This window comes from Stenotrophomonas lactitubi (assembly GCF_002803515.1).
GTDB lineage: Bacteria > Pseudomonadota > Gammaproteobacteria > Xanthomonadales > Xanthomonadaceae > Stenotrophomonas > Stenotrophomonas lactitubi.
The window spans coordinates 2,495,472-2,609,376 of record NZ_PHQX01000001.1; the positions used below are offsets into that span (position 1 = coordinate 2,495,472).

Below are 113,905 nucleotides of genomic sequence, written 5' to 3' on the forward strand. Positions count from 1 at the left end.
GGGTATCGCGGTGATCAATGCCTGGAACCGGTTGGGCGCCGGGCTGCTGCCGCCGCTGCCGTAAAAGGGGGCCAGCCGGCTGGGTCAGGTTCCTGCAGCTGTTGGTAGGTGTCGACCTTGGTCGACACAGTAGATCCACGCCATGCGTGGATGGAGGTGGGTCGGCCCCCTTCGCACTGCGAAGGGCTCTGACCCGATGTGGGTCGCTGGGGTCAGAGCCCTTTGCCGCGCAAAGGGATCTGACCCCGGTGTCAGCCACACGGCTGCGCTGACCCCACCTGCACGTATCAGGCGCGCACAATAGCGGCATGCCTGCTTCCCCCATTGCCGGCGCTGCCGGCGCCGAGAAACCCAGCCTGCGTCAACGCTTCAAGGCGATGCGCAACCTGCCGCCGTTCCTGCGCCAGGTGTGGCAGACCAGCCGCGCCCTGACCCTGGCCAGCCTTGGCCTGCGCCTGATCCGTGCGCTGTTGCCGGTGGCGATGCTGTACGTCGGCAAGCTGATCATCGATACCGCGCTGCACCTCAGCCAGCACGACGCGGGCTTCCCGCCGCTGGGCGAGGCGCTGTCCAGTGGGCTGCTCAATCCGCTGCTCGGCCTGCTGGCGCTGGAGCTGGGCCTGGCCATCGCCTCGGACCTGCTCGGCCGCCTGGTCAGCTACGCCGATGCCCTGCTGTCGGAACTGTTCGCCAACGTCACCAGCGTGCGCCTGATGGAACACGCGGCCACCCTCGACCTGGAGGACTTCGAGGACCCGGACCTGCAGGACAAGCTGGACCGTGCACGGCGCCAGACCATGGGTCGGATGAACCTGATGAGCCAGCTGTTCGGCCAGGTGCAGGATGCGATCACCGTCGCCAGCCTCGCCGTCGGCCTGCTGGTCTATGCGCCGTGGCTGATCCTGCTGCTGGCGCTGGCACTGGTGCCGGCCTTCATCGGCGAATCGCACTTCAATGCGGCCGGTTACAGCCTCAACTTCCTGTGGACGCCGGAACGCCGCCAGCTGGACTACCTGCGCCAGCTCGGCGCCAGCGTGGAAACGGCCAAGGAAGTAAAGATCTTCAACCTGCACCGGTTCCTGGTCGACCGCTACCGCAGCTTGTCGGCGGCGCTGTTCCTGGCCAACCGCGCGCTCGCCCGGCGGCGTGCGTTCTGGGGCACGCTGCTGGCCGCGCTGGGCACGCTGGGCTACTACACCGCGTATGCCTATATCGCCTGGCGCACGGTGCGCGGCGATTTTTCGATCGGTGATCTGACCTTCCTCGCCGGCAGCTTCCTGCGCCTGCGCCAGTTGCTGGAAGGCCTGCTGATCGGCTTCTCGCAGGTGGCCAGCCAGGCGTTGTATCTCGACGACCTGTATTCGTTCTTCCAGATCGAACCGGAAATCCACTCGCGCAAGGACGCGGTGCGCGTGCCGCAGCCGATCCGCGAAGGCTTCGTGTTCGAGGACGTGGGCTTCCGCTATCCCGATGCCGAGCAATGGGCCGTGCGTCACCTCGATTTCCAGCTGCACGCGGGCGAAGTGCTGGCACTGGTCGGTGAGAACGGCGCGGGCAAGACCACCCTGGTCAAGCTGCTGGCACGCCTGTACGAACCGGACGAAGGCCGCATCCTGCTCGATGGCCGCGACCTGCGCGACTACGACCTGGACGACCTGCGCGCCAATCTCGGCGTGATCTTCCAGGACTTCGTGCGTTACAACCTCAGTGCCGGCGAGAACATCGGTGTCGGCCAGGTGGAAGCGATGGACGACCGTGCGCGGATCACCGATGCCGCCCGCCGCGGAATGGCCGAGGAAGTCATTGCTGCCCTGCCCGGCGGCTACGACCAGCAGATCGGCCGCCGCTTCAAGCAGGGCGTGGACCTGTCCGGTGGCCAGTGGCAGAAGATCGCCATCGCCCGCGCGTGGATGCGCGATGCACAGGTGATGATCCTGGATGAGCCCACCGCGGCGCTGGATGCCCGCGCCGAGTTCGAGGTGTTCCAGCGGTTCAGGGAGTTGGCGGATAATCGCACCGCAGTGCTGATTTCCCACCGTTTCTCCTCCGTGCGCATGGCCGACCGCATCCTGGTACTGGCCGATGGCCGGATCGAGGCCAGCGGCACCCACCAGGAGCTGATGGCACAGGGCGGCCGCTATGCCGAGCTGTTCGAACTGCAGGCGGCAGGTTACCGCTGAGAACGCCTCTCGTTCCGCCTAATGAGAACCTGTCTCATTTGAGATAGAATTGTCCCGACGACTTCCGATAGATACGCCCATGTCCTCCGCTTTCGGCGCCGAAACGGTGCTTGAGGTCCGCCACTGGACCGACGCCTACTTCAGCTTCACCCTCACCCGTGACAGCGGTTTCCGCTTCGAGAACGGCCAGTTCGTGATGATCGGCCTGGAGACCGACGCGCGGCCGCTGCTGCGCGCGTACTCCATCGCCAGCGCCAACTGGGAAGAGCACCTGGAGTTCTTCAGCATCAAGGTGCAGGACGGCCCGCTGACCTCGCGCCTGCAGCACATCAAGCCGGGCGACAAGGTGCTGGTCGGCAAGAAGCCCACCGGCACCCTGCTGATCAGCGACCTGCACCCCGGCAAGAACCTGTACCTGCTGGGTACCGGCACCGGCATGGCGCCGTGGCTGTCGGTCATCAAGGACCCGGAAACCTACGAGCGATTCGACAAGGTGATCCTGTGCCATGGCGTGCGCTACGAAAAGGACCTGGCCTACCGCGACTACTTCGAAAAGGAACTGCGCGAGCATGAGTTCCTAGGCGAAATGGTCGGTGACAAGCTGCTGTACTACCCGGCGGTGACCCGCGAACCGTTCCCGAACCAGGGCCGCCTGACCCAGCTGATGGAAAGCGGCGAGATGCAGCGCACCCTCGGCCTGCCGGAGCTGAGCCCGGAAAACGACCGCGCGATGATCTGCGGCAGCCCGCAGATGCTGGCCGACCTGCGCACCGTGCTGGACAGCCGCGGCTTCCAGACCTCGCCGCGCATCGGTACGCCCGGCCACTACGTGTTCGAGCGCGCGTTCGTCGAGAAATAAGCCGGGCTGTGGTAGAGCCGAGCCCACGCTCGGCTGCTCTGCCGGCCGACCATGGCAGGCACGCACGCTGCGCGCGCAAGCCCAGCGTGGGCTCGGCTCTACAGAGAGCGGCTACAGCAGCGCTTCGATGCCGCCGCGCAGCTGCTCCGGCTTGGTGGTCGGCGCATAGCGATCCACCACCTGCCCCTCGCGATCAACCAGGAACTTGCTGAAGTTCCACTTGATGCGGGCGATGCCCAGCAGCCCGCGCTTCTCGTGCGACAGCCACGCCCACAGCGGGTCGGCCCCCTCGCCGTTGACCTCGATCTTCTGCGACAGCGGGAAGCTGACCGGGTAATCAATCGAACAGAACTGGCGGATCTGCGCGGCATCGCCCGGTTCCTGCGCGCCGAACTGGTTGCAGGGAAAGCCGATCACCACCAGGCCACGATCACGGTAGTCCTGCCACAGCTGCTCAAGCCCGGTGTACTGCGGGGTGAAGCCACAGCGGCTGGCCACGTTGACCAGCAGCAGCGGACGGCCCTGGTACTGCGCCAGCGCGTGCGGCTGGCCGTCGAGGTCGCGGAAGCTGAAATCGTAGGCGGTGGTCATGGCAACGGGCCTGGGAGGCGGTGTTCTCCATGGTACCCGGGCAGCCACCCATGGAGTGGCTCTGCAGCAGGTCTGCGTTGCCAACATGCCTTTTGACACAAGTGCAGGCGCGCCGGGCCGGGTTACCCTCGGGCCCTTGTTTGCCTTACCGGAGTATCGACCTTGACCACCCGCCTTGCCCTTGCCGTGGCCATGACCCTCGGCCTTGCCCTGCCCGCCTATTCGGCCAGCGCCGCCACCCCGGCCGCTGCCAACGCCCAGCAGGCCAATCCGTTCTTCGCCGACAGCCCGCTGCCGCTGCATTTCCCGCAGTTCGACAAGATCAAGGACAGCGACTTCGCCCCGGCCTTCGACGCCGGCATGGCGCAGCAGCTGAAGGAAGTGGAAGCGATCGCCAACACCAAGGCCAAGCCGACCTTCGACAACACCATCATCGCTCTGGAAAAGAGCGGTGACACCCTTGATCGCGCGACCACCGTGTTCTTCAGCCTGGTCGGCGCCGATACCAACGACACCCGCAAGAAGCTGCAGGCCGACTATTCGGCCAAGTTCGCCGCGCACAGCGATGCGATCGCGCTGAACGGCAAGCTGTTCGCGCGCATCCAGGCGCTGTATGACAGCCGCACCACCCTGGGCCTGGACGCTGAAGGCGTGCGCCTGGTCGAGAAGTACTACGACAACTACGTGCGCGCCGGCGCCAAGCTGTCCGAGGCCGACAAGACCAAGCTGAAGGAAATGAACGCCGAGCTGGCCAACCTGGGCACCAAGTTCAGCCAGAACGTGCAGTCGGAAGTGAACGCTTCGGCGATCACCGTCAACGACGTCAAGGAACTGGACGGCCTGTCCAAGGAGCAGATCGCCGCCGCCGCCGAAGCCGCCAAGGCCCGCGGCCTGGACGGCAAGTACGTGATCACCCTGCTCAACACCACCGGCCAGCCGCCGCTGACCAACCTGGCCAACCGCGCCCTGCGCCAGAAGATCTACGAGGCCTCCACCACCCGCGGCAGCCGCGGCGGTGAGTTCGACAACACCGCGCTGGTCGCGCGCATCATGCAGCTGCGCGCCGACAAGGCCAAGCTGATGGGCTTTGCCAACTTCGCCGCCTACAACCTGACCAACCAGACCGCCAAGACCCCCGAAGCGGTCAACGCGATGCTGGGCAAGCTGGCCCCGGCCGCGGTGGCCAATGCCAAGCGCGAAGCCACCGACCTGCAGGCGATGATCGACCAGGAACAGAAGGCCGCCGGCAAGCCGACCTTCAAGCTGGAACCGTGGGACTGGGCGTTCTACAGCGAGAAGGTGCGCCAGGCCAAGTACAACTTCGACGAGTCGCAGCTGAAGCCGTACTTCGAGATGAAGAACGTGCTGGAAAACGGCGTGTTCTACGCCGCCAACCAGGAATTCGGCCTGACCTTCAAGCAGCGCACCGACCTGCCGGTGTACCACGATGACGTCACCGTCTATGACGTGTTCGATGCCGACGGCAGCCAGCTGGCGATCTTCATCTTCGACCCGTACGCACGCGCCTCCAAGCGCGGTGGTGCATGGATGAACTCGTACGTCTCGCAGTCCAAGCTGACCGGCTTCAAGCCGGTGGTGGCCAACCACCTGAACATCCCCAAGCCGCCGGCCGGCCAGCCGACCCTGCTGACCTGGGATGAAGTGAGCACCACCTTCCACGAATTCGGCCACGCCCTGCACGGCATGTTCTCGAACGTGAAGTATCCGTACTTCTCGGGCACCGCGGTGCCGCGCGACTTCGTCGAGTTCCCCTCGCAGGTCAACGAGATGTGGGCCGACAACCCGGCCATCCTGAAGAACTACGCCAAGCACTACCAGAACGGTTCGGCGATGCCGCAGGCGCTGCTGGACAAGGTGCTGGCCGCGGCCAAGTTCAACCAGGGCTTTGCCACCACCGAGTACCTCGGTGCCGCCATGCTCGACCAGCGCTGGCACCAGATCGGCCCGGACCAGGTGCCGGCCGCCAAGGACGTGATGGCCTTCGAGCGCGCCGCGCTGGAGAAGGACGGCATCTACTACGCGCCGGTTCCGCCGCGCTACAAGACCCCGTACTTCAGCCACATCATGGGCGGCTACTCGGCCGGCTACTACGCCTACATCTGGTCGGAAGTGCTGGACGCCAACACCCAGAAGTGGTTCCGCGACAACGGCGGTCTGAGCCGCAAGAACGGCGACCACTTCCGCGCGACCCTGCTGTCCAAGGGTGGCAGCGTGGACGCGATGCAGCTGTTCCGCGATTTCGCCGGCCACGAGCCGCAGATCGAACCGCTGCTGGAAAAGCGTGGCCTGACCGGCACCGGCAACTGATCGCCGGCACCGTAGCGTGAAATGAAAACCGCCCGGGAGACCGGGCGGTTTTTTTTTGCGTCATCCACGCATGGCGTGGATCTACCGCAGGGTTGCGTGATCCCAGTAGATCCACGCCATGCGTGGATGCTCTTCCAGATCACCGCGGCGCCACATATCCCCCGGGTACGCCTTGCGGCGACAGCACCAGCTGCCACAACTGCGCATGCCGGCTGCGGAACGTCGCCATCGATCCGGCCAGGTAGAACCGCCACAGGCGACGGAACCGCTCGTCATAGCGTCGCGCATCCAGTGTCGGCCATGCCGCTTCCACATTGCGTCGCCACGCCTGCAGCGTCAGGTCATAGTCGGTACCGAAGTTGTGCCAGTCCTCCAGCACGAAACGCCCTTCAAACGCGCGGCTGATCTGCGCCGCCGATGGCAGCATCGAGTTGGGGAAGATGTAGCGCGCGATCCATGGATCAGTGCGATGGCGCGAGATGTTGCTGCCAATGGTGTGCAACAGCAGCAGGCCACGCGGCGACAGGCAGCGTCGCGCCACGTCGAAGAAACTGCGGTAGTTCTTGTCGCCGACGTGCTCGAACATGCCGATCGAGAAGATCGCATCGAACGGCTCGTCCAGTTCGCGATAGTCCTGCAGCCGGATCTCGATCGGCAGGCCAGCGCACAGCTCACGCGCGTAGTCGGCCTGCTCCTGCGAAATGGTGATGCCCACGCCACTGACGCCATAGCGCTCGGCCGCGAACTTCAGCGACTCGCCCCAACCGCAGCCGATATCCAGCACGCGTTGCCCGGGGCGCAGCCCGAGCTTGCGGCACACCAGATCGAGCTTGGCTTCCTGCGCCGCATCCAGATCGTTGGCGTTGCGCCAATACCCGCAGCTGTAGACCAGGCGCTGGCCAAGCATCGCCTGGTAAAGATCATTGCCGAGGTCATAGTGGCGACGGCCGACTTCATAGCTGCGTTGCCCGGCCTGCAGGTTGAACAGACGCGCCTTCAAAGCGTCGGCCACTTCGCGCCAGCCGTGCACCCGTTCGTCCAGGTGCGCCTGCATCAGGTGGTACAGAAACTCATCAAGAACGTTGCCATCCCACCAGCCGTCCATGTAGCTCTCGCCCAGGCCGAGTGAGCCGTGCGCCATGACCCGCGCGAAAAAGCGCGGGTCATGCACCTGGATATCCTGCGGCCGGGTTCCATCGATCTGGACCCCGGCCTCGTGGAGCAGGCCGGTGACCCGCTCCTGCAACCCTGTATCCACGACACCTCCTCGTCTGCGGTTACCCGCGCGCGAACAGCTCCACGTAGTCCTTGGCCACGTGCGGCAGCAACACCGAGGCCGGTACATCGGCGGTCTGGGTGCCATCCGAGTATGGACCCACCTGGTAGGGCGGGAACACGAAGCGCAGCGCGGTGATCTGACCCTTGTCGTCGGTCAGCGGCTGGAACTGGCTGAAATTGTCGGCCTGCGGACCGGTGCCGTCAGCGATCATCCGCGAGGCATTGCGCAGCGATTCCTGCAGCTGCGACGGGTCCATGTCCTCACCGCTGAGGCGGGTGGCCACGCGCTCACGCAGCTGGTCGGCGACGAAATCGCTGATCGCTTTCCAACCCTTGGCGTCGGTCACCAGCTTGTCGGCGCTCAGCATCTGCTGCTGCGCCGGCAGCCACACGAAACGTGCCACCAGCGGTTCGCCATGGGCGCCACCGGTGTAGCGGCTGCCGTCGGCACTGACCACCACCAGCTGCGGCGTCTCCAGCAGCTTCTCGAAGCTCAGCGACAGCTCATAGGGCATGGTCGGCTTGTCGTTGCCCAGCCCGTCCAGCGCCTGCTGCAGATCGCTGCGGGCGGAGGTGGCATAGGCCTGCAGCGCGCGCGCCAGGCCCGGATAACGATCGATGCCCGCCGGGTAACTGATGCCGACCACTTCACGTTCGTTGTTCTCGATCACATCGCGCAGATCCAACGGCGCTTCCGCTGCGGGGGCCTCGGCGGTGCCAGTGGCTTCTGCCGCAGGTGCGGCGTCGGTGGCAGGTGCCGCCTCGTTCTCGCGCTGGCAACCGGCCAGCAACAGCACGCCCATAGCGCCGGCCAGCACGCTGGCGTGCAGTGGCCGGTTCTTTCCAATCTTCATCGGGATCCCCTGTTCATGTTCATACATCATCGCCTGCCCTGGCTGAAGCGTGGCCCGCTGGAATCAGCCCACAAGCAGATCGTGATACTCCTCGTGCCGCTGCAGGAAGGCCTCGGCATAGGCACATGCCGGCACCACCTTGTACTTCTGCTCCCGGGCGAAACGCAGTGCGACCCGGGTCAGCTCACCGGCAATGCCACGGCCAGCGATCGGCTCGGGCACTTCGGTATGGGTGATGACCATCCGCCTGCGCTTGATCTGGTAGTCCAACAGTGCCACCTGCCCGCGCACGCGGGCGGTGAACCGGTGGTTGACCTGATCGTGTTCGACCTCGTAAGCCAGACCGGGGGGCGTGACCGAAGCCATGGGACTGTCTCCTGCGGCGACTGCGTGGATGGTGCGCAGCCGGGCGCCATGATCGCGTGAAGCCTGAACAGGGACAAGTCTGTGCCTGCTGCGTCAGTTGTTGCCCTCAAGCTGCGGTCTGGCCGGCCGCTAACCCCTCTGCAGGGGTGCGCCAAGCTGGCATACCCCTTGCGACAGTCGACCAAGCGATCTGCCGTGGAGGCCCGCGATGCACCCCAGCGATTCCCATTCCGATACCGATCACGCCCTGCTGGAGGGCCTGCTGCAACTGGCCGTGGAGGGACAGACCGAAGACCAGGCGTTCCAGAGCATCGGCGAGGAAGTGTTCTCCCGCCTGCTCGATACCTACGGTCAGGAAACCCGGGCCTGACCCGGAGCGGGGCCGCAGCCCCGGGGGTCGGATCCAGCGGATCCGACCCCAACCACCCTCAACCGCCGCCGAGGCGGAAGGTCGGGTTGGACAGCTCGCGCAGGAAGTGACTGAAGATGCTCGGCTGCATGGCCAGCATGAAGATCACGCCGAACGCCGCACCGGCCAGGTGCGCGCTGTGGTTGATGCGATCGCCACCACGCTTGTCCATCCAGATGCTGTAGCCGACGTAGAACGCGGCATAGACGATCGCCGGCGCCGGGATGAAGAACACCAGGATGATCGACCACGGCTTGATCAGGATGAAGGCGAACAGCACCGCCGACACCGCCCCGGACGCACCGAGGCTGAGGTAGTTCGGGTTCTTCTGGTTCTTCAGGTAGCTGGGCAGGATCGAGACCAGCAGCGCACCGACGTAGAACGCCGGATAGACCAGGTAGCTGCCGGTCAGCTGCACCATCACGCTCTCGATGAATCCCCCGAAGAAGAACAGGGTGATCATGTTGAAGATCAGGTGCGACCAGTCGGCGTGGATGAAGCCGTAGGTGATCAGGCGGTCGTACTGGCGGGGCGATCCACCGCCGGCGGCCACAGGATCAGGCGGTCGGCCAGCTTGCGGTTGTTGAACGCCATCCACGACAGGATGGCGGTGATGGCGATCAACAGCAGATTGACGGGGGTCATGTCAGGCTCAGGCGGTGCGGTAGTTGTCGACCATACGATAGCGTTTCGCATACCAACCGAAGGCCAACGCCGCGACGAAAGCAAAACCGGCGAAGAAGAACATCAGGAATGCCGCCTCGCTCAGGCCCGTACTGGCGATCTTGTGGGTGACCGTGTCATTGCGCACGGCGGCATTGGACAGCAGCACCCACAGGTTGCCGATGGTGGTGGTCAGGTTCCAGAAGCTCATCACCACACCCTTCATGGCCTGCGGTGCCTGGCTGTAGGCAAACTCCAGGCCGGTGGCCGAGACCAGCACTTCGCCGAAGGTCAGCAGTGCATACGGCAACATCTGCCAGAAGATCGACATCGCGTTGCCACCATCCATCACCACCTGGATGCCACCGACCACGATCCAGGCCAGGCCGCTGAAGGCGATGCCGGCGGTCATCCGCCGCAGCGCGGTCGGCTCGAAGCCGAAGCGGCGCAGCGCCGGGTACAGCACCAGGTTGTTGAACGGGATGAGGATCATCACCAGCAGCGGATTCAGCGCCTGCATCTGCGAGGCGGTGAACCAGCTCGGCATCTGCATCTGCTGGCCCTGCAGCACCCAGGTCGAGGCCTTCTGGTCGAACAGCGAGAAGAACGGGGTGGTCAGCGCGAAGATCACCAGCACCCGCAGCACCGAGCGCACGCCCTCCACGGCTTCGGCCGGGTGCTGGCCGCGGGCGCGGTCCAGCTGCAGCCAGGTACCACCACCGATGCCTGCCAGGATCGACACCAGCGCCAGGCACAGGCAGATCACGATGCCGAGCGAGCCGACCAGGCCGAACGAGGCCACAGCCAGCACCAGCCCGGCCACGGCCATGACCAGGCCCGGACGGCCCTGGCCGGCGACGCGCGCGGTCAGCGCGGTGCGCACCACGTTGGCGAACGAATGCGGGTCCTTCGGCGGCAGCGGCACCAGCACGTAGCGCTTGCGGCCCAGCCAGAACACGAAGGTGGCGATGAACATCAGGATGCCCGGAATGCCGAAGGCCCACTGCGGGCCCCAGTTCTTCAGCACCAGCGGGATCAGCAGCGAGGCGAACAACGAGCCGAAGTTGATGATCCAGTAGAACGCGTCGAAGACGATCTTGGCCAGGTGCTTGTTGCTCTGGTCGAACTGGTCGCCCATGAACGAGGCCACCAGCGGCTTGATGCCACCGGCACCCAGCGCGATCAGGCCCAGGCCGAGGAAGAAGCCCTCACGGCTGCCCTCGAACAACGCAAGGCACAGGTGGCCCATGCAGTAGACCAGGCTGAACCACAGGATGGTGTGGTACTTGCCGAAGAACTTGTCGGCCAGCCAGCCACCGAGCAGCGGGAAGAAATACACGCCGATCATGAAGCTGTGCATGATGTCCTTGGCTTCACCGGCACGGCCTTCCGCAGTGAGTTCCTGCAGCAGCAGCGAGGTGATCAGGAACTGCACCAGGATGTTGCGCATCCCGTAGAAACTGAACCGCTCGCAGGCCTCATTGCCGATGATGTACGGGATCTGGCGCGGCATCTTTCCCTGGCCGGCGATGGGGGCGACTGCGTCGTGGCTCATCCTGTAAGGCATTCCTGCAAAACGAAAGGCGCAAGAGTACCGGAACCTGTGCGTGCGAAGCACGCTGCAGGGCTGCATGACAGCCGCGCCAAAGCATGGCAGGCACATGCAGCCCTGCCGGAAGTCACGGAACCTGCACGGCAAAAGCGTAAACTTATCGTTATGCGCCCCCTGCCCTTTGCCCGCATCCTGCCCAGCTGCCTTGCCCTCATGCTGGCCGTGCCTGCGCTGGCCCGGCCACAGGCGCCGCCGGCCACAGGCCTTGCCACAGAGGTGCGGCAATTGACTGTCGCCGCGCTGGAACTGCCCAGCCGTGACGAAGGCCAATGGAAGCAGCGCCGCGAACAGGTGCTGCAGCTGCTGACCGATCTGCAGCCGGATGTGATTTCGGTGCAGCAGGTACTGCAGCAGCAGGGGCGCAATCCGGCCTGCTGGTTGGCCAGCCGGTTGCGCTACAGCTGCGATTTCGTCACCGCTGACCCGCCGAGCCAGCCGGTCCGGCACGGCAACGCGATGCTCAGCCGGCTGCCGGTCAGCGAGGACGGGGTCACCCTGCTGCATCCGCCGGGCACCTTCAGCGCCGCCGGCATGATGCGCCTGCGGCTGGGCGACAACGACGTCAACGTCTACATCGCGCGCCTGCGCCCGGATCCCGACGAGGTCAATGCCCGGCAACATCAGACCAGCGACCTGATGACCTGGATCGGCGCCACGGCCGAGGGCATGCCGAGCCTGATCGCCGGAGATTTCTCCGCCAGCACCGTCGAGCTGGTGCGCAGCACGCCCGGCTTCCAGCCGGCTCGGCGCAATCCTGGCGCACCGACGGCCAGCGGCGGTGGTGCCAGTGGCCATGGGCTGGATGTGCTGTTCCAGGTCAAGCACTTCGGCGGCATCCGCCAACAGGCGATCCTGCTGCCCGCCGATGGCGACCTGCCCGGGCTGCGCCTGGGTGTGATGGCGACGCTGCGGCTGCAGGACGTGCCCGCCACCACCGAATGAGCGCGCCGCTGCGCTCGCCGGGCACGGCCCGGCGCTACCCCCGTTTCCGGTAGCGCCGGGCCATGCCCGGCGGGTGCGGTCACAGACAAACAAAAAGGCCGGGGTCTCCCCCGGCCTTTTCGCGTTCACGCAGGCACTGAGATCAGGCGATCGCTTCCTGGTAACGACGCTCGACTTCATTCCAGTCGATGACGTTGAAGAACGCGCCGATGTATTCCGGACGGCGGTTCTGATACTTCAGGTAGTACGCGTGTTCCCACACGTCCAGACCGAGGATCGGGGTGTTGCCTTCCATCAACGGGCTGTCCTGGTTGCCGCTGCTTTCGACCACGACCTTCTTGTCCGGGGTCACGCTCAGCCACGCCCAGCCACTGCCGAAACGGGTCAGCGCGGCCTTGGTGAAGGCATCCTTGAACTTGTCGAAACCGCCCAGGTCCTTGTCGATCGCCTTGGCCACATCACCGACCGGGTTGCCGCCGGCGTTCGGGGCCATCACGGTCCAGAACAGCGAGTGGTTGGCGTGACCGCCACCGTTGTTGCGCACCGGACCCTGCAGGTTCTCCGGCAGCGACTTCAGCTTCTTCACCAGTTCTTCGACCGGCAGGTCGGCGTACTCGGTGCCTTCCAGCGCAGCGTTGACGTTGTTGATGTAGGTCTGGTGATGCTTGGTGTGATGGATTTCCATCGTCGCCGCATCGATATGCGGTTCCAGCGCGTCGTAGGCGTAGGGCAGCTTGGGCAGGGTGTAGGCCATGATGCATCTCCTGATAGCGAGGGCACCCGACGGCATCGTCGGGCGTTGCGCGGTGAATGATGGGGACAGACCGCAAGATTACCAAGGGGGATGTAAAGGAAATTGCGTCCTGCAGGTGAGCATGCCGGCAATTGTTACGCAGCAGTGACGCAGCGCGTGCCCTCATGCAGGGTGCAGCGCGCAGGCGCTACAGTGGGCGCACCACCCTCGCCCGCCACTGCCCATGCGCAACCCCCGGCTGTTGATCACCGCCATCGCCCTGCTGCTGCTCGGCCTGGTCGTCAATCATTTCCTGCAGCGGCCGCCGCCGCCGCAGTTCGCGCCTGACCTGCAGAGCACGCCGGCCGCCAGTGCACCCGCGGTGCGCAGCAACGGCACTGACAGCGGCCTGCCCGCCTTCCTGCCGGCCGAAGCCCGCCAGACCATCGCGCTGATCCAGCGCGGCGGCCCGTTCCCGCATCGCCAGGACGGCAGCACCTTCGGCAACCGCGAACAACAACTGCCACAGCGTCCGCGCGGTTACTACCGCGAGTACACCGTCGACACGCCTGGCGCGGGCAACCGCGGTGCGCGGCGCATCGTCACCGGTGGCAACCCGCCCGATGCCTGGTACTACACCGATGACCACTACGAATCGTTCCGCAGCTTCACCGTACCGGCCTCAGGAGAACGTCCATGAGCCACGATGATTTCGGCCTCGGCCTGCATGACATCAACAATGCCGGCGTCTACGCGATCGACACCTCGGATATCAGCGCGCTGTCGGCAGCGATGCGCGATGCCGACCTGAAGGTGATCCGGATCGACCTGGATGGCGTGAGCGACAAGCGCACCCTGCTGGCACGGCTGGCCGCCCAGCTTGATTTCCCTGCCGGCTTCGGCGGCAACTGGGATGCACTGGCTGACAACCTGCGCGACCTGCAATGGCTACCGGCCAACGGGTACGCGCTGTTCCTGGCCGATGTCGATGCCCTGCGCGCCGGCGCCGGTGCAGGCAAGGAGTTCGACACGCTGCTGGACATCCTTGATGAAGCCAGCCGTGACTGGGTGGGCCGCGACGTCCCGTTCTGGGTATTCCTGTCGCAGAGCGCGTGACCTGGTAGAGGCCGACCTTGGTCGGCATGCACGCGCAAGCGCATGGATCATCCACGCATGGCGTGGATCTACCCGGTGCAGCTGGATGCTCAATAGATCCACGCCATGCGTGGATGCGGCACCCTACCGGCTGCCGTTATCTTCCTGCAGCTCTTTCTTGAACGGGATATCCGGCGGCGGACGCGCCACCGCCGGCTGGTCCTGCATGTTCGGATCGGTGAGGCCGCAGCCGCCACCGGCCTGCAGGATCGAGATCACGCAGGAAATCTTCGTGCTGGTGCCCGGCAACGGAATCTCCATCGCCTTGACGCCCTTGCGCACCCATTCGGCAAGCAGCGATTCCTGCGGCACCCAGTACTTATCGAACGAGGTGGGCGTGTAGTCGTACGGCGGCCGCTTCAACCATTTGCCGGACTCGGCGATGCGTTCCTTGCTCCAGCCGTCGTTGGCTCCACCAGGTGCGCCACGCTCGGCCTTGCCAGCGCCGTCCTGGCCGGCCACGCGCACGCTGCCGTCGGCATTGAACAGACCTTCCCCCTTGCCGGCGCTGGCCTGCGCGGCGCCCTGATTGGCACCATCGCGATTGCGGCTGGAAGCGCCCCAGTCGTCCCCGCGTGCAGGTGTCGCCCAGTTGCCCGGGGTCGGCGCCGGGCGTGCACCCGCCTGCGCGGGGGCAGTACTGGTCGCCGCAGGACGCGCCGCGCTGGCGCTGTTCTGGGCTGCGCTGCCTGCGGGTGCCGGCGTAGGCGTGGTCGCACTGCCGGCCGAGGTCGACGCAGCCGGTAGCGGAGCGGCTGCAACCTCGCGTTCGCGCACCTGCACTTCGCGCCCGGCAGGCGCACGCACGGTGGGCTCGCGCCCTGCGACGGCGGCCATGCGCACCTGCGGATCGGTCATGGCCTGCACTTCGCGTTCGCGCACCTGCACCTCACGCTGCGGCACGCGCACCTGGATGTCGGTGGTGCGCATCGGCTGCGGCGCCACCGGCGCTTCAACCGTGCTGATTTCGCGCTCCTGCACCTGTACATCGCGCACCCGCGGCGCCTGCACTGCCACCTCGGGCGTGCGCACTGGCGTTGGTGTCGGCGCAGCCTGCACCGGCTGCACGCTGCGCTCGCGCACGGTCGGGACGGTGTCTCGCGGAACGATGCTGACTTCGGTTCGCGGCGGCGCCATCGGCGGCACCACGAAATCGCTGGTGGCCTGCGCCACTTCGGTGGCCTGCACCGGTGAGGGCGGTGGTGCGGCCACCGGCGCCGGCTCAACCTCGGGCGGCGGCGGCACGCTGGCAGTCGGTGCCGTGGCAGCGGCAGCGGAAGACGGCGCAGGCGACGCCGGTTGCGGGCGCGGTGCAGTTGCGCCCCCCGCGTCCTGGCCTGCGGCTACGGCACCGGCTGCTGCAGCAGCAGCCGCCTCGGCTCCGGCCTGGTCGCCGCCGCCTTCCTGCGCAGCACGGCCGACGAATTCAATCTGCACGCGCTCACCCTCGCTGCCCTGCTCGTCCGGCGAAGACGTGCGGATCACCGCTACCCACAGCAGCAACAGGAAGAACAACAGATGCAGCAGCGCGCTGAGCAGCGCCGAGGTCCAGCGCAACCAACGCTGGTCGCGAGGCGCCGGATCCCAGTCCTGCCAGAACAGGCGGCGCAGGGACGCCCATGGTCCCAGCGCCGGCAATTGCCCCGGGGGGCCTGGCAGCGGTCGCGGCAGCAGCACCGCGATCACTTCGCGCGCGTGCAACGGACGTGGCAGCGGCGTCAGCGTCCGCAGCCAGATCGCCCAGCCGTACGGCAGGCCGGTGTTCTTCTCGAGGATGGGCGGTCGCTGCTGGCGCGCCAGCAGCAGGTCGATGAGTTGCTCGGCTCTGGGCAGAGGCACGCGTTGGCGATCAGGCGGCGTTGCCGCGCGGAATATACGGGGCGTGGCCGCTGTCGTGATCGGTGGCGTCACGCACGGCGGTCACTCCAGGCACACGGCCCATCAGGGTCTTCTCGATGCCCTGCTTGAGGGTGACGTCGGCCATGCCGCAACCCTGGCAGCCACCGCCGAAGCGCAGCAGCACCACGCCTTCGGCCGAGACTTCCTGCACGGCCACCTTGCCGCCATGCGAGGCGAGCTGCGGATTGACTTCGTTCTCCACCACCCAATGCACACGTTCGACCAGCGAGGCGGCATCGCCGGGCGCTTCGCCCTTGATCCGCGGCGCTTTGATCGTCAGCTGCTGGGTGCCGGCCGTACCGGGCACGATGTCGATCTCCGCGCCGTCGAGCCAGCCAACGCTGGTGGCGTCGACATAGAGCGTGAAGCCATCACAGTCCACCGCCCACTCGTCGCCGAGCAGGTCGGTCGGCTCGGCGAACTCCAGCCGGGCGTCGGCACGCGGGGTTCCGGGTTCGACCGCACTCAAGCGCACGCCCATGCCGGGCACGCCCTCGCGTTCGATCAGCTTGCGGAAATGGGTCTGGGCAGTGTCGGAGATCTGGATCATCAGGCTATTCTAGCCAAGTAAGCGTCAGCCGCTCATTCGTTTTATACACCGGCCGGCGCATTGTTCAGTCAACACGAGGTGGAGGAACCCATGGCCGACCTGATTCCGCTGGCGCAGGCCCATTGCGTGCCGCGCAAAGGCAGCGACCACAAGCTGGGCGAGGCCCGCCTGGCCGAACTGTTGCCGCAGGTTCCCGGCTGGGAGCTGGCCGAGGCCGGCCAGGCGCTGGTGCGCACGTTCCGCTTCAAGGATTACTACGCCACCATGGCCTTCGTGAACGCGCTGGCCTGGATCGCCCACGGCGAGGACCATCACCCGGACCTCGGCGTCCACTACGACCGTGCCGTCGTCCGCTACTCCACCCACGACGTGGGCGGCCTGAGCGAGAACGACTTCATCTGCGCAGCGAAGACTTCGGCCCTGACGGAGCAACTGAAATGAACGTGCGATTGCTGAGCCTGTCCCTGCTTGCCGCGACCAGCCTGGCCGGCTGCGGCACCTCCGAGCCGCCGGCAGCGCCGGCTGCGGCCCCCACCGAAGTGGCTGCGGTGAAGACCCCGCCGCCGCAATACCCGCTTGAACTGGCCTGCACCGGCGTGGGCGGCACCAGCACCTTCAAGGTGGTGATCGGCACCGACGGCAAGCCCAGCGAGGTCACCCTGCTGACCGGCGCGGGCAACCCGCAGCTGGACGATCTGGCCAAGACCGCCGTGCAGGGCTGGCAGTTCAAGGCCGCCACCCGCAATGGCGAGGCCGTGCCGGCCACGATCCAGGTGCCGGTCAGCTTCAACCCGCCGCAGCCGAAGCCGGACCAGTGCTTCGCCATCGAAGAAAGCCTGCGCCGCGGCGGCTGATCGCCTGCCGCTGACGAGGCCAGCCGACGCCCGCCTCGCCTTTGCCGCCCCGGCCCTTGCCGGGGCGATTGCTTGATGACAAGGAACGCGTCGGAACATGCTGCAGATTCCCCCCGAAAACATCTGGATCGCCCTGGCGGTCACCCTCGCTGCGGGCCTTGCCACCGCCATCGGCAGCCTGCTGGTGCTGTTCTCGCGCCGCCCCAACCCGCGCCTGCTGGCCTTCGGCCTGGCCTTTGCCGGCGGCGCGATGGTGTATGTCTCGCTGTCGGAGATCCTCAACAAATCCATCGCCTCGTTCGCGCTGGCCTATGGTGAGCGCACCGGCTTCACCTACGGCACCCTCGCCTTCCTGCTGGGCGTAGTGGTGATCGTGTTGATCGACCACTTCATTCCCAACCCGCATGACAGCCTGGACAAGCAAGACCCGGCGTTCCGCGAGAACAGCCGCGAATACCTGAAGCGGGTCGCCCTGCTGACTTCGGTGGCGATCACCGCGCACAACTTTCCGGAGGGGCTGGCGACGTTCTTCGCGACGCTGGAGAGCCCGTCGGTGGGCATGCCGCTGGCCTTCGCCATTGCCATCCACAACATTCCCGAGGGCATCGCCATTGCGGTGCCGGTGTACTTCGCCACGCAGAACAAGTTCTACGCGTTCGCCGCCAGCCTGTTGTCAGGCCTGGCCGAACCGGTCGGCGCAGCGATCGGCTATGTACTGCTGTCCGGCTCCCTGTCCCACGCCACATTCGGCTGGGTGTTCGGCCTGATCGCGGGGGTGATGGTGTTCCTGGCGCTGGACGAGCTGCTGCCGGCGGCGAAGCGCTACGCCAAAGGGCACGAGACCGTGTACGGGCTGGTGGCGGGCATGGGTACGCTGGCGATCAGCCTGGTGCTGTTCAAGTGGTGAAGGGTGTCCGGCCAACGGGCTGAGCCCCCTCGCGGCTGGCGCATTCCACAGTATCGAGAGGTCACGGGCGGGGTCGATTCGCGGGGGACGCCGTAAACCCTTCCCTGGGGGCTTGGCCGCGGCATCCATGCCGCGGACACCCCCGCGAACCGACCCCGCCCGCGCCCCGTCATTTTTCCGTGCGTGCCAGCCGCGCAATGAAAGAATGAAAAGCGAAGCCCGCGCTGCGCGCGTGAGTCGAGCATGGCTCGACTCTACCCGGGCCGCCGCGCGGACCGGGTCTGCTTTTCTTTTGATGTTCCGTGGCTGGCACGCGCGCGATCTGTCTGGCGCTGGGTGGGGTGGGCTTGCGGGGGTATCCGCGCCATGGATGGCGCGGCTAAGCCTACAGGGACGTACTTGCGGCGTCCCCCGCAGGCCCACCCCGCCCAGAGCTCCCCGGCAATCCGTCACAGTGCCAGCCACGAGGGGGCTGCGCCCGTTGGCCGGTCAGCCCCGCAGGGGCTACTTCAGCCTGTCCAGCGCCTCGACCAGCTCATCCGCCAGCGGCGCACTCAGCACATATGGGCTCTTGCCGTCGTCCAGCGCGAACTCCAGTGACGCAGCATGCAGGAACAGGCGCTTCAGCCCGATCTGCTCACGAAGCCGCTTGTTGACTGCAGGATCGCCGTATTTGTCGTCTCCGGCCACAGGATGTCCCAGATGCTGGGCATGCACACGGATCTGGTGAGTGCGGCCGGTTTCGATGCGTACTTCGCAGTAGGAATGGCCACCCTTGCGCTCCAGCACCCGGAAATGGCTGATGGATTCCTTGCCGATCGCATTGACCTGCACATGGCGCTCGCCGCCCTGGCGCAGGCCTACGTGCAATGGCGCATCGACCGTCATCACACCATCCGGCATGCGCCCGGCAAGCAGGGTCAGGTAGCGCTTGCGGATGCCGGAGCCGTGGTCTTCACGCAGCAGCGCCTGCAGCTCGCTCAGCGCCGAACGCTTCTTGGCCACGATCAACAGGCCCGAGGTGTCACGGTCCAGCCGGTGGACCAGCTCCAGGGTCTGCCCGGGGCGCAGGGCGCGCAGGGTCTCGATGGCGCCGAAGCTGATGCCGCTGCCGCCATGGCTGGCGACGCCGGTCGGCTTGTTCAGCGCCAGCAGGCGGGCGTCTTCGAAAACGATGGCCTGCTCCAGCCGACGCATGAACGCCTCGGGTGGACCCGCCTTGTCTCCCTCTTCAGTGAGACGAACGGGCGGTATCCGCACTTCGTCGCCAGCCTCCAGCTTGCGCTCGGCCTTGGCGCGGCCGCCATTGACGCGCACCTGGCCGCTGCGGACCAGCTTGTAGACAAGGCTGCGCGGGGCACCCTTGAGCTGGCCGAGCAGGAAATTGTCCAGGCGCTGGCCGGCACGGTCGGCCGGAACGGTGATCATGCGCACGGAAGGCTTGTCGCCGGCCGGCTTGGTAGGGTCTTGTGCAGTCATCAGCCTGTTTATTCTGTTACACTCGGGGGGCGAGATAAGGGATTGATTTCGTTGGAAGTTACTTAGGGCCAGAAGCCCCGCTTCCGACGAATCCGGCACAGTGCGCGACCACCGCCCGCGGGGCGGCCATGTTAGCGGCTCACCGGCGTTCCCGGCCATCGCCGATTGCCTGACACGCAGTCGCGCTGAACATGTCCCGTGCGGCGCTCCAGCCTGGCTGACAGCTGCCTCCGGCCCTGCAACACCCAAAACCAGAAAATTGAAGCGCTCCCGCGGCCTGCCGTGGTGTCGTAGCGCTGGAAACCCAAGCCGCCCTCCCCGCGCTTGCGCGAATGGGCGGCGAGCCGTGTCCAGAGGCGAAACTCCATGGCGTTCCGCGCGGTAGCCGCTTGCGAGGAACGCAACAATGAAGCGAATGCTGATCAACGCCACGCAGGCTGAAGAGCTGCGTGTTGCCATCGTGGATGGCCAGTCGTTGTATGACATCGACATCGAGCAGCCGTCCAAGGAACAGAAGAAGTCCAACATCTACAAGGGCCGGATCTTCCGCATCGAGCCCTCGCTGGAAGCGGCCTTCGTTGAATACGGTGGCGGCCGCCACGGCTTCCTGCCGCTGAAGGAAATCTCCCGCGATTACTTCCAGGCCGGTGTCGACCACAACAAGGCCGGCATCCGCGAGCTGCTGAGGGAAGGCCAGGAAATCGTCGTCCAGGTGGACAAGGAAGAACGTGGCAACAAGGGCGCTGCCCTGACCACGTTCATCTCCCTGGCCGGCCGCTACATGGTGCTGATGCCGAATTCGCCCAGCGCCGGCGGTGTCTCCCGTCGCATCGAGGGTGAAGACCGGGCCGCCCTGAAGGACGCCCTGGACAAGCTGAACATCCCCGACGAAATGGGCGTCATCATCCGTACCGCCGGCGTCGGCCGCGATGCGGAAGAGCTGCAGTGGGATCTGGATTACCTGCTGAATGTCTGGCGCGCCATCGCCGAAGCTGCCCTGAGCAAGCCGGCCCCGTTCCTGATCTACCAGGAATCGCGCCTGATCGTGCGCGCCCTGCGTGACTACCTGCGCGCCGACATCGGCGAGATCCTGGTGGACACCGAGGAGATGTACGAGCACGCCAAGGAGTTCATGCAGCAGGTGATGCCGCAGACCCTGCGCAAGCTCAAGCATTACAAGGACGACATCCCGCTGTTCAACCGCTTCCAGATCGAATCGCAGATCGAAGGCGCCTACGAGCGCAACGTGCGCCTGCCGTCGGGCGGCTCGATCGTGGTCGACCAGACCGAAGCGCTGACTGCCGTCGACGTCAACTCCTCGCGCGCCACCAAGGGCAGCGACATCGAGGACACCGCGTTCCAGACCAACCTGGAAGCGGCCGAAGAAGTGGCCCGCCAGCTGCGCCTGCGCGATCTCGGCGGCCTGGTGGTGATCGATTTCATCGACATGGCGTCCAACAAGCACCAGCGCGAAGTCGAGAACCGTCTGGCGAATGCGCTCAAGTACGACCGTGCACGCGTGCAGGTCGGCCGCATCTCGCGCTTCGGCCTGCTGGAAATGAGCCGCCAGCGTCTGCGACCGAGCCTGGGCGAATCCAGTCAGATCGTCTGCCCGCGTTGCGACGGCCATGGCCGCATGCGCAGCGTCGAGTCGCTGTCGCTGTCGATCATCCGCGTCGCTGAGGAGCATGCGATGAAGGAGAACACCGGGCAGGTGCTGGTACAGGCCCCGGTGGAGATCGCCAATTACCTGCTGAACGAAAAGCGCGGCGCGCTGGGCGAAATCGAGAAGCGCCACGAGGCGCCGATCGTGATCGTTGCCGACGAGCAGCTGCACACCCCGCATTACACCGTCACCCGTCTGCGCGACAACGAACTGGGCGAGGAAAGCGGCAAGCCGAGCTACCAGCGCGGTACCCCGCGCAAGCTGCCGGTACACGCGCTGACCAAGGGCCAGCTGAACATCCCGCCGCCGATGGTGACCCAGGTCAAGCACAACTCCCCCGCCCCGGTGCGGGACGAAGTGGAACCGACCGCAGCGCCGGCACCCGCGCCGGTGGCCGCAGTGGCTCCGGCTGCCGCCGCCAGCGGTGGCGTGGTTGGCTGGCTGAAGCGCATCTTTGGCGGCGAGCCCGCTCCCGCTCCTGCACCGGCACCGGCCGCGCGCCAGCAGCAGGATGGCGGCCGCCGTGACCGCAACAAGGATCGCAACAAGGACCGCAAGGACCGTCGCGAGGACAGCCGTGGCAACGGCGGCAATGGCAATGCGCAGCAGCAGAAGGACGGCGGCAACCGCAAGGACCGCGGTGAGCAGCGCAAGGATGGCCGCAACGGCGGCAACCAGGCCAATGGCAATGGCAATGGCCAGCAGCAGCCGCAGCAGCAGGGCAAGCCGAAGGACGCCCAGCAGCAGCCGCAGCAGAACAAGCCGCGTAACGAACAGGGCCAGGGTCAGGGCCAGGGCCAAAGCCAGCAGCAGCCGAAGCTGAAGCAGCCGAAGCAGCCGCGCCCGCAGGACGGTGACAAGCCGGCCGAGAAGCCGCAGCGTGCCGCTGCCGAAGCCCCGGCCGACGTCGTGACCGCAGCAGCTGCCGTGGCCACCACGACCGCGGTTGCGGCCACGGTCGCGGTGCAGGAAGAGAAGGCACTGGCACCGGCCGTTGCTACTGAAAACGTGGTCGACACTGTCGCGGCCGTGGATACCACCGCCGCCGCGACCGACGCCGAGGTCGTGGTTGCGACCGGCGCTACCGAAGAGGCTGCAGCCGATGCCGCAGGCGATCAGACCGGCGAAGGCGCAACGCGCCGCCGCCGTGGTCGTCGCGGTGGTCGCCGTCGTCGTCGTGGTGGTGCCGAGAACGCCGCCGGAGGCGACGTGCTGGGTGATGACCTGGACGACGGTGATGATGCCGAGGGCGATGACAACGACGGCGATTCCGTCGAGCACAGCGCCCAGGCTTCGGTGGACGCCCCGGTTGCCGCCGCGCAGCCGTCGCGTTCGCAGCCGGAATTCGATTTCGATGACGAAGTCGAGCCGGCCGCCGCTGATGCCGGCAAGCCGGCACGTGCACCGGTTGCGGTAGCCGCCGCAGTTGCTCCGGTCGCTGCCGTCAGCAGTGCCGTGGTCGAAGCAGCCGCTCCGGTGGCAGCCACGGTGCAGACCCCGGCTCCGCTGGAAGCCGTCGCCAAGGTCGAACCGACCCCGTCGCCGGTGCAGACCAGCATGCTGGATGCCATCGACGCGGCGACGCCCGTGCAGCCCGCGCCTGAAGCGGCTCCGGTGATCGAGGCGAAGCCGCCGGTGGTCGAGACCGCTGTCGCGATCGAAGCAGCCCCGGTCGCTGAACCGACCGCGGTGGTCGAAGCCGCTCCGGTGGCCGAGCCGAAGCCGGTGGTAGCCGACGTCGCGCCGGTGGTGGAAGCTGCTCCGGCAGTCGAACCGAAGGCCGCGGTTGAAGTCGCCCCGGTCGTCGAGCAGCCGGCAACGCCGGTGGCTGTCGAAGCCGCACCGGTGGAAACCGCTGCACCGGTCGCCGAGCCGGTCGTACCGGCGGCGGTCGACCCGATCGCCGATGGCCACGCCGACGCTGCCGCACAGGCCGCCGACGCGCAGGCTTCGGAAGAAGACGAAGACGCCGGCAAGCGCACGCCGCCTGCCGCCTGATCGATCGTTGATCGGCAACAACGAAACGGCGGGGATCGATGATCCCCGCCGTTTTTTTGTGCGTCTGGCGCCCACCGTCCCCTGCCATCAATAGGGCGCGCTCTGGTAGAGGCCAACCTTGGTTGGCACCGTGGGTTTCATGCACGCGGCAGCGCCTGTGCCAACCAAGGTTGGCATCTACCGAGGCGTGCGTCAGTTTGCCGGCGCGAACTGCAGCCGGGTCCACACCCCGTAGTGATCCGACGCCCAACGGCCGCCGTCATCCGGCTGGTCGAACAGGATCTTCGCTTCGCGCGCGACCATCTCGTCCTGTTGGAAGAAGATGTGGTCAATCCGCGACGGCGCCTGGTAGTAGTGACGGTTGAGCGTACTGACACCGGCCAGGTCGGTGTTGACGTGCACGCTGCCGTAGCTGTCGCCGTAGTGGCTGCGCAGCTCGCTCAGATCGCCGGCATCGACCAGTGCATTGAAGTCGCCGGCAATCACCACCGGCGCACCCGCAGCGCTGCCGGCAATGAAACGCAGCAGGTCCTCGACCTGGCTGCGGCGGATGCGCTGGCCGGCGTCGTCACTGCGCTCGTTGAGATGGGTGGCATAGACATTGACCGGCTTGCCGTCCACGTCGATGCGCAGATGGGCCACGGTGCGGTAGTCATCCAGCGGCAGCAGCAGGTGCTCGCCACGGGCCAGGATCGGGCGCCGGGTCAGCAGCGCATTGCCATACCGCTTGGGCGCTCCCACCGGATCGGTGGACACGAATACGTAGCGGTAACCGAGCTGGCTGGCCAGCCACTGCGCCTGGTTGCGCACGTTGCGCTTCTGGATCACTTCCTGCAGCGCGATGGCATCGGGCTGCAGGCGCTTGAGCTCAGCCACGATCGTGCGACGGCGGCTGGGCCAATCCTCGCGGTCATGGTGCAGGTTGAACGTCACCATGCTCATGCCAGGCTCGCTGACGGCCGCCGCGTTCGCCGCGGCGACCGGCTCAGCGGCTGCGGCCAGCCCCGGCAGGGCCAGCGCGATCGCCAGCCCCAGCACGCGGAGACGGCGGCCGATCCCGATCGGTTGACGCATGGTTACTGCCCTTTGCGTTCGGCGCGGCGCACTGCGCTCGGCACGTCGATCTCGACCCGTGCCGGCAACTGGTGCACATGCAGCTCGTTGTTGATCCATTCCACCGCCTCGCCGTTGACCGTCGCCTGGCCCGGCTCGCCGGCATACGGCCATGGCAGCACCACACCACCGGCCGGCGGTACCAGGCCGGGCTGCACGTCCAGCACCAGCTGCTTGTCGCTGCGCTGCAGGCGATAGTTGAGCTGCCCCTGCGGCGTGCGCAGGCCCTGCACGGCGATGCCCTCGCCCTGCAGCCACGACACCGGGATACCCGCAGCGAGTACCAGTGCCTCATCCGCATCGCGGTTGTAGGCGAACATATCCAGCGCCGAACGGACGAAGTCCGAGGCCACCCATGCATGCGGCAGGTCACCAACAAAGAACGGCTTGCGCGGCGTACGCGAGACCACCTCGGCCCACTGGTTCCAGGCCTGCGGCGCGCGATCCTTGAAGAAGAACTCGGTGGCCTGCCAGGCGCGATCGCGCCAGCCCAGGCGCACGAACGCGGCGACGTTGCGCCATTCGTACGGCGTGTAGTCCTTCCATTCGCGCTTGCCATCGCGGCGCGCGACGAATTCGTTCCAGTAGCGCTGGAAGGTCGCGTCCAGCGCCTCCTGCGGCAACCGCCCCTGCTCGCCGCCCGGCGCCAGCGCGATCGTGGTGGACGTGGCATCGAAATCGCCCAGCTCGGCCGAGCCGGGCAGATAGTCGATGCGATGCTGTTGCATGGCCGCCAGCAGCGAGGCCTGCAGGTCATCACGGAACTGATCGCGCGATTCACTGATCTGCATCGCTTCGACCTTGCCCAGCTGCGCTGCCAGTTGCGCGGCGTCCTTGTAACCACGCAGCGCCCAGAAGTTGTCCCAGTACGAATGCATCGGCTTGGCCGAATAGCCCTCGTGGCTGATCGAGGCCGGCATCATCCCGTAGAAGGCAGGATTGCGCGCACGGTTCTCCTCGGTGCGCTCGCTGCCGCGCAGTTGTTCCATGTAGCTATAGGCGCCCAGCACGTGCGGCCACATCTGCTCGAGGAAGGCAGTGTCGCCGGTGTAACGGCCGTATTCGGCGATGTTGTAGATCAGCTCACCGTGGCTGTCGTTCTCCGGCACCGGATCGCTGCCACGCGCATCGACGCAGCACGGCACCTTGCCGTTCTCAAACTGATAGGGCGCATACCAGGTCACGTAGTCGCGCACGGCATCGCTGCGGCCCATCCGCAGCAGGCCTTCGGAGATCATCGCGCCGTCGCGGATCCAGCTGCGTGCGTACGAGCGCGTACCCGGCTGCAGACGCGGGCCGACCCGTGAGATCAGCATGTGTGCCACCGCCGTGCGCAGGGTTTCCACCAGCGGCTGGCCGGCAGCCGGCACCTGCAGGGTCACAGCACCCAGCTTGTCGCGCCACATTGCCGCGACCTGCTGCTGCGCCTTGGCCACGTCCAGCGCCTGCGGCGCCCAGCTGCCGGTCTGTGGCAGCACGATCGCCACTTCGCGGCTCTGCCCGGGTTCGAGCTTGATCGTGTACAGCAGCGCGCCGGACGCCATGCCGGTCGGATCCTTCACGGCGGTGGTGCCGGGCAGCTTGCCGCTGGCCAGGTGCATCGCATCCAGCTTGCCGTCGAAGCTGCTGGCAAAGCGCGCATCCGGCACCTGCAGGGGATACAGCCGCGGTTCGCCATTGATGCGCACCAGCTGCTCGCCCACGTCCAGGCTGTCGATGCGGCTGAAGCCGCCCACCGTGTTGAGGAACTGGGTGGGCGGATTAACCTGCCACGGACGGATCGCCAGTGCCAGGGTGTATTCGTGCGCGACCTTGTCCGGATTGCTCAACCGGTAGCGCCCGATCAGCTGCGCGCGCTCGGGCGTGCCCTGCACGAAGCTGGTCACCGACAGGCCGGCCTTCTCGTGCACCCAGTCGACCGTGGCGATCGGCAGGTAGCGATCCTGCAGCGACTGGGTGATGGCAACGTCGGCCCATTCCAGCAGCTTGCCGTCGAGGCGGATGAACGGCTCGATGCTGAAGCTGCCCTTGGCCGGCTCCAGTGCGCCGTCCTCACTGATCAACGCCTGTTCCTGGCCACCGTCCAGGCCAAGCAGGGTCCAGTACGGCTGCTCGCCAACGTAGGCACGCGGCAAGCTGCCACGCGGCAGGTCGGCCGCCACCGAGGACAGGAAGGCATTGGGGGTCGCGGCGAACGCGAGCGGCTTCAGGGTGATGTCACGGATGCCGTAGCGCCAGTTCGGCCCGCCCTGCAGGTCGAAACGCACGTAGCGTGCATCGGTGTCGGGCAGTGCCAGCCAGTCGCGGCCTCCGGCACCGGCGGTCACTTCGCGCACGGTACGCCAGTCACGACCGTCCTCGGAGGTGCGCACGGTGTAGCGGTTCGCTTCCAGGCTGGGCAGCCAGTCGATCACCGCACCGCCGATCTCGCGGCTCTTGTGCAGGTCCAGGCTGATGGTCTGCTGCTTGACCCCGCCACTGATCCAGAAGGTATCGGACTTGCCGTCGATCATCCGGTCCTGCAGCGCGGTTGCGGTATCGGCGATCACCGAGGGCCGCAGCGCCGAATCATCCTGCGCGGGCAGGCCCTGCAGGGTCAGCTTGTCGAAGCACACGGTGCCACGACCACCGACCTTGCTGTAGATCGTGAACTCCATCGACGCGCTGCGCGTCATGTCCTTCTCTGGCGATGGCCCCCAGGCCTTGTCGATCTGCCGGCGGCGGTACTCCACCGGCGTCCACGCCTTGGGGAAGGCGTAGCCGGGACGGTTGACCCACCACACGTTGTCGCCGCTGGCGTCGATCAGCTTGAACTGCAGGTCGTTGGCGGGCGAATCACCGCGCAGCTGGAAGCCGAAACGGTAGTTGGCCGGGTACTCGATGTTCAGCGGGCGACGGATGCCGACGTAGCCGGAGACCTCATGGAAGTCGTAATCCAGGCACAGCGCGCGGCCACCGCCGGCACCACTGACCGGCCGCAGCGAGCCGCTGACCTGGTCGGACAGCACCAGCTTCCATGCGCTGATGTCGTCGAAATCATCCAGCACCTTCGGCGCGGGCAGCGCCGGTGGTGCGGCGATCGCCAGGGAAGACCACAACAGGCCCAGTCCAACGGCGATCGCACGCTTCATCCCTTCACGCTCCCCAGCAACAATCCTTGGATGTAGTACCGCTGCAGCACCAGGAACAGCGCCAGCACCGGAACCACGGTGACCACTGCGCCGGCCATCATCATTTCCACGTCCATGATGTGTTCGCGCGAGAGGGTGGCCAGGGCCACGGGCAAAGTGTAGTGCTCCTGGTCGGTCAACACGATCAGGGGCCACATGAAATCGTTCCATGCGCCCATGAAGGTGAAGATCGCCAGCGTCACCAGCACCGGCTTCAGCATCGGCAGCACGATCTGGAAGAAGATCCGCAGCTCCCCTGCCCCGTCGATGCGCGCCGCTTCCAGCAGCTCATCGGGAATCGAGCGGGCGTACTGGCGCACCAGGAAGATGCCGAACACGCTGGCCAGCGCCGGCACGATCACGCCGCCGAAACTGTTGACCAGGCCCAGCTGCTTCATCAGCAGGAACAGCGGCAGCATCGCCACCTGAGCCGGGATCACCAGCGCCGCCATCAGCACCTGGAACAGGCGCTCACGACCGACGAAGTTGAGCTTGGCGAAGGCGTAGCCGGCCATCGTGTTGAGCAGCAGCGAACCGAGGGTGATCGCCAACGATACCAGCAGGCTGTTGGCGAAGTTGCCACCCATGCCGGTGCGCGCGAACAGCTCCGTGTAGTTGTGCGTGGTGATGCTGGACGGCAGCAGCGGCGGCGGGAAATGAGTCGCCTCGCCCTGCGGCATGAACGAGACCGACAGCATCCACAGCAATGGTGCCAGGCTGACCAGGGCCAGCACCAGCAGCGCGCCGTTGATCATCCACGGGTGCCAGCGTGACTGGCCGATTTCACGACTCATACCAACTGCCTCTTGCGGCCAAAGCGCAGCATCACGGTGGTCACCGCCAGGATGATCAGGAACAGCAGGAACGCCACGGCCGAGGCGCGTCCCAGGTTCCACCACTTGAAGCCTTCCTCGAACATGAAATACAGCACGCTGACGGTGCTCTGCAGTGGGTCGCCGCGGGTCATCACATAAGGTTCGGCGAACAGCTGGAAGTAACCGGAAACGGTAATCACCCCGACCACCAGCAGCACCGGGCCGAGCATCGGCAGGGTGATGTGCAGGAACTGCTTCCAGCGCGAAGCGCCGTCGATGCGCGCGGCCTCGTACAGATCATGCGGGATGGCCTGCAGGCCGGCCAGGAAGATCACCATGTTGTAGCCGAAGTTCTTCCACACCGCGAATAACATGATGGTCGGCATGGCCCAGTTGGGATCGCCCAGCCAGTCGATCGGGCTGATGCCCAGGTGGCCCAGGCCGTAGTTCACCAGACCGTAGCTGGTGTGGAACAGGTAGCGCCAGATCACCGCCACCGCCACCAGCGTGGTCACCACCGGGGCGAACAGCGCCGTGCGGAACAGCGCCTTGAAGCGTGCCGCCGGGGCATTGAGCAGCATCGCCGCGCCCAGCGATACGCCGATCGACAACGGCACGCCGATCACCACGAAATACGTGGTGTTCCACAGCGACTTCCAGAACATCGGCGTCTGCAGCAGGTCGATGTAGTTGCCGAGGCCCACGAAGCGCAGGTTGCTGCTGTCGGCCAGCGCGTACAGGTCGAAGTCGGTCACGCTCAGCGCCAGCGCCGAGGCTACCGGCAGGCCGAAGAACACACCGAGCACGATCAGCGAGGGGCCGGCGAAGATCCAGCCGGCAAGGGAAGAACGTTTCATTGCGGGCTCCCGGCCGCGACTGCACTGGTCGAACCCGAGGGGGGTGCGCTGCGCTGCAGGCGTTGTTGTTCATGCATCCAGCGACGCTTGGCCAGCACCTTGTCCACGCGCTGGTCCAGTTCGGCCACGGCCTTGTCCTGCGGCAGGCCGCCACGCACCACCTGTTCGGTGACGATGCGCATTTCCTGCACGATACGCTCCCATTCGAGCACCTTCGGGGTCGGCTTCACACGCTCCAGCTGGTCGCGGAACGCGGCGGCAAGCGGATCGTTGGCCAGCGACGGCGCGTCCCACGTGCTGCGGCGCGGCGGCAGGTCGCCGATGATCGCGTGGAAGCGCGCCTGGATTGCCGGCCGCGACAGGAACTCGATCAGCTTCCAGGACGCTTCCTTCTGCTGCGACTTGCGGAAGATCACCAGGCTGGTGCCGCCGGCGATGCCCGCGCCCGGACCATCCGGACCCGGCAGCGCGGCGGTGCCCCACTGCCCTTCCAGTTCCTTCGGCTGCAGCTTCTTGAACTCGCGGATGTTCCAGGGGCCTGAGATGTAGAACACGTTGAAGCCGCGGAAAAATTCATCCCAGACGTTGGAGATCTGCGTCTCGGACATCTTCGGCGCCCAGCCCTGCTCGAACATGTTGGCGTAGAAACCGAGCGTGCGACGGAAACCGGGGCTGGAGAAATTGCCGCGGGTGTCATCGTCGCGCAGCAGCGGATCGGGCTGCTGCAGCGCCAGCGACAGCTGCTGCTCGAACTCGTTGATCGGCATCAGCACGGCATAACGGTTCGGGCCCTGCATGCGCTTGATCGCGGCCATCTGCTCGTTCCATTCTGCCCAGGTACGCGGCGGGTGGTCGAAGCCGGCCTTGGCCAACAGATCCTTGCGGTAGTAGATCAGGCGGGTATCGACGTACCACGGCACGCCGACCAGCTCGTCGTGGATCACGTTGGTATCCCAGATGCCCTGGAAGTAGTCCTTCGGATCGACCACGGTCGAGCGCTGCACGAACGGCTGCAACGGCGTCAGTGCGTTGAGTTCGGCGAATTCGGGCACCCAGGTGTTGCCGAGCTGGCATACGTCGGGCAGGCCATCGGCGGCGAACGCGGTCAGCAGCTTTTCGTGCGCTGCCGTCCACGGGATGTTCTGCACATCGACCTTGATGCCGGGGTTCTCCGCTTCGAATTCGTGGATCAGCTCGCTGACCACTTCGGCCTCGCGCCCCATCGCCCAGAAGCGCACGGTGGTGGTGCCCTGCTCGGGGCGGGCACAGCCGGCCATGACCAGCGCGGCCAGTGCAGGCAATGCCCAGCGTCGCAGGCGGTGTTTCCAGTCGTGCACCTTGTTACTTCCCCTGGCCGGTGTTGCGGTTGGCATTGTTTTTCTGTTCCTGCGCGGCGGCCGCACGTGATTCAGCGATACCGACCGCACGTGCCGCCGCGGCCTTCTCATCCTTCTGCAGCTCCAGCGGCTGGAAGGAACCTTCCGGCGCCAGCCAGCCACCACTGAAGCCCGCCCGTTCCAGGCCCTTGCGGATGTACGGGTTCTTCTTCATCACATCCCAGACGAAGTCGTTGCGGTAGTTGGCGATCATGGTCAGGATCGGGCCCTGGTCGATGGCGATGTAGTCGCTGGCGACCCAGCCGCGATCAGGCACCACGCGCCCGGTCTTGATCGGGATGTCGTAGTTGAAACTGGGATTGAACGAATCCAGGAAGCCATAGCTGGAGTAGATGTAGTCGCCGTAGCGTTTGTGCATCTCCAGCGTGGCCGGGATCACTTCCTCGGGCGCGAACACGACCGAGGAGATCGCGGCGGTTGGCGCGATCGTGCCGTCATCGAAATTCTCGCGCAGGCCTGCGCCGCGCGAAGAGTAATGGCGGAACTGGCGCTGCTCGCCGCGGTATTCCTGGGTGGTGTTCTGCGGACCATCGCTGGCGGTGAGGCCCCACACGTTCTCGCCGTACTCTTTCCAGTTCATCGGATTGGCGATGGCGTACTCACGCTGGGCCAGCGCGGCCGAACGGCTGTTGAGGAAGTAGGTGCTGCCACGCTCGCGCATGTAGGCATCCTGGATGTCGCGGAAATCAATCCAGACGTGGCTGTACTGGTGGCCGAACAGCGGGCCGAAGGACAGGTATTCCTGGCCCTGGTAGACACCCCAGTCGTTGTCGTAGGTCCGCGTCCACACCGTCCACGCATCCGGACTGACCGGATGGCTGGGCGAACCCAGGGCGAGGATGTAGACCATCATCGCCTCGTTGTAGCCCATCCAGTCATGGTCGATGAAGCCGTTCTCGGGGAACCAGCCCATCGAGATCAGCGGCGCACGCTGCTGCAGCCACGGCCAGTCGACCTGCTTGTACAGGGTGTCGGCGATCTGCCGGATTTCCTTCTCGCGCGGATCGTCGCCGTCGTAGTACGACTGGGCGAACAGCACGCCCATCATCAGCAGCGCGGTGTCCACCGAGGACAGTTCCACCCAGCTGTCGTAGCGGCGCCCTTCCTGCATGTCCAGGAAGTGGTAGTAGAAACCCTTGTAGCCGGCCTTGCCGGTGCGCTGCGGGCCCATCGGCACGTCGCGGAAGAACTTCAGGGTGGTCAGGGTGCGGTCGATCGCCTGGTTGCGGCTGACCCAGCCGTTCTCGATGCCGATCGGATACGCGGTCAGGGCGAAGCCGACCGAGGCGATGCTGGCGAACGGCCGCGACGGATAACGGTCCGGGGTGAGGCCGTTGATCTCGTTGGTGGTATCCCAGAAGAACTGGAAGGTGCGGCGCTCGAGGTCATCGAACAGTGGCGGCAGCTCGGGCTTCATCGGCCGAGGCGGTGCGTCCGCCTCGATCAGGATCACCGGCGGGCGCGGCTTGGCAGGCTCCTGCTGGGCCGGTTTGCAGGCGGCGATGGCCAGGGTCATCGCAGCGGCGGTCATCAGGTGGCGTGCCTGCATGGCGCGGTTCCTCCGGTGGGCTGATCGATGAAAGAGCATAACGTCCAATGACCTGAAATCGTTTACAAAGTGCGGTCTTAAAAAACCACGGAAACGTGGTCGATGACACCGCGGTCATTGTCCACGCCATTGCCCCCTGCCTGGCAATGGCGTGGACAATGGACCAGCCCGGAGGCCGGCCATTGCCGTTGAAGCCGGAGCCATCGGCGAACCGATGGCTCCGTGATGCTGCACCAGGCGTTCCGCTTAGAAGCGGAAGCCCACTTCCGCCTTGACCTGGCGCGGGGTACCGACGATGTCGCCGGTCTCGTTGTAGCTCGCGGTCAACTTGCCGTTCTTGTAGTAGTTGTAGTTCGAGAAGTTGTCGAAGTTGAACACGTTGATGATGTCGATACGCGCATACAGCTCGGTATCGCCCGCCATCTTGAACGTCTTGGTAGCCTGCAGGTCGACCGAACGGTAGCCGAAGATCTTGCCGCCCAGCAGGAACTTGCCATTGCCACCCGGAACCGCCGCCATCGGGGTCGGCAGATCGAAGCCGTTGGCCTGCGGCACACCGTACCAGTCATTGATCGCGGTCGGCGTGGCCAGGGTGATCTTGCCACCGAAGGTAATGCCCCAGAAGCCCGCGTACGAACCGGTCACCACCAGGCGGTGGCGCGGCGCGCCGTTGGAGCGGATGGTCGGGTAGTCACCGATCACGCCGCGGTCGAACGCGTAGTGCTCGTTGATGTCACGGTTGTGGCGGGCAGTGGTCCAGGTATAGGCAATCGAGGTACCCCAGCCACTTTCCTGGGTGAACGGCTTCTGCGCCGACAGCAGGATCTGGGTGGCGCGGGTCTTGATGCCCTGCTGGCCGATGATCAGGCTGCCGAAGCCCGGCACATTGCAGCTCCAGGCCTGGCCCAGACCGGGTTCGGTGCCACCGCACAGGCGCGGGTCATCGAAGAAGTTGCCGGTCGGGTAACGGTTGCCCAGGGTGAAGGCGAAACCATCGTAGGTCAGCGTGCGCGCGATGGTGGCATCGGTCAGCCAGTCGCCGATCTGGTTGCTCATGCCCAGGCTGAACTGGTCAGCGTAAGGCACCTTCAGGTTGTTGTTCAGCAGGTCGACTTCCAGGCCGGCATTGCTGGTCGAACCGACCAGGCTCTGCAGGTTGCCGATGCCGTTGAGCAGGTTCGGGTTCCAGTCATAGCAGGCTGCATTGCCCTGGAAGCACTGGCCGGTGGCCGGGTTGCGGAAGTAGATGGTCGGTTGCGGCAGGGCCAGCTTGGTGGTTTCCAGCTGCAGGTAGTCGAACAGATCGCGGTCGTAGGAACGGCCCGCGCCACCGTGGATCACGTGCTGCTCGTCGGCATTGATGTCATACGAGAAGCCCAGGCGCGGCTGCCAGGCATTCTTGAATGCCTTGCGGTTGTGGCCGTTGCTGATGTAATCGTTGATGTTCAGGCCACTCAGCGCCAGCGTATCGGCGTAGCTCTGGCCGGCCGCGGCACGCGGGTCCTGCGCGAACAGTGCGTTGACCACTTCCGGCGGGGTCACGAAGTCCAGGTAGGACGGGTTCTTTTCGTAGTCCCAGCGCAGGCCGAGGTTCAGCTGCAGGTGGTCGTTGACCTGCCAGTCGTCCTGGATGAACAGGCCGATCTGCTTGACCTTCGAACGCACTTCGCCGGACACGCCGGACACGCCGGTGACCGGCTTCACGAACTGCGCCTTGTACGGGATGCTGTCCGGGAAGGTCGGGTTGTCGATGGTGTAGTAGAACTGCGGATTGATCTGCGCCGCGTCGGAGGCGTACAGGTCGATCTGCTTGTACTTGGCACCCATCTTGATGGTGTGGTCACCGGCCCACTCGATGCCGTCCAGGGTCAGGTTGTCTTCGATCGACCAGCCCTTCTGGCCCTTCACCTGCGACGACATCGCCGAGGAGCCACCGATGGAGACGATCGGGCGCTCTTCGTTGGCGCCGTCCGGAGCGGTGTAATTGAAACCGTTGCCCAGGCTCAGCGGCTTGGGATTGTTGAACGACTCCTCGTGGGTGACCATCAGCTCGTTGTAGTAACGCTCACCGCTGTGGTTCCAGCGCAGCGCGTAACGACGGTCGGTGTTCTTGGTTTCCTTGCCGGCCATCGGCGCGGTCTGGTCCGAGAACTGCTGCTGGGTTTCGTCACGGTCCTGGAAGGTCAACTCCAGGCGGTCGTTGTCGGTCGGCTCGAAGTCGATCTTGGCGAAGATCAGATCCTGCTGGAACGGCTGGCTGGCCGGGCCCAGGCCCGCCTGCGCATCGGCCGGCACACGGTCGGCCTTGTTGGTCACCGAGCCGTGCGGAGCGATGGTCACCGGCAGGTCGAAGCGCTTGGCTTCATAGGTCACGAAGAAGTGGGCCTTGTCCTGGATGATCGGACCGCCCAGGGCGAAGCCGTATTCCTTCTCGGCCGAATCTTCCTTGCCCTTGTTCGGCTGACGCTCGGCCGGGGTCATCGCACGCATGCTGTCGTTGGTGTAACGGTAGAAGGTTTCACCCTTGAACTCGTTGGTACCCGACTTGGTCGCAGCGGTGACGGCAGCGCTGGACACCTGGCCGTACTCGGCCTTGTAGTTGCCGGTGATGACCTTGTATTCACCGATGGCCAACTGCGGGAACGGGTTGCCGGCGCTGCCGGACTGGCCGGCCACGCCGCCACCCTTGACGTAGCTCTTCTGGCCCACGCCGTCGATGTAGACGTTGGTGCCGTCGGAGTTGGTGGCACCGCCGCGCAGCGAGGTGTTGCCCTTGGCATCGCGGGTGAAGATCATGCCCGGCACGGCGTCGGCGAACTCCAGGAAGTTGCGCGACACCTGCGGGGTGGTCTGGATCTGCTGCAGGCTGACGGTCTTGCCGACTTCGGAGGTACGCACTTCCTGCAGCAGGGTCGGCGCGACGACGTTGACGGTGTCCAGATTGGTGGCGGCGGTCGTACCGGTGCCACCGGCGGCGGCGCCAGCAAAGTTGAGCGTCGAGGTCGAGGCGACGGTGACGGTGACCTTCTGCGTCTGGCCGTTCGCCACAACGTCATAGGTGCCCGGGTCCAGGCCCATCAGCGAATAGCTGCCGTCGGCACGCACGGTGCCGCGACGCACGGTACCGGTGGCGACGTTGGTAGCGGTGACTTCGGCACCGGCCTGCGCGCCGGAGACCTGGCCACGCAGGCTGGCGTTGGCCGACTGCGCCATGACGTTCGGGGCGGCGGCCAGCATCAGGCAGCTGACCAGGGCGGTGCTCAGCAGCCGGCGCGCCGGCGTGCGGATCGTGGAATGCATCATCAACTCAATCTCCGGGTGGCGGTGACCGCTTGCGCGGCACCTGCGATCAATCAAAAAAGAAGGAACGCCTCTGGCTTCAATGGCCGGATGGCGGAGTGGTGGAATCGCGAACAATCAGGCGCGGGACCAGGGTCTGCTTGTCCCCTGTCCCATCCGTGGAGGTGCCGTCCATCAACTGCAGCAAGCGCGACATCGCCCGATCGCCCAGTTCGGCGATGCTGACCTGCATGGTGGTCAGCGACGGGTGGACGAAACGCGCAAGCGGAATGTCATCGAAACCGGCCAGGGCGACATCGGACGGCACATGGACACCTGCCTGCGCGAAGGCATACAGGCAACCAAGGGCCATCATGTCGTTGGCGGCGAATACGGCATCGGGCAGCGTGCCGGCTGCCAGCAACTCCTGACCGGCGCGATGGCCGGAAGCTTCGTCGAAATCACCGGGCAACTCGATCCCCTCGGCGCCACCGCCAAAAGCCGCCAGCGCATCACGGAAGCCGCGCAGGCGCTCACGCGCGTCGAAGTTGAGGTCCGGGCCAGAAATGAATGCAATGCGCCGATGGCCGGCGTCGAGCAGGTGGCGGGTCATCGCCATCGCCCCGGCGTGGTCATCAATGCTCAACACCGGATGGTCCTGCCCAGGCAGGTAGGTGTTGATGAGTACCGTCGGCAATGCCTGCGGCAGGTTGTCGGTCAGGAACCCCGGGCTCTCGGCATAGGGTGAGAGCACCAGCAGACCGTCGACCCGGCCGCGCATGGCACGCAGGGCTGCGCCCTGCTGCTCCTGGTCGCCGTGATAGCTCGACACCAGCAGGTGCTGGCGCCGGCTGCGGGCGACGTTGTCGATGCCACGCATCAGCTCGGAGAAGAATTCGCCGTACAGGTCTGGAAGCACTACGCCCACCGTATTGGTGCGGCGGCTGCTCAGGCTGCGGGCGGCGGCGTGCGGGGTGTAACGCAGCCGTGCGGCCACCTCCAGCACAAGCTGGCGGACCGGTTCGGCGACATTTTCATGCCCGTTGAGCGCGCGCGAAACGGTGGCCACAGAGACCTTGGCTTCACGGGCGACGTCTTTGATTGTTATGGCTGCTTTGTTCACGAAGCCGCCCTCCACGGCTTGGATCTACCAGCAATGGCGCGGAATGTAAGCGTTTCCATCTGCGCTTGTAAACAGTCCGTTAGGCGAATGTCCCTAAACGGACACAGAAATCTGTCCTTGGCAGGCCCCTCGACGGACCTGCCAGGACAGCTCGGGACAGGGTTTCAGCCCTGCTCTGACGGGGTGTGTGCGCGGATGGACAACGCGTGGATGTCGGTTTCCATCAGCGTGCCCAGCGCCGCGTAGACCGCGCGATGACGGGCCAGCGGCGCCATTCCCGCGAAGCGCTCGCTGACCACGTGCACGTTGAAATGGCCACGACCATCGCGCGCTCCGGCGTGGCCTGCATGGCGATGGCTGTCGTCTTCGATCTCAAGCACGCTGGGGGCCAGTGCTTGTTGCAGCGCATCACGAATCTGCTCGATCCGTTTCGCGTTCACGGCAGCACCTTGCGGAACGGACGCACCTGTACCCGCACGTAGACGCCTGCGGCGACGTAGGGGTCGGCATCGGCCCAGGCCTGGGCCTGCGGCAGCGAGTCGAAGCTGGCAATCACCACCGAGCCACTGAACCCTGCCGGGCCCGGGTCTTCGCTGTCGATCGCCGGACACGGCCCCGCCAGAAGCAGGCGGCCTTCATCGCGCAGTGCGGTCAACCGCGCCAGGTGCTCGGGCCGCGCCTGCAGCCGCTGGGCCAGTACATCCTGGCCGTCATATCCTTCAATCACATACCACACCGGCATTTCCTCGCTCGCGTTGCTGGTGAAGCGATTCTAGCCAATCCCGCCCCCTGCCCGGCCTCGGCTGGACACTGGCGCGGCAAAGGCTTACCCTAGCAACCATTGCACGTGGCTGGATGCAGCAGCCCGTCGGTTTTTGCGGCCAACGCAGCCCCCGACGACCGACCCGCTGCTTCGAACCGATCCACACGACCGGGCCCCGTAGACGACCTCCCGTAGTCCTGTCGCTGCCGTGTCCTGCGGAGCGTCCTGTTGTTTGATGTGTGGAACCGCGCCGAGACAGGCGTGCCTGGTGTCCTGGCGGTCCGTGGCAGTTGCCCGGTATGCCAGCTGCCGCGACTGGTCCGTTGCAATCCTGATCTCCATTAGATGACTTCCGAACTCGCGCTCGACGCGAACACGCCAACCCGGCCGCCCGCCCCCCAGCAGCAGGAAATGCCGCTGGCCGTGGTGCATGGGCAACCGGTCCTGCAGATTCCGCAGGACCTGTACATCCCGCCGGATGCGCTGGAAGTCATCCTGGACGCCTTTGAAGGACCGCTGGACCTGCTGCTGTACCTGATCCGCCGGCAGAACCTGGACGTGCTGGACATCCCCGTGGCCGAGATCACCCGGCAGTACGTGGAATACATCACCGTGATGCGCGAGCTGCGCTTCGAGCTTGCCGCCGAGTACCTCGTGATGGCGGCGATCCTGGCCGAAGTGAAGTCACGCATGCTGCTGCCCCGCCCCCCCAGCGTGGAGGGCGAGGAAGCCGATCCGCGTGCGGAGCTGGTGCGACGGCTGCAGGAGTACGAACGCTTCAAGCAGGCTGCCGAGGACATCGACGCCCTGCCCCGGCAGGACCGTGACACCAGCGTGGCGCATGCCTTCATGCCCGAGCGCGCCGCAGTGAAGCTGCCGCCGCCGGTGGACCTGAAGGAAATGCTGATGGCGCTGCACGACGTGCTCAAGCGCGCCGAACTGTTCACCGGCCACGCGATCAAGCGCGAGGCACTAAGTGTCCGGCAGCGCATGGGCGAAGTGCTGGGACGGCTTGAAGACGGCAGGTTCTATCGTTTTGAAAACCTGTTCACCGCCGAAGAAGGCAAGCTGGGCGTGCTGGTCACGTTCCTGGCCGTGCTGGAACTGGCCAAGGAGCAGCTGCTGGACCTTGTGCAGGAAGAACCGCTGGCGCCGATCTACGTGAAGTCCCTGGCCGCCGGCAATACCAATGCCCCGCTGCAGTTCAGCAGCGAATTCGACGACAACGACGCCGCCAATGAAAACGAGTGAGCGCTGACTGCCGATGGATCAAACGCTGATCAACCGCATTGTCGAAGGTGCGCTGCTGGCCTCCAGCCAGCCGCTCACCCTGGCCCAGCTGAAGGACCTGTTCCCGGAAGATGAGCCGGCGCCGCCGGGCAGCATCGAACGTGCGCTGGAACGGCTGCGCGAGAGCTGCCAGGACCGTGGCGTGGAACTGGTGGAGGTCGCCTCCGGCTTCCGCTACCAGGTGACTGCCGAAGTACATGGCTGGATCAGCCGGCTGTGGACCGAACGCAAGACCCGCTACACCCGCGCCACCCTGGAAACGCTGGCACTGATCGCCTACCGGCAACCGATCACCCGTGGCGAGATCGAGCAGGTGCGCGGCGTGGCGGTCAGCAGTAACATCATCCAGGCACTGGAAGAGCGCGAGTGGATCCGCGTGGTCGGCCACCGCGACGTACCCGGCAAGCCCGCCCTGTTCGGCACCACCAAGGGCTTCCTGGACTACTTCGGGCTGAAACGCCTGGACGAACTGCCGCCCCTTTCCGAGCTGAAGGACCTGGGCGACCTGGAACCGCAACTGGCGCTGGATCGCGACGCCCCCCTCGCCGCCAGTGCCGACGGCCCGGACGTGAGCGCCGACCCGGATACCGCTGCAAATGACGACGCCGGCATCACCGCTGGCGACACCCCCGATTCTGCCGACGCACTTCCTGCGGCGGCCGACGATGAGCAAGCACCTTCGCCCTCCGATGATGGGCACCCCGATTCCGCGCCGGGCGAGCGCGCGGTGACAGTGAACGAACGCGAAGACAACGCCGTCGCGAAGACGACCGTGGCTGTTGACCAAGCCGATTCCGAACCAGAGGCCGACCTCGAAACCGTCGGCCGGAGCAAAACTGATGAGTGACACCCCCCGCAAGCCCTCGTTGAACAAGCTTTCGCTCAAGCGCGAAGCCACGTCCGAACAGTTCAAGCTGGAAGAACGCCTGCACAAGGTCCTGGCCCAGGCCGGCCTCGGCTCGCGTCGTGCGCTGGAACAGCGCATCGCTGAAGGCCTGGTCAAGGTCAACGGTGAAGTCGCGCAGACCGGCATGTCGGTCAAGAGCGGCGACAAGATCGAGCTCGACGGTCGCGGCTTCGTCGCCACCGCGCTGGCCGAGCCCTCGCGCGTGCTGGTCTACAACAAGCCGGAAGGCGAAGTGACCACCCGCGAAGACCCCGAAGGTCGCCCGACCGTGTTCGAATCCCTGCCGGCGCTGAAGGGTGCCCGCTGGATCGCCGTCGGCCGCCTGGACATCAACACCACCGGCCTGCTGCTGGCGACCACCGACGGTGAGCTGGCCAACGCCATGATGCACCCCTCGTTCGAGGTGGAGCGCGAGTACGTGGTGCGCGTGCGTGCCCCGGAAGGCGAGGACAAGGTGCCTGACGCCGTCGTCGACCGCCTCACCCGTGGTGTCGCGCTGGAAGATGGCCCGGCCAAGTTCGATGAGATCGAACGCATCGGCGGTACCGATTCGCACGACTGGTTCCGCGTCGTGGTGAAGGAAGGCCGCAACCGCGAAGTGCGCCGCCTGTGGGAATCGCAGGGCTGCCAGGTCAGCCGCCTCAAGCGCACCCGCTACGGCAAGGTCAGCCTGCCGCGCGAACTGGCCCGCGGCCAGTCCGTCGAACTGCCGGGCAGCCAGGTCGAAGCGCTGCGCGCCGAACTGAAGCTGGAAGAAGGCGCGCCGTCGGCCCTGACCCTGCAGCCGGTGATCGGCCAGCGTCGTGCCGCCAAGACCACCGTGCGCGTGCGCGAAGGTGGCCGCGGCAACGCCTACGTCAACGGTCACAACACCGCTGATGAAGGTCGCGAACTGCGTCGCTTCGACAACGTCCGCGAAGACCGCGGCCGCGGTCGCGGCGGCAAGGGTGGCGGCGGTTTCAAGGGCGGCCTGACGGTCAGCGGCGAAGCCGCAGCCAAGCAGGCGCAGCGCCCGTTCAAGCAGCGCGCGCCGAAGAACGACCGCTCGCTGCCGGAAGGCAACCCGGCCGCATTCCGTACCTGGTACGTGCCTGATGGCGTCAGCACCGGCCCGAGCGGCCACCGCAATGCCGGTCCGGGCGCACGTGGCCCCGGCGCGCGTGGTCCGGGCGCAGGTGCAGGTGCAGGCGGCCAGGGCCGTCCGTACGGCAAGCCGAAGGGCCCGGGCGCAGGCGCCGGTGGTGGTCAGGGTCGTGGCGGCTACGGCGGTGAAGGTCGCGGTGGCTACGGTGGTGAAGGACGTGGTGGCGCCGGTGGCGCCGGTGGCCAGGGTCGTCCGGCCGGTGCGGGCAACCGCTCGCAGGGCCAGGGCAACAAGCATCCGTACGGCCATCCGGGCAATGCCCCCAGCTTCCCGTCCGACCACGCCAATCCCGGCTTCAGTCCGTACGGCACCTCGCGTCCGGCCGGCAACGGTCGTCCGGGCGGCAATGCGAATGCACGTCCGGGTGGTAACCGTGGTCCGGGTGGTCCGGGCGGCAATCGCGGTCCGGGTGGCCCCGGTGGCAACCGTGGTCCCGGCGGCCCGGGTGGCAACCGCGGCCCGGGTGGCCCCGGCGGCAACCGTGGCCCGGGTGGCCCGCGTCGCAGCGGCCCGCGCGGCGGCTGATCGACCGCACTGCTGACACATGAAAAACCCCGGCTCCGGCCGGGGTTTTTCTTTAAACAGGGGACGGAGGGGATCAAGTCGTTTTTGCCAGACTGTGTGTCGAACGGGCGAAAGCGACTTAATCCCCTCCGTCCCCTTTTGCGTGGCGCTGGAAGGCGGCGGGTGTGGTGCCAGCCATGCTGCGGAAGAAGGCAATGAACGGGCTCTCTGCCGAGAAGCCGGTGTCCTGCGCGACGTGTGCGACGCGATGGCCAAGCAGCAGCAGTTCCATCGCCCGCATCAGGCGCCATTGCTGGCGCCAGGCCTGGTAGCCCATGCCGGTGTCGCGCTGCATCAGCCGGCCCACGGTGCGCACGCTCAAGCCCGTGCGTGCGGCCAGCTCCCCCAGTTCGGGCGGCAGGTGTTCGGCCAGCGGCAGGCAACGTGCGATGCGTGGATCGTGCGGCAATGGCAGGTCCATCGGCGCTACCGGTGCGGCGGCGATCTCCAGCAAGCACAGCGCGAGCTGATGGTGCGCACGTGGCGCCTGCCAGTCGTGATCGAACGGTGCCTGCGCGATCGGCTCCAGCAGCGCCTGCAGCAAGGGCCCCACCCCGATGATTGCCGGCTGCTGCGGCAGCTGTGTCGACAGCGTGGTATCGAAGTACAGCGAGCGGTAGTCCACCGCCTGGCGCATCTGCGCCCGATGGCGCAGGCCGCCAGGGATCCACGCCGCGCGCGACGGCGGCAGCAGACTGATGCGGTCACCAAAAGTCAGCCGCGTGCAGCCCTGTCGCGTGTACAGCAGCTGCGCACGTGCGTGCTGATGCCAGCCCGAATCGTGATCAGCCAGCGACGAGGCAATGCCCAGCACCGGCGCGTCCCAGGCATCGGCATCGAAGTGCGCATCCGGCTGCAGCCAGGCCATGTCCGATTTCCTACACTTTCTGTCAGGACCGACAGATTGCGCCAATGCGCCGGCCACCACAATGCGCGGCCCCGATTCCGGAGCGCCCGCATGTCGCGTCGCCTGTTGCTGCTCACCATCGCGCTGCTGATGTTCCCGCAGCTGGCCCAGACCCTGTACAGCCCCGCCCTGGCCGATCTCGCCGGGCGCTTCGCGCTGCCCCCGGGCGCCGCCAGCCAGGCGATGAGCCTTTACCTGTTCGGTTTCGCCGCCGGTGTCGCGCTGTGGGGATGGCTGGCCGACCGTATCGGCCGCCGCCCAGCCCTGCTCGGCGGCCTGGCCGTGTTCGCACTGGCGGCCTGCGGAGGCCTGCTGGCCAGCACGTTCGGCCAGGTCCTGCTGGCCCAGGCACTGGCCGCGCTGGGCGCGGCGACGGCCTCGGTGGTGACGCAGACAGTACTGCGCGATCACCTGCAGGGGCCGGCCTTGGCGCAGGCGTTCTCGTGGATCGGCATGGCGCTGGCATTGAGCCCGGCGATCGGGCTGGCACTGGGGACGTTGCTGGTTGCCACCCATGGCTATGCCGGCGTGCAGGCAGGCCTGCTGCTGATTGCCCTGCTGCTGATGCTTGGATGCACATCCGGCCTGCACGAGAGCCGCCCTGCCAACGTCGGGCACACCCCTCTGCTGCCACTGCTGCGGCAACTGCTCTGCGACCGCTGGATCTGGTCACAGGCGCTGCTGGTGATGGCATTCAACGTGGCCATGTACAGCTGGTACGCCCTGGGGCCCTTCGTGTTCGAGCGACTGCACTGGCCGCTGGCCTGGTTCGGTGCCAGCGGAGCGCTGCTGGCGCTGGGTTCGGCGCTGGGCGCCTGGGGCAATGGCCGCCTGCTACGCGCAGGCGCGTGCGCCACCACCCGCATCCAACTCGCCGCGGGGCTGGTGCTGGCCGGTGGCCTGTTGGCTGTACTGCTGCATGATCGACCCGCTCTGGTCGTGGCGATGGTGCCGGTGGTGACCGGCTTCGGCCTGGCCATTCCCAATGTGCTCGGCCAGGCCCTGCGCGGCTATCCGCATTGCCTCGGCAGCGCAGGCGCGCTGTTCGGCCTGCTCTATTACCTGTTGATCGGCGTGGCGATGGCCGTGGTCGGTGCACTGCAGCTGCTGGCACCGACGCTCATCGCATGCGGGCTGCTTGCACTTTGGCTGCAGCGGCCGCGCGCCGTTGTGGCCTAGGAATTATTGCAAAGGCCATGCGCTGTGCGCTGCTTCCGGAATCGCCCCCTATGCACTGGCTATCGTGCGCACTCTCCCCAACGAGGCAGATGCCCATGATCACCATCACCGCCGAACAGGCCCGCGCCAACGCAGATGCCGCTACGCGTCCTGTCGACCAGTACTACCGCGATCTCGACACATCGATCCAGGCGGGGTCGGAAAATGGCCGCCGCTACATCGTGTTCGGCTTCAGCCAGGCTTTGGCCAGCGAGCGGCTCGTCGAGGGCGTCGTCGCGCAGTTGCAGAAGAATGGCTTCGAGGTCGAACGACTGCCCAGCGATGCCGAGCAGCATTACATCCGCATCAGCTGGGAAGGAGCCGCGCCGGCCCGGCTCAACGCCGGCTGATGGTGAACGCCGCGCCGTCCACACCCAGGTCCCAGCCCTTGCCGGTGCCGGACAGTGCCAGCGAGATATCGCCCTTGGTCATCACCTGCGCGTTGCTGGACTTCACTGCACCCGCGTGCGCGCCTACCGAGGCGTAGGTGCCCAGCAGCTCGCCGACGCTGCTGGCGCCGGTGAAGCTGCCACGGCCATCGGTGATCTTCGACTTGCCGACAGTCAGGCCGCCGCCCTTCAGCTGGATCCGCACCGGCATGCTGGAACCGTTGGTGCAGTGGATGGTGCCGTTGCCCGAGGCGGTCTTGTAGATCAGCGACCAGCCCGACAGGTTGTAGCGCAGCTGGCAATCGAGGTTGCCACCGGCCTGCGCGGTCGGGGCCAGGGAGGCGGCGGCCAGCGCCAGCAGCAGGGCAAAGGGCTTGGTATTCATCGGCAGAACGTCCACATCGGTCGGAATGTGGGCGAATCTAGCAGCGCACGCGTGCACGTTGGATGCAGGCGCGCGCGGTGAGGCGGCAGGCGTTCAGCCGCCGTATCAGGCCTGCACATCCAGATGGAAGGCATCGGCATCGAGCATCGCCGGGAAGCGTGCACGGTGCGAGGCCAGCGCTTCGGCCGAGATGGTGGTAGTCACCACCTGTTCCCGTTCGCGGATCTCCACCTGCGGCTGGCCGAGGAAGTCGATGACTGCGCTGTCACCTGCGTAGTGCAGCTGGTTGCCGTCCACGCCTACGCGGTTGACCGCAGCGACGAAGCACAGGTTCTCGATCGCCCGCGCGCGCAACAGGGTCTTCCACGCATAGGCGCGCGCCGACGGCCAGTTGGCGACGAAGATCTGCAGATCGAAGTCCAGCTGTTCAACACGCTCGACGTTGTAGCGGTTGCGGCAGAACACCGGGAAACGCAGGTCGTAGCAGACCTGCGGATTGATCCGCCAGCCCTTCCATTCCACGCACAGGCGGTCGCGGCCGGCGGCATAGCGCTCGTGCTCGCCGCCGTAACGGAACAGATGGCGCTTGTCGTAGTACTGCAGGCCACCGTCGGGGGTGGCGAACAGCAGGCGGTTGTAGACACCCTCGCCATCGCGCAGCTGCACGCTGCCGATCACCGCCGCGTTCAAGGCCTTGGCCTGTTCGCGCACCCAGGCCACGGTCGGGCCGTCCATGCCTTCGGCCTGGGCGATGGCTTCGTTGGAAAAGCCACTGGTGAAGGTCTCCGGCAGGATGACCAGATCGGTGGTCCCGGCCAGCGGCGCCAGCAGCGCACCGTAGTAGGCGCGGTTACCGGCCGGGTCGTGCCAGCGGGTGTCGCCTTGCACGAGGGAAATGCGCAGGTCCTGCATGCCGTCTACTCCGCTCACAGCAGGCGCAGGCGTTCGATCGCCGCGTCCAGGGTGGCCTCGTTCTTGGCGAAGCACAGGCGCACCAGGCGCTGGCCGGCCGGCGCGGTTTCGTAGAACGGCGACAGCGGGATGGCGGTGACGCCCTTCTCGATGGTCAGCCACTTCACGAACTCGTGGTCCGGCAGGTCACTGATGGCCGAATAATCGACCAGCTGGAAGTAGCCGCCCGGCACCGGCAGCGCCTTCAGGCGGGTACCGGCCAGCTGCTCGCGGAAGCGGTCGCGCTTGGCTTCATAGAACGCGCCCAGTTCCAGATGGTGCTGCGGTTCGTCGCGGATCATCGCGGCAAAACCGTACTGCGCCGGGCCGAAACTGGTGAAGGTGTTGTACTGGTGCACCTTGCGGAATTCGGCGGTCATCGCCTGCGGCGCCACCGCGTAGCCGATCTTCCAGCCAGTGCAGTGGTAGGTCTTGCCGAAGCTGGAGATGACGAAGGTGCGCTCGCGCAGCTCAGGGTAGCGCAGTGCCGATTCATGACGGCGGCCGTCGTAGATGATGTGCTCGTACACCTCATCGGAAATCAGGTAGATCTGCGTGCCGCGCAGCACGTCGGCCAAGGCCTGCATGTCCGCTTCGTCCAGCATCGCGCCGGACGGGTTGTGCGGGGTGTTGACCATCAGCAGGCGGGTGCGCGGGGTGATCGCCGCACGCACGCGGTCCCAGTCCACCGCGAAGGTCTGCGGGTCCAGCGGCACATGCACCGCCGTAGCACCGGCCAGTTCGATCGCCGGTTCGTAGCAGTCGTAGGCCGGGTCGAGCACGATCACTTCCTCACCGGCACGCACCACGGCGTGGATGGCGTTGAAGATCGCCTCGGTGGCGCCGCTGGTGACGGTGATCTCGGTGTCCGGATCGATCTGCGCGCCGTACAGGTCCAGCGACTTCTGTGCGATGGCCTGGCGCAGCGGCGCCACGCCGGTCATCGGCGGGTACTGGTTCAGGCCGGCGGCCATCGCCTTGCTGGTTTCGTCGATCAGCCGCTGCGGCGCGGAGAAATCCGGGAACCCCTGGCCGAGGTTGACCGCGCCATGTTCGGCGGCGAGCTGGGACATCACGGTGAAGATCGTGGTACCGACCTTGGGCAGCTTGGTGTTCGGTTGCATCGGCCTGGGCTGTGGGGAAACAAGGGCTGGAAGTGTACGAAATCCCGACCCGGCCTGCGGCGCCGACGGTAGCGCCGGGTCATACCCGGCGGCTCTTTGCACATGCCACACCGGCGCCTGGCAGAGCTGCCGGCCAGCGGCCGGCACTACCTGATGCGGTTTCACCGCTACAATTGCCGCCGCACTCCTGCATGAAGACCCCTGCGCCTTGAACACCCCTGCATTGCTGGCTGCCAGCGGCCTGAGCTTCTCCCGCAATGACGAGCCGGTGTTCGGCCCGCTGGACTTCCACGTGGATGCCGGCGAAGCGCTGCTGGTGCAGGGCGGCAACGGTGCCGGCAAGACCACCCTGCTGCGCGTGCTGTCGGGCCTGGCGCGCCCGGGCGCGGGCCAGGTGTTGATCGACGGCAAGCCGGCCAGCAACGCCGAGCGTGCGCGCTATGTCGCCTACCTCAGCCACCTGCCGGCGCTGAAGCCGGACCTGGACACGCTGGAGAACCTGCATTTCCTGTGTGGCCTGCACGGTCGCCGCGCACGGCAGATGCCGGGCAATGCGCTGGCCATCGTCGGCCTGGCCGGCTACGAGGACACCCTGGTGCGGCACCTGTCGGCCGGACAGAAACGGCGCCTGGCACTGGCCCGCATCTGGCTGTCGCCAGCACCGCTGTGGCTGCTCGACGAACCCTATGCCAACCTCGACCTGGAAGGCATCAACCTGGTCAACCGGATGATTTCCGCACACCTGCGCAGCGGCGGCGCCGCCCTGGTCACCACCCATGGCGCCTATGCCGCACCGCCGGTACGCACCCGCCAGCTCGATCTGGGCGGTGAAGCATGATCGCGCCGGGCACTGAACCGGGCCTATGGCAGACCGCCCGCGCCCTGGTGGCGCGCGACCTGCGCCTGCTCTGGCGCCGTCGCGGCGATGCACTGCAGCCGCTGCTGTTCGCCCTGCTGGTGGTGGTGCTGTTCGCCCTCGCCCAGGGCCGGGATCCGCAGCCGCTGGCTGCCACCGCCGGTGCGGTGCTGTGGTTGGCGGTGCTGCTGGCCGGGCAGCTGGCGCTGGATTCGCTGTTCCGCTCCGATGCCGAAGACGGTTCACTCGAACAATGGCTGCTGGCGCCGGTGCCACTGGCGTGGCTGGTGCTGGTGCGCGTGCTGCTGCATTGGGCGACCACCGCCCTGCCGTTGATCCTGCTGAGCCCGCTGCTGGCGGAAATGCTGCATCTGCCGCATGACCAGCTGCCGATGTTGCTGGCATCGTTGCTGTTGGGAACACCGTTGTTGAGCCTGATCGGTGGCGTGGTCGCTGCACTGACCGTGGGCATCCGGCGCTCTGGTATTCTCGTGGCGTTGCTGTCGTTGCCGCTGTACGTACCGGTGCTTGTCTTCGGTGCCGGCAGCCTGGCGGCAGCCAGCCGCGGACAGGATCCGGTCGGTGCGCTGCTGATGCTGGGCGCTGGACTGGTGATCGCCCTGGTGCTGGCACCGCTGGCGACCGCTGCTGCGATTCGTATTTCTCTGAGTTGACCGAGCTGAGAGCCAATCCACCCCTGCTGGATAGCCGCCACGCATGAATCCGATTGTCCGCTGGTTCCATCAACTCGGCTCGCCTCCCACGTTCGATCGTTTCGCTGCCCGCTGGTCGCGACTGTTCTACATCGCCGCGGTACCGGTGCTGCTGGTCGGCATGTGGCAGGCGCTGCTGGTGGTGCCGCCGGAAGCCCGCCAGCTGGACAGCTTCCGCATCCTCTACATCCACGTGCCCAGCGCCTGGATGAGCCTGTTCGTGTTCGCGCTGATGGCGCTGTATGCCGCCATCGCACTGATCTGGCGGATCAAGATCTGCGAGATCCTGGCCATGGCGTGCGCGCCGATGGGCGCCGGTTTCACCCTGATCACCCTGGTGACCGGCAGCATCTGGGGCAAAGGCACCTGGGGCACGTGGTGGGACTGGGACCCGCGCATGACCAGTGAGCTGGTGCTGCTGTTCCTGTATCTGGGCGTGATCGGGCTTTACCACGCCATCGAAGACCGCCGCAGTGCCGCGCGTGCCGCCGGCCTGCTGGCCATCGTCGGCGTCAGCCTGTTGCCGGTGATCCGTTACTCGGTGGACTGGTGGGGTGGCCTGCACCAGCGCCAGTCGATCAGCGTGTTCGGTGAATCGGCCATCCGTACCGAGCTGATTGCTCCGCTGTGGTGGATGGTGATCGCCACCAAACTCTGGTTCTGTGGTTCGCTGCTGGCCAAGGCACGCGCCGACAACCTGTACCGCGAAGCCGGCAAGGCCTGGGTTGGCGACCGCGTCGATGCCCGGGCAACCGAGGTGGAGGAATCGCGGCCATGACTCACCTGCCCTTCGTGATCGGCGCCTACGCCGTGTTCGTGCTGGTGCTCGGCGCCGATGCCCTTGGGTCGTGGCTGCGCCTGCGCGCGGCACGCCGCCAGGCGCAGTCGCGCCAGCAGCGGCAGCAGGCCCGTCAGGCCGCACAGCAGGTCGCCGCGCCTGCGCTGTCGGCGGAGCTGGAGCGATGACGCCGGTCCAACGCCGCCGTCTGGTCTGGGTGCTGCTGGCCCTGCTCGCCTCAGGGCTGGCCACCGCGCTGGTGGCGATGGCGCTGGAACGCAACATCGCCTACCTGTACACACCCTCGGAAGTACTGCGCGGCGATGTCGATGCACAGACCCGGTTCCGCCTCGGCGGCATGGTGGTGAAGGGTTCCTTCAACCGCCCGCTCGGCTCGTTGGAAGCGCACTTCAAGGTCACCGACGGCGATGCGCAGTTGCCGGTATCCACCTCGCGGATCCTGCCGGACATGTTCGCCGAAGGCACTGCCGTGGTCGCAAGTGGTCGCCTGCAGGGCGGTACGTTCGTCGCCGACGAGGTACTGGCCAAGCACGATGAAAAGTACGTGCCCAAGGAAGTGGCCGACAAGATGGGCCAGGCCCATCGCAAGCATGATGTGCCGGTCACGGCGCCCGAGGTGCGCTGAGTGCTTCCCGAATTCGGTCAGATCCTCCTGCTCTGCGCGTTGCTGGCCTCGCTGCTGCAGGCAGTGCTGCCGCTGGTCGGTGCGCAGCGCGGCAACGACGCATGGATGTCCATTGCCCGCCCGGCAGCCTTTGCCCAGCTGGTGCTGCTGGCCGGCGCATTCGCCGTACTGACGGCGGCCTTCGTGCAGCAGGACTTCTCGGTGCGCTACGTCGCCGAAAACTCCAATTCACTGCTGCCGCTGATCTACCGCTATTCGGCGGTGTGGGGGGCGCACGAAGGCTCGCTGCTGATGTGGGCGCTGGTGCTGGCGCTGTGGACCGGCGCGCTGGCGCTGTTCTCGCGGCATCTGCCGGCACCGGTGCAGGCGCGCGTGCTGGCGGTGATGGGCGTGGTCAGTGTCGGCTTCCTCGCCTTCCTGATCTTCACCTCCAATCCATTCCTGCGCTTGAACCCGGTGCCACTGGAAGGCCGTGACCTCAACCCGCTGCTGCAGGACCCGGGGCTGATCATCCATCCGCCGATGCTGTACCTGGGCTACGTCGGCTTTGCGGTGCCCTTCGCCTTCGCCGTGGCGGCGTTGCTGGAAGGCCGCGTCGACGCACGCTGGCAACGCTGGACGCGACCCTGGACCAACGTGGCCTGGGGCTTCCTGACGCTGGGCATCGCACTGGGCAGCTGGTGGGCGTACTACGAGCTGGGCTGGGGCGGCTGGTGGTTCTGGGATCCGGTCGAGAACGCCAGCTTCATGCCATGGCTGGTTGGCGCGGCGCTGATCCATTCGCAGGCGGTGACCGAAAAGCGCGGCACCTTCGGCAGCTGGACGCTGCTGCTGGCCATCGCGGCGTTCGCGCTGTCGCTGCTGGGCACCTTCCTGGTCCGCTCCGGCGTGCTGACCAGCGTGCATTCGTTCGCCGCCGATCCCTCGCGTGGGCTGTTCATCCTGATCTTCCTGTCGGTGCTGGTGGGTGGCAGCCTGCTGCTGTATGCGCTGCGTGCGCCACGGCTGGCCGTGGATGCCGGCGATCCGCGCCGCGGCTTCACCGCGACCTCGCGCGAAACCCTGCTGCTGGCCAACAACCTGCTGCTGGCCAGCGCCTGCGCGATGGTCCTGCTCGGCACGCTCTACCCGCTGCTGGCCGATGCGCTGTCGCTGGGCAAGATTTCGGTGGGTCCACCGTACTTCGGCAGCCTGTTCCTGCTGTTGATGGCACCGATGGTGATGCTGCTGCCGTTCGGTCCGCTGGTGAAGTGGCAGCGCGACCAACCCTCGCGCGCACTGGCATTGCTGCTGCCATGGGCGGGCCTGGCCGTGCTGCTCGGCGCCTGGGCCTGGTGGCAGGCGCCGCAGAATGGCTGGAAAGCCGGCATCGGCGTCGCGGCCGCAGCCTGGGTCGGCCTGGGCACCGCCCGTTTCGTCTGGCAGCGCCTGCGTGGCAATGGCCGCTTCACTGCCGAGATGCTTGGCATGATCGTCGCCCATGCCGGTGTCGCGGTGTTCCTGGCCGGCGCGCTGCTGGTGGAAGCACTGAACGTGCAGCGCGAAGTGGCGCTGTCACCCGGCCAGCAGGTGGTGGTCGCCGGCCACGAGGTGCGCTTCGAGGGCGTGGACCACCGCGAAGGCCCCAATTTCATCGCTGATCGCGGCCATCTGCGGGTGCTGCGCGATGGTCGCGAACTGGCCCTGCTGCATCCGGAGAAGCGCCAGTACGCCAGCGGCGGTCAGGTGATGACCGAAGCCGGCATCGATGCACGCCTCAGCGGTGATGTCTACGTGGCATTGGGCGAGCCGCTGGGCAACAATGCGTGGGCGGTACGGGTGCACATCAAGCCCTTCGTGCGCTGGATCTGGCTGGGCGCGCTGTTGATGGCCCTGGGCGGATTCATCGCCGCCGCCGATCGCCGCTTTCGTCGTCCGTAGGAGTTCCCCATGTCCGAGTCACCCGCCCCACGCCCTTCCCGCCCGCTGCCGCCGGTAGCCATCGTGATTGGCGTCCTGTTCTTCTTCGGCCTGCTTGGCCTGATGATCTACGGGGTGATGAAATCGGGCGATCCGCAGCGCGATGTGCTGCCTTCGGCACTGATCGACAAGCCGGCGCCGGCGTTCGCGCTGCCGGTGCTGCATGACCCGCAGATGATCGTGCGCAGCGAGGAACTGCGTGGCGCGCCCTACCTGCTCAACGTCTGGGGCAGCTGGTGTGCGGCCTGCCGGGAAGAACATCCGGTGCTGACCCGCTTCGCCGAGAGCAAGCGCGTACGCGTGATCGGCTACAACTGGAAGGATGAACCCACCGACGCGCTGCACTGGCTGGAACAGCTGGGCAACCCGTTCATGGTCGTGCTGAGCGACATCGAAGGCCGCACCGCCATCGACTGGGGCGTGACGGCCGCACCCGAAACCTTCCTGGTCGATGGCAGTGGCATCGTGCGCTGGAAGTACAGCGGTGCGATGACCCAGCAGGTAGTCGACGAAAAATTGATTCCGGCGCTGGAGAAGCTTGAAAAGGCCCAAGGCGATGCCGGCAACACCCTGCACGCCTCGCCGTAAGCACATGCGCTGGCTGCTGCCGCTGCTGCTGGCGATGACCCTGGCGCTGCCGAACGCCGGCCTCGCCCAACAACCGGTGCATGATGCGCGGCCGCTGGTGTTCCGCGATGCGGCCGAGGAAGCGCGCTTCCACGACCTGGCCGCGCAGCTGCGCTGCGTGCAGTGCCAGAACCAGTCATTGGCCGATTCCAATGCGCAGATCGCCCAGGACCTGCGCCGTGAAGTGCTGCAGTTGATGCAGCAGGGCCTCGACGATGCGGCCATCAAGCAGTTCCTGGTCGCCCGCTACGGCGAGTTCGTGCTGTATCAACCGCCGCTGCAACCCGGCACCTGGCTGTTGTGGGGCGGTCCGCTGCTGGTACTGGGTGGCGGCGCGCTGGTGGTGATGGGCATCGTCCGTCGTCGCAGCCGGCAGATGGATGCATCCGCTGCGGTGAACCCAACCGAGGGAGAGGACTGGTGACGCACTGGTTGCCGATGGTCGCCGCAGTGGCCGCTGCGCTGTTGGCGGCAGTAGTGCTCTGGCCGCTGCGCCAGCAAGGCCGCCGCAGCTTCGTGCTGGGGGTGGTGGCGCTCGGTGTAGCCGGCGCCTGCCTGTATCTGCTGGTCGGCAATCCACGCGCTGCACAGGTGCAACCCGCGCCTTCGGTGGCCACCCTGCGCGACGGCGTAGAGACACTGCAGCAGGCGTTGCAGCGTGACCCGCAACGCGCCGATGGCTGGGCACTGCTGGGCCGTTCGCAGGCCGAACTCGGCAATGCCGCCGCTGCAGCCGATGCCTTCAACCGCGCCGCAGCACTGGCACCGGACGAACCGGGCGTGCTGGTCGAGGCCGCGCAGGCACGCGCGCAGGCCGATCCGGGCAAGCAGTTCGATGACACCGCGCTGGCATGGCTGCAGCGTGCGCATACCTTGTCGCCCGATGCCGAGCGCGCCAGCTGGTTGCTCGGCATCGCGCTGCGTCAGCGTGGCCGCAACGCCGAGGCTGCCGACCTCTGGAGCACGCTGCTGCCTCGCCTGGAACCGGGCGCGGCGCAGGCGCTGCAGGCGCAGATCGCCATCGCCCGAGAGGCGGCTGGCCAGCCGTCGGACACACCGGCAGCGGCACCGCCGCTGCTGCAGGTGCGGGTGCACCTGCCCGCATCGCTGAAAACGGGTGACTGGCCGGCCAGCACCCAGGTGTTCGTGCTGGCGCGTGCCGTGGGCGGCCCGCCGATGCCGGTGGCTGCACGCAAGCTGCCCCTCGCCGGCTTCCCCGCAACGGTGAGCCTCGGCGACGGCGACAGCCCGATGCCGACCGCACCCTTGTCGGCGCATCGCGAAGTGGAAGTACTGGCGCGCATTTCGCGCAGCGGCAGCGCCAACCGCAGCGAAGACGACCTGCAGACCGCGCCGGTCAAGGTCAGCCTGCCGCATGACGGCATGGTCGAGCTGCGGTTCCCGTAATGTACCCGCGCCGCTGCGCTCGCCGGGCATGGCCCGGCGCTACCGGTGGTGTGCGAGGGTAGCGCCGGGCCATGCCCGGCGGATCCACGCTCAGCCCGCCCATGGAAACCAGCGTGTCGCCAGCTGCACATGCCGCCCCGCTAGAATGCCTACATGACCGAATTCATTCCGCCCGGCACCCGCTTCCATGCCCTGCCCTCGCCCTTTCCGTGCAAACGTGGTGGCGCCCTGCACGGTGCGCGCGTGGCCTACGAGATCTGGGGTGCGCTGGACGCAGACGCCGGCAACGCGATCCTGATCGTCACCGGCCTGTCGCCCGACGCACATGCGGCGGCCAACGAAGCCAATCCTGCGCCAGGCTGGTGGGAAGCCATGATCGGCCCCGGCAAGCCGATCGATACAGACCGCTGGTTCGTGGTCTGCGTGAACTCGCTGGGCAGCTGCAAGGGCTCCACCGGCCCTGCATCGATCAATCCAGCCAGCGGCGAACTGTATCGCCTGGATTTCCCGGAACTGTCGATCGAGGACGGCGCACGCGCGGCGATCGACGTGGTGCGCGCATTGGGCATCGAACAGCTCGCCTGCGTGATCGGCAATTCAATGGGTGGGATGACGGCGCTGGCGGTGTTGCTGCTGCATCCGGGCATCGCCCGCAGCCATATCAACATTTCCGGCAGCGCGCAGGCATTGCCCTTCTCCATCGCGATCCGTTCGCTGCAGCGCGAAGCCATCCGCCTGGATCCGCGCTGGAACGGTGGCCACTACGACAATGAGGCATACCCGGAATCGGGCATGCGCATGGCACGCAAGCTGGGCGTGATCACCTACCGCTCGGCGCTGGAATGGGATGGCCGCTTCGGTCGCGTACGGCTGGATTCAGACCAGGCCGACGACGACCCGTTCGGTCTGGAATTCCAGGTCGAAAGCTATCTGGAAGGACATGCGCGCCGGTTCGTGCGCTTCTTCGATCCGAACTGCTATCTGTACTTGAGCCGCTCGATGGACTGGTTCGACCTGGCCGAATATGGCGATGGCGATGTGCTGGCCGGACTGGCCAGTATCCGCGTCGACAAGGCGCTGGCGATCGGCGCGAACACCGACATCCTGTTCCCGGTACAGCAGCAGCAACAGGTCGCCGATGGCCTGCGCGCTGGCGGCGCGGATGCGCGTTTCATCGGCCTGGAATCACCGCAGGGCCATGACGCGTTCCTGGTCGACTTCGAACGTTTCGGCCCGGCCGTGCGCGGCTTCCTCGACGAACTGTAATGGTGTGGCGGCGCAATCTCGCACTGGCCGCGTGCGGTGCGTTGATCGGCTTGACCGCAACCGACGTGTTTCCACTGTGGCTGGGCGCGTGGTGCGCGCTGACCAGCGCGGTGTCGTTCGGCTTGTATGGACACGACAAGCGGGCAGCGCAGCGAAAACAGCAGCGGACGCCGGAACGCACGCTGCAGCTGCTGGCATTTGCTGGCGGCTGGCCTGGTGCCCTGCTCGGCCAGGCGGTGTTCCGCCACAAACATCGCAAGATGCAGTTCCAGTGGGTGTTCTGGCTGTGCGTGCTGGCCAACGTGGCCTCGATCGCGGTGATGCTGCGCGAATTTTCGCGGTAGCCGCCCTGTAGATCCACGCCACGCGTGGATATGCCGACCAAGGTCGGCATCTACCGAAGCGGTTCGCGAACCAATACCCCATCGCGCAACCGGTACTGCACATCCACCACACCTGCGGGCAGGTCATCGTGGGTGATCATCAACAGGCTGCGTCCTTCCAACAGCGCCGGCAGGTCCTGCAGCAGTGCGCGCGCGGTATCCACGTCCAGGCCTTCGGTGGGCTCATCCACCAGCAGGATCGGCGCATTGCGCAGCAGCGCGCGGGCCAGCGCCAGGCGCCGCGCCTGGCCGGCCGACATCGTTGCGCCGTTCTCGCCCACCCAGGCCTGCAGGCCGCCGTTGCGCTCGGCCCATTCGCCCAGCCGTACCCGTTGCAGCACCGACCACAACGTTTCGTCGCTGGCCTCGGGATCGCCCAGTCGCAGGTTTTCGGCCACGCTGCCGGCAAATACCGGTGCGTTCTGCGGCAGCCATGCCAGATGCCGGTGCCAGTCGGCCTGGGCGACATCGCGCAGGTCCTGGCCGCCGTAGGTCAGCCGTCCGCGCTGCGGATCCCACAGACGCAGCAGCAGGCTGGACAACGTGGTCTTGCCGCTGCCGCTGTCGCCCCGGATGGCGATGCGCTCGCCCGGTGCCAGCGTCAGCTGCAGGCCACACAGGACCGGCCGTGCGGCGCCCGGCCACTGGAAGTGCACGTCGTCCCAATGCACGGTCGCGGCCGGCGCCAGTGGCTGCGGCGATGCAGGCTCTTCCACCGAAGGCGGTTGCTCGACGATGGACTGCAGACGCGCGGCCGCAATGCGGCCCGATTGCAGCGACTGCCAGGCCAGGCCCATGCCCGCCCACAGCTCGATCATCGCCACCGTCAGGAACACCAGGCCGGCGGCCATTTCCGGTGCGATCCGCTGCTGTTCGGCCGCGTGCAGCGCCAGCGCCAGCATCGCCACCAGGCCGAGCCCGGCCAGCACGCCATGCAGCGTTGATGCAGCAATCAGCCGCAGGCGTCGACGACGATCACGCGAGGCCACCTGCTTGGCCGCCACCCGCACCTTCAACTGCCAGGCGTTGCCGGCATGCAGCGCGGCCAGATCGGCCGCCCCTTCCAGCCCTTCGAATGCCGCCGTGCGCAACGCCGCTCGATGTGCAGCGCGGTCGGCCTCTTCGCTGTCATGTCCCCTCACGCCCAGCCACGGCACGCTGACACCGATCAGCAGCCCCAGTACCGCCAGCAGCAGCGCCGCCGATGGCAGGATCAACGCCGCCGAGCCCACGCCCACCAGCGTCAACGCAGCCAGCGCCAGCAACGGGCCGATGGCACGCACCAGCAGGCCGTCGATTTCGCCGATGTCGCCCAGCAACCGCGCCAGCAGATCGCCGGTGCGGGTCGCGCCCAGCCGTGCCGGAGCAAGCGGCAGCGCGCGGCGGAAGAACCACACGCGCAGGTCGCGGGCGATGCGCAGGGTGGCGTCATGCCCCACCAGTTTTTCGAAGTAGCGCGATGCGATGCGCGCCATGGTCAGCCCGCGGATGCCGGCCGATGGAGTGAAGAAATTGAAGCCCTGGCCAAGGCCCGCTGCACCGGCCAGCGCTGCAGCGGTCAGGAAGCCGCCGGACAGGCCCAGCAGCGCGGTGCCGGCCAGCATCGTGGTCCATAGCAGCAGCACCGCCAGCAGCAGGCGCGGGCGATGGCGCAGGAACACCGCGCGCAGTGAATCGGAAGAGCGGCTCATGCGCGCACCGCCTGCGCCGGTTCAACCAGGCGTCCTTCTGGCAGCAGCAGGCAGCGGTCGGCCCAGGCAATCACCGCCGGGCTGTGGGTGGCCACCACCACGCTGCGTCCGCGCGCATACGCAGCCAGGCTGCGCAGCAGCGCCGCTTCGGTTTCGGCGTCGAGAAAAGCAGTCGGCTCATCCAGCAGCAGCACCTGCGGATCGCGCAGCAGCAGGCGCGCCAGGCCGATGCGACGTGCCTCGCCACCGGACAGGCCGAAGCCGCGCTCGCCGATCAGCGTATCCAGCCCCTCTGGCAGGCGCTGCGCGAACTGCAGCACCTGTGCGGCTTCGGCAACGGCGCGCAGGCGCGCGTCACTGGCACCGGGATCGGCCAGGCGCAGGTTCTCGGCAATAGTGCCGTGGAACAGATAGGGACGCTGGCTGGCATAGGCCACCTGCAGTCCCGGCCGCAGCTGCACCCGGCCAGCGCGCGGCGGCAGCCACCCGGCCAGCGCTTCCAGCAACGTGCTCTTGCCGCTGCCACTGGGGCCGACCAGGGCCAGACGCTGGCCCGGTTCCAGCTGCAGGTCGAGGTTCTGCAGCACGTCGTGGGTAGCGCCCAACGGACGCAGTACCAGACCGTGCGCTTGCAGCGGCGGCAAGGCGGCCTCGGCCGGCTCCGGTGCCAGCGGCACGCCATCCTCTGCAATCGTGGCCTCGTCTTCCGGCAGCACCTGCAGCAGGCGCTCCACCTCGGCGGCAGCGGCCAGTGCATTGGCACGGTCGTGATAGTGCGCGGCCAGGCGCCGCAACGGCGCGTAGAACTCCGGTGCCAGCAGCAAGCAGAACAGGCCAGCCCCCAGCGTCGGCACGGTCGCATGCAACGACATCAGGCCCAGATAGCTCAGGCCCAGATACAGCGCGACCATCGCCACACTGACCGACGCAAAGAATTCCAGCACGGTGGACGACAGGAAGGCGATGCGCAGCACCTTCATCGTGCGCACGCGAACGCCCTCGGCCGCAGCCTCGATGCCGGCCAGCTCGGCCTCCCCGCGGCCATACAGGCGCAGCAGGCCCAGGCCCTTGATGCGATCGGCGAAGTGCCCGCTCATCCGCGCCAGTTCCCCCAACTGCGCGCGTCCGGCCGCTTCCGCGCCCCAGCCCACCAGCATCATGAAAAACGGCACCAGCGGTGCGGTGAACAGCAGGATCAGTGCAACCACCCAATCGACCCAGGCCACAGCGGCCAGGATCAACAAGGGCACCACCACCACTTCGGTGCGTACCGGCAGAAAACCACTGTAGTAATTCTCGATGGCATCGCCGTGATGCAGCATCAGCTCACCCAGCTCACCGGTGCGGCGCTGCCGCAGCCACAGCGGGCCATGCCCGAGCAGGCGCGCGAAGACACGCTCGCGCAGGGACAGGCGTGCGGCATCGGCAACGTCACCGGCCGCAGCCTGGGTGACACCGCCCAGCAGGGTGCGCACGACAAGTATCACCGCCAGCGCGGCCAGCACCGGCAGGCCCTGGGCCAACGGCGCGCGCTCGACCAGCACCTGCTGCACCAGCCAGGCGATGGCGGCGGCCTGACCGATCAACAGCGCGCCGGACACGCTGATGCACAGCGACGCCAGCCGCTGCCGTCCCTTCGCGGCGCGGGCCAGATCGGCCAGCCACGCGGTGCGGACACGCCGCAAGCGGGTCGATTCGTCATCCCGATCAGGGGCGTCAGCGGTCGGTTCGGCAGCGCTCAAGGCTCTTCACAGGCAGCAGGGGGATGGACGGCATTGTAGGCGCAGGCAACAGCCTTCCCCTGCGGCCGGCGGTCGCAGTCTTCATCGGGTTGGCATACGATCCTCCTGAATACCTGTTCATACATTGATCTGGATCAAGGCTGTTTGAAGTAGTCGGTCACATCATTCACCCCGTAGACCACCCTTCCCGCCACCTGCAACGGCACTATCCAACGAGGTAGCCAGGCCATGATTGATCAGACAGTCGTAGAACTGTCGCGGCTGCAATTCGCTCTGACCGCGATGTACCACTTCCTATTCGTACCGCTCACGCTTGGCCTGTCCTTCATGGTGGCCATCATGGAAAGCGTGTACGTCATGACCCGCAAGCAGGTCTGGCGGCAGATGACCCTGTTCTGGGGCACCCTGTTCGGCATCAACTTCGCCATCGGCGTGGCCACCGGCCTGGTGATGGAGTTCCAGTTCGGCATGAACTGGTCGTACTACAGCCATTACGTGGGTGACATCTTCGGTGCGCCGCTGGCCATCGAAGGCCTGATGGCGTTCTTCCTGGAAGCCACCTTCATCGGCCTGTTCTTCTTCGGCTGGAAGCGCCTGAGCCCGGTCAAGCACCTCACCGTGACCTGGCTGATGGCGCTGGGCACCAACCTGTCGGCGGTGTGGATCCTGATCGCCAACGGCTGGATGCAGAACCCGACCGGTGCGGTGTTCAACCCCGAAACCATGCGCATGGAAGTGGTCGACTTCGCTGCGGTGCTGCTGAACCCGGTGGCGCAGGCCAAGTTCGTGCACACCGTCAGCGCCGGTTACGTGACCGGTGCGATCTTCGTGATGTCGATCAGCGCCCTGTACCTGCTGCGCAACAAGCACAGGGACATGGCCCGCCGTTCGTTCGCGGTGGCCGCAGCCTTCGGCCTGCTGTCCTCGCTGTCGGTGGTGGTGCTGGGTGACGAGAGTGGTTATGCCGCCAGCGAACACCAGAAGATGAAGCTGGCCGCGATCGAAGCGATGTGGGAGACCGAGCGTGCGCCCGCCGACTTCACCGCCTTCGGCATTCCCAACCAGGACACCCACACCAACGATTACGCGATCAAGATCCCATACCTGATGGGCCTGATCGCCACCCGTTCGCTGGACCAGCCGATTCCGGGCATCCTCGAACTGGTCGACCGTGCAGAGCACCGCATCCGTGGTGGCCAGATCGCCTACGGCGCGCTGGAACGGGTGAAGAAGGACAAGAACGACCTCGAAGCCCGGGAAATGTTCGACCGCCATTGGCAGGATCTCGGCCATGGCCTGCTGCTGAAGCGCTACCGCGAAGACATCCTCAACGCGACGCCGGAGGAAATCTCCAAGGCCGCGATGGATACCGTGCCGCGCGTGGCGCCGCTGTTCTGGACCTTCCGCATCATGGCCGGGCTGGGCTTCTACCTGATCGCCTTCTTCGCGCTGGCCTTCTACTACTCGTGCCGCAACAACTTCCAGGACAAGCGCTGGTTCCTGAAGCTGGCCGTGTGGAGCCTGCCAGCGCCGTGGATCGCGATCGAATGCGGCTGGTTCGTGGCCGAGTACGGTCGCCAGCCGTGGGCGGTGGACGGCGTGCTGCCCACCTTCTATGCGGCATCGGGCCTGGCACTGCATGAAATCCTGACCACGCTGGCGGTGTTCACCAGCCTGTACACGGTGCTGCTGATCATCGAAATCAAGCTGATGCTGAAGGCGGTCCGCAAGGGTCCGGACGACATCCTGCCGACGCTGCAGGCCGACATCCGCCCTGTTTCCCCCAATGCCGTTGCCCCCGGCCAGGCCTGAGGCAGGAGAATCCAGATGGAATTCATTGCACTTGATTACACCACGCTCCGCGTGATCTGGTGGCTGCTGCTCGGCATCCTGCTGGTCGGCTGGGCCGTCATGGATGGTTTCGACCTGGGCGTCGGCACCCTGCTGCCATTCGTGGCAAAGACCGATGAAGAACGCCGGCTGGTGATCAACACCGTCGGCCCGGTGTGGGAAGGCAACCAGGTCTGGTTGGTGCTGGGTGGCGGCGCGATCTTCGCCGCATGGCCGCCGCTGTATGCGGTCAGCTTCTCCGGCTTCTACCTGGCGGTGTTTGCGATGCTGTTCGGGCTGATCCTGCGCCCGGTCGGCTTCAAGTACCGCAGCAAGCTGCCGTCCAAGCGCTGGCGCGACAACTGGGACCGCGTGCTGTTCGTTGGTGGCCTGCTGCCGGGCCTGATTGCCGGCGTCGCGGTGGGCAACGTACTGCTGGGTGTGCCGTTCCACTTCGATGACACGCTGCGCGTGACCTACACCGGTTCGTTCTTCGGCCTGCTTACGCCGTTCGCGCTCATCGCCGGCCTGATCAGCGTGGCCATGCTGGTATCGCACGGTGCGGCCATGCTGGTGCTCAAGACCGACGGCCCGGTGGCCGAACGTGCGGCGCGCTACGGCAGCATCGCCGCCATCATCAGCTTCGTGTTGTTCGCCGCTGCCGGCGCCTGGGTGGCCTTCGGCCTGCCGGGCTACCAGATCACCTCGCAGGTGGTGACCGACGGACCGACCAATCCGCTGTTGAAGACCGCCGAACTGGGCACCGCCGCCGGTGGCTGGCTGCGCAACTACAGCAGCATGCCGGCAACGCTGGTGTTCCCGGTGCTGGGCCTGCTGGGTGCGCTTGCCAGTGCGGTGCTGCTGCGCGCGCGTCGTGGCGGCCTGGCCTTCATCGCCTCGGGCGCGTCCATTGCCGGCATCATCCTCACCGTCGGTTTTGCGATCTTCCCGTTCCTGCTGCCGTCCTCCAGCCAGCCCACCTCCAGCCTGACCGTCTGGGACAGTTCGTCCAGCCACCTCACGCTGTGGGTCATGCTGCTGGCCACGGCCATCTTCCTGCCGATCATCCTCGCCTACACCACCTGGGTGTACCGCGTGCTGAAGGGCAAGACGACGGTCGAGGACATGGACGACAACCCCAACGCGTACTGATTGCCCGTGTGCCGGCCCAGGGTCGGCACACCCCTCGCACACAGGAGATTGACCATGTGGTATTTCGCTTGGATTCTCGGCGCTGGCCTGGCTTCGGTCGTGGCCATCCTCAACGGGATGTGGTTCGAAGCGCGCGAAAGCGCCCGCGCCGACAAGGAAGTGCGTTGAAACTGTAAAAAAGGGTTGCCGATACGGCCTTCACACCGTATTCTTGGCGGCTCCTTCGGGGTGTAGCTCAGTCTGGTAGAGCGCTACGTTCGGGACGTAGAGGTCGCAGGTTCGAATCCTGTCTCCCCGACCACTTCGGTGGTCGCATTGAAGCCTGGTGAAGTCTTCCAGGCTTTTTTGTTCCCGCAGGAGTCGCTGTCACGGCAGCGAAGCAGAACGGTCTTCCCCCTTGCCGCCATCGGGGGAAATGGCTAGAATAGGCGGCTCCCTTCGGGGTGTAGCTCAGTCTGGTAGAGCGCTACGTTCGGGACGTAGAGGTCGCAGGTTCGAATCCTGTCTCCCCGACCACTTCGGTGGTCACCAAGAAGCCTGGAAGACATCCGTGTCCTCCGGGTTTTTTTGTGCCTGCACTCCGGGACACCCGGCTACGCCGTCGTCAGCAACGTGCCGCCCCGCACCGGGGTCGAGGACCTGACGCGGCCGGCCACGTACAATGGCCGCCACTCCCCCACCTGCCACACCGGCTCCGTCCGGTGCGGGCGCTGCACGCCATCTGCGCGGCGTGCGCCACCTGCAAGGAACACCGCATGACGTCCCCCACCTCTCCTTCGCCATCGTTGCTGCACGGTCGCCTGCTGGCGTTCGCCGCGATCCTGCTGGCAGCGGTCAACCTGCGTACCGCGGTCACCTCGATCACTCCGCTGCTGGACGTGCTGGGCCAGCAGTTCGGCTTCGGCACCACCATGACCGGCGTGCTGGGCATGCTGCCGACCGCCTCGTTCGCACTGTTCGGCGTCGCCACCCCTGCACTGGCACGACGCCTGGGCCTTGAGCGCACCACCCTGCTGGCCATGCTGATGGCCGCCACCGGCCTGCTGCTGCGCTCCAGCGCCGGCAATGTCGGCACCCTGCTGCTGGGCTCGGTGATCGCACTGGCCGGCATGGGCATCGGCAACGTGGTGGTGCCGCCGCTGGTGAAGCGCTACTTCGCCAACAAGGTCGGCACCATGAGCACGCTGTACATCAGCGTGCTGCAGCTGGGCACGATGATGCCGGCACTGCTGGCGGTGCCGGTGGCCAACGCCGCAGGCTGGCGGGTGTCGCTGGGCATGTGGGCCCTGCTGGCGCTGGCGGCGACCCTGCCGTGGCTGTTGCTGGCGCGCCGTGCACCGAAACCGGTGCTGGACAGCAACGACCCCACCGTGCAGCCGCACGGCAGGGTCTGGCGCACGTCACTGGGCTGGAGCATGACGCTGATGTTCGGCATGACTTCGCTGATGACCTACTCGATGTTCACCTGGCTGCCGCGCATCGTGGTCGAAGCCGGTGCCACGCCCGCCTTCGGTGGGGTGATGGTGGCGGTGTTTTCGGCATTGGGCCTGCTGCCTTCGCTGGTGATCCCATCGCTGGCGGTCCGCCTGCAGAACCCGTTCCCGCTGGTGCTGATCGGCTTTTCCGCTTTCGTCATCGCCTTCGCTGGCCTGCTGTTCGCGCCGATGAAGGCGCCGTTGCTGTGGGCCTGCCTGCTGGGCGTCGGGCCGTCCACGTTCCCGCTGGCGCTGACCCTGATCAATCTACGTACGCGCACCCCCACCGGCTCGGCCGCCTTGTCCGGCTTCATGCAGGGCGTGGGCTACAGCTTCAGCTGCCTGGGCCCGTTCCTGGTCGGCTGGCTGCATACCGTCAGCGAGGGCTGGACCCTGCCCTTCGCATTCCTGTTCGGCTGCGCGGTGCTGATGCTGTGCGCCTCGTGGGTCGCCTGCAAGCCGCGCAAGCTGGAAGACCTGTGGTGACCGCCCCGGCTGCCTGACGCCCGCCGCCGTGAAGCTGGACCCACACACCCCACTACCGCGACCTACACACCGCCACCGCAGCGGGTGACGTAGCGTGTCCAAAGCTGACCCGGTTCGCGTCCAGAGCCGGGCGCGGCTTGGGGTGCCGGACAGCCCGGGGACGTGCCGTGCTGCCGCCCCCTTGCCGCCGGAGCAATCAAAAAATACCTTTTTCAACAATGCGTTGCAGAAGGGTTGGCCGATCCTTCACGGACTTTCCGTCAATCTGGTAAGGACCGCAACTGCCTGCACCGGCAAAGCGTCAGCTACAGTTGGCATGTGATGTGCGTCACACTTTAAGCACATCGTTCAGGTATGGATGCTTAGGGGGTCTCATGGTTGTCTACCGTCCGCTGGCGTTCTGCGTCGGCCTGGCCTGCGCCACTCTGGCGTCCTGGGCTGATGCAGCGCCGCCGCCCACCGCGACCACGCGCGCCGAACGGCTCGCCGAAATCGGCCACTACCGTGACCAGGCGCGCTGGGTCGATGCCCTGGCGGCAATCGAGCGGGCGCAGCTGCGCGAGCCCAACGACGACCTGCTGTACAAGCTGCAGGTATTGACCCTGGGCGACATCGGCAATGCCCATCGCGCCTGGCGGCTTTACCAGGCCCGGCCCAACCTGTTCGACCAGGACCAGAAGGCGCGGCTGGAAGCCAACTACGTGGCCAAGCTGGTCAACTGGAGCCTGGCCTACGGGGAAACCGAAGACACCCGGCTGGACGAGGCCGAGGCGTCGCTGGCGGAAATGGAGCAGTACGTCGAGCGCGATGGCACCGCGCAGGCGCAGGCGCCGCTGCGGATCCGCATGGACCGGCTGATCCTGCTCAACCGCCTGGCCCGTCACGCGCAGGTGCGCGACGAAGCCCGGGCGCTGCAGCGCGAGGGCCATGCCCTGCCCGACTACGTGCTGCCAGCGGTGGGCGACTCGCTGATGTCCACCCAGAATCCGGAAGAAGCCATCCCGTTGCTGGAGGCCGCCGCGAAGAACGATCCCTCGCGCTTCCAGTCGCGCTCGGAGCTGGCCTATGCCTACCTGGAAACCGAGCAGGCGGAGAAGGCGGTGGGCTACCTTCAGGCGTGGCAGAAGGATGAACCGGCATGGCGCTGGGGCGGTGGCAAGACACCCTTCCAGAACTGGGCACGCTACGAAGCCGACCTGAACCTGGCGATGGTGCGGGCCTACAGCGGCGATCTGCCCACGGCCCAGCGCGAGCTGGAAGCGCTGGTCGACGTCGGCCCGGGCAATGGCAGCCTGCAGACCTCGCTGGGCAGCGTCTACCAGATGCGCGGCTGGCCACGGCGCGCACTGGAACGTCACCAGATGGCCTACACCCTGGACCCGCGTGACATCGCGCCGCGGCTGGGCATGTACGAATCCTACGTGCAGCTGCAACGCGACGACCTGGCGCGACCGCTGCATGACGATCTTCTGGCCCGCTATCCAAGCCAGCCGTCGGTGCAGCGCATGGACCGCGACTGGCGCGCCCATCGCGGCTGGCAGCTGTTGGCCAAGGTCGAGGGCGGCCGCAGTTCCGGCGGTGGCGGCACCTCGCCGCTGGGCAACGACGACCTGCACTACGGCATGGAAGTCGCCTCGCCGGTGCTCAACGACCGCTGGCGCCTGTTCGCCTTCGCCGACCGCCGTTCGGTCACCTTCCAGGATCAGGATATCGATCCGCTGTGGATCGGTGCCGGCGTGCGCTACCGCTTCGACCGCGTCGATGCCGAGGCGGCGGTGCTGCGCCCCAACGACAGCATCGGCGACACCGGTTTGCGGGGCGGCTTCGGCTGGCAGTTCAACGACCGCTGGCACGCTGGCGTAACGGCCGCCCGCAATGACCCGGAAGCCTCGATGCAGGCACGCGTGGCCGGCATCACCGCCGACAGCGTCGCCGTTGCCGTGGATTACACGCGCAACGAACGCACGCACTGGAGCATCGGTGGCAGCCAGTTCCGTTACGACGATGGCAACCGCCGCGACACGCTGAACAGCGCGATCGAACAACGGCTGTTGACCCGCCCCCGCCTGTTGATCGATGGCCTGGGCAGTGTCTACACCAGCCGTGGCAGCCGCGACGATGCGCCCTACTTCAATCCCTCGCGGGACCGCTCGGTGGAAGTGGGCCTGCGCATCGACCAGCAGTTGTGGCGCCATTACGAGCGCCACTTCCGCCATCGCCTGACGGTGTCCGTTGGCAACTACTGGCAGGAAGGATTTGGCAGTTCAATCATTCCGACCGTGGCCTATCGCCACGAATGGCAGTTCGATCAGGGGCGGATCCTCGAGTACGGCGTGAGTTGGTCGCGGCCGGTTTATGACGGCCAACGTGAACGACATATCGGCTTCGATGCCGCGCTGCGCTGGGGAGAATGAGATGGAACGGATGCTTCGCAACCTGACGACCGTACTGCTGCTGGCGCTGCTGTTCCTGGCCCTGCCCGCCGCAGCCCAGCGCGCCCGCTCGGCCGCGGAACTGGACGCGGCCGACAACGGCCTGCTGGTCCTCAGCTATCACGACGTACGCGATGATGTGCTGGAGAAGTCCGATGCCGACGCCTACGCGGTCAGCACGCAGAACTTCGCCGCACACCTGGACTGGCTGTCCGCCCATGGCTATCACCCGGTCTCGCTGTCGCAGCTGATCAAGGCCTCGCGGGGGGAAGCAAAGCTGCCGCCGCGGCCGGTGCTGCTGACCTTCGACGACGGCCTGCGCAGCGTGTACAGCCGTGTCTATCCGCTGCTGCGTGCGTACAACTATCCGGCGCTGGTGGCGGTGATCACCGACTACGTGGACATGGCACCGGGCCGCACCATCGACTACGGCTACCGTCCGTTCGGCCATGACGATTTCCTGACCTGGGACCAGCTGCGCGAGATGCAGGCCAGCGGCCTGATCGAACTGGCCAGCCATACCGACAACCTGCACCACGGCGTGCAGTCCAACCCGCAGGGCAACCAGACCCCGGCGGTGATCACCCGCATCTACGACCCGAAGGCGCAGCGCTATGAAAGCGCGCAGGAGTACGAGAAGCGCCTGCGCGACGATCTCGGCCGCAGCGTGCAGCGCATCGAAAAGGAACTGGGCGTACGCCCGAAAGCGATCGTCTGGCCGTATGCCGCCTACAACCAGTTGAGCAACGACATCGCCGAGCAGCTGGGCATGCCGGTGTCCTTCGACCTGGAAGGACGCAGCACGCCGGTGACCGCCGACCTGCATGGCCTTGCACGCCTGCTGGTGACCAGCAATCCAAACGTCACCTCGCTGGCCTTCGAGCTGCGTCGCAACGTCAACCTGGACGGTACCCGTGCACTGCAGATCGACCTGGATTCGGTCTACGACAGCGACCCTGCCCAGCAGGCGCGCAACCTGGACGCCCTGATCGAGCGCGTGAAGCGGATCGGCCCGACCCATGTCTACCTGCAGGCCTTCGCCGACCCGGACGGCAACAACACCGCCGATGCCCTGTACTTCCCGAACCGGCACCTGCCGATGCGCGCGGACCTGTTCAACCGTGTCGCCTGGCAGCTGAAAACCCGTGCCGGGGTGAAGGTCTACGCGTGGCTGCCGGTGCTGGGCTATGAACTGCCCGATGCCGCGCAGCGTGCGGCGCTGGGCATCCAGAGCCCGGAACGCGATGGCATGTACCGCCTGGATTTCACCGAGCCGCAGGCACGGCAGATCATCAAGGACATCTACGAAGACCTGGCGATCAATTCGTACTTCGAAGGCCTGCTGTTCCATGATGACGGCTACGTACGCGATACCGAGCTGGCGCAGCTGCCACAGGAAGGCAGCGACGGTGGCCGCACCCAGGCGCTGATCGATTTCACCCTGGAACTGCGTGACAGCGCGCAACGCTGGCGCCCCAAGCTGGGCACCGTGCGCAACCTGTACGCGCAGCCGGTGCTGGAACCGCAGAGCGCGGCGTGGTTCGCCCAGCGCCTGGATCTGTTCAACCAGGCCTACGACCGCACCGCGCTGATGGCGATGCCGTGGATGGAAGGCAGCCGCCGTCCCCAGCGCTGGATGGACCGCCTGGTCGTGGCAGTGCGCGAGCACGACCCGGACCTGAAGCACACGATGTTCGAGCTGCAGACCGTGGACTGGCGCACGCAGACGCCGATCAGCGGCGAACAGCTGCGCGCGCAGATCCGCCGCCTGCAGGCGCAGGGCGTGCGTCATTTCGCGTGGTACCCGGACGATTTCATCGCCGACAAGCCGTCGACCCAGGATGCACGCGCGGCGATGTCCGCGCGCAACTTCCCGTATCCGGAGAAGTGACGTGGACATGAACCCGTGGCTCAACGCCATGTTCCAGTTCGCCTTCTTCTACCCCATGGTGATGGCGTTCTTCTGGATGTCCGGTGGCCTGTACTACTTCTTCCGCCGTGAGCGGAAGTCGCGGCCGCGCAACGACCCACCCCCGATGGCGGAGTATCCGTTCGCCAGCCTGTTGATTCCGTGCCACAACGAATCGGCGAACCTGGACGACACCCTCGGTGCGGCATTGGCCCAGCGCTATCCGGACTTCGAAGTGATCGCCATCAACGATGGCAGCAGCGACGACACCGGCGCCCGCCTGGACGCGCTTGCGGCCCTGCACCCACGCCTGCGGGTGGTCCATCTGGACCGCAACCTGGGCAAGGCGAATGCGCTGCGCATGGGTGCCCTGGCTGCGCGTTCGGAGTATCTGGTGTGCATCGATGGCGATGCCATGCTGGAAGAGTTCGCCATGCACTGGATGGTCTGGCACCTGACCAGCGGTCCGCGCGTGGGCGCGGTGACCGGCAACCCGCGCATCCGCAACCGCTCCACCCTGCTCGGCCGCCTGCAGGTGGCGGAGTTCTCCTCGATCATCGGCATGATCAAGCGCGCCCAGCGTGTCTACGGCCGCATCTTCACGGTGTCCGGGGTCATCGCCGCATTCCGTCGCACGGCCCTGCACCGCATCGGCTACTGGGCCGATGACATGGTCACCGAGGACATCGACATCAGCTGGCGGCTGCAGCTGGATCATTGGGACATCCGTTACGAGCCCAACGCGTTGTGCTTCATCCTGATGCCGGAAACACTGAAGGGACTGTGGCGGCAGCGCCTGCGCTGGGCACAGGGTGGCGTGGAAGTGTTGCTGCGCCATGGCTCCTCGTTGTTCAGCTGGCGCAAGCGGCGCATGTGGGGCGTGCTGCTGGAATACATCCTCAGCGTGCTGTGGGCCTACACCATGCTCGCGATCATCCTGCTGTGGGCACTGGGCAAGTTCATCCCGGTGCCGCCGCAGTTGTACATCGACACGTTGCTGCCGCAATGGCATGGCGTGATCCTGGCGCTGGTCTGCCTGCTGCAGTTCGCCAGCAGCCTGATCATCGACAGGCGTTACGAAACGCATATCGGCCGCAACTATTTCTGGGTCATCTGGTACCCGATGGCGTACTGGTTGATCAGCCTGTTCACCACGCTGGTGGCGCTGCCCAAGACCCTGCTCAGGCGGCGTGGCAAGCGTGCAACCTGGGTCAGCCCAGACAGGGGTATCCGATGAACGCACATCGCCAGACCGCCACGAGGAAGCCGTCCAACCGCTTCGACTCGCGCCTGATCCAGAAGCCGCGCCAGCAGCCCCGCCTGCAGCGCACCGCCTGGGGGTTTGTGACCCTGGCGTTCTGGGGGTTCTACTTCTATCTATGGGCGCCGCTGGTCACCCTGGTGTCCTGGTTGCTGGGCGGGCAGCAGGCGTGGCTGCAGCTGTACGAGCGCAAGCAGCACCTGGATCCGTTCGTGATCATCGCCCTGCCGGTGATCCTGGCCGGCTGCGCGCTGCTGCTGATCGCCTGGGCCGAATACAACCGCTACCGTTTCGCCGGCAGGGAACGGCGCAACCCACGCGAGGACGCCAGCCGTTCGGAGATCGCCCGTTCGCTTGGTGCCAGTGATCAGCTCGCCGAACAGATGTTCAATGCGAAGGCCATCACCCTGCACATGGATGAGCATGCGCGGCCGCTGGGCATGACTGCGCAGCTGTTGCGGTAAGGGGGGTTCGGCCGGGCTGCGCCCGGTACCCGCAGAGGCAACAGCAACGGCCGAAGCAACGGCAACAGCTGGGTTCCGTGGGATGGCGGGGCGGTGTCGGATTGCGGGGACGCCGCAAGTACGTCCCTGTAGGCTTGTCAGCCGCATCCATGCGGCTGACACCCCGCAATCCGACACCGCCCCACCTCTGACAGATATCCGCAATCTGGTAGATCCACGCCATGCGTGGATGAATCTCCATCGGAATCGAATATTTCGAATTCGGAATGAAAAACATCCACGCATGGCGTGGATCTACGTGTCGACCAAGGTCGACACCTACCAACAGCAGCACGGTACGTCGTTCCGACAGCTCGCGGAAATCTGTCGAAGGCGGGGTGGGTCCGGTTGCGGGGGTGTAAGCGCCATGGATGGCGCGCCCAAGCCTACAGGGACGTACTTGCGGCGTCCCCCGCAACCGGACCCACCCCGCCATCCCACAGGAACCCAGCTGTTGCCGTTGCTTCGGCCGTTGCTGTTGCCTCTGCGGGTACCGGGCGCAGCCCGGCCGTGAACCTACCTTCTGACCTGGCCTTCGCCGCGCACCACGAAACGTTCGACCGTGAGCGCTTCCAGTCCCATCGGGCCATAGGCATGCAGGCGCGTGGTGGAGATCCCGATCTCGCTGCCGAGGCCGAGCTGGCCGCCATCGGAAAAACGTGAAGACGCGTTGACCATCACCACCGCCGAGCGCAACGCGTTGACGAAACGCTCGGCACTGGCCGCGTCTTCGGTGGCGATCACTTCGGTGTGATCGGAGGTATAGGTGCGGATGTGCGCGATCGCTGCGTCAAGATCGTCGACCACGCAGACCGCCAGTACCAGATCAAGGAACTCGGCGGCATAGTCATCCTCGCTGGCCGCAGTGCTTCCCGGCAGCAACGGCTGCGCGCGCGCGTCGGCACGCAACTGCACACCACGTTCGGCCAGCGCCTGCGCAGCGCGCGGCAGGAAGTCTGCGGCAATGTCCTGGTGCACCAGCAGGGTTTCCAGTGAATTGCACGCGGACGGGCGACTGCACTTGCCATCCACCAGCAGATCGAGCGCTTTTGCAGGGTCGGCACTGGCATCCACGAACAGGTGGCAGACACCCTTGTAGTGCTTGATCACCGGTACCCGTGCGTGTTCTGCAACGAAGCGGATCAGGCCCTCACCACCGCGCGGGATGGCCAGGTCGATCAGTTCATGCAGCTGCAGAAGTTCCAGCATGGCTTCGCGGCGCAGGTCGGTCAGCACCGTCACGGCGGCAGGGGGAACGCCGTTGGCCTTCAATGCCCCGGCCAACGCCTGCGCGATGGCAGTGTTGGAATGGATGGCCTCCGAACCTCCACGCAGAATCACGCCGTTGCCCGCCTTCAGGCACAGCGCGGCGGCTTCGGCGGTTACGTTCGGGCGTGCTTCGTAGATCATCGCGATCACCCCCAGCGGCACGCGCACCTTCTGTACGCGGATGCCGTTCGGACGCACGTCGTCGCGGGTCACCTGCCCGACCGGGTCCGGCAGGCCCGCCACCTCACGCACCGCATCGGCCATTGCCAGCAGGCGTGCCGGGTCCAGCGCCAGGCGGTCGAGCATCGCGCTGCCCACGCCCTTGTCGCGGGCGGCGGCCAGATCGCGCGCATTACCCGCAAGAATCTGCCCGGCATTGACCTCCAGCGCCTGCGCCATCGCCAGCAGCAGCGCCCTGCGGGCATCGCTGTCGAGGCCAGCGACCACCTGGGCTGCGTCACGGCAGGCGCGGGCCTGCGATTCGATCTCACTCATCGGGACATCCTGCAATGGGTTCATGGCAGCACCAGATCGTCGCGATGGACGACGGTTCCGCCGTAGTTGTAGCCGAGCACGGTCTGGATGTCGCGCGTGTGGCGGCCGGCAATGCGGCGCACATCATCGGCGGCGTACTGGCTGACACCACGGGCCACGCAGACCCGGCCAGCTTCGGTGTTCCAGCACACCTGCACCATGTCACCACGGCGGAACGCGCCATCGGCACCGGTGATGCCACCGGGCAGCAGTGAGGCGCCCTTCTCGCGCATCGCCTGCGCTGCACCGGCGTCGATCAGGATCGCGCCTTCGGCCAGCGGCGCGTGCCGCAGCCAGTGCTTGCGGGCGGCCTCGCGGCTGCGCGCCGCGTGGATGCGGGTACCGAACAGGCGATCCTGCGCCAGCGCGCGCACCACCTCGCCGCTGCGACCGTTGAACAGATAGGTTTCGATGCCGACACGGCCGGCCTTGGCCGCGGCCTCCAGCTTGGTGCGCATGCCGCCGGTACCGGCGACTGAACCGGCACCACCGGCCATCGCCAGCACGGCATCATTCAACTCGGGCACGTCGTGCAGCGGCCGTGCATCGGCATGCGTGCGCGGGTCGGCACTGTAGAGGCCATCGATGTCGGTGGCGATGAACAGTGCATCAGCATCGACCAGCGCCGCCACGGTCGCGGCCAGGTTGTCGTTGTCGCCGAGCTTGAGCTCGTCCACCGATACGGTGTCGTTCTCGTTGACCACCGGCAACGCACCCAGCCGCAACAGCTCGTTGAGGGTGGCCCGCGCATTGAGGTAGCGACGGCGGTTGCGCAGATCGTCATGGGTCAGCAGCACCTGCGCCACCGGGCGCTCGAAGAAGCGCTGCCACAGACCGATCAGCTGCGCCTGGCCAAGTGCCGCCAATGCCTGTCGCGCAGCCATCGCCGCACCGGGCTCATCGGCCCTGGGCAGGATCGCGCGGCCGGCAGCCACCGCGCCGGAGGAGACGATGACCACTTCGCGCCCGGCCAGCACATTGGCCGAGACGAACTGGGCCAGGCCCAGCGCGTGACGCGGTGACAGGCCACCGCCATCGGCCGCGAGCAGGCTGCTGCCGACCTTGAGTACAGCACGCCGCCACGACGGCAGCGCTTGTTCGGGGAACGGCGATGCAACGTTGGCGGCGTGGACAGTCATCGGGGGCGCCTCAGCGGGTATTCCATTCATGGACGCTCAGCGCGGATGCCTGCATCGTCACCAGCGGATCGGTGGCGACGATGGCCTGTGCCTGCGCAAGGCTGTCGACGTTGCACAGCACATAGGCGCCGCCACTGCCATCGGCAAAGCCGCCGGTCAGCTGCAGCTTGCCCTCGGCCTGCAACGCATCAAGAAAGTCGCGGTGCGGTTGCACCACAGCGTCGGTGAAGCCGGGCTGGCGCATCGCCAGCACCAGGTAGACGGTGCCGGCCATCAGGACAGCGCCTGCCAGCGCGCGCGCAGTTCATCCAGGCGCAGGTCCGACGCCGAACCCGGCGATACACGCGCCGCCAGGCTGCCTTCCGGCGTACGCCCCTGCCCTGCGCTGTCGGCGCCGGCAGCAGCGGCCTTGTAGGCCTCGCGGAAGGGTACGCCCGCGACCGCAGCTTCCACCGCTACGTCGGTGGCGTACATGCCTGAATCGATCGCCGCACGCAGCTTGTCATCGCGCCATTCCAGGTTGGCCAGCAGCGCCGGCAGCAGCTCCAGCGCGGCCAGGCCACGGCCGAAGCCGTGGAAGATCGCGCCCTTGGACGACTGCAGGTCACGGTGGTAACCCGACGGCAGCGACAGCAACTGCTCGATCTCGGTACGTGCAGCGGCGACGCTGGCATGGGTCGCCCGCATCAGCTCGATCACGTCCGGATTGCGCTTGTTGGGCATGATCGAACTGCCGGTGGTGTACTGCGCCGGCAGCGCCACGAAACCGAATTCGGCGCTGGTGAACAGCGACAGGTCCCAGGCGATGCGGCGCAGGTCCAGGGTCGCGCCACCCAGCGCTTCCAGTGCGGCCAGTTCGAACTTGCCACGCGACAGCTGCGCGTAGATCGGCGAGATCTGCATGCGCGCAAAGCCGAGCGCGCGGGTGGTGTGCTCGCGGTCCAGCGGCAGGTTCACGCCGTAACCGGCGGCGGTGCCGAGCGGATTGGCATCGATCAGCGCATGGGTATCACGCGCACGCACAGCGTTGTCGATGAAGGCTTCGGCCCAACCGGCCCACCACATGCCGGCCGAGGACACCACCGCACGCTGGATGTGGGTGTAACCGGGAATCGGCAGGTGCTGTTCGGCCTGCGCACGGTCAAGGGCGACCTTGGCCACTTCGGCACTGACCTGCGCCACGCGCTGCAACTTCTCCTTCAACCACAACCGGGTGGCGACCAGGATCTGGTCGTTGCGGCTGCGGCCGGTGTGGATCTTGCGGCCGGCATCACCAAGGCGTTCGGTCAACCGTGCCTCGATGGCCGAATGGCCATCTTCATACTGCGTATCCAGCACGAAGCGGCCTTCCCGGAAGTCCTGCGCCAGCACCTCCAGCTCGCGCAACAACCCTGCCAGCTCGTCGGCGCTGAGGATGCCGATGTGCTGCAGGCCCTGCGCGTGCGCGGCGCTGGCGGCGATGTCATGCAGGAAGAATTCGCGATCGAGGATCACGTCGTCGCCGGCGAGGAAGGTCTGGATCTGGGCATCGACAGCGACGCCTGGCTTCTGCCAAAGAAGGTCTGCCATGGGGGGCTCCTGTACGGTTTCAGTGCGGGATCGACGTCAGTTCGTCGATGCCCAGCGCGAGATTGAGGTTCTGCATGGCCTGGGTGGCCGCGCCCTTGAGCAGGTTGTCCAGGGTCGCCACCACCACCACCCGCTTGCCACCCGGCGCCAGCGTGAAGCCGCCGACCTGGGCGCCATGGCGGCCGGCGATGCGGCTCACCCACGGCGCCTCGTCCACGACCTCGATGAGCGCTTCACCGGCATAGGCCTGCTGGAAGCGCTCGACGATCTGCTCGCGGGTCTGCACACGGTTCAACCAGAGGTTGGCGGTGAGGGTGATGCCACGGAAATGCGGCGCGACGTGCGGCATGAATTCGACCGCCACGCCCAGCTGCACGGACACCTCACGCTCGTGCACGTGGTTGGTCAGCGCGTACGGCATCAGGTTGTCGGCCAGCAGCTCGACGTTGTTCTTGTCCGACGGCGAGGTGCCGGCACCGGAGTAGCCGGACACGCCGAAGCACTGCGGCGGGCCAGCCAGCAGCTCCCGCAGCGGATGGATCGCCAGCTGCATCGCAGTGGCATAGCAGCCGGGATTGCTGATGTGCTTCTGCCCGTTGTAACGGTCGCGGGTAAGCTCGGGCAGGCCGTAGTACCAGGCAGTGTCGAAACGGTAGTCGGCCGACAGATCGACGATCACCGTGTCCGGCTTCGCCGTTTCCAGCGCCGCCACGAACGGAGCAGCCAGTCCGTTGGGCAGCGCCAGGATCACCGCATCCACGCCCTTGGCGGCAACGGCATCGGCGTTGAGATTCTCGAACTGCAGTTCACCCTGCCACTGCGGGTAGTGGTCGGACACGCGCTGCCCGGCCAGTTCGCGCGAAGAGACGAAGCCCAGCTGCAGGTTCGGATGCGCGGCCACCAGCCGGATCAGCTCGGCGCCGGTATGGCCGCGGGCGCCGACGATGCCGACGGTGAACGAGGAGGAAGTGCTCATGCGTGCGTGCTCATGCGTGCGAGTCGAGGCGGTGCTGCAGGTGGCGTTTCACGCCCTGCCATTCCGCGTCGATGATGGAGAAGATGACGGTGTCGCGCGGCGTGCCGTCGGGATGGCGACGGTGATTGCGCAGCACGCCATCCTGCTTGGCGCCCAGGCGCGCGATCGCGGTGCGCGAGGTGAAGTTGAACCAGCTGGTTTCAAACACCACGCTCAGGCACTCCAGCCGCTCGAAGGCGTGGCTGAGCAGCATCAGCTTGGTTTCGGAGTTGACCCCGGTGCGCTGCACCGACTCGCCATACCAGGTGTAGCCGATGCTGAGCCGCGGTACGTCAGGCTGCAGATCGTAGTAGCGGGTGGTGCCGACAATCTGGTCGTTGGCATCGAACACCACGAACGGCAGCACCTTGCCCTCGGCCTGCACCTGCAGCGCGGCCTGCACATAGCCGGTCATGGTCTTCGCATCGGGCACCTGCGTGTACCAGAGCTTCGACAACGCACCGTCACCCAACGCACCGCGCAGGCCATCGATATGGCTCATCTGCAGCGGTTCCAGCCGCGCATGCGTGCCGGTCAGCGTGGGTACCTTGGTCCAGTCTGCGTGATTCATCGTGCTCAGCCCTCCAGGCTCGGTGCACGCACGGCGCAATGGTCGACATAGGTCCTGATCCGGTCGATGCCATCGGCACCGTACCAGAACACCTTCCAATTGCCCTGCTTGTAGCAGCCATCGGATTCGGCGTAGTAGAAATGGTTGATCGGGTTGCCGTTGCGTGAGCGCCAGAACAGCTGAGGAGTTTCTTCCAGCATCACGTTCCAGACGGCGCGGCCCAGGCCTTCACCCTGCGCATCGTCGAGCACGGCGAACTTGTCCAGGTACACGCCCTCGGCCTCATCGGTGAGGATCACCGCCGTGCGGTAGTTCTCGCTGACATAGGCGCGCAGCAGCGTGGTCTTCTCGAAATAGTCCGGCACCAGGGTGCGGCCGAAACTGGATTCGATCAGGCCCTTCAGGCGCGGCAGGTCCAGCTCGCTCCAAGCGGTTGCACGCAGCACCTTCTCGCCCTTGCGTACCAGCGTACCCGAGCCCTTGTGGGTAAACAGTTCCTTGGCCAGGTCGGCGGGCCGGGTGATCGACACCGACGATTCCAGCGGCAGCCGGTCCAGCAGCGACTTGATCTGTTCGATCTTCACCTTCATGCCACCGTGGATCCACGGTTGCGCGATCAGGTGGTCGTACTCGGTGGACAGGTTGATCGAATCGATCACGCTGCCCTCTTCGTCCAGCAGGCCGCCGGTACCGGTCAGGAAGATGATCTTGTACGGCTGCAGTTCCTGCACCAGTTCGTTGGCGGCGAAGTCGGCATTGACGTTGAGGATCTGTCCACCGGCGGTCTCACCGAGGCTGGTGATGACCGGGATCGAGCCGGCACGCAGGCTGGCTTCGATCGGTGCCAGGTTGACCTTCTTCACCTCGCCGACCAGACCGTAGGTATCCAGGCCCAGGTACTCCGCCTCGAACACGCCACCCGTGATGGACGTGGCGCGCGCGCCGTTCTGCTGCAGGGCTTCGACCAGGCGCAGGTTGGATTGCTGGAACACCCGGCGCACGATCGCCAGCGCTTCCGGCGAGGTCACCCGCAGGCCGTTGACCGTCTGCTTTTCAATGCCGGCGGCCGCCAGTTCCGCATCCAGCTGCGGGCCGGCGCCATGCAGCACGATCGGGGTCAGGCCGACCTCCTGCAGGAACGACAGCGAGGAGGTCAGCGCGTCGAGATCGTCGCGCAGCACTGCGCCGCCGACCTTGACCACGGCGAAGCGCTTGGCGTCCAGCTGCGAGAAGCGCTTGAGGTACTGGCTGATCTCCTTCGCGCTGGCCATGCTCGAGAGCAGGCGCACGATGGTCTGGCGGGTCTGGCGGTGGGGCTGGAGGGCAGGAGACATTTCGGTTTCGTCACAGGCGGCGGTCGCCGCGTTGCAGTTCCGCCGCGCAGAAGCGCAGCGGCGTTGTAGGTCGATCAGGCGCCGGCGGCGATGATCCGGCATACGGCGTCGGTGTAGCGCTGCAGCTGCTCCAGCGTCACGAACTCGTCGGCGGTGTGGGCCTGGGCGATGTCGCCCGGGCCGAACACCAGCGTGGTATAGCCAGCGGCCGAGAACAGCGACGCCTCGGTCCAGAAGTCCACCGCGTTGCCGATCGGAATATCCAACGCATCGGCCACGTCGCGCGCCAGCAGGCGGCGGTTCTCGGCTTCGGCGATGTCGCCCGCCGGCAGGCTGGGGCCACGGAAGGTTTCGGTGAACACCGCCGCTTCCGGTTCGGCGAAACCGGCAAAGGTCGCCAGCAGCGCATCGATATCCATCGACGGCAGCGGCCGGAAGCCGAAGCGCACTTCCGCCGCCGGCGCGATCATGTTGGCCTTGATGCCACCTTCAACCCGCCCGATGTTGAAGCGCAGGCCGGTCAATCCACCGAAGCGTGCCGAGGCCAGCGATTCGACGTGGTCCAGCGCACGGTTGCCCCAGCGCATCGCCTGGTGCAGCGCACTGGCGGCTGCATCCTGCTTGCCCGACGCGTGGCCGGCACGGCCGGCGAACTGCATCAGCACCGAGCTGATGCCACGATGCGCGAGCACCGCTTCGCTCATGGTCGGTTCGGCCACCAACACCGCTTCGTACTTGATGCCCCGGGCCAGGAACGCGGCAATACAGCGCGGATCGTTGGCTTCTTCATCGCTGGAGAACAGGAACGCCGCGTCGCCATCACTGGCATTGGCTGCAGCCACCAGCGCAGCAGCCGCCCCCTTGATGTCACACACACCGAGGCCGACCACACGGTCGTCCAGGCGGCGCATCACGTGCGGGTCGGCACTCCAGTGCGGCGAGTCCGGCACGGTGTCCAGATGCACGTTGAACAGGTACTTCGGCGTACCGCGCACGGCATACAGGCTGACCGCGCCAGCGCCATGGTCGATCACCTCGACATTGAACCCGGGCAGGTTGTCGCGCAGGTAATCGAAGATGCCGCCGGTGGTGATCGCACGCGGCGGGTTGCGGGTGTCGAAGGACACCAGCGCCTGCAGGTGATCGAGCGTCTGTTCAAGCATGAATCAACAATCCTGTGGATTTCCGCCGGGCATGGCCCGGCGCTACCGGAACGCGTCTGGAGGAGAGCCCCCTTCTTGTTGAAGGGGGCGCGCCAACGGCGCGGGGTTAAGGAGGAATGCGCGGGCAGGTCGATCGCGGCTCAGCCGCGGTTGACCTGCGCATACAACGTCGAGCTCATGCCGAACAGCTTGATGAAGCCTTCGGCTTCTTCCACGCCCCAGTCGGCCGACTGCGCATAGGTGGCGCCCTTGGTGTTGAGCAGGTGCGGCGACTTCACCGCAACGGCGTCGACACGACCACCACGGGTTTCCAGCACCACTTCGCCGTTGACCTTGGCCTGCGAGGACTTCAGGAAGGCTTCGATGTCGGTCTTCAGCGGGTCGTGGTAGAAGCCTTCGTACACCAGCTCCACCCACTTGCGCGCCACGTCCGGCTTGAAGCGGTTCTGCTGCTTGGTCAGCACCGCATCTTCCAGCGCGCGGTGCGCGGCCAGCAGCGAGACCAGGCCCGGTGCCTCGAACACGATGCGGCCCTTCAGGCCGATCACGGTGTCGCCGGTGTACACGCCACGGCCGACGCCGTAGGGGGCAAACAGCTTGTTGAGCTGGGCCAGGATCTGCTCACCCGGCAGGGCCTTGCCGTTGAGCTCCACGGCTTCGCCTTCGACAAACTTCAGGGTGACGGTCAGCGGTGCTTCCGGCCATTCGCTGCGCGGTGCGCACCAGCCACGGGCGCCCTCGCCCGGTGCTTCCCAACGATCGATCTCGCCACCGGACATGGTCAGGCCCAGCAGGTTCTCGTTGATGGTGTAGGCCTGCTGCTTGGCGCGCACGCCGAAGCCACGCTCTTCCAGGTACTTCTGCTCGTAGGCGCGGGTCTGGGTGTGTTCCTTCTGGATCTCGCGGATCGGCGCGATGATCTGGTAGTCACCCAGGGCCTTCACTGCCAGGTCGAAACGCACCTGGTCGTTGCCCATGCCGGTGCAGCCGTGAGCGATGATGTTGGTGCCCAGTTCGGCGGCGCGCTTGAGCGCGGCATCGACGATCAGGTAACGGTCCGACACCAGCAACGGGTACTGGCCCTGGTAGCCCTCACCGGCCCACACGAACGGCTTGACGAAGCCGGACCAGATGGCCGGACCGCCATCGACGGTCTGGTGGCTGGTGACACCCAGTTCGGCGGCACGCTTCTCGATGAAATCGCGCTCTTCGTCATCCACGCCGCCGGTATCGGCGAACACGGTATGCACGTTGTAGCCGCGCTCCTGCAGGTACGGCACGCAGAAGCTGGTATCAAGGCCGCCGGAGAAGGCGAGAACGACGTCTTTGTTGCTCATGGGGGTATGTCCTGGTAGCGCCGGGCCATGCCCGGCGGAAATGTTCGAATGGAGAAATCAGCGCCCGGCAACAGCGGCCATGATCGCCTTCTGCACATGCAGGCGATTCTCGGCCTCGTTGATGGCGATGCACTGCGGCGAATCCATCACGCCGTCAGTCGCCTTCACGTTGCGGCGCAGTGGCAGGCAGTGGCTGAACACGCCGTTGTTGGTCAGCGCCATCTTCCGCTCGTCGACGATGAAGTGCTTGAACTGGTCGCGGATCGGCTTCTCCGGTTCCCAGTTGCCGAAGAACGGCAGTGCGCCCCAGCTCTTGGCATAGACCACGTCGGCACCGGCATAGGCGCTGTCGATGTCATGGCTGATCTTCAGCGAACCGCCGCTCTCGGCCACGTTCTGCTCGGCCCAGCCCATGTAGCGCTCGTCGAGGATGTAGTCGGCGGTCGGGCACAGCAGCGTCACGTCCATGCCCATGCGGGTGGCGATGGTCAGCGCCGAGTTGGCCACGGCGGTGTTCAGCGGCTTGGGGTGGTAGGTCCAGGTCAGCACGTACTTCTTGCCGCGCAGGTCCTGGGTGCCGAAATGCTCCTGCAGGGCCATCACGTGCGCCAGCTCTTGGCACGGGTGGGTGATGGTCTCCATGTTGATCACCGGCACCGGCGAGTACCTGGCGAAACTCTCGAGCACGACGTCCTGGCGGTCGTAGGCCCAGTCGACGAACTTCGGGAACGCGCGCACGGCGATGATGTCGCAGTAACGGCCGAGCACCTTGGCCACTTCAGCGATGTGCTCTTCGGTATCGCCATCCATCACCGTGCCGAGGTTGAACTCGATCGGCCATGCATCCTTGCCCGGCTGCAGCACCACTGCGTGGGCACCGAGCTGGAACGCGCCCAGCTCGAAACTGGTGCGGGTACGCATGGACGGATTGAAGAACACCAGCGCGATCGACTTGCCCTTGAGCTGGTCGCCGAGCTTGTTGCGCTTGAACAGCGCAGCCTGGGTCAGCAGCGCGTCAAGTTCGCTGCGGCTCCAGTCCTGGGTGTTCAGGAAGTGCTTGGGGGACATCATCATTCCTTGCATGAGCGGCGCCGGTGGCCGACGCGGTGGAAGGTGGAAGGGAAAACCGGGAACCAAGGTGATACGAAAAGGTTGCAGATGAAGCTTTCAGAACGCGGAAACGAAAAAACCCAGCCGGCGGGCTGGGTTTTTTTCGGACGAACAGCAGAAAGCTCCGGATTACCCAGCGAGAATGTGGGGTTCCGGTCGACGGGCACGCGACGTCATGCCAGTGGCCTGGCGGGCGGCGCTGCTGTCGTGCTGGAAGTCGGTGAGCTTCATTGGTCGGCAATCTTTACATGCGGCCGGGGCCGGCGCAAGAGGCCGGCGTCGCAGAATCAGGGGGTACCAGCGGCAGCCTGCTCGGGGCCTACCCACGGGGTGATCGAAACCCGGATCTTCAGCCGGTTGCCAGGGTCTTCCGGCAGCCGTGAACGGTACTTGGTGCCCTTGTAGACGTAATCCACGTCGTAGGCGATGGGGCGGCGGAACTCACGCCCGACAGGCACGATGCGACAGTCCCGGGTCAGCATCGGACCGGTATTGGCCGGCGCCGGGGCGGGGGTTTCCGCCGGAAGCTCCTCCAGCGTCTCCTCGTCGCTGCGCTTGAACATCGAGCGCACCGAATCCCACAGGCGGCCGATGCGGCCCTTGTCCTCGACCGGCTCCTCGCCGGTGACATTGACCGGGGCCAGGGTGCGGGTCGAGACCGGCTCGCAGTGCTCCTCGGTACGGGTTGCGCGCAGGGTCTGGAACACCGGCTCCACGTTGAGCACCTGGGCGTAGTCGAACTTCACGTTCTCCACGATCACCACCCGGTTGCGGGGCTCGGCCTCCTGGGCCAGGACCACGGCGGGCAGCGCCGACAGGCAGGCCAGGGTCAGCAACGCGGTGGTTTTCATTGGCGATGGGAGCAGGGACACGGCAATAGTGTAGGCAGTGGTGACCGCAAGGGGCTGAACATTACCCGTCCGCGCCGTTCCTGCCCACCCCACCCCACCCGCCGGTGACGTCCACCGGTGGCAATGGTCCCCCCAAAGGGGCCCGACACGTTCTAAAATCACAGGCTTGTCCCCCAGTCACAGACCCATGACCCTGCGCCTGCACAACAACCTGACTCGCCAGCTCGAACCGTTCACCCCGCTCGACCCGGCCTGTCCGACCCTGTATGTGTGCGGCCCGACGGTCTACAACTACGTGCACATCGGCAACGCCCGTGGGCCGGTGGTGTTCGGGGTGCTGGCCGACCTGCTGCGGCGGCGCTTCGGTGCCCTGCGCTACGCCCGCAACATCACCGACGTGGACGACAAGATCAACACCGCCGCGCGCGAGCAGGGGGTGCCGATCAGCACCATCACCGACCGTTTCGCCGCGGCCTACCGTGAAGACATGGCCGCGCTGGGCGTGGTGCCGCCGGACATCGAGCCGGAAGTGACCGCGCACATGGCGCAGATCATCACCATGATCGAGCAGCTGGTCAGCAGCGGGCATGCCTACGCCGCCGAGGGCCATGTACTGTTCGCCGTCGGCAGTTTCGAGGGCTACGGCAAGCTGTCGCGCCGCGATCCGGACGAAATGCTGGCCGGCGCCCGTGTCGAGGTTGCTCCCTACAAGCGCGCGCCCGGCGACTTCGTACTGTGGAAGCCGTCCGGCGACGACCTGCCCGGCTGGGAATCGCCGTGGGGCCGCGGCCGTCCAGGCTGGCATATCGAATGCTCGGCGATGGCCGCCGCACACCTGGGCGAGACCATCGACATCCATGCCGGTGGCGTCGACCTGCAGTTCCCGCACCACGAAAACGAGATCGCGCAGAGCGAGTGCGCGCACGGCGGCAAGGTGTTCGCACGCTTCTGGCTGCACAACGGCATGCTCAACTTCGGCGGCGCCAAGATGAGCAAGTCGATCGGCAACATCGAGCGCGTCCACGACCTGGTGCGTAAACACGCCCCCGAGGCACTGCGCCTGGCCTTGCTGTCGGCCCACTACCGGCAGCCGCTGGACTGGTCCGACGCGCTGATCGAACAGTCCGGCCGCACCCTCGACCGCCTGTACGGCACCCTGCGCGAGCTGGCCGAGGTGGCCGCCACGGCAGTGATCCCGGCAGACATCGAAGCGGCATTGGATGATGATCTCAATACGCCGCAGGCGCTGGCCGAAGTGGCCCGTATCGCCGGCGAAGCGCGCCGCGCCACCGATCCCAGCGAACGCGCACGCCTGAAGAGCGAACTGCTCGGCGCGGGTCTCGCCCTGGGCCTGCTGCAGGCCGATCCGGCGCAGTGGTTCGGCAACGCCGCTGGCGACAGCGACGACGACGCGCGCATCCAGGGCTTGATCGACGAACGTGCGGCAGCCAAGCAGGCGCGCGACTTCGCCCGTTCCGACGCCATCCGCGACCAGCTGGCCGCCGAAGGCATCGTGCTGGAAGACACCCCGCAGGGCGTGCGCTGGTCGCGCAAGCGCGGCTGACCTGCCCTGCCCCGTGGCCGGCCCCACCGGCCACGCCCCCACTGTAGAGACTGTTGTGATCGACTCCCCGTTCCCGCTTGAATCCACCGCCGCCGAGGCACAGACGGCCATCGCCGAGGAATTCGGTTTCTTCGGCGACTGGTCCGAGCGCTACCAGTACCTGATCGACCTCGGCCGCAAGCTGCCCGCCTTTCCGGAAGAATGGAAGACCGAAGAGCACCGCCTGCTCGGTTGCCAGTCGATGGTCTGGATCGTGCCGGAAGGCAATACGCAGTCGCTGCGCTTCCACGCCATCAGCGATTCGGCCATCGTCTCCGGCCTGATCTTCCTGGCGCTGCGGGTGTACTCCGGGCGCACCGCGCAGGAGATCCTGGCCACCGAACCCAGCTATATCCAGGATATCGGCCTGTCCCGCCACCTGTCGCCGACCCGCAGCAACGGCGTGGCGGCGATGCTGGCCTTCATCCGTGAGACCGCGCAGGCCCAGCTGCAGCGCGATCCGTCGTGAGCGAACCTGCCACAGCCGAAGACACCGCGCTGGGCCTGCTGTCCCGGCCCGGTTTCGCCCGGCTGCTGGCGTACCGCATCTTCGCGATGCTGTCCTACCAGGTGGTCGCGGTCACCGTCGGTTGGCACATCTACGAAGTCACCCGCAATCCGTTCTCGCTGGGCCTGATCGGCCTGGCCGAGGTGCTGCCGTTCTTCTGTGTGGCCCCGTTTGCCGGTTATCTGGTGGATCATCTGCCGCGCCGCAAGCTGGGCATGGTCGCCTGTTCCGGACTGATCGCCACCGCGCTGGTGCTGACCAGCGTAGCCAAGGGCTGGCTGCCGGTTGACGGTGTGTGGCCGATCTATGCAGCCATCGCCCTGACCGGCATGGTCCGCGCCTTCCTGTCGCCGATCTACAACGCGCTGTTCGCCCGCGTGCTGCCACGTGAACATTTCGCCCGTGGCGCCGGCCTCGGCGCCGTGGTGTTCCAGACCGGCATGATCGCCGGCCCGGCACTGGGTGGCGTGCTGGTCGGCTTCGGTGGCAAGGGTCTGTCCTATGCGGTGGCCACGGCCTTCGCGCTGGTGGCGATGGGCTGCCTGGCCACGCTGAAAGTGGAAGAACCGGTGCATGCCGGCCCCGCCGCCCCGATCTTCAAGAGCATCGCCGAAGGCGCGCGCTTCGTGGTTGGCAACCGGATCATGGTCGGCGCCATGGCGCTGGACATGTTCTCGGTGCTGCTGGGCGGCGTGGTGGCGATGCTGCCGGCGTTCCTGCACGAGATCCTGCACCACGGCCCGGAGGGCCTGGGCATCCTGCGCGCAGCCCCGGCGCTGGGTTCGGTGTGCGTCGGCCTGTGGCTGGCGCGCCACCCCCTGCACCGCAACGCCGGTCGCGTGCTGCTGTTCGCCGTGGCCGGCTTCGGCCTGTGCGTGATCGGCTTCGGCCTGTCCCAGCACTTCTGGCTGTCGGCGTTGATCCTGCTGTTCTACGGCGCCTTCGACGGCGTGTCGGTGGTGATCCGCTCCACCATCCTGCAGCTGGCCACGCCGGAAGAGATGCGTGGCCGGGTATCGTCGATCAACGGCATCTTCATCAGCTCGTCCAACGAACTGGGCGCGTTCTATGCCGGCACGATGGCCAAGGTTCTGGGGCTGGTACCGGCGGTGGTGCTGGGCGGGTTCGCGGTGCTCAGCGTGGCCGGGATCACCGCGTGGAAGAACCCGACGCTGCGGAGATTGAATCTGCGCGACCTGCAGTGATCCCGCGGAGAGCGGGTTCGGCGGCGCCGGGCATTTGACTGGGCCCGTCACTCTCCCTCGATGCGGTGCTCGGCTCGCTACAAGGCGGACCCAACAGCCGCGAGCGCACGCATGACCGCTCCTGGTAGAGCCAAGCCATGCTTGGCTGTTTTTGTTTTTGTTTTTGTTTTGCTCTTCCCTGCCCTACGGCTTCGGCCTGAGCCGAGCATGGGCTCGGCTCTACAGCGGCCGCACTCGGGAACCGTCTGGAGCGGGCGGGTCACCCGGGCCAGGACCGTTCGCGCCATGGATGGCGCGACCGAGCCCCCAGGGATGGGTTTACGGCGTGTCCTGGCCCGGGTGACCCGCCCGCTCGCTCGCGGAACAACCAAGGCGCCGCTCTACGCAGTCAACTCGAACCCAACAAAAAACCCGGCCGAAGCCGGGCTTTTCGCATGACATCACAACGAACCGGAATCAGTCGCCCTGCTGCTTCTGCAGGTGCTCCCAACGTTCCTGGGCGTCGATGGTGCGCTCGGCGGTCAGGCGCGCTTCGAGGCGCTCCAGGCCGATTTCTTCACCGGTATCCACGCAGTACCCGTAATCGCCCGCTTCCAGGCGCTTGAGGGTGCTGTCGATCTTGCCGATCAGCTTGCGGTAACGGTCACGGGTGCGCAGTTCCAGCGAGTTCTCGGTCTCGCGGGTCGCGCGCTCGGCTTCATCGCCGATGTCACGCACTTCCTCACGCAGGTTCTCGATGGTCTGCTTGGACTCTTCCACCAGGTCGGCGCGCCAGTTCTGCAGGCGCTGGCGGAAGTACTCCTGCTGCAGCGAGCTCATGTACTCCTCGTCCGAGGCCGGCTTGTAGCCTGCGGGCAGGATCGGGCGGCCAGTGGCCTCATCAGTCTTGTATTCGACGACCTTGTACTTGCTGCGCGGCGCAGGCGCTGCCGAACGGGCAGCGACGGCCACGGCAACCTTGCCCACGGGGCGGGTCACGGTCTTCGGAGCGGAATCGGATTTCACGGCGGTTTTAGCAGGCGATTTCGAAACGGGCACGGGATTCTTGGATTGCGGGGCGGTCGATGCTGCAGAAGCGGCGGCGGTGGCCGGCTTGGGGGCCGGTTTGGCTGCTGCCACTGCCGCGGTCTTGGCCGGGACAGACTTGGCCGGGGCCGGCTTCGCAGCTGGCTTCGGTGCGGACTTCACTACAGGGGCCGGCGTCGGCTTGGCAGCCGGCGGGGCGACATTCTTGGCAGTCTTGGCGGCAGGTGCCGGCTTGGCAGGCGCCACCTTCTTTGCTGCCGGCTTCGCAGCAGGCGCGGCGGCAACCTTCTTCACCACCGCCTTCGGCGCCGGCTTGGCTGCTGCCTTCTTCGGTGCCGGCTTGGCAGCGGCCTTCTTCACCGGTGCAGCCTTGCTGGCAACCTTCTTCACCGCCGGTGCCTTCTTGCTGGCAGCGACAGGTTTGGCCTTGACCGGCGCAGCGGGTTTCTTCGCCACTGCCGGCTTGCCGGACTTGGCCGGCGCTTTCTTTGCGGTGGCCTTCCTGGCCGCCGGTTGTGAGGATGCCGCCTTGGTCACCGGCTTGCTGGCCGGCTTCTTGGCAACGGGCTTGGCCGCCAACTTCTTCACAACAGGCTTGGCGGTTTTCTTGGCGGCCTTGACGGCCTTCTTTGCAGTTTTTTTAGCAGCCACGAAACGCTCTTCCTTGGATTCCCCGGGGCCCGGGAAAGCGGGCCTTTATAGCCTACCCGACCCGCAGCAGCAACCTCGGGGGCCCGCTCCATTCAGTCCAGGAGTCAACGGGTCCAAGGCGCGGTCCGACGAACACGGACCGCCTTGCGCGGTACGGAACCTGTCCGGCACCTGGAGGGGTGCCGATAGCGGTCGCAGGCCATCTACGACATGCGACCAACGGCCCATCCTGCACAAATGCGGCCTTCATGCCAACTGGCTTAAGATGACTGAGTGATCTCGCGCCTGCTCATCGCCCTGCTGCGCTTCTACAAGCGCTTCATCAGCCCGCTGCTGGGGCCTCGCTGCCGTTTCGTGCCGAGCTGCTCTGAATACGCCATGGACGCCATCTCCCGGCACGGCCCGCTGCGCGGCAGCTGGCTGGCCGCGCGACGGCTGGGCCGCTGCCATCCGTTCCATCCCGGCGGCTTCGATCCAGTGCCCGAATCTCCCGACGCCCCTTCTTGCCGTTGCACAGGAAAACACTGACATGTCCTCCACGCTCATCACCAACGCCCGCCTGGTCAACGAAGGCCGCACCTTCAAAGGCGACCTGCGCATCGAGAACGACCGCATCGCGCAGATCGGCAAAGGGTTGACCCCGCGTGATGGCGAACAGGTGGTGGATGCGGCCGGGCGCTGGCTGCTGCCCGGGATGATCGACGACCAGGTGCACTTCCGCGAACCAGGCCTGACCCACAAGGGCGACATCGCCAGTGAGTCGGCTGCGGCCGTGGCCGGTGGCCTGACCAGCTTCATGGACATGCCCAACACCAACCCGCCGACGCTCGACTCGACCATCCTCGAAGCCAAGTACGAGCTGGCACGCGGCCGTGCCTGGGCCAACTACGGCTTCTACCACGGCGCCAGCAACGACAACCTGGACGCCATCCGCGCGCTCGACCCGAAGAAGGCGCCGGGCGTGAAGGTGTTCATGGGGGCGTCCACCGGCAACATGCTGGTCGACAACCCGGAAACCCTGGACGCGATCTTCCGCGAGTGCCCGACCCCGATCATCACGCACTGCGAAGACACGCCGATGATCGATGCCAACCTGAAGGCCTTCCAGGAAAAGTACGGCGACGCGCTGACCCCGGAGATGCACCCGGACATCCGATCGCGCGAAGCCTGCATCAAGTCGACGCGGCTGGCGATGTCGCTGGCGCGCAAGCACGGCACCCGCCTGCATGTGCTGCACATTTCCACCGCCGACGAACTGGCGCTGTTCGAGAAGGGGCCGCTGATCCGCGCCGACGGCAGCCGCAAGCAGATCACCGCCGAGACCTGCGTGCACTTCCTGCACTTCGCCCGCCCGGACTACGCCACCAAGGGCAACCTGATCAAGTGCAATCCGGCGATCAAGGACGTGGCCGATCGCGAGGCGATCACCGCCGCATTGGCTGACGACGTGCTGGATGTCCTGGCCACCGACCACGCCCCGCACACCTGGGAAGAGAAGCAGAAGCCCTATGCGCAGGCGCCGTCCGGCCTGCCGCTGGTGCAGTACGCGCTGGTCGCCGCGCTGGAACGCGTGCACGAAGGCAAGCTGACCCGCGAGCAGGTGGTGCAGAAATTCGCCCACGCTCCCGCCCAGCTGTTCGACGTGGAAGAGCGTGGTTTCCTGCGCGAAGGCTACTTCGCCGACCTGGTGCTGGTCGAAGACGTGCCGTTCACGGTCAAGCGCGAGGACGTGCTGTCCAAGTGCGGCTGGTCGCCGTTCGAGGGCACCACGTTCCAATCGCGCATCGCCTCCACCTGGGTCAACGGCCAGCTGGTGTGGGACGGCAGTTCGCTGGTGGGCGAACCCGCTGGCCAGCGCATGACCTACGACCGCTGATGCGTTCGGCACTCATGTGCGGGGCGCTGCTGCTGGCAGCCCCCCTGTTCTCCGCACCGGCGGCACAGGCGCAGGACGGCATCGGCGACCTGATCGACAGCCGCGTGGTGTTCCCGGCCAGCGCTTCGCAGGGCGCGCTGGTGATCGGCAAGGTTCCCGCCGGCAGCAGCGTGCGCTTTGCAGGCCGCGAGCTGCGCGTGAGCAGCTACGGCAGCGTGGTGTTCGGCATCGGTCGCGATGAGAAGGGACCGCTGCAGGTACAGATCCGCCGACCGGATGGCGGCAGCGAGACAGCCACCGTCACCGTGACGCCGCGCGACTGGCCGACCGAGCGGGTGAACGGCGTGCCGCCGAAGACGGTCAATCCGCCACCGGCCATCGCCGAGCGGATCAAGCGCGAGCAGGCGCAGGTCACCGCGGCGCGCGCACGCGACGACAACCGCACCGATTTCACCCAGACCTTCATCTGGCCGGTGCAGGGTCGCATCAGCGGCCGCTTCGGCAATGCGCGCGTGTACAACGGCCAGCCGGGTGCCGGTCACTCCGGCATGGACATCGCGGTGCCGACCGGCACCCCGGTGAAAGCACCGGCCGCTGGTGTAGTGACGTTCGCAGGCCCGGATCTGTACCTGACCGGCGGCACCTTGCTGCTCGATCACGGCTTCGGGGTCAGTTCGAACTTCCTGCACCTGTCGCGCATCGACGTGAAGGTCGGTGATCGCGTCGAACAGGGCCAGGTGATCGCCGCCGTCGGCGCGACCGGCCGTGCCACCGGCCCGCATCTGCACTGGGGCATGAACTGGTTCGACACCCGCATCGATCCGCTGCTGGTGCTGGAACGCAGATAACGCGCGCAGCTTCCCCGCCGGGCATGGCCCGGCGCTACCGCGGGACGGATCGTTTATCGCACATGGGCCGTGCGCTGAATTGGTAGCGCCGGGCCATGCCCGGCGAGCGCAGCGGCCAATCGTTCAGCCGCGCGCGGCCCACCACACGCGCAGCAACGTGCGCACCGGCGTCGCTTCAATCGGCTTGCCGGCGGCCTGCGCCGCCAGGCGGGCACGCGCCAGGCTCGACCACACGCGGCGCGCGCGCGGACCGGGCACACGGGCGCCCCACCCTTTCAGCAGCTGCTGCGCCCAACGCTGCGCAGCATTGCCGGCATCTTCGTCCAGCAGGCTGCGCGGCACGCCGGCCACGCCAGCGTCTTGCAGGCGCTGGGCCAGTGTCTGCTGCAGCACCGCACGACCCGCGCCCTTGCGCGGCGTGTCGGCAAACACCACCGCCTCGACCGCCGCCACCGCTTCGGCATAGTTGCCCAGCGCGCGCTCGGCACCGGCAGCGTCCAGCGCCACGGTGCGCGCCTCGACCAGATCCGGCAGCGCCTCGGCCAGCTGCGCCCACGGTGCGCGCACCGGCTCCAGCACACGGCCCAGCGGATGCCGCGAACGCTGCGCGGCCCAGCTGCGCAGTTCCTCGCCCCACCAGGCCAGCTTGGCGTCGGCCGGCAGCGGGTCGCCACTGGTGTTGAGCATATCGTCGAATTCCTGCAGCAGCGCGAACCACGCCAGCGCGACAGGGCGCTGTGGTTCGGCCACGAACGGCTCGGCCACCGACCATTCCGGCCAGCGGCTGCGCCACTTGTCGAGGAAACTATCCAGCGCGGTACTGCTCACTACGTTGTTCCTTACGGCTGGGCCGGGGTCGCCGGCCGGGTCGGCCAGAGACTGGCCAGTTGCAGAAGTCCAGCGCGCTCGACCAGCACATCGGCGTGCCAGGCCAACGGGTCATCGCTGTGCAGGCGGTAGCCCCACAGCGCCGCCACCGACGGCATGCCGGCGGCACGCGCGGCGATGATGTCGCGCTCATCGTCGCCGACATACACGCAGTCTTCCGGCGCAATACCGATGGCCTGCGCGGCGTGCAGCAGCGGCAACGGATGCGGCTTGCGCTCGGCCAGGGTGTCACCGCCGACCAGCACGGCGCAGCGTTGCTGCCACTGCTGCTGCGGCACGATCAGCTGTGCCAGGTATTCCGGCTTGTTGGTGACGATGCCCCACACCGTACCGGCCGCGTCCAGCGCATCGAGCATGCCGACAACCCCGTCGAACAACACGGCGTGCTGGCCGATCGAAGCTTCGTAGCGCTGCAGGAACTCGGGAATCAGTGCATCGCGCTCGGCCGCTTCCAGTTCTGGAAACGCGGCCGACACCATCGCCCGCGAGCCCTTGGACACCACCGGCCGCAACTGCGCCGGATCGATCGGTGCGCGACCGCGCTCGGCCAGCATCGCATCGAGGGTGGCGACGAAGTCCGGTGCGCTGTCGAGCAGCGTGCCGTCCAGGTCGAACAGCACTGCACGCGGGAACGCTGCGGCGGTCACGGCGCCTTGACCGCGTGGGCCAGGTAGTTGATGTCGGTGCGGCTGCTCAGGCGGGCGCGGTTGCGCCACGGCTCGTAGGCCATGCCGCTGACATCGGCCAGCTGCAGGTCGGCCTCGCGCAGCCAGCGCGCCAGCTCGGCCGGCTTGATGAATTCCTGGTAGTGGTGGGTGCCCTTGGGCAGCAGCCGCGCCACGTACTCGGCACCGACAATGGCCACTGCAAAGGCTGCAGCCGTGCGGTTGATGGTGGACAGGAACAGATGGCCGCCCGGCTTCAGCAGGCGCTTGCAGGCCTCGATGATCGCGCCCGGATCTGGCACGTGCTCGAGCATTTCCATGCAGGTCACCACGTCGAAGCTGCCCGGCTGTTCGGCGGCCAGGTCCTCGGCGGCCTGTACCCGGTAGTCGACGCTGACACCACTTTCCAGTGCATGCAGGCGCGCGACCTTGACCAGCTCCGGCGCCAGGTCGATGGCGGTCACCTCGGCACCGGCCTGGGCCAGCGCTTCACTCAGCAGGCCGCCACCGCAACCGATGTCGAGCACGCGCGCACCACGCAGCGGCGCGCGGTCGGCAACGTACTGCAGGCGCACCGGATTCAGCGCGTGCAGCGGCTTCTGCGGGCCATCGGCGTCCCACCAGCGGTTGGCCAGCGCAGCGAACTTGTCCAGCTCGGCCTGATCGAAATTGGAAGAAGCGTGGGGGGCAGTCATGACGGTTGTCCTTGCGGCGCCTGTGCTCAGGCGCGGATATGACGGATGCGCTCGCGCCACTGGCGCGCGTTGGCGATGATGCCCGGCAGGTCCATGCCGACCAGCTCACGCTGCACCAGCTTGGGCTTGCCGGCGATCCAGACGTCGCTGACCTGTTGGCGCCCGGTGGCATACACCAGCTGCGACAGCACGTTGTGCAGCGGCTGGGTTTCCAGCGCGGACAGGTCGACGCAGACCAGATCGGCCTGTTTGCCGACCTCGATCGAGCCGATGCGCTCGCCGAAGCCCAGCGCGCGGGCGCCACCCAGCGTGGACGCGCGCAACGTGGTCGCCGCGTCCAGCGCGGTGGCATCGTCGGCCACGGCCTTGGCCAGGATCGCCGCGGTGCGGTTCTCGCTGAACATGTCCAGGTCGTTGTTGCTGGCGCAGCCGTCGGTACCGATGGCCAGGTTCACGCCGGCGCGCTGCAGGGCGCAGGCCGGGCAGAAACCGGAGGCCAGTTTCAGGTTCGATTCCGGGCAATGCACCACGCTGACGCCACGCTCGGCGCACAGGTGGATCTCGGCTTCGGTCAGCTGGGTCATGTGCACCGCGATCAGGCGGTCGTTGACCAGGCCGAGACGATCCAGCCGCGCCAGCGGACGCTGGCCGTGCAGCTTGATCGAATCGGTGATTTCCTGCGCGGTTTCATGGGTATGCAGATGCACCTGCATGTCCAGCTGGTCGGACAGCATCCGCACCCGCTCGAAATTGGCATCGTTCACCGTGTACGGCGCATGCGGCGCGAACGCGGTGCCGATCAGCGGATCGGTGCGCCACTGGTCGTGCAGTTCACCGGCCTTGGCGAAGTACTCGTCGTCGGTCTTGGCCCAGGCGGTAGGGAAATCGATGATCACCGCGCCGACCAGCGCGCGGAAGCCGTGCTTCTTGTAGACAGCGGCCTGCACGTCACCGAAGAAATAGTTTTCGTTGGCGCAGGTGGTGCCGCCACGCAGCATCTCGGCAATGGCAAGGGTGGTGCCGTCGGCCACGAATTCGGGGCCGATCACCGCCGCTTCCACCGGCCAGATGTGCTGCTGCAGCCAAGTCATCAGCGGCAGGTCGTCGGCGACGCCGCGCAGCAGGGTCATCGGGTTGTGCGTATGTGCGTTGACCAGGCCCGGCATCAGCGCGGCCTCGGGGCGGCTGACCACCTGGGTGGCGCGGAAACGCGCACGCGCTTCGGCACGCGGCAGGATGGCCACGATCTCACTGCCACGCACGGCGACGGCATGGTCTTCCAGCACCACCGCATGCGGCTCGATCGGGACCACGTAACCGGCTTCGATCAGCAGATCGCAGGCTTCGGGGAGGTGCGGGCTATCGCTCATGCGGGCTCACTGGCTATGGGGGAAGGACCGTACGTAGCCTTGGCTCCGACCTGGCGACTGATCACCGGTCAAACGGCTACCGCTGAGCTTCTTGAAGGCAAGCCCCTGAGTCAGGGGCGGCCGCGAAGCGGCGGGGTGTGGGTGCTGGTGAGCGGGGGCCCACGATCCGCATGGCGGATCGTGGGAGCGCCAGCGCGAATGCGCCGGCGCGTACCCGGATTACTTTACGCGCGAGGAGTACTCGCCCGAACGGGTGTCGACCTTGATGATTTCATCCTGGTTGACGAACAGCGGCACGCGCACCACGGCACCGGTTTCCAGGGTGGCCGGCTTGCCGCCACCGCCCGAGGTATCGCCACGGACGCCCGGGTCGGTCTCGGTGATCTTCAGTTCGACGAAGTTCGGCGGCTGCACGAAGATCGGCGAACCGTTGAACAGGGTCACGATGCAGGACTCCTCGCCCTTCAGCCACTTCTCGGCGCCGCCCATGCCGGCCTTGTCGGCCTGCACCTGCTCGAAGGTTTCCGGGTCCATGAAGTGCCAGTACTCGCCGTCGCTGTACATGTAGTCCATATTGGTATCGACCACATCGGCCACTTCCACGTCGTCGGTCGCCTTCATGGTCATTTCGACCGTGCGGCCCGACTTGATGAAGCGATAGCGCACGCGGGTGAAGGCCTGGCCCTTGCCCGGCTTGATGAACTCGGTCTCGGAGATGACGGCCGGTTCATTGTTGACCAGGATCTTCATCCCGTTCTTGACATCGTTCATGCCCGCAGTGGCCATGCTCAAGCTCCTCAAATGGCGAAACCGCCGCGCGTGCGGCGAGCCGGATAGAATGGAAAGCCCACCGGAACCCCGGCGGGCAACTGTTTATGTGTCCATGATAACCGCAGGCCCCCTCTCCATGCAGCTTTCCGCCTTCCCCCGGACCCAGTCGCCAGGCGCGCCCGCGCGCTGGCAGCAGCTGTGGCGGCAGGCCCTGCGCGACCCGCAGACGCTGCTGGCCCGGCTGGATCTGGATGCCGCGGCGCTGGGTGTATCAGAGGCCGCCATCGCCCAGTTCGCGCTGCGCGTGCCGGAGGGTTTCGTCGCGCGCATGCGCCGTGGTGATGCCCACGATCCGCTGCTGCGGCAGGTGCTGCCGATCGACGCGGAGATGCGCCCGGCCCCCGGGTTCAGCTTCGACGCGGTGGGCGACGGCGCAGCAAAGAAGGCCACCGGGGTCATCCAGAAGTACCGTGGCCGCGCCCTGCTGGTGGCCACCGGCAGCTGCGCGATCAACTGCCGCTACTGTTTCCGCCGGCATTTCGACTATGGCGCCGAAAACGCCGCCAAGGGGGGATGGCAGGAGGCGGTGGACGCCATCGCCGCAGACCCGGACATCGATGAGGTGATCCTGTCCGGCGGCGACCCGCTGTCGCTGGCCACCCACAAGCTGGCCGAGCTGACCGATGCACTGCGCGGCATCGCGCATATCCGCCGGCTGCGCATCCATACCCGCCTGCCGATCGTGCTGCCCGAGCGGGTGGATGATGAGCTGCTGGCCTGGCTGGGCGACCTGCCATGGCCGCTGGCGATCGTGGTCCACGCCAACCACGCCAATGAATTCGACGCCAGCGTCGATACCGCGATGGCCCGCCTGCGCGGCGTCGGCGCCCAGCTGCTGAACCAGGCGGTGCTGCTGCGTGGGGTCAACGACAGCGTGCAGGCGCTGCAGGACCTGAGCGAGCGCAGCTTCGCCGCCGGCGTGCTGCCCTATTACCTGCACCAGTTGGATCGGGTCGAGGGCGTGGCCCACTTCGAAGTGGACGACGTCCAGGCCAAGGCCCTGATTGCCGGCCTCACTGCCCGGCTGTCCGGCTATCTGGTACCCAAGCTGGTCCGCGAACTGCCCGGCGACCCGAGCAAGCGCCCGGTGTAACAGTAGATCCACGCCATGCGTGGATGGGCTTTTCTGGCAGAAACATCCACGCATGGCGTGGATCTACTGTCACACGCCCGCCTCGATCATCCGCACCACCTCGGTGGCAGTGACCGGGTGGCTCAATCGATAGCCCTGGCCCAGATCGCAGCCACGCTGGGCCAGCAGCTCGAACTGCGCCTCCTGCTCGATACCTTCGGCCACCACCGTGATGCCCAGTGCGTGGGCCATGGCGATGATCGCCGTGGTCAGGGCCAGATCGTCCGGATCGCGCTGCATGTCGGCGACGAAGCTCTTGTCGATCTTGACCCCGTCCACCGGCACCTGCCGCAGGTGGCTGAGACCGGAGAAGCCGGTACCGAAGTCGTCCAGCCACACCTTCACCCCTGCCCGGTGCAGGCGGTCCAGCAGCTGCGCGGCCAGCATCTCATCGCCGATCACCGCCGTCTCGGTCAGCTCCAGGTGCAGGCGCGAGGCCGGCAGGCCCGACTCCTGCAGGCACTGCGCGACCAACGCCGGCAGCTCGCCACCGCGCAACTGCCGTGGCGACACATTGACCGAGATGAACAGCTCGTCGCCGGCCACGCCGCTGGGCCACTGCACGGCTTCCATGCAGGCGGCACGCAGCACCTTCGGGCCGATGATCTCGATCAAGCCGCTCTGCTCGGCCACCTCGATGAACACTGATGGCGGGATCGTGCCCAGCGTCGGGTGCTGCCAGCGCAGCAGCACCTCCACACCGACCATGCGGCGGTCGCGCATGCGGAAGATCGGCTGGTAGGCCAGCCGCAGCTCGCCGCGCTCCCAGGCGCCGCGCAGCTCCTGCTCCATGTGCACGCGGCGTTCGACAGCGTGATCCATGTGCACGCGGCGTTCGACAGCGTGATCCATGGCCCGGCTGTAGTAGCGGTAGCAGTTCTTTCCCGCCATCTTTGCCTGGTACATCGCGATGTCGCCGTTCTTCAGCAGCGTTGTCGCATCCGCAGCGTCGTCGGGGAACAGGGTCACGCCGATCGAGGTGCCCAGGAACAGTTCCCTGCCCTGCACCACCAGCGGCTTGCCCAGCTCGCGTACCAGCACTTCGGCCAGCAACCGCGCATTGGCCGCGACATCGCCATCGCCGACCAGGATCACGAATTCGTCGCCGCCGAACCGCGCCAGCAATGCGTCATCGCCGCCGGCCTCGGTCACTGCACGACCGATGCGCTGGGCGAACTGCAGCAGCGCCTCGTCACCAGCCTCATGGCCCAGCGTGTCGTTGACCCGCTTGAAATCATCGATATCGGCGAACAGCAGGCCCAACCGGTGATTGGATGCACGAGCGGCCATCAACCGGTGGTCCAGCGCCTCGCGGAACGCCAACCGGTTGGTGAGGCCGGTCAACGCGTCGGTGTAGGCCATGCGCCGCACTTCGCGGTCGTGGCGGGCAATCGCATCACGCATGCGGGCAAAGCCGCGCACCAGTTCACCCACCTCGTCATCGCGGGTGTTTTCCCGCAGCGGCGCCTGGTAGTCGCCGGCTTCGATGCGCCGGGCAGCCGCGGCCAGATCGCGGATCGGCGCCACCAGCGTGCGCTGCACGTAAAGGATCACCACCACGCCGATCACCACCAGCAGGCCCAGCATCAGCAGCAGCCAGCCCAGATGCCGGCTTCCCATCTGCTGCAGCCGCTCGCCGAGGGTCGCATTGGCCGCCTGCTCTCGCTGCAGCACTTCATCCAGCGCCATGCCGACGCGGACACCACCGATGCGCTGATTGCCCATCCTGATCGGCATCGCGTTGTCGAGCACCGTGGGCGATTGCTGCACCACCAGCGACTGGGCGGCAACCGCCCCGGCAGCCAGCGGATCGGTCATCGGCTGTCCGGATCCGGGCACCCCGGCCGAGCCGTCGTGGACCAGCCGCCCGCGGTCGTCGAACACCAGTACGTAGCGCACCACCGGCTGCCGCGAAATGCTGCGCACCAGCGCCCCGACCTGGTCCAGGTCGTTGTTGCGGAGCGGACTGGCAAGTGCATCGGACAGCTCGCGCACCATGGCCTCGCCACGGCTGCGCACGCTGCGGTCGAACAGTTCGTGGATGACACCGTTGCTGAGCGACCTCACCTCGCCCTGCATCGCCGCCTGCCGCCCCAGCAGCACGGCCAGGATCGCCACCACCACCAGCATCGCCCCGCCCATCGCAAGCAGGAACCGGGCCTGCATCCCCGAGCCGAGCAACTTCATTCCACTTCCATCCGCACGCGCGTCAACCCTTGTTTCAATCCATCCAGCCACGGCTGCGCATGCGCATCGACGCGGCGGAAACCGGAAGCCCCCAACACCTTCTCAAACGCACTCTGCACCCGCCGATAACAGACGACACGCGGCAGCGCGCCGGACGCGCGGCCGAACGCCGGCGGCGCCGGTCCGGCAACCGCACGGTCCACACTGCCGAGCGCATGATCCTGCGTCATCGCGAGTCGCCCCTCTCCGCTGCCCAACGCCCCCATCGCCGTCCCGGCCAGCAGGGCCAAGGCCAGGCTCAGCAGTTCCCCCTGCATTGCCCTACGCAGACCCGACACAAGCTTCATCCCCCAAGGGTATCCAGACAGACTACCCGAAAAAATGGGGCCGTCGTCAGCTGTCCTTGTCGTTCTTCTGGGCCAGGCGCGCCATGCGCTGGGTATCGGCCAGGATCCCGCGCAGCAGGCGCACTTCCTGCTCGCTTGGCTCGCTGCGCAGGAACAGACGGCGCAGCTTGCGCATCGCCGACTCGGGCGCGCGCCCCTTGTGGAAATCGATCTCGTCCAGCGTCTCGCCGAGCTGGGCGAAGAAGCTCTCCATCTGATCGTGGCTGGCAGCCTGCTCGCGGCTGTCCGGCCCGGTCGCGGCCACGGGCTGTGCGCCCAGCAGCTGCATGCGCACTTCATAGGCCAGCACCTGCACCGCGGCGGCCAGGTTGAGCGAGCTGAACTCAGGGTCGGACGGAATGTGTACTGCTGCATGGCACAGCTGCAGCTCCTCGTTGGTCAGGCCGGTACGCTCACGGCCGAACACCAGCGCCACCTCGGCGCCTTCGCCGGCCTTGGCCACTGCGCGGACGGCGGCATCGGCCGGCAGGAACTCCTCCAGCTGGACCCGGCGCGCACGTGCGGTGCACCCCAGCACGAACCGGCAGTCGGCCACGGCTTCGGCCAGGGTGGCCACCACAGGTGCGTCGCCGAGCACGTCCTCGGCACCGGCCGAGCGCCGGAAGGCCTCTTCATCAAGCGGTTTCTCCGGTGCTACCAGCACCAGGCGGGCCAGGCCCATGGTCTTCAGGGCACGGGCGGCGGCGCCCATGTTGCCGGGGTGTTGGGTCCCGACCAGGACGAATCGGAGGCGGGTAGCGACAGGAAACTGGGACATGAACAGGGAAAATGTCGAGCTGGACGAAGACCAATGGTAAACTGTGCGGCCGGCCACTGCGCCGGACCCGCTCTTTTCCCCCGCCAGCCCTTCTCTTCTGCCCTTCCGGGAGCCCATGCCATGCAGAAACCCGCCGTAACCGTCATGGTCAAGGCCGCCCGCCTCGCCGGCAACGTCCTCTTGCGCAACATCAACAAGCTCGAGGCACTGAATGTAGTCCAGAAGGGCCGCATGGACTACGCCAGCGAAGTCGATGCGGACGCGGAAAAGGTGATCGTCAAGGAACTCAAGCGCGCTTACCCCGAGTACGGCATCTTCGGTGAAGAAGGTGGCGTGCAGAGCGAGCGTCGCCACATGTGGGTCATCGACCCGCTGGACGGCACCAGCAACTACCTGCGCGGCGTACCGCACTACTGCGTGTCGATCGCCCTGGTCGAGAACGGCGAGCCGACCGACGCGGTGATCTTCGACCCGCTGCGCAACGAACTGTTCACTGCCAGCCGCGGCGCCGGCGCCGTGCTCAACGACCGCCGCATCCGCGTGGCCGACCGCAAGGATCTGGAAGGCACCATGATCCACACCGGTTTCGCCCCGCGCGAGCGCGCACGCGCCAGTGCGCAGCTGAAGTCGGTGGACGCCCTGCTGGTGCACGCCGAGGACATCCGCCGCTCGGGTTCGGCCGCGCTGGACCTGGCCTACGTGGCCTGTGGCCGCGCCGATGCCTACTTCGAGGCTGGCGTGAAGGCCTGGGACATCGCCGCCGGCGTGCTGCTGGTGCGCGAAGCCGGTGGGAAGGTCTGCGACTTCAAGGGCGCGACCCCGGCACGCATGGACAACCGCGGCCCGGACACCCAGCAGATCGTGGCCGGCAACCTGAAGGTGGCCGAGTCGCTGCAGAAGGTGCTGGTCAATACCGGCTACGCTGCCGAGTTCGACGCGAAGTTCTGAGTTTCCGCGTAAAGCGGTTCATGGAGACGGCACCTGCGAAGGTGCCGTTTTCGTTTGCGCGGTGATCGTGCTTGTTACTTTCTTTGCTCGTGCAAAGAAAGTAACCAAAGAAACACGCCGCCATCCGCGAGCCGGTGCTTCTCGGGGAATCAGGGGACGGCGCCGAACTCGCTGCGCTCAGACATCGGCGCCTCTGCGCCCCTGATTCCCCTGCGATGCTCGGCTCGCTACAAGGCGGACCCAACGTCAAAGGCTACAGCTGCACCCAGTAGATCCACGCCATGCGTGGATGCTCTTGCCGTTGATCTTGATCTTCCAGTCCGCCTTATAGCGAGCCGAGCACCGCAGGTCCGGCGAGGGCGAAGAGGTGCCGCTGTCCTGTAGAGCCGACTGCTAGTCGGCTGGCTTCCCGCATCGCCCCTCGACGGACCGAGGAGCGCAAGGAACCGACATCCGAAGCACGACGGCTCGCGACTGGCGGCGCGTTTCTTTTGGTTACTTTTCTTTTCGCGCGAAAAGAAAAGTGACGCCCATGAACTTATCGGATCGCAACAACAAAAACGCCCGGCGCGAGGCCAGGCGTTCCTGCATCTCCATCGGGGGCCGAAGCTTACGCCGCAGTCGACGCCCGCAGCGCGGCAATGCGCTCTTCCAGCGGCGGATGGCTCATGAACAGCTTCTTCGCCGTCGAACCGGCAATACCGAACGCGGCGATCTGCGTCGGCAAGGTGCTCTGGCCGTGGTTGAGCTGCAGTCGCTCCAGCGCCGAGATCATCTTCTGACGGCCCGCCAGCGAAGCACCGCCCGCGTCGGCACGGAACTCGCGGTGGCGCGAGAACCACATCGAGATCATCGTGGCGAACAGGCCGAACACCATCTCCAGCACGAATACGATGATGTAGTAGGCAAAGCCACGGCCGCCGCCTTCGCGGTTGCCGGACAACGCGCTGTCGATCACGCCGCCGACCACGCGGGCCAGCACGATCACGAAGGTGTTCAGCACGCCCTGCAGCAGTGCCATGGTGATCATGTCACCGTTGGCGACGTGGGCGATCTCGTGGCCGAGCACGGCTTCGGCTTCGTCCTCGCTCATGTTCTGCAGCAGGCCGGTGGACACCGCCACCAGCGCGTTGTTGCGGTTCGCACCGGTGGCGAACGCGTTGATCTCCGGGCCGTCATACACCGCGACTTCCGGCATGCCGATACCGGCCGCCTTGGCTTGGCGCTCGACGGTGGCCAGCAGCCAGCGCTCGGTCTGGTTGCGCGGTTCGGTGATCACCACCGCGCCGGTGGAGCGCTTGGCCATCCACTTGGACAGCAGCAGCGAGATGAGGGAGCCACCGAAACCGAAGATCGCGGCCATGACCAGCAGGCCGCTCATCTGGTTCGAATTGACCCCCAGCAACGACATCACGATGCTGGCGAGGATCAGGACCGCGAGATTGGTCGCCAGGAACAGGGCAATGCGGGTAAACATGGGAAATTCCGGCTTGGAAGGGGTCGATATCCGTCAATTTGCGGTGCGGTCAGCTTGAATTCAAGCGCCAACCTGACCGACGATTCAGCCTGCATGACTTTCTCCCTTCCCTGCGGCCGTTTCGCGCCCTCGCCCACCGGCCTGCTGCATCCCGGCTCCCTGCTCGCCGCCTTCGGCAGCTGGCTGCTCGCGCGACACCATGGCGGCCTGTGGCGGTTGCGCATCGAGGACGTCGATCCACCCCGCACGGTTGCCGGTGCGGCACAGGCGCAACTGCAGACCCTGGCCGCGTTCGGTCTGGTCCATGACGGGCCGGTGATCTGGCAAAGCGCGCGCGGCGATGCCTATCAGACTGCGCTGGACCGCCTGCTGGCCGATGGCCACGCGTTTGTCTGCCACTGCAGCCGCAGCGATCTGGCCGCCAACGGTGGCCTGCACCACCACTGCGTCGCGCGGCAGACAAGACCGGACCCCGCCGTCCGCTTCCGGGTACCTGCGGGCAGGGTGGTGCATTTCGAGGATGGCCTGCGCGGCCGGCAACACCAGGATGTCCATGCCGAGGTGGGCGACTTCGTACTGCGCCGCGCCGATGGCTGCTGGGCCTACCAGTTGGCGGTGGTCGTCGACGATGCCGCGCAGGGCGTGAACGAGGTCGTGCGCGGCGCCGACCTGCTCGATTCCACCGCCCGGCAGATCCTGCTGCAGCAGGCGCTGGACCTGCCGACGCCGCGCTACTGGCACCTGCCGCTGCTGCTGGATGCACCGGGCCACAAACTGTCCAAGTCACTGGCCGCGCTGCCGGTGGAAGCCCGCGAGCCGGTACCGGTGCTGCGCCGGTTGTGGGAACTGCTGGGCCAGCCGAACACCGCACTGGAAGGCATCGACGACCGCGATGCGCTGTTGGCCGCCGCGCAGCGCAGCTTCGACCCCGACCTGCTGCGGCGCGCGGACATCCTGCTGCCGGCGGGCGCACTTTCCGCGCCGATGTTGCAGAATCCCCCTTCCCCCACCTGATATCCGGACAGCTTTCCATGACATCTCGCGTCGCACTGGTCACCGGCGGAACCGGCGGCATCGGTACCGCCATCTGCCAACGCCTGGCCGACCAGGGCCACCGCGTCGCCACCAACTACCGCGACGAGGCCAAGGCCCGCGCCTGGCAGCAGTCGATGACCGAACGTGGCTACCAGGTGTCGATCTTCCCGGGCGATGTCTCCGACTCGGCCAGCGCCGAAGCCCTGATCCGTGCGGTCGAAGCCGAACTGGGCCCGGTCGAGATCCTGGTCAACAACGCCGGCATCACCCGCGACACCACCTTCCACCGCATGCGCGCGGAGCAGTGGCACGATGTGATCAACACCAACCTCAATTCGGTGTTCAACGTCACCCGCCCGGTCATCGAAGGCATGCGTCGACGCGGCTGGGGCCGGGTCATCCAGATCAGCTCGATCAACGGCCTGAAGGGCCAGTACGGCCAGGCCAACTACGCCGCCGCCAAGGCCGGAATGCACGGCTTCACCATCTCGCTGGCGCGCGAGAATGCAGGCTTCGGCATCACCGTGAACACCATCTCGCCCGGCTATGTGGCCACCGATATGGTGATGGCGGTGCCCGAGGAAGTGCGCGCCAAGATCATCGCCGACATCCCGACGGGGCGCCTGGGCAAACCGGAAGAAATCGCCTATGGCGTGTCCTTCCTGGTAGCCGAAGAGGCCTCGTGGATCACCGGCAGCAACCTGGACATCAACGGCGGCCACCACATGGGCTGGTAAACGGCGCCAAGATCGAAGGATCCTGTGCTGCACCCTGCCGTTGGTCATGCTGCGCAGCACGCAAAGCCTTGTTGCGCAACATTCCGGCGACGGAAAACCAAGCCTGGCGGGGGCTGGGGCGGTTGCAACCGCTGCTGCACTGCGCCATGCTGCGCGTCTACTGTGACGAGTACCGCTTCATGGCTGCGACCCGCATCATCAAGAAGTATCCGAACCGCCGTCTGTACGACACCGAGATCTCCAGCTACATCACCATCGAAGACGTGCGCCAGCTGATCCTCGACGGCGAAGACTTCGAAGTCCGCGACGCCAAGAGCGGCGACGACCTGACCCGCTCGGTCCTGCTGCAGATCATCGCCGACCAGGAGCAGGACGGTGAACCGATGCTCTCCACCCAGCTGCTGAGCCAGCTGATCCGCTTCTACGGCGATTCCCTGCAGGGCTTCATGGGCAACTACCTGGAGCGCAGCATGCAGGTCTTCCTCGACCAGCAGCAGCAGTTCCGCCAGCAGATGGGCAACCTGCTGGGGCAGACGCCGTGGGCGATGATGAACCAGCTGACCGAGCGCAACCTGGAGCTGTGGCAGGAATTCCAGCGCAACATGGGCAGCGGTTTCGGTGGTCCGCGTCCCGGTGGCACGGGAACGGGAACGGGCACCGGCACCGGCACGGCCGGCAAGCCGAGCGAGCCGACCGGCGGCACCGGTACCGGCGGCAAGACCCGCCGCTGAGGCAACCGCCCCGGCTGATACGAAAACGGCGCGCCATGGGCGCGCCGTTCTGTTTTCAACGCCACCACGCGTGGCGTGGATCTACGGACGTTTGGCCTTGCATGCCGAGCACACCCGCTCGACCTTGTAGCCCTTCGCGCGCAGCTTCTCCACCACGCCATCGTTGCCCAGCAGGTGCAGGCCGCCCACCACCACCAGCGTACCGCTCTGCCCGGCCTGCAGGTACGGCAGCAGCTTCGGCACCCATGCATCGTTGCGGTCGGTATTGATGCGCTGATAGAGCTGCGGATACTTCTGGCGCATCTCCACGCCCATCCGGTTCCACAACAGGCGATCATCGCCGCGACGCCAGGCCTCATGCAGCATCTGCGCCTGGGCATCGCCCTTGCCTGCTTCGTCCAGCGCCTCGGACAGCATCTGCCGCTGCTCCTGCACGCTCATGCCATCGAGCAGGTTGATCTGGCTGGACATGTCTTCCAGGCCTGCGGTCTTCTTGCCCGCCTTCTGTGCCCGCTGCATGAAGTGGCGGTCCAGCCCCAGCTCCGGGTCCAGGCCCAGCTTCTGCATCTGCGCCACGGTGATGGTCAGGCCGACGAACCACGCTTTCATGCCCTGCAGCTGCGCCAACGGCAGTTTGTTCTGCGTCGCATAGGCCTGCAGCTTCTGCCAGGTCGGCGCATCCAGGTCGCGCTTGAGCTCGCTGCCATCCTTGCGGGTAGCGACCTGCACCATCTGGCTGGCCATCTGCGGCGACTGCAGTTCCTCTGGCGTCACTTCGAACAGCACGCGCTGCGAGGCTTCAAATGCCTGCTCGACATCGGTCGACAGCGGATAGTCCTGTGGCTTCAACAGATGGAAGGAGCCCAGCAGGTACAGGCGTGCATCTCCCTGCCCGGTGACCTTCCACAGCAGCGGCACCGGCGGCTTGCCAGCCGATGTGTCGGCTGGCGCATCGCGCGCGATGGCCAACGGGCCGGCGGCGCAGGCAACGAGAAAAACGGCACTGCGCAACAACAGTTTCATCAACATGTTCAGCCCTCTCCTTCAGGCAGGTGATACGCCTTCTCACCCGCTTCCACGCGCAGATCCAAGCGGTTTTCCGGCGGCGCCAACGGGCAGGTCGCATAAGCGGTGAACGCGCACGGTGGGTTGTGGGCGTGGTTGAAGTCGATCGTCACGTGACCGTCGGCGGTGGGCGCATCGGTATCCAGATAGCGGCCAGCAGGATAGCTGCCGTGGCCACTGGTACGGTCGGCGAAGATCAGGAACAGCGGCTGCCCCGGCTCGCCGATCGCTTCCAGCCGCCAGCTGCGGCCGTCACGATCGAATTCCACCGCACCGGCGTTGGGCATCTCGGTGGTCAGTCCGGTGATGTCCACGATCGGCAGGGTCTTGCCTGGTGGATGCGCGATGAAACGCGCCTGCACCTGCCATTGCGGTCCACCGGGCCAGTACTGCAGGCCGGCGAAATCGCGGCGCGCGGGTGCATCGGCATGCTTGACCCGCAGCGCATCGCGCGCGCCGCGACGGATCAGGCTGAGCTGGCCCTTGCCACCATCGAAGGCCAGCAGGGTCGGCTGCGGATCCTTGTCGGTATCCATGCGCACACGCCCGCGCACAGGCTGTCCGTCGAGGGTGACATCCGTGCCGGACTCCGGCGTGAACCACCACTGGTCGCCTTCACGGCGCAACAGCCCCAGCTTGGCCGGCCCCACCGCCAGGCGGATGCCGCTGGTGGCACCACTGCCGACGAAGTGCGACCGGTTCTGCAACCAGTGCAGGCCGACCAGCGCGGTCCACCCATCGGGCCGGGTCAGGTCCTGGTAACGCAGCACCCGCCATTGCTGTTGCTGCGCGGCGAATGCCGGATCCTCAACGACGGCTGGCGCCGGCGTCGATGCCGGGCTGCAGGCCGCCAGCAACAGGGCCGCCAGCAGGCCGCCCATTCCCCAAAGTCGCATCGGTGCTCCCCTCAACGTCCGCGCAGGAACCAGCGGTCGATCTCCGCCAGCGAAAAACGGGCCCAGGTCGGCCGGCCGTGGTTGCACTGGCCGGATCGTTCGGTGATTTCCATGTCGCGCAGCAGCGCGTTCATTTCCGGCACGGTCAGGCGCCGGTTGGCACGCACGGCGCCATGGCAGGCCATGGTCGACAGCAGCTCGTCGCGGGCAGTGGCGATGCGACGGCTCTGGCCATGCTCGCGCAGGTCGGTCAGTACATCGCGCAGCAGGCCTTCGGGCTCGGCATGGGCCAGCAGCGCCGGGATGCTGCGCACGTGCAGTGCGCCCGGTCCGGCGCGGGTGATCTCGAACCCGAGGGCGGCCAGCGTATCGGCCTCCGCTTCAGCGGTGTCGGCTTCGCGCTCGCCCACCGCCAGGGTGATCGGCACCAGCAACGGCTGCGACTGCAGGCCGATGCCGTCATGCGCATTCTTCAACCGCTCGTAGCCGATGCGTTCGTGCGCCGCATGCATGTCGACCACGATCAGGCCTTCGGCGTTCTCGGCCAGGATGTAGATGCCATGCAGCTGGGCAACGGCGTAACCCAGCGGCGGCACTCCGGCGTCGGCACTGGTGACCGGCAGTCCGTTCTCCATCGGCATCGGCGGCAGTGCCGCACCGCGCTCGGCACCGGCGGGCGATGCATACAGCGCAGCATAGGCCGCGGGTGCATCGGCAACCTGCAGACCCAGCGGCTGCTGGGGTCGCCATCCGGAAAAGCCACCACTTCCGCCCTGTCCCGCACCGGGTGCCGGACCGCGCACGTAGCCGAAGCTGGAGGCCGTGGCCCCCGGCATCGCAGACGCGCTGCCGCCCTCGACCGGATGCACGGCGCCCGCACCGATCTCCTGCGCGCTCATGCCGGCGCGGGTGTCGGCCAGCGCATCCTTCAAGGTGCGGTAGACGAAGTCATGCACCAGCCGCGAGTCACGGAAGCGCACCTCATGCTTGGCCGGGTGCACGTTCACATCGACGCGCGTCGGGTCCAGTTCCAGGAACAGCACATAGGCTGGCTGCCGACCGTGATACAGCACGTCGCCGTAGGCCATCTTCACCGCGTGGGCAACACTGCGGTCACGTACCGAACGACCGTTGACATACAGGTACTGCTGATCGGTGCTGGCGCGCGAATAATGCGGCTGCGCGATCCAGCCATGCAAGCGCAGGCCGGCACTGCTGTGGTCCACGCGCACGGCCTGGCTGGCGAAGTCTTCGCCCAGGGTCTCGGCCAGGCGCACGTCCGAATACAGGTCGCCCGGCTTGTAGCGACGCGAGGCCTTGCCGTTGTGCGAGACACGCAGCTCGACATCGGGACGGGCCAGCGCCAGCGAGCGCAGCCACTCTTCGATATGCCCAAGTTCGGTACGCTCGGCACGCAGGAACTTGCGCCGCGCCGGCACGTTGTAGAACAACTCGCGCACTTCCACCGTGGTGCCCGGCGCATGCGCGCGCGGGGTCACCTCGCCGATCTTTCCACCTTCGATCTGCAGTGCCGAACCGTGCTCATCATGGGCACGGCGCGAGGACAGGGTGAAACGGCTGACCGAGGCGATCGACGGCAGCGCTTCGCCACGGAAACCCAGTGTGGCCACGGCTTCCAGCTCGTCCAGGTTGGCGATCTTGCTGGTGGCGTGCCGCGAGACCGCCAGCGGCAACTGTTCTGCGGCAATGCCGCTGCCGTTGTCGCGGATGCGGATCAGGCGCACACCGCCTTCTTCCAGTTCGATATCGACGCGGCTGGCGCCGGCATCGATCGCGTTCTCAACCAGTTCCTTGACCACCGATGCGGGCCGTTCGACCACCTCACCGGCGGCAATCTGGTTGATCAGGATTTCCGGCAACGGCCGGATCGGACGCGGATCGGGCGCGTTCATGGGCAGATGGGGCAGGCAGACGTCATGCCACGATGATAGCGGAGCGGCGACAGGTAGAGTCGAGATCCACCGTGTGCAGCGCCAGCCAGGCAGGGCCCGGGTCTAGCAGAAGCGGGCGATCCAGCGGGTTACTTGCTGCCGCCAGCCACGGTGCTTGCGGCGTCGATCTCGGCCTGCGCGCGTGCGGCGTACAAGGTCCCCGGCGGCGGTTGGCGGCTGAAGAACGTGTGCACGCCGTCCAGCACTGCACCGGCGACCTTGCGCTGGTAGGCGGGGTCGATCAGGCGGCGCTCTTCATCCGGGTTGGAGATGAACGCGGTTTCCACCAGCATCGCCGGCATGTCCGAGGTGCGCAGCACGGCGAAGTTGGCGCGCTCGATATTCGGCTTGTGGTTGTTGCCGATCCGCTTCAGCCCGCCCAGCACGTGCCCGGCAGCATCCTCGGAGGATTTCATGTACCCGCTCTGGGCCAGATCCAGCAGGACGTTGGCCAACGTGCCTTCGGTCTGCTGCAGGCGCACGCCACCGACCAGATCGGCCGCGTTTTCCTTGTCCGCCAACCAGCGCGCACGCTGCGAAGAGGCGCCCTTGGTCGACAGCACGTACACCGACGAACCGGTGGCCGAGCGGTTCTCGGCGGCATCGGCGTGGATCGAAATGAAGATGTCGGCCTTGTTCGCGCGTGCCTTCTGCGCACGCATCGGCAGCGGGATGAACACATCGCTGTCACGGGTCAGGAACGCTTTCAGGCCAGGCGTGGCATTGACCTGTCGGGCCAATTCACGCGCCACCGCCAGGGTGACGTCCTTCTCACGCTTGCCGGTCGGGCCGATGGCACCGGGGTCCTGGCCGCCATGGCCGGGGTCGATCGCAACCACCAGATGACGCATGCCCGGCTGCATGCGGATGCGCGAGGCATCGCTGGGCATGGTCGGACGCGGCGACTCGGTCGGCGCAACGGGCGTCGGCACCGGCTTCGGCTGGGTGGCCACCACCGCAGCGGTGGCCTGACCGGCCAGGATCGCGGCCGGCGATGACGTCGGCGTGCTGCTGGCGGTGGTGCCCGCTGCCGCCATCTGCACCGGCGCGGTGCTCGGCGCAGGCGTCGGCGCGGCGGGTGCCGCAGCGCTGGCACTGGCCTGCTGCTGGACCTGCGCGGTCAACAGCGCGGTGGCGCGCGCGGCATCACCACGGGACTGTGCGGTCTGTGCTGGGGTCGGGTTCGGGGTCGAAGCCGTGCTCACCGAAGATGCTGCGGGCGGCTGCGTCGGCACAGGGGTCACCGCGGGTCGGCTGGCGGCCACGGCCGGACCATCGCCCGGCCACTCGATCACCAGCTTGGATTCATTGCCTTCGCGCTGCATCTGCGGGCGGAAGGGCGCGACCGTCTCGGCCAGGTCGAATACGACACGGAAGGTGCCCGGTACCGGCTGCCCGGTGCGCACCGCCGTGACCACGCCCTGCGGCGAAGGCATCTTCAGGTTGCGCACCGCGCTGGAATCGGGGAAATCGACCACCAGCCGGTTCGGACCGGCCAACGACAGGGTCTTGTAGCCGCCACTGCCGACCAGCGCGATTTCCGCACGGGTTCCGGTAGAACCGGTATTCAGCAGGACCTGACGGACCTCACCGGCCCACGCACTGACGCTCGCCAGACCAAGTCCGACGGCGGCACAGATGGCAATGAGTCGATTCCCCGGGCGCATGACTCAGGATTCAATCACCGCACTGAACGGAATGCAACACCTTTTTCCTTAATAATCCGTAACCTGCCGGTGTTTGTTCTCGTCAGCCGACAGAAAGGGCCTGCAAGTCGCCACCTTCGGGAAGCCGCAACAGCCATTCACGTCCCGCGTCGCTGACGCCAGTGAGACGCACGCGACGCCCCTGCCCTTCAATTTCCAGTGCCACGACCAGATCGGTGGGCGGAAGTGCGCCGGCACCGCGCTCGGGCCATTCGACCAGCCACAGCACGGCACTGCCCTCGTCCAGCCCAAGGAAATCCAGCTCGCCGGCCTGGCCGATGCGATACAGGTCCAGGTGCCAGGCTTCGCCGCCGCTGGACAACGGATAGCGCTCGACCAGGGTATAGGTGGGGCTGCGGATCGCACCCTGCACGCCCAGCGCACGCAGCAGCGCGCGCGCCGTGGTCGATTTGCCGGCGCCAAGATCGCCGCGCAGTTCGACCAGCGCCTGTGGCGGACGTGTGGCTGCCAGCCACTGCCCCAGCAATTCGGTGGCATCGCTGTCGGCAAGGAAGAATTCGGTCATCGGGAACATTCCGGGTTGGCCAGCCGCCGCAGGGGCGCCAGCAGATCAGTGGGAAGCAGCCCGCGCGCACCGTCGGCAGCGGCGACGTCACCGGCCAGGGCATGCAGCAGCGCACCGCCTGCCGCCGCATCGAATGCAGACAGGCCCTGCGCGCGCAGGCTGGCGATGATGCCGGTCAACAGGTCACCCATGCCACCTACCGCCATTCCCGGGTTGCCGGCAGCAATCAGTCGAAGTGTGCGGCCGGGCGCGGCGACGATGCTGCCAGCGCCCTTCAGCACCACCACCGCGTGATAGCGCTCGGCCAGCGCCTGCGCGCTGCCGTAGCGATCGGCCTGGATTGCCGCCGTGGTGGTTTCCAGCAAGCGCGCGGCTTCGCCGGGGTGCGGGGTCAGGATCGCATCGGTCATCGCATGCGCGTCCTGCGCCAGCAGGTTCAGCGCATCGGCGTCGATCACCAGCGGCAGGCCCGACTGCAGCACACGCGCATACAGCGCGCGCGCCCATTCGTCCTGGCCCAGACCCGGGCCGATCGCTACGACCTTGGCTTTTGCCAGCAACGCGGGCAGCGCAGCGCCATCTTCCAGCGCATGCGTCATCGCCTCAGGCAACCTCGCCAGCAGCGGGCCGACATGATCCTGACGCGTACCGATGCTCAGCAGACCTGCACCAGCGCGCAGCGCGGCTTCGGCGGCCATCGCGATGGCACCGCCGCTGCCATGGTTGCCGCCCACGCACAGCACATGGCCGGATTCACCCTTGTGGCTGTTGGCGCGGCGCGGCGGCAGCAGATCCGGCAGGCGCGACTGCGTCCAGCACTCTGCAGCGGCAACGACTCCCTGCCAGGCCTCGTCGGCCAGCGTCAGCGCGGCCAGTTGTCTGCGCCCGGTGTATTCCAGCGCGTCGCCGGTGTACAGGCCACGATGGGCGACGATGAACTGCAAGGTCAGGGCTGCGCGCACGGCTACGCCCGGCACGCAGCCACGGTCGGCATCGACGCCGCTGGGCACATCCAGCGCCAACACCGGCGCCGGCTGCGCGTTCAACGCCTCGATCAAGGCCTGTGCTGCACCGCCCGGTGCGCGGGCGAAGCCGAGACCGAACAGGGCATCGACCCATACATCGGCCTGGACCAGTTCGCCGTTGAACTCGGCAACGGCTCCCCCGGCGGACCTGAAATCCGTCGCGGCGCGCTGTGCCAATGGCGTGGAAGACGGCGCGCCCGGCAGCGCGACCACCTGAACCTGCAGCCCCGCCTGCAGCGCATGGCGGGCGAGCACGTAACCATCACCGCCATTGTTGCCGCTGCCAACGACCACGCCGAGCCGGCACGCCTGTGGCCAGTGTTGCAGCAGGCATTGCCAGGCTGCCTGCCCCGCTTGGGCCATCAGGCCCCAGCCACCCTCGCCCGCCAGCGCGGAGGCCTGGGCATCGAGTGTGCGTGCGGCACGGGAATCGAACAGATCGGCGAGGTTGGCCATGCGGGGATTTTATACTGGTGCACATGTCCCCCGTTCCTGCCCCCCTCGATCCGGCCCTGGCCGTACAGCGCATCCGCGACCTCGCGCGTGCGCATGGCTTCCAGCGCTGTGGTATAGCCGGCATCGAACTGGGCGAGGATGAGGCGCACCTGGCCGACTGGCTGGGCCAGGGCCTGTACGGCACGATGGACTGGATGGCCCGCCACGGCACCCTGCGCGCGCGCCCGGCAGAACTGCTGCCCGGCACCGTGCGGGTGATCTCGGTGGGCATGGACTACAGCCACAAGGATGACACCGAGGCCTGGGCCACGCTGGCCGATCCGGGCCGCGCCTATGTGGCGCGCTACGCGCTCGGCCGCGACTATCACAAGCTGATGCGCAACCGCCTGCAGAAGCTGGCCACGCAGATCAACGATGAGGTGGCGCCGCTGGGCTACCGCGTGTTCGTCGACTCTGCGCCGGTGCTGGAGCGCGCACTGGCGCGCAACGCGGGGCTGGGCTGGATCGGCAAGCACACCTGCCTGATTGACCGCCACGGCGGCTCATGGTTTTTCATCGGCGAGATCTACATCGATATCCCGCTGCCGATTGATACGCCGGCCAGCGCCCACTGTGGCACCTGCACCCGCTGCATCGACGTCTGCCCGACCCAGGCCATCACCGGCCCGCAGCGGCTGGATGCACGCCGCTGCATTTCCTACCTGACCATCGAGCATGACGGCGCGATCCCCGTGGAGATGCGACCACTGATCGGCAACCGCATCTATGGCTGCGACGACTGCCAGCTGGTATGCCCCTGGAACAAGTTCGCCAAGCGCACCGACGAGGCCGACTTCCGCGCCCGCAACAACCTGGATACCGCGCGCCTGGACCAGTTGTTCGCGTGGGACGAAGCTGAATTCCTGCGCCGTACCGAAGGCAGCCCGATCCGCCGCAGTGGCCACGAGCGCTGGCTGCGCAACATTGCCGTGGCACTGGGCAATGCGTCGACCACGGCAGAGACGCTGTCGGCACTGCAGACACGCGCCGAAGATGCTTCACCCGTGGTCCGCGAACACGTGCAATGGGCGATGGGCCAGCACGGCCTGCGCTGACGTGCGATCCTGAGGCCCCTGCTCCATCTGCCCCACGCCGTAACCATGCAGCCACGCAACAACGACGTCTTCACCCCCAGCCAGCTCAATACCCTCGCCCGCGACCTGCTGGAAGGCAGCTTTCCTGCGATCTGGGTGGAAGCCGAACTGGGCAGCGTGGCGCGCCCGGCATCCGGCCATCTGTACTTCACCCTGAAGGACGCGCGTGCACAGTTGCGCGCTGCGATGTTCAGGATGAAGGCGCAGTACCTGAAGTTCGTGCCGCGCGAGGGAATGCGCGTGCTGGTGCGCGGCAAGGTGACCCTGTACGACGCCCGTGGCGAGTACCAGATGGTGCTGGACCACATGGAGGAAGCCGGCGAAGGCGCACTGCGTCGCGCGTTCGAGGAACTGAAGGCGCGGCTGGAGGCCGAGGGGCTGTTCGACCCGGCGCGCAAGCGGCCGATGCCGGCCCATGTACAGCGTCTGGCGGTGATCACCTCGCCTACCGGTGCCGCCGTGCGCGATGTGCTGAGCGTGCTCGGCCGCCGCTTCCCGTTGCTGGAATTGGATCTGCTGCCGACCCTTGTGCAGGGCGCGACCGCCGCCGCGCAGATCACCCGCCTGCTGCAGGCCGCCGATGCCAGCGGCCGCTACGACGTGATCCTGCTGACCCGCGGCGGTGGCTCGCTGGAAGACCTGTGGGCGTTCAACGATGAAGCCCTGGCCCGTGCAATCGCCGCCAGCCGCACGCCGGTAGTTTCGGCCGTGGGTCACGAAACCGACTTCAGTCTCAGCGATTTTGCCGCTGACCTGCGCGCGCCGACGCCATCGGTGGCCGCAGAACTACTGGTGCCCGATCAGCGCGACCTGGCCCTGCGCCTGCGCCGCAACGCGGCTCGCATGGTGCAACTGCAACGCCACACCCTGCAGCAGGCCATGCAGCGCGCCGATCGTGCCCTGCTGCGTTTGAATGCACAAAGCCCGCAGGCACGGCTGGATCTGCTGCGCCGACGCCAGCTGGACCTCGGGCGTCGACTGCATGCGGCGCACAACCAGCAGCAGGAGCGTCGCGCGGCCCGCCTGCGCCACGCCGCTGCAGTGTTGCGTGGTCATCATCCGCAACGGCAGATGGAGGCACTGCGACGCCGCCTGGCCGCGCTGGGCGGGCGCCCACAGGCGGCGCTGCAGCGCCTCCTGCAACGTGATGCGCTGCGCCTGCGTGGCCTTGCACGTTCGCTGGAAGCGGTCAGTCCGCTGGCGACCGTCGCGCGTGGCTACAGCATCGTGACCCGTGCAGACGATGGCGCGCTGGTGCGTCGGGTCGAGCAGGTGCAACCGGGTGACGCACTGCAGGCCCGCGTCGGAGACGGCGTGATCGACGTCCAGGTGACGGCGGTCAAATAAGGGGGGTTCGGCAGGGCTGCGCCCTGCACGTGCAGAGGCGGTAGTGCCGGCCGCTGGCCGGCAACCTCAGCAGCAACAGCTGGCATTCCGTGGGATGGCGGGGCGGTGTCGGATTGCGGGGACGCCGTGAACCCATCCATGGGGGCTTGGCAGCCGCATCCATGCGGCTGACACCCCGCAATCCGACACCGCCCCACCTCCGACAGTTTCCCGGTGACGGTTGGCACATCCACGACATGCGTGGATGAATCTCCATCGAGATCGAATATTTCGAATTGAAATCGAAAAGCATCCACGCATGGCGTGGCTCTACGTGTCGACCAAGGTCGACACCTACCAACAGCAGCGGGAAGCTGTCGAAGGCGGGGTGGGTCCGGTTGCGGGAGTGTCCGCGGCATGGATGCCGCGGCCAAGCCCCCATGGATGGGTTTACGGCGTCTCCCGCAATCGGACCCACCCCGCCATCCCACGGATAGCCCGCTGTTGCTGTTGCTTCAGCTGTTGCTCCAGCCTCGGCAGGTGCAGGGCGCAGCCCTGCCGAACCACCCTTTACCTGGCCTGCTCGCAGAACTTCTGCCGGTACTCCAGTGCCTTCGGCATCAACGCCTGCAGGTTCTGGATACGGGTACCCGGATTGGGGTGGGTCGAAGAGAATTCCGGCGGCGACTGGCCGCCACCCGCCTGACCCATGCGCTGCCACAGCGGCACCGCCTCGCGCGGATCGAAACACGCCGCCGCCGCCAGCATCAGGCCTACTTCATCAGCCTGCGTCTCGTGGCTGCGCGCATACGGCAACAGATAGCCGTAGCCCATCGCCGACATCATCATCTGCTGCTGCTGTGCATCCATGCCACTGGCGGCGCCGGCCATCTGGCCGATCTGGGTCAGCTTCTGCTGGGCCATGCGCTGTGCACCGTGGCGCAGCAACGCATGGGCGATTTCATGG

The 113,905-nt window shown here is 66.6% G+C and carries 102 protein-coding genes, 2 tRNA genes and 1 pseudogene (2 of these 105 only partly in view); 51 read left to right on the forward strand and 54 right to left on the reverse strand.

Going from position 1 to position 113,905, the window contains the following annotated elements; translation table 11 throughout:
- From CR156_RS11750 to CR156_RS11760, 3 genes are all read left to right on the forward strand, one after another.
- On the forward strand, positions 1-64 hold the end of the coding sequence (locus CR156_RS11750) for a carboxymuconolactone decarboxylase family protein (RefSeq protein WP_100554153.1). The gene continues 386 nt to the left of window position 1, outside the view; only the last 64 of its 450 coding nucleotides appear in the window; its start codon lies beyond the left edge, outside the window; it ends in the stop codon at positions 62-64.
- A 244-nt stretch (positions 65-308) separates the two neighbouring features.
- A complete protein-coding gene (locus tag CR156_RS11755; RefSeq protein ID WP_100552997.1) occupies positions 309-2,180 on the forward strand; it encodes an ABC transporter ATP-binding protein in 1,872 nt (623 codons plus the stop codon).
- 79 nt (positions 2,181-2,259) lie between these two features.
- The gene (locus CR156_RS11760; protein ID WP_100552998.1) at positions 2,260-3,039 is read left to right on the forward strand and encodes a ferredoxin--NADP reductase; all 780 of its coding nucleotides are present in this window, start codon (positions 2,260-2,262) and stop codon (positions 3,037-3,039) included.
- A gap of 111 nt (positions 3,040-3,150) precedes the next feature.
- On the opposite strand, the gene CR156_RS11765 is transcribed toward CR156_RS11760, so the two are convergent.
- Entirely contained in the window at positions 3,151-3,630 is a 480-nt protein-coding gene (locus tag CR156_RS11765) for a glutathione peroxidase (protein WP_100552999.1), read from the reverse strand.
- Positions 3,631-3,792: 162 nt separating this feature from the next.
- Here CR156_RS11765 and CR156_RS11770 point away from each other — a divergent pair, with 162 nt between their 5' ends.
- A complete protein-coding gene (locus CR156_RS11770) occupies positions 3,793-5,958 on the forward strand; it encodes a M3 family metallopeptidase (RefSeq protein WP_100553000.1) in 2,166 nt (721 codons plus the stop codon).
- A 139-nt stretch (positions 5,959-6,097) separates the two neighbouring features.
- Here CR156_RS11770 and cfa read toward each other — a convergent pair whose 3' ends face one another.
- The 3 genes from cfa to CR156_RS11785 are packed head-to-tail and all read right to left on the reverse strand — an operon-like array spanning position 6,098 to position 8,456.
- The gene (gene cfa / locus CR156_RS11775; protein ID WP_100553001.1) at positions 6,098-7,216 is read right to left on the reverse strand and encodes a cyclopropane fatty acyl phospholipid synthase; all 1,119 of its coding nucleotides are present in this window, start codon (positions 7,214-7,216) and stop codon (positions 6,098-6,100) included.
- 19 nt (positions 7,217-7,235) lie between these two features.
- On the reverse strand, positions 7,236-8,117 hold the full coding sequence (locus tag CR156_RS11780) for a DUF3298 and DUF4163 domain-containing protein (protein ID WP_100553002.1): 882 nt from the start codon (positions 8,115-8,117) through the stop codon (positions 7,236-7,238).
- 36 nt (positions 8,118-8,153) lie between these two features.
- A complete protein-coding gene (locus CR156_RS11785) occupies positions 8,154-8,456 on the reverse strand; it encodes a GNAT family N-acetyltransferase (protein WP_089236171.1) in 303 nt (100 codons plus the stop codon).
- A gap of 208 nt (positions 8,457-8,664) precedes the next feature.
- Here CR156_RS11785 and CR156_RS22960 point away from each other — a divergent pair, with 208 nt between their 5' ends.
- Positions 8,665-8,826 carry a hypothetical protein gene (locus CR156_RS22960; RefSeq protein WP_165780990.1) on the forward strand — a complete coding sequence of 54 codons (162 nt, stop codon included), beginning with the start codon at positions 8,665-8,667 and terminating at the stop codon, positions 8,824-8,826.
- 58 nt (positions 8,827-8,884) lie between these two features.
- On the opposite strand, the pseudogene CR156_RS11790 reads toward CR156_RS22960, so the two are convergent.
- Positions 8,885-9,510: pseudogene (locus CR156_RS11790) on the reverse strand (rhomboid family intramembrane serine protease).
- Positions 9,511-9,517: 7 nt separating this feature from the next.
- Positions 9,518-11,083, reverse strand: coding sequence for a POT-type proton-dependent oligopeptide transporter (locus CR156_RS11795; RefSeq protein WP_100553003.1), 1,566 nt, complete (start codon positions 11,081-11,083; stop codon positions 9,518-9,520).
- Positions 11,084-11,245: 162 nt separating this feature from the next.
- On the opposite strand from CR156_RS11795, the gene CR156_RS11800 reads away from it, so the two are divergent.
- Positions 11,246-12,082, forward strand: coding sequence for an endonuclease/exonuclease/phosphatase family protein (locus CR156_RS11800; protein ID WP_100553004.1), 837 nt, complete (start codon positions 11,246-11,248; stop codon positions 12,080-12,082).
- Between the two features lie 142 nt (positions 12,083-12,224).
- On the opposite strand, the gene CR156_RS11805 is transcribed toward CR156_RS11800, so the two are convergent.
- A complete protein-coding gene (locus tag CR156_RS11805) occupies positions 12,225-12,836 on the reverse strand; it encodes a superoxide dismutase (protein ID WP_089236174.1) in 612 nt (203 codons plus the stop codon).
- 223 nt (positions 12,837-13,059) lie between these two features.
- Between CR156_RS11805 and CR156_RS11810 the strand changes: the two genes are divergently transcribed.
- Together CR156_RS11810 and CR156_RS11815 are read left to right on the forward strand one after the other, a co-directional pair.
- On the forward strand, positions 13,060-13,515 hold the full coding sequence (locus tag CR156_RS11810) for a guanyl-specific ribonuclease (RefSeq protein WP_100553005.1): 456 nt from the start codon (positions 13,060-13,062) through the stop codon (positions 13,513-13,515).
- On the forward strand, positions 13,512-13,931 hold the full coding sequence (locus tag CR156_RS11815; protein ID WP_100553006.1) for a barstar family protein: 420 nt from the start codon (positions 13,512-13,514) through the stop codon (positions 13,929-13,931). Before CR156_RS11810 ends, CR156_RS11815 begins: the two co-directional genes overlap by 4 nt.
- Before the next feature lie 123 nt (positions 13,932-14,054).
- On the opposite strand, the gene CR156_RS11820 is transcribed toward CR156_RS11815, so the two are convergent.
- Positions 14,055-15,809 carry a hypothetical protein gene (locus CR156_RS11820; RefSeq protein WP_100553007.1) on the reverse strand — a complete coding sequence of 585 codons (1,755 nt, stop codon included), beginning with the start codon at positions 15,807-15,809 and terminating at the stop codon, positions 14,055-14,057.
- 10 nt (positions 15,810-15,819) lie between these two features.
- Complete coding sequence (locus tag CR156_RS11825; protein ID WP_089236178.1) at positions 15,820-16,419, reverse strand: NfuA family Fe-S biogenesis protein; 600 nt, start codon at positions 16,417-16,419, stop codon at positions 15,820-15,822.
- Between the two features lie 90 nt (positions 16,420-16,509).
- Here CR156_RS11825 and CR156_RS11830 point away from each other — a divergent pair, with 90 nt between their 5' ends.
- The 3 genes from CR156_RS11830 to zupT all read left to right on the forward strand — a co-directional run bounded on the left by CR156_RS11830 (position 16,510) and on the right by zupT (position 18,180).
- On the forward strand, positions 16,510-16,860 hold the full coding sequence (locus tag CR156_RS11830; RefSeq protein ID WP_089236179.1) for a 4a-hydroxytetrahydrobiopterin dehydratase: 351 nt from the start codon (positions 16,510-16,512) through the stop codon (positions 16,858-16,860).
- A complete protein-coding gene (locus tag CR156_RS11835; RefSeq protein WP_100460537.1) occupies positions 16,857-17,273 on the forward strand; it encodes an energy transducer TonB in 417 nt (138 codons plus the stop codon). Before CR156_RS11830 ends, CR156_RS11835 begins: the two co-directional genes overlap by 4 nt.
- A gap of 97 nt (positions 17,274-17,370) precedes the next feature.
- Positions 17,371-18,180, forward strand: coding sequence for a zinc transporter ZupT (gene zupT, locus CR156_RS11840; protein ID WP_025876721.1), 810 nt, complete (start codon positions 17,371-17,373; stop codon positions 18,178-18,180).
- Between the two features lie 504 nt (positions 18,181-18,684).
- On the opposite strand, the gene CR156_RS11845 is transcribed toward zupT, so the two are convergent.
- Complete coding sequence (locus CR156_RS11845; RefSeq protein WP_100553008.1) at positions 18,685-19,659, reverse strand: RluA family pseudouridine synthase; 975 nt, start codon at positions 19,657-19,659, stop codon at positions 18,685-18,687.
- Positions 19,660-20,065: 406 nt separating this feature from the next.
- On the opposite strand from CR156_RS11845, the gene CR156_RS11850 reads away from it, so the two are divergent.
- Positions 20,066-23,323: an Rne/Rng family ribonuclease gene (locus tag CR156_RS11850; protein WP_100553009.1), complete on the forward strand. Its 3,258-nt coding sequence runs from the start codon at positions 20,066-20,068 to the stop codon at positions 23,321-23,323.
- Positions 23,324-23,515: 192 nt separating this feature from the next.
- Here the strand turns inward: CR156_RS11850 and CR156_RS11855 are convergent, their stop codons facing one another.
- From CR156_RS11855 to CR156_RS11900, 10 genes are all read right to left on the reverse strand, one after another.
- Positions 23,516-24,397, reverse strand: a complete 882-nt coding sequence (locus CR156_RS11855) for an endonuclease/exonuclease/phosphatase family protein (RefSeq protein ID WP_100553010.1) — start codon at positions 24,395-24,397, stop codon at positions 23,516-23,518.
- Positions 24,398-24,399: 2 nt separating this feature from the next.
- Positions 24,400-27,567, reverse strand: a complete 3,168-nt coding sequence (locus CR156_RS11860; RefSeq protein ID WP_100553011.1) for a discoidin domain-containing protein — start codon at positions 27,565-27,567, stop codon at positions 24,400-24,402.
- Entirely contained in the window at positions 27,564-28,400 is an 837-nt protein-coding gene (locus tag CR156_RS11865) for a carbohydrate ABC transporter permease (RefSeq protein WP_089236185.1), read from the reverse strand. Before CR156_RS11865 ends, CR156_RS11860 begins: the two co-directional genes overlap by 4 nt.
- Entirely contained in the window at positions 28,397-29,278 is an 882-nt protein-coding gene (locus tag CR156_RS11870; protein ID WP_089236186.1) for a carbohydrate ABC transporter permease, read from the reverse strand. The genes CR156_RS11865 and CR156_RS11870 overlap by 4 nt, the downstream gene beginning before the upstream one ends.
- On the reverse strand, positions 29,275-30,555 hold the full coding sequence (locus tag CR156_RS11875) for a sugar ABC transporter substrate-binding protein (protein WP_165781021.1): 1,281 nt from the start codon (positions 30,553-30,555) through the stop codon (positions 29,275-29,277). Before CR156_RS11875 ends, CR156_RS11870 begins: the two co-directional genes overlap by 4 nt.
- 64 nt (positions 30,556-30,619) lie before the next feature.
- Positions 30,620-32,224: a glucoamylase family protein gene (locus tag CR156_RS11880; RefSeq protein ID WP_089236188.1), complete on the reverse strand. Its 1,605-nt coding sequence runs from the start codon at positions 32,222-32,224 to the stop codon at positions 30,620-30,622.
- A 246-nt stretch (positions 32,225-32,470) separates the two neighbouring features.
- On the reverse strand, positions 32,471-35,527 hold the full coding sequence (locus CR156_RS11885; protein WP_100553013.1) for a TonB-dependent receptor: 3,057 nt from the start codon (positions 35,525-35,527) through the stop codon (positions 32,471-32,473).
- Positions 35,528-35,603: 76 nt separating this feature from the next.
- Positions 35,604-36,626: a LacI family DNA-binding transcriptional regulator gene (locus tag CR156_RS11890; RefSeq protein ID WP_089238008.1), complete on the reverse strand. Its 1,023-nt coding sequence runs from the start codon at positions 36,624-36,626 to the stop codon at positions 35,604-35,606.
- 164 nt (positions 36,627-36,790) lie between these two features.
- Positions 36,791-37,066 (reverse strand): BolA family protein, encoded by a 276-nt coding sequence (locus CR156_RS11895; protein ID WP_100460571.1) that lies wholly within the window; start codon positions 37,064-37,066, stop codon positions 36,791-36,793.
- A complete protein-coding gene (locus CR156_RS11900) occupies positions 37,063-37,362 on the reverse strand; it encodes a YciI family protein (protein WP_089238010.1) in 300 nt (99 codons plus the stop codon). Before CR156_RS11900 ends, CR156_RS11895 begins: the two co-directional genes overlap by 4 nt.
- 372 nt (positions 37,363-37,734) lie before the next feature.
- Here CR156_RS11900 and CR156_RS11905 point away from each other — a divergent pair, with 372 nt between their 5' ends.
- The 3 genes from CR156_RS11905 to CR156_RS11915 are packed head-to-tail and all read left to right on the forward strand — an operon-like array spanning position 37,735 to position 41,255.
- Entirely contained in the window at positions 37,735-38,640 is a 906-nt protein-coding gene (locus CR156_RS11905; RefSeq protein WP_089236191.1) for a segregation and condensation protein A, read from the forward strand.
- Between the two features lie 13 nt (positions 38,641-38,653).
- Positions 38,654-39,526, forward strand: a complete 873-nt coding sequence (scpB, locus tag CR156_RS11910) for an SMC-Scp complex subunit ScpB (RefSeq protein ID WP_100553014.1) — start codon at positions 38,654-38,656, stop codon at positions 39,524-39,526.
- A complete protein-coding gene (locus tag CR156_RS11915; protein WP_100553015.1) occupies positions 39,519-41,255 on the forward strand; it encodes a pseudouridine synthase in 1,737 nt (578 codons plus the stop codon). The genes scpB and CR156_RS11915 overlap by 8 nt, the downstream gene beginning before the upstream one ends.
- A gap of 118 nt (positions 41,256-41,373) precedes the next feature.
- Here CR156_RS11915 and CR156_RS11920 read toward each other — a convergent pair whose 3' ends face one another.
- Positions 41,374-42,162, reverse strand: coding sequence for an AraC family transcriptional regulator (locus tag CR156_RS11920; RefSeq protein WP_100553016.1), 789 nt, complete (start codon positions 42,160-42,162; stop codon positions 41,374-41,376).
- Positions 42,163-42,252: 90 nt separating this feature from the next.
- On the opposite strand from CR156_RS11920, the gene CR156_RS11925 reads away from it, so the two are divergent.
- Positions 42,253-43,380, forward strand: coding sequence for an MFS transporter (locus CR156_RS11925; protein ID WP_100553017.1), 1,128 nt, complete (start codon positions 42,253-42,255; stop codon positions 43,378-43,380).
- Between the two features lie 95 nt (positions 43,381-43,475).
- The gene (locus CR156_RS11930) at positions 43,476-43,769 is read left to right on the forward strand and encodes a hypothetical protein (protein WP_100460594.1); all 294 of its coding nucleotides are present in this window, start codon (positions 43,476-43,478) and stop codon (positions 43,767-43,769) included.
- On the opposite strand, the gene CR156_RS11935 is transcribed toward CR156_RS11930, so the two are convergent.
- The 3 genes from CR156_RS11935 to CR156_RS11945 form a co-directional block, all read right to left on the reverse strand.
- Entirely contained in the window at positions 43,756-44,193 is a 438-nt protein-coding gene (locus CR156_RS11935; protein WP_025876484.1) for a hypothetical protein, read from the reverse strand. The two genes, CR156_RS11930 and CR156_RS11935, sit on opposite strands and share 14 nt — an antisense overlap.
- 105 nt (positions 44,194-44,298) lie before the next feature.
- Complete coding sequence (locus CR156_RS11940; protein WP_100553018.1) at positions 44,299-45,105, reverse strand: amidohydrolase; 807 nt, start codon at positions 45,103-45,105, stop codon at positions 44,299-44,301.
- 14 nt (positions 45,106-45,119) lie between these two features.
- Positions 45,120-46,268 carry a pyridoxal phosphate-dependent aminotransferase gene (locus CR156_RS11945; protein ID WP_100553019.1) on the reverse strand — a complete coding sequence of 383 codons (1,149 nt, stop codon included), beginning with the start codon at positions 46,266-46,268 and terminating at the stop codon, positions 45,120-45,122.
- A gap of 223 nt (positions 46,269-46,491) precedes the next feature.
- Between CR156_RS11945 and ccmA the strand changes: the two genes are divergently transcribed.
- From ccmA to CR156_RS12000, 11 genes are all read left to right on the forward strand, one after another.
- Positions 46,492-47,106 carry a heme ABC exporter ATP-binding protein CcmA gene (gene ccmA / locus CR156_RS11950; protein ID WP_409349571.1) on the forward strand — a complete coding sequence of 205 codons (615 nt, stop codon included), beginning with the start codon at positions 46,492-46,494 and terminating at the stop codon, positions 47,104-47,106.
- Positions 47,103-47,798 carry a heme exporter protein CcmB gene (ccmB, locus tag CR156_RS11955; RefSeq protein ID WP_100553021.1) on the forward strand — a complete coding sequence of 232 codons (696 nt, stop codon included), beginning with the start codon at positions 47,103-47,105 and terminating at the stop codon, positions 47,796-47,798. The genes ccmA and ccmB overlap by 4 nt, the downstream gene beginning before the upstream one ends.
- Before the next feature lie 43 nt (positions 47,799-47,841).
- The gene (gene ccmC / locus CR156_RS11960; protein ID WP_100460624.1) at positions 47,842-48,615 is read left to right on the forward strand and encodes a heme ABC transporter permease CcmC; all 774 of its coding nucleotides are present in this window, start codon (positions 47,842-47,844) and stop codon (positions 48,613-48,615) included.
- Entirely contained in the window at positions 48,612-48,803 is a 192-nt protein-coding gene (gene ccmD / locus CR156_RS11965) for a heme exporter protein CcmD (RefSeq protein ID WP_100553022.1), read from the forward strand. The genes ccmC and ccmD overlap by 4 nt, the downstream gene beginning before the upstream one ends.
- Positions 48,800-49,261, forward strand: coding sequence for a cytochrome c maturation protein CcmE (ccmE, locus tag CR156_RS11970; RefSeq protein WP_100553023.1), 462 nt, complete (start codon positions 48,800-48,802; stop codon positions 49,259-49,261). Before ccmD ends, ccmE begins: the two co-directional genes overlap by 4 nt.
- Complete coding sequence (locus CR156_RS11975) at positions 49,262-51,181, forward strand: heme lyase CcmF/NrfE family subunit (protein ID WP_100553024.1); 1,920 nt, start codon at positions 49,262-49,264, stop codon at positions 51,179-51,181.
- Between the two features lie 9 nt (positions 51,182-51,190).
- Positions 51,191-51,808, forward strand: a complete 618-nt coding sequence (locus CR156_RS11980) for a DsbE family thiol:disulfide interchange protein (RefSeq protein WP_025876469.1) — start codon at positions 51,191-51,193, stop codon at positions 51,806-51,808.
- Between the two features lie 4 nt (positions 51,809-51,812).
- Entirely contained in the window at positions 51,813-52,271 is a 459-nt protein-coding gene (locus CR156_RS11985) for a cytochrome c-type biogenesis protein (protein ID WP_100554154.1), read from the forward strand.
- On the forward strand, positions 52,265-53,254 hold the full coding sequence (locus tag CR156_RS11990) for a tetratricopeptide repeat protein (RefSeq protein WP_100554155.1): 990 nt from the start codon (positions 52,265-52,267) through the stop codon (positions 53,252-53,254). The genes CR156_RS11985 and CR156_RS11990 overlap by 7 nt, the downstream gene beginning before the upstream one ends.
- A 153-nt stretch (positions 53,255-53,407) precedes the next feature.
- The gene (metX, locus tag CR156_RS11995; protein ID WP_100553025.1) at positions 53,408-54,520 is read left to right on the forward strand and encodes a homoserine O-acetyltransferase MetX; all 1,113 of its coding nucleotides are present in this window, start codon (positions 53,408-53,410) and stop codon (positions 54,518-54,520) included.
- The gene (locus CR156_RS12000; protein ID WP_100553026.1) at positions 54,520-54,864 is read left to right on the forward strand and encodes a DUF1294 domain-containing protein; all 345 of its coding nucleotides are present in this window, start codon (positions 54,520-54,522) and stop codon (positions 54,862-54,864) included. The genes metX and CR156_RS12000 overlap by 1 nt, the downstream gene beginning before the upstream one ends.
- Positions 54,865-54,914: 50 nt before the next feature.
- Here CR156_RS12000 and cydC read toward each other — a convergent pair whose 3' ends face one another.
- Together cydC and cydD are read right to left on the reverse strand one after the other, a co-directional pair.
- The gene (cydC, locus tag CR156_RS12005; RefSeq protein WP_100553027.1) at positions 54,915-56,594 is read right to left on the reverse strand and encodes a thiol reductant ABC exporter subunit CydC; all 1,680 of its coding nucleotides are present in this window, start codon (positions 56,592-56,594) and stop codon (positions 54,915-54,917) included.
- The gene (gene cydD / locus CR156_RS12010; RefSeq protein WP_100553028.1) at positions 56,591-58,336 is read right to left on the reverse strand and encodes a thiol reductant ABC exporter subunit CydD; all 1,746 of its coding nucleotides are present in this window, start codon (positions 58,334-58,336) and stop codon (positions 56,591-56,593) included. Before cydD ends, cydC begins: the two co-directional genes overlap by 4 nt.
- Positions 58,337-58,564: 228 nt before the next feature.
- Between cydD and CR156_RS12015 the strand changes: the two genes are divergently transcribed.
- The 10 genes from CR156_RS12015 to pgaD all read left to right on the forward strand — a co-directional run bounded on the left by CR156_RS12015 (position 58,565) and on the right by pgaD (position 69,345).
- Positions 58,565-60,148: a cytochrome ubiquinol oxidase subunit I gene (locus CR156_RS12015; protein ID WP_099821188.1), complete on the forward strand. Its 1,584-nt coding sequence runs from the start codon at positions 58,565-58,567 to the stop codon at positions 60,146-60,148.
- 15 nt (positions 60,149-60,163) lie between these two features.
- Complete coding sequence (gene cydB, locus CR156_RS12020) at positions 60,164-61,318, forward strand: cytochrome d ubiquinol oxidase subunit II (protein ID WP_088101726.1); 1,155 nt, start codon at positions 60,164-60,166, stop codon at positions 61,316-61,318.
- A gap of 54 nt (positions 61,319-61,372) precedes the next feature.
- Positions 61,373-61,486, forward strand: coding sequence for a cytochrome bd-I oxidase subunit CydX (gene cydX, locus CR156_RS12025; RefSeq protein ID WP_025876452.1), 114 nt, complete (start codon positions 61,373-61,375; stop codon positions 61,484-61,486).
- Positions 61,487-61,542: 56 nt separating this feature from the next.
- A tRNA-Pro gene (locus CR156_RS12030) sits at positions 61,543-61,619 on the forward strand.
- Between the two features lie 138 nt (positions 61,620-61,757).
- Positions 61,758-61,834: transfer RNA gene (locus CR156_RS12035), tRNA-Pro, on the forward strand.
- Between the two features lie 239 nt (positions 61,835-62,073).
- Positions 62,074-63,279: a CynX/NimT family MFS transporter gene (locus CR156_RS12040; RefSeq protein ID WP_100553029.1), complete on the forward strand. Its 1,206-nt coding sequence runs from the start codon at positions 62,074-62,076 to the stop codon at positions 63,277-63,279.
- A 374-nt stretch (positions 63,280-63,653) separates the two neighbouring features.
- Positions 63,654-65,693, forward strand: a complete 2,040-nt coding sequence (gene pgaA, locus CR156_RS12045; RefSeq protein ID WP_100553030.1) for a poly-beta-1,6 N-acetyl-D-glucosamine export porin PgaA — start codon at positions 63,654-63,656, stop codon at positions 65,691-65,693.
- Between the two features lies 1 nt (position 65,694).
- A complete protein-coding gene (pgaB, locus tag CR156_RS12050) occupies positions 65,695-67,602 on the forward strand; it encodes a poly-beta-1,6-N-acetyl-D-glucosamine N-deacetylase PgaB (RefSeq protein WP_100553031.1) in 1,908 nt (635 codons plus the stop codon).
- Positions 67,603-67,609: 7 nt separating this feature from the next.
- On the forward strand, positions 67,610-68,857 hold the full coding sequence (gene pgaC / locus CR156_RS12055; protein WP_218946688.1) for a poly-beta-1,6-N-acetyl-D-glucosamine synthase: 1,248 nt from the start codon (positions 67,610-67,612) through the stop codon (positions 68,855-68,857).
- Entirely contained in the window at positions 68,854-69,345 is a 492-nt protein-coding gene (pgaD, locus tag CR156_RS12060; RefSeq protein WP_100553032.1) for a poly-beta-1,6-N-acetyl-D-glucosamine biosynthesis protein PgaD, read from the forward strand. The genes pgaC and pgaD overlap by 4 nt, the downstream gene beginning before the upstream one ends.
- Before the next feature lie 555 nt (positions 69,346-69,900).
- Here the strand turns inward: pgaD and CR156_RS12075 are convergent.
- From CR156_RS12075 to CR156_RS12125, 11 genes are all read right to left on the reverse strand, one after another.
- Positions 69,901-71,172, reverse strand: a complete 1,272-nt coding sequence (locus CR156_RS12075; protein ID WP_100553034.1) for a glutamate-5-semialdehyde dehydrogenase — start codon at positions 71,170-71,172, stop codon at positions 69,901-69,903.
- The gene (gene proB, locus CR156_RS12080) at positions 71,169-72,326 is read right to left on the reverse strand and encodes a glutamate 5-kinase (RefSeq protein WP_089236218.1); all 1,158 of its coding nucleotides are present in this window, start codon (positions 72,324-72,326) and stop codon (positions 71,169-71,171) included. The genes CR156_RS12075 and proB overlap by 4 nt, the downstream gene beginning before the upstream one ends.
- A gap of 10 nt (positions 72,327-72,336) precedes the next feature.
- Positions 72,337-72,600 carry a YciI family protein gene (locus tag CR156_RS12085; RefSeq protein ID WP_089236219.1) on the reverse strand — a complete coding sequence of 88 codons (264 nt, stop codon included), beginning with the start codon at positions 72,598-72,600 and terminating at the stop codon, positions 72,337-72,339.
- Positions 72,600-73,895, reverse strand: a complete 1,296-nt coding sequence (gene argH, locus CR156_RS12090) for an argininosuccinate lyase (protein ID WP_100553035.1) — start codon at positions 73,893-73,895, stop codon at positions 72,600-72,602. Before argH ends, CR156_RS12085 begins: the two co-directional genes overlap by 1 nt.
- A gap of 19 nt (positions 73,896-73,914) precedes the next feature.
- A complete protein-coding gene (gene argC, locus CR156_RS12095; RefSeq protein ID WP_100553036.1) occupies positions 73,915-74,871 on the reverse strand; it encodes an N-acetyl-gamma-glutamyl-phosphate reductase in 957 nt (318 codons plus the stop codon).
- Between the two features lie 10 nt (positions 74,872-74,881).
- Positions 74,882-75,481, reverse strand: a complete 600-nt coding sequence (locus CR156_RS12100) for a GNAT family N-acetyltransferase (RefSeq protein ID WP_100553037.1) — start codon at positions 75,479-75,481, stop codon at positions 74,882-74,884.
- Positions 75,482-75,486: 5 nt separating this feature from the next.
- Positions 75,487-76,815, reverse strand: coding sequence for an acetylglutamate kinase (locus tag CR156_RS12105; protein ID WP_100554156.1), 1,329 nt, complete (start codon positions 76,813-76,815; stop codon positions 75,487-75,489).
- Positions 76,816-76,889: 74 nt separating this feature from the next.
- Positions 76,890-77,978 (reverse strand): acetylornithine deacetylase, encoded by a 1,089-nt coding sequence (locus CR156_RS12110; protein WP_100553038.1) that lies wholly within the window; start codon positions 77,976-77,978, stop codon positions 76,890-76,892.
- Positions 77,979-78,118: 140 nt separating this feature from the next.
- Entirely contained in the window at positions 78,119-79,315 is a 1,197-nt protein-coding gene (locus tag CR156_RS12115; protein ID WP_089236225.1) for an argininosuccinate synthase, read from the reverse strand.
- A gap of 57 nt (positions 79,316-79,372) precedes the next feature.
- A complete protein-coding gene (locus tag CR156_RS12120) occupies positions 79,373-80,383 on the reverse strand; it encodes an N-acetylornithine carbamoyltransferase (RefSeq protein ID WP_025876421.1) in 1,011 nt (336 codons plus the stop codon).
- 329 nt (positions 80,384-80,712) lie between these two features.
- Complete coding sequence (locus CR156_RS12125; protein WP_089236226.1) at positions 80,713-81,276, reverse strand: glycine zipper 2TM domain-containing protein; 564 nt, start codon at positions 81,274-81,276, stop codon at positions 80,713-80,715.
- A 187-nt stretch (positions 81,277-81,463) separates the two neighbouring features.
- Here CR156_RS12125 and cysS point away from each other — a divergent pair, with 187 nt between their 5' ends.
- The 3 genes from cysS to CR156_RS12140 are packed head-to-tail and all read left to right on the forward strand — an operon-like array spanning position 81,464 to position 84,592.
- Positions 81,464-82,840: a cysteine--tRNA ligase gene (gene cysS, locus CR156_RS12130; RefSeq protein ID WP_100553039.1), complete on the forward strand. Its 1,377-nt coding sequence runs from the start codon at positions 81,464-81,466 to the stop codon at positions 82,838-82,840.
- Between the two features lie 55 nt (positions 82,841-82,895).
- A complete protein-coding gene (locus CR156_RS12135; protein ID WP_100553040.1) occupies positions 82,896-83,348 on the forward strand; it encodes a SufE family protein in 453 nt (150 codons plus the stop codon).
- Positions 83,345-84,592 (forward strand): MFS transporter, encoded by a 1,248-nt coding sequence (locus CR156_RS12140; RefSeq protein WP_100553041.1) that lies wholly within the window; start codon positions 83,345-83,347, stop codon positions 84,590-84,592. The genes CR156_RS12135 and CR156_RS12140 overlap by 4 nt, the downstream gene beginning before the upstream one ends.
- 456 nt (positions 84,593-85,048) lie before the next feature.
- On the opposite strand, the gene dksA is transcribed toward CR156_RS12140, so the two are convergent.
- Positions 85,049-86,269 carry an RNA polymerase-binding protein DksA gene (gene dksA, locus CR156_RS12145; protein ID WP_089236230.1) on the reverse strand — a complete coding sequence of 407 codons (1,221 nt, stop codon included), beginning with the start codon at positions 86,267-86,269 and terminating at the stop codon, positions 85,049-85,051.
- Positions 86,270-86,542: 273 nt separating this feature from the next.
- On the opposite strand from dksA, the gene yidD reads away from it, so the two are divergent.
- The 3 genes from yidD to CR156_RS12160 are packed head-to-tail and all read left to right on the forward strand — an operon-like array spanning position 86,543 to position 88,993.
- Positions 86,543-86,797, forward strand: a complete 255-nt coding sequence (gene yidD / locus CR156_RS12150; RefSeq protein ID WP_100440597.1) for a membrane protein insertion efficiency factor YidD — start codon at positions 86,543-86,545, stop codon at positions 86,795-86,797.
- 1 nt (position 86,798) lies between these two features.
- Positions 86,799-88,145 carry a dihydroorotase gene (locus tag CR156_RS12155; protein ID WP_100553042.1) on the forward strand — a complete coding sequence of 449 codons (1,347 nt, stop codon included), beginning with the start codon at positions 86,799-86,801 and terminating at the stop codon, positions 88,143-88,145.
- Positions 88,145-88,993 carry a M23 family metallopeptidase gene (locus CR156_RS12160; RefSeq protein ID WP_165780991.1) on the forward strand — a complete coding sequence of 283 codons (849 nt, stop codon included), beginning with the start codon at positions 88,145-88,147 and terminating at the stop codon, positions 88,991-88,993. The genes CR156_RS12155 and CR156_RS12160 overlap by 1 nt, the downstream gene beginning before the upstream one ends.
- A 123-nt stretch (positions 88,994-89,116) precedes the next feature.
- Here the strand turns inward: CR156_RS12160 and CR156_RS12165 are convergent, their stop codons facing one another.
- From CR156_RS12165 to efp, 5 genes are all read right to left on the reverse strand, one after another.
- Complete coding sequence (locus CR156_RS12165) at positions 89,117-89,821, reverse strand: isoprenoid biosynthesis enzyme family protein (RefSeq protein ID WP_100553043.1); 705 nt, start codon at positions 89,819-89,821, stop codon at positions 89,117-89,119.
- Between the two features lie 11 nt (positions 89,822-89,832).
- Positions 89,833-90,528, reverse strand: a complete 696-nt coding sequence (locus CR156_RS12170) for a phosphoglycolate phosphatase (protein WP_100553044.1) — start codon at positions 90,526-90,528, stop codon at positions 89,833-89,835.
- Positions 90,525-91,241, reverse strand: coding sequence for a bifunctional 2-polyprenyl-6-hydroxyphenol methylase/3-demethylubiquinol 3-O-methyltransferase UbiG (ubiG, locus tag CR156_RS12175; RefSeq protein WP_033831579.1), 717 nt, complete (start codon positions 91,239-91,241; stop codon positions 90,525-90,527). The genes CR156_RS12170 and ubiG overlap by 4 nt, the downstream gene beginning before the upstream one ends.
- Positions 91,242-91,267: 26 nt before the next feature.
- A complete protein-coding gene (locus tag CR156_RS12180; RefSeq protein ID WP_089236234.1) occupies positions 91,268-92,611 on the reverse strand; it encodes a TRZ/ATZ family hydrolase in 1,344 nt (447 codons plus the stop codon).
- A 219-nt stretch (positions 92,612-92,830) separates the two neighbouring features.
- Complete coding sequence (efp, locus tag CR156_RS12185) at positions 92,831-93,397, reverse strand: elongation factor P (protein ID WP_006379771.1); 567 nt, start codon at positions 93,395-93,397, stop codon at positions 92,831-92,833.
- Between the two features lie 97 nt (positions 93,398-93,494).
- Between efp and epmB the strand changes: the two genes are divergently transcribed.
- Positions 93,495-94,535: an EF-P beta-lysylation protein EpmB gene (epmB, locus tag CR156_RS12190; RefSeq protein WP_100553045.1), complete on the forward strand. Its 1,041-nt coding sequence runs from the start codon at positions 93,495-93,497 to the stop codon at positions 94,533-94,535.
- 69 nt (positions 94,536-94,604) lie between these two features.
- Here the strand turns inward: epmB and CR156_RS12195 are convergent, their stop codons facing one another.
- The 3 genes from CR156_RS12195 to CR156_RS12205 all read right to left on the reverse strand — a co-directional run bounded on the left by CR156_RS12195 (position 94,605) and on the right by CR156_RS12205 (position 97,925).
- Positions 94,605-96,761, reverse strand: coding sequence for a putative bifunctional diguanylate cyclase/phosphodiesterase (locus CR156_RS12195; RefSeq protein WP_100553046.1), 2,157 nt, complete (start codon positions 96,759-96,761; stop codon positions 94,605-94,607).
- On the reverse strand, positions 96,758-97,051 hold the full coding sequence (locus CR156_RS23405; RefSeq protein ID WP_223880325.1) for a hypothetical protein: 294 nt from the start codon (positions 97,049-97,051) through the stop codon (positions 96,758-96,760). The genes CR156_RS12195 and CR156_RS23405 overlap by 4 nt, the downstream gene beginning before the upstream one ends.
- A gap of 103 nt (positions 97,052-97,154) precedes the next feature.
- Positions 97,155-97,925 carry an RNA methyltransferase gene (locus CR156_RS12205; protein WP_100553047.1) on the reverse strand — a complete coding sequence of 257 codons (771 nt, stop codon included), beginning with the start codon at positions 97,923-97,925 and terminating at the stop codon, positions 97,155-97,157.
- Between the two features lie 120 nt (positions 97,926-98,045).
- Between CR156_RS12205 and CR156_RS12210 the strand changes: the two genes are divergently transcribed.
- Entirely contained in the window at positions 98,046-98,873 is an 828-nt protein-coding gene (locus CR156_RS12210; protein WP_089236240.1) for an inositol monophosphatase family protein, read from the forward strand.
- A gap of 610 nt (positions 98,874-99,483) precedes the next feature.
- On the opposite strand, the gene htpX is transcribed toward CR156_RS12210, so the two are convergent.
- The gene (gene htpX, locus CR156_RS12215) at positions 99,484-100,350 is read right to left on the reverse strand and encodes a protease HtpX (RefSeq protein WP_089236241.1); all 867 of its coding nucleotides are present in this window, start codon (positions 100,348-100,350) and stop codon (positions 99,484-99,486) included.
- A 93-nt stretch (positions 100,351-100,443) separates the two neighbouring features.
- Between htpX and gluQRS the strand changes: the two genes are divergently transcribed.
- From gluQRS to phaR, 3 genes are all read left to right on the forward strand, one after another.
- The gene (gluQRS, locus tag CR156_RS12220) at positions 100,444-101,364 is read left to right on the forward strand and encodes a tRNA glutamyl-Q(34) synthetase GluQRS (RefSeq protein ID WP_100553048.1); all 921 of its coding nucleotides are present in this window, start codon (positions 100,444-100,446) and stop codon (positions 101,362-101,364) included.
- A 17-nt stretch (positions 101,365-101,381) separates the two neighbouring features.
- A complete protein-coding gene (gene phbB, locus CR156_RS12225; protein ID WP_100553049.1) occupies positions 101,382-102,122 on the forward strand; it encodes a beta-ketoacyl-ACP reductase in 741 nt (246 codons plus the stop codon).
- 179 nt (positions 102,123-102,301) lie between these two features.
- Entirely contained in the window at positions 102,302-102,853 is a 552-nt protein-coding gene (gene phaR, locus CR156_RS12230) for a polyhydroxyalkanoate synthesis repressor PhaR (RefSeq protein ID WP_100554158.1), read from the forward strand.
- 81 nt (positions 102,854-102,934) lie between these two features.
- Here phaR and CR156_RS12235 read toward each other — a convergent pair whose 3' ends face one another.
- The 6 genes from CR156_RS12235 to CR156_RS12260 all read right to left on the reverse strand — a co-directional run bounded on the left by CR156_RS12235 (position 102,935) and on the right by CR156_RS12260 (position 110,479).
- Positions 102,935-103,882 (reverse strand): TraB/GumN family protein, encoded by a 948-nt coding sequence (locus CR156_RS12235; RefSeq protein WP_100553050.1) that lies wholly within the window; start codon positions 103,880-103,882, stop codon positions 102,935-102,937.
- 2 nt (positions 103,883-103,884) lie between these two features.
- Positions 103,885-104,814, reverse strand: coding sequence for a DUF1684 domain-containing protein (locus CR156_RS12240; protein ID WP_100553051.1), 930 nt, complete (start codon positions 104,812-104,814; stop codon positions 103,885-103,887).
- A gap of 11 nt (positions 104,815-104,825) precedes the next feature.
- Positions 104,826-106,727 (reverse strand): DNA mismatch repair endonuclease MutL, encoded by a 1,902-nt coding sequence (gene mutL, locus CR156_RS12245; RefSeq protein WP_100553052.1) that lies wholly within the window; start codon positions 106,725-106,727, stop codon positions 104,826-104,828.
- Between the two features lie 128 nt (positions 106,728-106,855).
- Positions 106,856-108,433, reverse strand: a complete 1,578-nt coding sequence (locus CR156_RS12250) for an N-acetylmuramoyl-L-alanine amidase (protein ID WP_100553053.1) — start codon at positions 108,431-108,433, stop codon at positions 106,856-106,858.
- An 82-nt stretch (positions 108,434-108,515) separates the two neighbouring features.
- Positions 108,516-108,998 (reverse strand): tRNA (adenosine(37)-N6)-threonylcarbamoyltransferase complex ATPase subunit type 1 TsaE, encoded by a 483-nt coding sequence (gene tsaE, locus CR156_RS12255; RefSeq protein ID WP_099821225.1) that lies wholly within the window; start codon positions 108,996-108,998, stop codon positions 108,516-108,518.
- Positions 108,995-110,479: an NAD(P)H-hydrate dehydratase gene (locus tag CR156_RS12260; RefSeq protein WP_100553054.1), complete on the reverse strand. Its 1,485-nt coding sequence runs from the start codon at positions 110,477-110,479 to the stop codon at positions 108,995-108,997. Before CR156_RS12260 ends, tsaE begins: the two co-directional genes overlap by 4 nt.
- Before the next feature lie 23 nt (positions 110,480-110,502).
- Here CR156_RS12260 and queG point away from each other — a divergent pair, with 23 nt between their 5' ends.
- Positions 110,503-111,573, forward strand: a complete 1,071-nt coding sequence (queG, locus tag CR156_RS12265; protein ID WP_100553055.1) for a tRNA epoxyqueuosine(34) reductase QueG — start codon at positions 110,503-110,505, stop codon at positions 111,571-111,573.
- 45 nt (positions 111,574-111,618) lie between these two features.
- Complete coding sequence (xseA, locus tag CR156_RS12270) at positions 111,619-112,959, forward strand: exodeoxyribonuclease VII large subunit (RefSeq protein ID WP_100553056.1); 1,341 nt, start codon at positions 111,619-111,621, stop codon at positions 112,957-112,959.
- Positions 112,960-113,508: 549 nt separating this feature from the next.
- On the opposite strand, the gene CR156_RS12280 is transcribed toward xseA, so the two are convergent.
- Positions 113,509-113,905 carry the end of a M48 family metallopeptidase gene (locus CR156_RS12280; protein WP_100553057.1) on the reverse strand. 494 nt of this gene lie beyond the right edge of the window, so 397 of the gene's 891 nt are visible here — the last part of the coding sequence; its start codon lies beyond the right edge, outside the window; its stop codon occupies positions 113,509-113,511.

What these genes read in the sequence shown, in the direction of transcription:
- proB (WP_089236218.1), bottom strand. Translation starts at nt 72,326, where the DNA reads ATGACTGTCCACGCCGCCAACGTTGCATCGCCGTTCCCCGAACAAGCG.
- CR156_RS11925 (WP_100553017.1), top strand. Translation starts at nt 42,253, where the DNA reads ATGTCGCGTCGCCTGTTGCTGCTCACCATCGCGCTGCTGATGTTCCCG.
- CR156_RS11845 (WP_100553008.1), bottom strand. Translation starts at nt 19,659, where the DNA reads ATGACTGCACAAGACCCTACCAAGCCGGCCGGCGACAAGCCTTCCGTG.
- CR156_RS12125 (WP_089236226.1), bottom strand. Translation starts at nt 81,276, where the DNA reads ATGAAAACCACCGCGTTGCTGACCCTGGCCTGCCTGTCGGCGCTGCCC.
- CR156_RS11800 (WP_100553004.1), top strand. Translation starts at nt 11,246, where the DNA reads ATGCGCCCCCTGCCCTTTGCCCGCATCCTGCCCAGCTGCCTTGCCCTC.
- CR156_RS11940 (WP_100553018.1), bottom strand. Translation starts at nt 45,105, where the DNA reads ATGCAGGACCTGCGCATTTCCCTCGTGCAAGGCGACACCCGCTGGCAC.
- xseA (WP_100553056.1), top strand. Translation starts at nt 111,619, where the DNA reads ATGCAGCCACGCAACAACGACGTCTTCACCCCCAGCCAGCTCAATACC.
- cydC (WP_100553027.1), bottom strand. Translation starts at nt 56,594, where the DNA reads ATGAGCCGCTCTTCCGATTCACTGCGCGCGGTGTTCCTGCGCCATCGC.
- CR156_RS12075 (WP_100553034.1), bottom strand. Translation starts at nt 71,172, where the DNA reads ATGAACCCATTGCAGGATGTCCCGATGAGTGAGATCGAATCGCAGGCC.
- CR156_RS12260 (WP_100553054.1), bottom strand. Translation starts at nt 110,479, where the DNA reads ATGGCCAACCTCGCCGATCTGTTCGATTCCCGTGCCGCACGCACACTC.
- epmB (WP_100553045.1), top strand. Translation starts at nt 93,495, where the DNA reads ATGATAACCGCAGGCCCCCTCTCCATGCAGCTTTCCGCCTTCCCCCGG.
- CR156_RS11860 (WP_100553011.1), bottom strand. Translation starts at nt 27,567, where the DNA reads ATGAAGCGTGCGATCGCCGTTGGACTGGGCCTGTTGTGGTCTTCCCTG.
- ccmE (WP_100553023.1), top strand. Translation starts at nt 48,800, where the DNA reads ATGACGCCGGTCCAACGCCGCCGTCTGGTCTGGGTGCTGCTGGCCCTG.
- metX (WP_100553025.1), top strand. Translation starts at nt 53,408, where the DNA reads ATGACCGAATTCATTCCGCCCGGCACCCGCTTCCATGCCCTGCCCTCG.
- CR156_RS11905 (WP_089236191.1), top strand. Translation starts at nt 37,735, where the DNA reads ATGACTTCCGAACTCGCGCTCGACGCGAACACGCCAACCCGGCCGCCC.
- CR156_RS11980 (WP_025876469.1), top strand. Translation starts at nt 51,191, where the DNA reads ATGTCCGAGTCACCCGCCCCACGCCCTTCCCGCCCGCTGCCGCCGGTA.
- argC (WP_100553036.1), bottom strand. Translation starts at nt 74,871, where the DNA reads ATGAGCACTTCCTCCTCGTTCACCGTCGGCATCGTCGGCGCCCGCGGC.
- CR156_RS11930 (WP_100460594.1), top strand. Translation starts at nt 43,476, where the DNA reads ATGATCACCATCACCGCCGAACAGGCCCGCGCCAACGCAGATGCCGCT.
- CR156_RS11810 (WP_100553005.1), top strand. Translation starts at nt 13,060, where the DNA reads ATGCGCAACCCCCGGCTGTTGATCACCGCCATCGCCCTGCTGCTGCTC.
- CR156_RS12240 (WP_100553051.1), bottom strand. Translation starts at nt 104,814, where the DNA reads ATGCGACTTTGGGGAATGGGCGGCCTGCTGGCGGCCCTGTTGCTGGCG.
- CR156_RS11825 (WP_089236178.1), bottom strand. Translation starts at nt 16,419, where the DNA reads ATGATCCAGATCTCCGACACTGCCCAGACCCATTTCCGCAAGCTGATC.
- CR156_RS11795 (WP_100553003.1), bottom strand. Translation starts at nt 11,083, where the DNA reads ATGAGCCACGACGCAGTCGCCCCCATCGCCGGCCAGGGAAAGATGCCG.
- CR156_RS11945 (WP_100553019.1), bottom strand. Translation starts at nt 46,268, where the DNA reads ATGCAACCGAACACCAAGCTGCCCAAGGTCGGTACCACGATCTTCACC.
- CR156_RS12155 (WP_100553042.1), top strand. Translation starts at nt 86,799, where the DNA reads ATGTCCTCCACGCTCATCACCAACGCCCGCCTGGTCAACGAAGGCCGC.
- CR156_RS11855 (WP_100553010.1), bottom strand. Translation starts at nt 24,397, where the DNA reads ATGCGTCAACCGATCGGGATCGGCCGCCGTCTCCGCGTGCTGGGGCTG.
- CR156_RS11920 (WP_100553016.1), bottom strand. Translation starts at nt 42,162, where the DNA reads ATGGCCTGGCTGCAGCCGGATGCGCACTTCGATGCCGATGCCTGGGAC.
- CR156_RS11850 (WP_100553009.1), top strand. Translation starts at nt 20,066, where the DNA reads ATGAAGCGAATGCTGATCAACGCCACGCAGGCTGAAGAGCTGCGTGTT.
- CR156_RS12040 (WP_100553029.1), top strand. Translation starts at nt 62,074, where the DNA reads ATGACGTCCCCCACCTCTCCTTCGCCATCGTTGCTGCACGGTCGCCTG.
- CR156_RS11805 (WP_089236174.1), bottom strand. Translation starts at nt 12,836, where the DNA reads ATGGCCTACACCCTGCCCAAGCTGCCCTACGCCTACGACGCGCTGGAA.
- CR156_RS11865 (WP_089236185.1), bottom strand. Translation starts at nt 28,400, where the DNA reads ATGAGTCGTGAAATCGGCCAGTCACGCTGGCACCCGTGGATGATCAAC.
- CR156_RS12120 (WP_025876421.1), bottom strand. Translation starts at nt 80,383, where the DNA reads ATGTCCCCCAAGCACTTCCTGAACACCCAGGACTGGAGCCGCAGCGAA.
- cysS (WP_100553039.1), top strand. Translation starts at nt 81,464, where the DNA reads ATGACCCTGCGCCTGCACAACAACCTGACTCGCCAGCTCGAACCGTTC.
- zupT (WP_025876721.1), top strand. Translation starts at nt 17,371, where the DNA reads ATGCTGCAGATTCCCCCCGAAAACATCTGGATCGCCCTGGCGGTCACC.
- queG (WP_100553055.1), top strand. Translation starts at nt 110,503, where the DNA reads ATGTCCCCCGTTCCTGCCCCCCTCGATCCGGCCCTGGCCGTACAGCGC.
- phaR (WP_100554158.1), top strand. Translation starts at nt 102,302, where the DNA reads ATGGCTGCGACCCGCATCATCAAGAAGTATCCGAACCGCCGTCTGTAC.
- CR156_RS12210 (WP_089236240.1), top strand. Translation starts at nt 98,046, where the DNA reads ATGCAGAAACCCGCCGTAACCGTCATGGTCAAGGCCGCCCGCCTCGCC.
- CR156_RS12015 (WP_099821188.1), top strand. Translation starts at nt 58,565, where the DNA reads ATGATTGATCAGACAGTCGTAGAACTGTCGCGGCTGCAATTCGCTCTG.
- efp (WP_006379771.1), bottom strand. Translation starts at nt 93,397, where the DNA reads ATGGCCACTGCGGGCATGAACGATGTCAAGAACGGGATGAAGATCCTG.
- cydX (WP_025876452.1), top strand. Translation starts at nt 61,373, where the DNA reads ATGTGGTATTTCGCTTGGATTCTCGGCGCTGGCCTGGCTTCGGTCGTG.
- ubiG (WP_033831579.1), bottom strand. Translation starts at nt 91,241, where the DNA reads ATGACTGCCCCCCACGCTTCTTCCAATTTCGATCAGGCCGAGCTGGAC.
- pgaC (WP_218946688.1), top strand. Translation starts at nt 67,610, where the DNA reads ATGAACCCGTGGCTCAACGCCATGTTCCAGTTCGCCTTCTTCTACCCC.
- CR156_RS11880 (WP_089236188.1), bottom strand. Translation starts at nt 32,224, where the DNA reads ATGCAGGCACGCCACCTGATGACCGCCGCTGCGATGACCCTGGCCATC.
- htpX (WP_089236241.1), bottom strand. Translation starts at nt 100,350, where the DNA reads ATGTTTACCCGCATTGCCCTGTTCCTGGCGACCAATCTCGCGGTCCTG.
- CR156_RS11780 (WP_100553002.1), bottom strand. Translation starts at nt 8,117, where the DNA reads ATGTATGAACATGAACAGGGGATCCCGATGAAGATTGGAAAGAACCGG.
- tsaE (WP_099821225.1), bottom strand. Translation starts at nt 108,998, where the DNA reads ATGACCGAATTCTTCCTTGCCGACAGCGATGCCACCGAATTGCTGGGG.
- CR156_RS11935 (WP_025876484.1), bottom strand. Translation starts at nt 44,193, where the DNA reads ATGAATACCAAGCCCTTTGCCCTGCTGCTGGCGCTGGCCGCCGCCTCC.
- CR156_RS12180 (WP_089236234.1), bottom strand. Translation starts at nt 92,611, where the DNA reads ATGAGCGATAGCCCGCACCTCCCCGAAGCCTGCGATCTGCTGATCGAA.
- CR156_RS12235 (WP_100553050.1), bottom strand. Translation starts at nt 103,882, where the DNA reads ATGTTGATGAAACTGTTGTTGCGCAGTGCCGTTTTTCTCGTTGCCTGC.
- CR156_RS11885 (WP_100553013.1), bottom strand. Translation starts at nt 35,527, where the DNA reads ATGATGCATTCCACGATCCGCACGCCGGCGCGCCGGCTGCTGAGCACC.
- CR156_RS12085 (WP_089236219.1), bottom strand. Translation starts at nt 72,600, where the DNA reads ATGGCCGGCACCGTCTACCTGGTGCTGGCGATGCGCCAGCCCGGCTTC.
- CR156_RS12110 (WP_100553038.1), bottom strand. Translation starts at nt 77,978, where the DNA reads ATGCTTGAACAGACGCTCGATCACCTGCAGGCGCTGGTGTCCTTCGAC.
- pgaB (WP_100553031.1), top strand. Translation starts at nt 65,695, where the DNA reads ATGGAACGGATGCTTCGCAACCTGACGACCGTACTGCTGCTGGCGCTG.
- CR156_RS12000 (WP_100553026.1), top strand. Translation starts at nt 54,520, where the DNA reads ATGGTGTGGCGGCGCAATCTCGCACTGGCCGCGTGCGGTGCGTTGATC.
- CR156_RS11755 (WP_100552997.1), top strand. Translation starts at nt 309, where the DNA reads ATGCCTGCTTCCCCCATTGCCGGCGCTGCCGGCGCCGAGAAACCCAGC.
- CR156_RS12100 (WP_100553037.1), bottom strand. Translation starts at nt 75,481, where the DNA reads ATGAATCACGCAGACTGGACCAAGGTACCCACGCTGACCGGCACGCAT.
- CR156_RS11985 (WP_100554154.1), top strand. Translation starts at nt 51,813, where the DNA reads ATGCGCTGGCTGCTGCCGCTGCTGCTGGCGATGACCCTGGCGCTGCCG.
- CR156_RS12105 (WP_100554156.1), bottom strand. Translation starts at nt 76,815, where the DNA reads ATGTCTCCTGCCCTCCAGCCCCACCGCCAGACCCGCCAGACCATCGTG.
- cydB (WP_088101726.1), top strand. Translation starts at nt 60,164, where the DNA reads ATGGAATTCATTGCACTTGATTACACCACGCTCCGCGTGATCTGGTGG.
- mutL (WP_100553052.1), bottom strand. Translation starts at nt 106,727, where the DNA reads ATGAACGCGCCCGATCCGCGTCCGATCCGGCCGTTGCCGGAAATCCTG.
- CR156_RS11870 (WP_089236186.1), bottom strand. Translation starts at nt 29,278, where the DNA reads ATGAAACGTTCTTCCCTTGCCGGCTGGATCTTCGCCGGCCCCTCGCTG.
- CR156_RS11815 (WP_100553006.1), top strand. Translation starts at nt 13,512, where the DNA reads ATGAGCCACGATGATTTCGGCCTCGGCCTGCATGACATCAACAATGCC.
- CR156_RS12205 (WP_100553047.1), bottom strand. Translation starts at nt 97,925, where the DNA reads ATGTCCCAGTTTCCTGTCGCTACCCGCCTCCGATTCGTCCTGGTCGGG.
- CR156_RS11760 (WP_100552998.1), top strand. Translation starts at nt 2,260, where the DNA reads ATGTCCTCCGCTTTCGGCGCCGAAACGGTGCTTGAGGTCCGCCACTGG.
- CR156_RS11915 (WP_100553015.1), top strand. Translation starts at nt 39,519, where the DNA reads ATGAGTGACACCCCCCGCAAGCCCTCGTTGAACAAGCTTTCGCTCAAG.
- ccmB (WP_100553021.1), top strand. Translation starts at nt 47,103, where the DNA reads ATGATCGCGCCGGGCACTGAACCGGGCCTATGGCAGACCGCCCGCGCC.
- CR156_RS11830 (WP_089236179.1), top strand. Translation starts at nt 16,510, where the DNA reads ATGGCCGACCTGATTCCGCTGGCGCAGGCCCATTGCGTGCCGCGCAAA.
- ccmC (WP_100460624.1), top strand. Translation starts at nt 47,842, where the DNA reads ATGAATCCGATTGTCCGCTGGTTCCATCAACTCGGCTCGCCTCCCACG.
- argH (WP_100553035.1), bottom strand. Translation starts at nt 73,895, where the DNA reads ATGGCAGACCTTCTTTGGCAGAAGCCAGGCGTCGCTGTCGATGCCCAG.
- CR156_RS12195 (WP_100553046.1), bottom strand. Translation starts at nt 96,761, where the DNA reads ATGAAGTTGCTCGGCTCGGGGATGCAGGCCCGGTTCCTGCTTGCGATG.
- gluQRS (WP_100553048.1), top strand. Translation starts at nt 100,444, where the DNA reads ATGACTTTCTCCCTTCCCTGCGGCCGTTTCGCGCCCTCGCCCACCGGC.
- CR156_RS22960 (WP_165780990.1), top strand. Translation starts at nt 8,665, where the DNA reads ATGCACCCCAGCGATTCCCATTCCGATACCGATCACGCCCTGCTGGAG.
- CR156_RS12250 (WP_100553053.1), bottom strand. Translation starts at nt 108,433, where the DNA reads ATGCGCCCGGGGAATCGACTCATTGCCATCTGTGCCGCCGTCGGACTT.
- CR156_RS11785 (WP_089236171.1), bottom strand. Translation starts at nt 8,456, where the DNA reads ATGGCTTCGGTCACGCCCCCCGGTCTGGCTTACGAGGTCGAACACGAT.
- CR156_RS11765 (WP_100552999.1), bottom strand. Translation starts at nt 3,630, where the DNA reads ATGACCACCGCCTACGATTTCAGCTTCCGCGACCTCGACGGCCAGCCG.
- ccmD (WP_100553022.1), top strand. Translation starts at nt 48,612, where the DNA reads ATGACTCACCTGCCCTTCGTGATCGGCGCCTACGCCGTGTTCGTGCTG.
- CR156_RS11835 (WP_100460537.1), top strand. Translation starts at nt 16,857, where the DNA reads ATGAACGTGCGATTGCTGAGCCTGTCCCTGCTTGCCGCGACCAGCCTG.
- pgaA (WP_100553030.1), top strand. Translation starts at nt 63,654, where the DNA reads ATGGTTGTCTACCGTCCGCTGGCGTTCTGCGTCGGCCTGGCCTGCGCC.
- CR156_RS12115 (WP_089236225.1), bottom strand. Translation starts at nt 79,315, where the DNA reads ATGAGCAACAAAGACGTCGTTCTCGCCTTCTCCGGCGGCCTTGATACC.
- CR156_RS11875 (WP_165781021.1), bottom strand. Translation starts at nt 30,555, where the DNA reads ATGGCCGGCTGTGCCCGCCCCGAGCAGGGCACCACCACCGTGCGCTTC.
- scpB (WP_100553014.1), top strand. Translation starts at nt 38,654, where the DNA reads ATGGATCAAACGCTGATCAACCGCATTGTCGAAGGTGCGCTGCTGGCC.
- pgaD (WP_100553032.1), top strand. Translation starts at nt 68,854, where the DNA reads ATGAACGCACATCGCCAGACCGCCACGAGGAAGCCGTCCAACCGCTTC.
- phbB (WP_100553049.1), top strand. Translation starts at nt 101,382, where the DNA reads ATGACATCTCGCGTCGCACTGGTCACCGGCGGAACCGGCGGCATCGGT.
- CR156_RS12160 (WP_165780991.1), top strand. Translation starts at nt 88,145, where the DNA reads ATGCGTTCGGCACTCATGTGCGGGGCGCTGCTGCTGGCAGCCCCCCTG.